The 85,055-nt window shown below is 42.8% G+C and carries 97 protein-coding genes, 4 tRNA genes and 3 pseudogenes; 9 read left to right on the top strand and 95 right to left on the bottom strand.

Going from position 1 to position 85,055, the window contains the following annotated elements; translation table 11 throughout:
• Nucleotides 1-279: 279 nt before the first annotated feature.
• From FZ941_RS10185 to tgt, 33 genes are all read right to left on the bottom strand, one after another.
• A complete protein-coding gene (locus FZ941_RS10185) occupies nt 280-1,551 on the bottom strand; it encodes a glutamate-cysteine ligase family protein (RefSeq protein WP_148887773.1) in 1,272 nt (423 codons plus the stop codon).
• 213 nt (nt 1,552-1,764) lie between these two features.
• A complete protein-coding gene (gene rplQ / locus FZ941_RS10180; protein ID WP_005591286.1) occupies nt 1,765-2,151 on the bottom strand; it encodes a 50S ribosomal protein L17 in 387 nt (128 codons plus the stop codon).
• An 11-nt stretch (nt 2,152-2,162) separates the two neighbouring features.
• On the bottom strand, nt 2,163-3,101 hold the full coding sequence (locus FZ941_RS10175) for a DNA-directed RNA polymerase subunit alpha (RefSeq protein WP_005591287.1): 939 nt from the start codon (nt 3,099-3,101) through the stop codon (nt 2,163-2,165).
• A gap of 45 nt (nt 3,102-3,146) precedes the next feature.
• Complete coding sequence (rpsK, locus tag FZ941_RS10170) at nt 3,147-3,530, bottom strand: 30S ribosomal protein S11 (protein WP_001118385.1); 384 nt, start codon at nt 3,528-3,530, stop codon at nt 3,147-3,149.
• 17 nt (nt 3,531-3,547) lie between these two features.
• The gene (rpsM, locus tag FZ941_RS10165; RefSeq protein ID WP_005591288.1) at nt 3,548-3,913 is read right to left on the bottom strand and encodes a 30S ribosomal protein S13; all 366 of its coding nucleotides are present in this window, start codon (nt 3,911-3,913) and stop codon (nt 3,548-3,550) included.
• Between the two features lie 17 nt (nt 3,914-3,930).
• Nucleotides 3,931-4,047 carry a 50S ribosomal protein L36 gene (rpmJ, locus tag FZ941_RS10160; RefSeq protein ID WP_001808836.1) on the bottom strand — a complete coding sequence of 39 codons (117 nt, stop codon included), beginning with the start codon at nt 4,045-4,047 and terminating at the stop codon, nt 3,931-3,933.
• Between the two features lie 24 nt (nt 4,048-4,071).
• A complete protein-coding gene (gene infA, locus FZ941_RS10155) occupies nt 4,072-4,290 on the bottom strand; it encodes a translation initiation factor IF-1 (protein WP_001029883.1) in 219 nt (72 codons plus the stop codon).
• A 116-nt stretch (nt 4,291-4,406) separates the two neighbouring features.
• Nucleotides 4,407-5,045, bottom strand: a complete 639-nt coding sequence (locus FZ941_RS10150; protein WP_148887772.1) for an adenylate kinase — start codon at nt 5,043-5,045, stop codon at nt 4,407-4,409.
• A 95-nt stretch (nt 5,046-5,140) separates the two neighbouring features.
• On the bottom strand, nt 5,141-6,451 hold the full coding sequence (gene secY / locus FZ941_RS10145; protein ID WP_005591290.1) for a preprotein translocase subunit SecY: 1,311 nt from the start codon (nt 6,449-6,451) through the stop codon (nt 5,141-5,143).
• A gap of 12 nt (nt 6,452-6,463) precedes the next feature.
• The gene (gene rplO, locus FZ941_RS10140) at nt 6,464-6,904 is read right to left on the bottom strand and encodes a 50S ribosomal protein L15 (RefSeq protein WP_015604254.1); all 441 of its coding nucleotides are present in this window, start codon (nt 6,902-6,904) and stop codon (nt 6,464-6,466) included.
• 151 nt (nt 6,905-7,055) lie between these two features.
• Nucleotides 7,056-7,238 carry a 50S ribosomal protein L30 gene (gene rpmD / locus FZ941_RS10135; RefSeq protein ID WP_002894509.1) on the bottom strand — a complete coding sequence of 61 codons (183 nt, stop codon included), beginning with the start codon at nt 7,236-7,238 and terminating at the stop codon, nt 7,056-7,058.
• 13 nt (nt 7,239-7,251) lie between these two features.
• Complete coding sequence (gene rpsE / locus FZ941_RS10130) at nt 7,252-7,746, bottom strand: 30S ribosomal protein S5 (RefSeq protein WP_005591292.1); 495 nt, start codon at nt 7,744-7,746, stop codon at nt 7,252-7,254.
• An 18-nt stretch (nt 7,747-7,764) separates the two neighbouring features.
• Entirely contained in the window at nt 7,765-8,121 is a 357-nt protein-coding gene (gene rplR / locus FZ941_RS10125) for a 50S ribosomal protein L18 (protein ID WP_009659213.1), read from the bottom strand.
• 85 nt (nt 8,122-8,206) lie between these two features.
• Nucleotides 8,207-8,743 (bottom strand): 50S ribosomal protein L6, encoded by a 537-nt coding sequence (gene rplF, locus FZ941_RS10120; protein ID WP_148887771.1) that lies wholly within the window; start codon nt 8,741-8,743, stop codon nt 8,207-8,209.
• Nucleotides 8,744-8,805: 62 nt separating this feature from the next.
• Nucleotides 8,806-8,985, bottom strand: coding sequence for a hypothetical protein (locus FZ941_RS10115; protein ID WP_000648250.1), 180 nt, complete (start codon nt 8,983-8,985; stop codon nt 8,806-8,808).
• A 166-nt stretch (nt 8,986-9,151) separates the two neighbouring features.
• Nucleotides 9,152-9,550, bottom strand: a complete 399-nt coding sequence (rpsH, locus tag FZ941_RS10110; RefSeq protein ID WP_148887770.1) for a 30S ribosomal protein S8 — start codon at nt 9,548-9,550, stop codon at nt 9,152-9,154.
• Between the two features lie 180 nt (nt 9,551-9,730).
• Complete coding sequence (locus tag FZ941_RS10105; RefSeq protein WP_001085697.1) at nt 9,731-9,916, bottom strand: type Z 30S ribosomal protein S14; 186 nt, start codon at nt 9,914-9,916, stop codon at nt 9,731-9,733.
• Between the two features lie 17 nt (nt 9,917-9,933).
• A complete protein-coding gene (gene rplE, locus FZ941_RS10100) occupies nt 9,934-10,476 on the bottom strand; it encodes a 50S ribosomal protein L5 (RefSeq protein ID WP_148887769.1) in 543 nt (180 codons plus the stop codon).
• 23 nt (nt 10,477-10,499) lie between these two features.
• On the bottom strand, nt 10,500-10,805 hold the full coding sequence (gene rplX / locus FZ941_RS10095) for a 50S ribosomal protein L24 (RefSeq protein WP_005591295.1): 306 nt from the start codon (nt 10,803-10,805) through the stop codon (nt 10,500-10,502).
• A 78-nt stretch (nt 10,806-10,883) separates the two neighbouring features.
• The gene (gene rplN, locus FZ941_RS10090; RefSeq protein ID WP_002894494.1) at nt 10,884-11,252 is read right to left on the bottom strand and encodes a 50S ribosomal protein L14; all 369 of its coding nucleotides are present in this window, start codon (nt 11,250-11,252) and stop codon (nt 10,884-10,886) included.
• A gap of 25 nt (nt 11,253-11,277) precedes the next feature.
• Nucleotides 11,278-11,538 (bottom strand): 30S ribosomal protein S17, encoded by a 261-nt coding sequence (gene rpsQ / locus FZ941_RS10085; protein ID WP_002885836.1) that lies wholly within the window; start codon nt 11,536-11,538, stop codon nt 11,278-11,280.
• A 27-nt stretch (nt 11,539-11,565) separates the two neighbouring features.
• Entirely contained in the window at nt 11,566-11,772 is a 207-nt protein-coding gene (gene rpmC / locus FZ941_RS10080) for a 50S ribosomal protein L29 (RefSeq protein ID WP_005591297.1), read from the bottom strand.
• Between the two features lie 9 nt (nt 11,773-11,781).
• Complete coding sequence (gene rplP / locus FZ941_RS10075; protein WP_005591298.1) at nt 11,782-12,195, bottom strand: 50S ribosomal protein L16; 414 nt, start codon at nt 12,193-12,195, stop codon at nt 11,782-11,784.
• A 3-nt stretch (nt 12,196-12,198) separates the two neighbouring features.
• Nucleotides 12,199-12,852, bottom strand: a complete 654-nt coding sequence (gene rpsC, locus FZ941_RS10070) for a 30S ribosomal protein S3 (RefSeq protein ID WP_148887768.1) — start codon at nt 12,850-12,852, stop codon at nt 12,199-12,201.
• 12 nt (nt 12,853-12,864) lie between these two features.
• Entirely contained in the window at nt 12,865-13,209 is a 345-nt protein-coding gene (rplV, locus tag FZ941_RS10065) for a 50S ribosomal protein L22 (RefSeq protein ID WP_005591300.1), read from the bottom strand.
• Nucleotides 13,210-13,220: 11 nt separating this feature from the next.
• Complete coding sequence (rpsS, locus tag FZ941_RS10060; RefSeq protein ID WP_000533766.1) at nt 13,221-13,502, bottom strand: 30S ribosomal protein S19; 282 nt, start codon at nt 13,500-13,502, stop codon at nt 13,221-13,223.
• 86 nt (nt 13,503-13,588) lie between these two features.
• Nucleotides 13,589-14,422, bottom strand: a complete 834-nt coding sequence (gene rplB / locus FZ941_RS10055) for a 50S ribosomal protein L2 (protein WP_002894482.1) — start codon at nt 14,420-14,422, stop codon at nt 13,589-13,591.
• Nucleotides 14,423-14,439: 17 nt separating this feature from the next.
• Nucleotides 14,440-14,739 (bottom strand): 50S ribosomal protein L23, encoded by a 300-nt coding sequence (locus tag FZ941_RS10050; protein WP_005591301.1) that lies wholly within the window; start codon nt 14,737-14,739, stop codon nt 14,440-14,442.
• Complete coding sequence (gene rplD, locus FZ941_RS10045) at nt 14,739-15,362, bottom strand: 50S ribosomal protein L4 (RefSeq protein ID WP_005591302.1); 624 nt, start codon at nt 15,360-15,362, stop codon at nt 14,739-14,741. The genes FZ941_RS10050 and rplD overlap by 1 nt, the downstream gene beginning before the upstream one ends.
• A 24-nt stretch (nt 15,363-15,386) precedes the next feature.
• Nucleotides 15,387-16,013, bottom strand: coding sequence for a 50S ribosomal protein L3 (gene rplC / locus FZ941_RS10040; protein ID WP_045498245.1), 627 nt, complete (start codon nt 16,011-16,013; stop codon nt 15,387-15,389).
• Between the two features lie 82 nt (nt 16,014-16,095).
• The gene (gene rpsJ, locus FZ941_RS10035) at nt 16,096-16,404 is read right to left on the bottom strand and encodes a 30S ribosomal protein S10 (RefSeq protein ID WP_005591304.1); all 309 of its coding nucleotides are present in this window, start codon (nt 16,402-16,404) and stop codon (nt 16,096-16,098) included.
• A gap of 375 nt (nt 16,405-16,779) precedes the next feature.
• Nucleotides 16,780-17,418 (bottom strand): uridine kinase, encoded by a 639-nt coding sequence (locus FZ941_RS10030; RefSeq protein WP_148887767.1) that lies wholly within the window; start codon nt 17,416-17,418, stop codon nt 16,780-16,782.
• A 24-nt stretch (nt 17,419-17,442) separates the two neighbouring features.
• Nucleotides 17,443-18,585: a tRNA guanosine(34) transglycosylase Tgt gene (tgt, locus tag FZ941_RS10025; RefSeq protein WP_148878388.1), complete on the bottom strand. Its 1,143-nt coding sequence runs from the start codon at nt 18,583-18,585 to the stop codon at nt 17,443-17,445.
• A gap of 147 nt (nt 18,586-18,732) precedes the next feature.
• Here tgt and FZ941_RS10020 point away from each other — a divergent pair, with 147 nt between their 5' ends.
• Nucleotides 18,733-19,566, top strand: coding sequence for a DUF975 family protein (locus FZ941_RS10020; protein ID WP_148887766.1), 834 nt, complete (start codon nt 18,733-18,735; stop codon nt 19,564-19,566).
• Between the two features lie 193 nt (nt 19,567-19,759).
• On the opposite strand, the gene FZ941_RS10010 is transcribed toward FZ941_RS10020, so the two are convergent.
• From FZ941_RS10010 to polA, 7 genes are all read right to left on the bottom strand, one after another.
• Nucleotides 19,760-21,226 carry an alpha-L-fucosidase gene (locus FZ941_RS10010; protein ID WP_148887765.1) on the bottom strand — a complete coding sequence of 489 codons (1,467 nt, stop codon included), beginning with the start codon at nt 21,224-21,226 and terminating at the stop codon, nt 19,760-19,762.
• 225 nt (nt 21,227-21,451) lie between these two features.
• Complete coding sequence (locus tag FZ941_RS10005; protein ID WP_262366300.1) at nt 21,452-22,093, bottom strand: DUF6287 domain-containing protein; 642 nt, start codon at nt 22,091-22,093, stop codon at nt 21,452-21,454.
• A gap of 23 nt (nt 22,094-22,116) precedes the next feature.
• A complete protein-coding gene (locus FZ941_RS10845) occupies nt 22,117-22,509 on the bottom strand; it encodes a DUF6287 domain-containing protein (protein ID WP_262366299.1) in 393 nt (130 codons plus the stop codon).
• A gap of 27 nt (nt 22,510-22,536) precedes the next feature.
• Nucleotides 22,537-22,758 carry a hypothetical protein gene (locus tag FZ941_RS10840; RefSeq protein WP_262366298.1) on the bottom strand — a complete coding sequence of 74 codons (222 nt, stop codon included), beginning with the start codon at nt 22,756-22,758 and terminating at the stop codon, nt 22,537-22,539.
• A 313-nt stretch (nt 22,759-23,071) separates the two neighbouring features.
• The gene (locus tag FZ941_RS09990) at nt 23,072-23,569 is read right to left on the bottom strand and encodes a kinase (protein ID WP_148887764.1); all 498 of its coding nucleotides are present in this window, start codon (nt 23,567-23,569) and stop codon (nt 23,072-23,074) included.
• The gene (locus FZ941_RS09985) at nt 23,570-24,007 is read right to left on the bottom strand and encodes a CoA-binding protein (RefSeq protein ID WP_148887763.1); all 438 of its coding nucleotides are present in this window, start codon (nt 24,005-24,007) and stop codon (nt 23,570-23,572) included.
• Nucleotides 24,008-24,154: 147 nt separating this feature from the next.
• A complete protein-coding gene (gene polA, locus FZ941_RS09980; RefSeq protein ID WP_148887762.1) occupies nt 24,155-26,797 on the bottom strand; it encodes a DNA polymerase I in 2,643 nt (880 codons plus the stop codon).
• Between the two features lie 98 nt (nt 26,798-26,895).
• Here polA and FZ941_RS09975 point away from each other — a divergent pair, with 98 nt between their 5' ends.
• Complete coding sequence (locus tag FZ941_RS09975) at nt 26,896-27,438, top strand: histidine phosphatase family protein (RefSeq protein ID WP_148887775.1); 543 nt, start codon at nt 26,896-26,898, stop codon at nt 27,436-27,438.
• Nucleotides 27,439-27,530: 92 nt separating this feature from the next.
• Nucleotides 27,531-28,016 (top strand): YcxB family protein, encoded by a 486-nt coding sequence (locus FZ941_RS09970; RefSeq protein ID WP_148887761.1) that lies wholly within the window; start codon nt 27,531-27,533, stop codon nt 28,014-28,016.
• A gap of 47 nt (nt 28,017-28,063) precedes the next feature.
• Here FZ941_RS09970 and FZ941_RS09965 read toward each other — a convergent pair whose 3' ends face one another.
• The 4 genes from FZ941_RS09965 to FZ941_RS09950 form a co-directional block, all read right to left on the bottom strand.
• Complete coding sequence (locus tag FZ941_RS09965) at nt 28,064-28,678, bottom strand: HAD-IA family hydrolase (RefSeq protein ID WP_148887760.1); 615 nt, start codon at nt 28,676-28,678, stop codon at nt 28,064-28,066.
• Entirely contained in the window at nt 28,675-29,952 is a 1,278-nt protein-coding gene (locus tag FZ941_RS09960) for an MATE family efflux transporter (protein ID WP_148887759.1), read from the bottom strand. Before FZ941_RS09960 ends, FZ941_RS09965 begins: the two co-directional genes overlap by 4 nt.
• A gap of 108 nt (nt 29,953-30,060) precedes the next feature.
• The gene (gene thrC, locus FZ941_RS09955) at nt 30,061-31,545 is read right to left on the bottom strand and encodes a threonine synthase (protein ID WP_148887758.1); all 1,485 of its coding nucleotides are present in this window, start codon (nt 31,543-31,545) and stop codon (nt 30,061-30,063) included.
• 270 nt (nt 31,546-31,815) lie between these two features.
• Nucleotides 31,816-32,511 (bottom strand): GNAT family N-acetyltransferase, encoded by a 696-nt coding sequence (locus tag FZ941_RS09950; protein WP_148887757.1) that lies wholly within the window; start codon nt 32,509-32,511, stop codon nt 31,816-31,818.
• Nucleotides 32,512-32,844: 333 nt separating this feature from the next.
• Between FZ941_RS09950 and FZ941_RS09940 the strand changes: the two genes are divergently transcribed.
• Nucleotides 32,845-33,690 carry a MurR/RpiR family transcriptional regulator gene (locus FZ941_RS09940; protein ID WP_148887755.1) on the top strand — a complete coding sequence of 282 codons (846 nt, stop codon included), beginning with the start codon at nt 32,845-32,847 and terminating at the stop codon, nt 33,688-33,690.
• Nucleotides 33,691-33,962: 272 nt separating this feature from the next.
• Here the strand turns inward: FZ941_RS09940 and FZ941_RS09935 are convergent, their stop codons facing one another.
• The 16 genes from FZ941_RS09935 to ruvB form a co-directional block, all read right to left on the bottom strand.
• Nucleotides 33,963-34,847, bottom strand: coding sequence for an ROK family protein (locus tag FZ941_RS09935; protein ID WP_148887754.1), 885 nt, complete (start codon nt 34,845-34,847; stop codon nt 33,963-33,965).
• Nucleotides 34,848-34,864: 17 nt separating this feature from the next.
• Nucleotides 34,865-35,782 (bottom strand): dihydrodipicolinate synthase family protein, encoded by a 918-nt coding sequence (locus FZ941_RS09930; protein ID WP_048766382.1) that lies wholly within the window; start codon nt 35,780-35,782, stop codon nt 34,865-34,867.
• A 32-nt stretch (nt 35,783-35,814) separates the two neighbouring features.
• Nucleotides 35,815-36,465, bottom strand: a complete 651-nt coding sequence (locus FZ941_RS09925; RefSeq protein WP_148887753.1) for a DUF624 domain-containing protein — start codon at nt 36,463-36,465, stop codon at nt 35,815-35,817.
• A gap of 55 nt (nt 36,466-36,520) precedes the next feature.
• Nucleotides 36,521-36,973, bottom strand: a complete 453-nt coding sequence (locus FZ941_RS09920; protein ID WP_045498286.1) for a YhcH/YjgK/YiaL family protein — start codon at nt 36,971-36,973, stop codon at nt 36,521-36,523.
• 25 nt (nt 36,974-36,998) lie between these two features.
• Nucleotides 36,999-37,829, bottom strand: coding sequence for a carbohydrate ABC transporter permease (locus tag FZ941_RS09915; RefSeq protein ID WP_045498288.1), 831 nt, complete (start codon nt 37,827-37,829; stop codon nt 36,999-37,001).
• A 16-nt stretch (nt 37,830-37,845) separates the two neighbouring features.
• Nucleotides 37,846-38,733: a carbohydrate ABC transporter permease gene (locus FZ941_RS09910; RefSeq protein WP_045498290.1), complete on the bottom strand. Its 888-nt coding sequence runs from the start codon at nt 38,731-38,733 to the stop codon at nt 37,846-37,848.
• 95 nt (nt 38,734-38,828) lie between these two features.
• Entirely contained in the window at nt 38,829-40,148 is a 1,320-nt protein-coding gene (locus FZ941_RS09905) for an ABC transporter substrate-binding protein (RefSeq protein WP_148887752.1), read from the bottom strand.
• Nucleotides 40,149-40,389: 241 nt separating this feature from the next.
• Nucleotides 40,390-41,526 (bottom strand): ABC transporter ATP-binding protein, encoded by a 1,137-nt coding sequence (locus FZ941_RS09900; protein WP_148887751.1) that lies wholly within the window; start codon nt 41,524-41,526, stop codon nt 40,390-40,392.
• Between the two features lie 14 nt (nt 41,527-41,540).
• Nucleotides 41,541-42,239 (bottom strand): N-acetylmannosamine-6-phosphate 2-epimerase, encoded by a 699-nt coding sequence (locus FZ941_RS09895; RefSeq protein WP_148887750.1) that lies wholly within the window; start codon nt 42,237-42,239, stop codon nt 41,541-41,543.
• Between the two features lie 259 nt (nt 42,240-42,498).
• Nucleotides 42,499-43,497 carry an acetylxylan esterase gene (locus FZ941_RS09890; RefSeq protein WP_148887749.1) on the bottom strand — a complete coding sequence of 333 codons (999 nt, stop codon included), beginning with the start codon at nt 43,495-43,497 and terminating at the stop codon, nt 42,499-42,501.
• A gap of 243 nt (nt 43,498-43,740) precedes the next feature.
• Nucleotides 43,741-46,395 (bottom strand): bifunctional acetaldehyde-CoA/alcohol dehydrogenase, encoded by a 2,655-nt coding sequence (adhE, locus tag FZ941_RS09885; protein WP_148887748.1) that lies wholly within the window; start codon nt 46,393-46,395, stop codon nt 43,741-43,743.
• Nucleotides 46,396-46,673: 278 nt separating this feature from the next.
• Complete coding sequence (locus FZ941_RS09880) at nt 46,674-48,488, bottom strand: acyltransferase family protein (protein WP_148887774.1); 1,815 nt, start codon at nt 48,486-48,488, stop codon at nt 46,674-46,676.
• The gene (locus FZ941_RS09875) at nt 48,478-48,891 is read right to left on the bottom strand and encodes an MORN repeat-containing protein (protein WP_148887747.1); all 414 of its coding nucleotides are present in this window, start codon (nt 48,889-48,891) and stop codon (nt 48,478-48,480) included. The genes FZ941_RS09880 and FZ941_RS09875 overlap by 11 nt, the downstream gene beginning before the upstream one ends.
• 3 nt (nt 48,892-48,894) lie before the next feature.
• A complete protein-coding gene (locus tag FZ941_RS09870; RefSeq protein ID WP_148887746.1) occupies nt 48,895-49,317 on the bottom strand; it encodes a low molecular weight protein-tyrosine-phosphatase in 423 nt (140 codons plus the stop codon).
• 161 nt (nt 49,318-49,478) lie between these two features.
• Entirely contained in the window at nt 49,479-50,054 is a 576-nt protein-coding gene (locus tag FZ941_RS09865) for a nucleotidyltransferase family protein (protein ID WP_005591334.1), read from the bottom strand.
• Nucleotides 50,051-51,049 (bottom strand): Holliday junction branch migration DNA helicase RuvB, encoded by a 999-nt coding sequence (gene ruvB, locus FZ941_RS09860; RefSeq protein ID WP_005591335.1) that lies wholly within the window; start codon nt 51,047-51,049, stop codon nt 50,051-50,053. Before ruvB ends, FZ941_RS09865 begins: the two co-directional genes overlap by 4 nt.
• A 348-nt stretch (nt 51,050-51,397) precedes the next feature.
• Between ruvB and FZ941_RS09855 the strand changes: the two genes are divergently transcribed.
• On the top strand, nt 51,398-51,661 hold the full coding sequence (locus FZ941_RS09855; protein WP_037585999.1) for a YiaA/YiaB family inner membrane protein: 264 nt from the start codon (nt 51,398-51,400) through the stop codon (nt 51,659-51,661).
• Nucleotides 51,662-51,761: 100 nt separating this feature from the next.
• Here the strand turns inward: FZ941_RS09855 and FZ941_RS09850 are convergent, their stop codons facing one another.
• The 7 genes from FZ941_RS09850 to FZ941_RS09815 form a co-directional block, all read right to left on the bottom strand.
• Nucleotides 51,762-52,799 carry an aldose epimerase family protein gene (locus FZ941_RS09850; RefSeq protein WP_005591337.1) on the bottom strand — a complete coding sequence of 346 codons (1,038 nt, stop codon included), beginning with the start codon at nt 52,797-52,799 and terminating at the stop codon, nt 51,762-51,764.
• A gap of 304 nt (nt 52,800-53,103) precedes the next feature.
• Complete coding sequence (locus FZ941_RS09840) at nt 53,104-54,267, bottom strand: SIS domain-containing protein (RefSeq protein ID WP_148887745.1); 1,164 nt, start codon at nt 54,265-54,267, stop codon at nt 53,104-53,106.
• Nucleotides 54,268-54,374: 107 nt separating this feature from the next.
• On the bottom strand, nt 54,375-54,779 hold the full coding sequence (locus tag FZ941_RS09835; RefSeq protein WP_125371662.1) for a PTS sugar transporter subunit IIA: 405 nt from the start codon (nt 54,777-54,779) through the stop codon (nt 54,375-54,377).
• An 11-nt stretch (nt 54,780-54,790) separates the two neighbouring features.
• On the bottom strand, nt 54,791-55,609 hold the full coding sequence (locus FZ941_RS09830; protein WP_125371663.1) for a PTS system mannose/fructose/sorbose family transporter subunit IID: 819 nt from the start codon (nt 55,607-55,609) through the stop codon (nt 54,791-54,793).
• Nucleotides 55,596-56,510, bottom strand: a complete 915-nt coding sequence (locus tag FZ941_RS09825) for a PTS mannose/fructose/sorbose/N-acetylgalactosamine transporter subunit IIC (RefSeq protein WP_045498332.1) — start codon at nt 56,508-56,510, stop codon at nt 55,596-55,598. The genes FZ941_RS09830 and FZ941_RS09825 overlap by 14 nt, the downstream gene beginning before the upstream one ends.
• A gap of 26 nt (nt 56,511-56,536) precedes the next feature.
• Nucleotides 56,537-57,013, bottom strand: coding sequence for a PTS sugar transporter subunit IIB (locus tag FZ941_RS09820; RefSeq protein ID WP_005591342.1), 477 nt, complete (start codon nt 57,011-57,013; stop codon nt 56,537-56,539).
• Nucleotides 57,010-58,797, bottom strand: a complete 1,788-nt coding sequence (locus FZ941_RS09815; protein WP_148887744.1) for a beta-galactosidase family protein — start codon at nt 58,795-58,797, stop codon at nt 57,010-57,012. Before FZ941_RS09815 ends, FZ941_RS09820 begins: the two co-directional genes overlap by 4 nt.
• A gap of 140 nt (nt 58,798-58,937) precedes the next feature.
• Here FZ941_RS09815 and FZ941_RS09810 point away from each other — a divergent pair, with 140 nt between their 5' ends.
• Nucleotides 58,938-59,654 carry a GntR family transcriptional regulator gene (locus FZ941_RS09810; protein ID WP_005591344.1) on the top strand — a complete coding sequence of 239 codons (717 nt, stop codon included), beginning with the start codon at nt 58,938-58,940 and terminating at the stop codon, nt 59,652-59,654.
• Between the two features lie 329 nt (nt 59,655-59,983).
• On the opposite strand, the gene dhaM is transcribed toward FZ941_RS09810, so the two are convergent.
• Genes dhaM through dhaK form a run of 3 tightly spaced genes read right to left on the bottom strand, consistent with a single transcriptional unit; the run spans nt 59,984 to nt 61,936 of the window.
• On the bottom strand, nt 59,984-60,358 hold the full coding sequence (gene dhaM, locus FZ941_RS09805; protein ID WP_148887743.1) for a dihydroxyacetone kinase phosphoryl donor subunit DhaM: 375 nt from the start codon (nt 60,356-60,358) through the stop codon (nt 59,984-59,986).
• Nucleotides 60,358-60,936 carry a dihydroxyacetone kinase subunit DhaL gene (gene dhaL, locus FZ941_RS09800; RefSeq protein WP_148887742.1) on the bottom strand — a complete coding sequence of 193 codons (579 nt, stop codon included), beginning with the start codon at nt 60,934-60,936 and terminating at the stop codon, nt 60,358-60,360. Before dhaL ends, dhaM begins: the two co-directional genes overlap by 1 nt.
• A gap of 10 nt (nt 60,937-60,946) precedes the next feature.
• The gene (gene dhaK / locus FZ941_RS09795) at nt 60,947-61,936 is read right to left on the bottom strand and encodes a dihydroxyacetone kinase subunit DhaK (protein WP_148887741.1); all 990 of its coding nucleotides are present in this window, start codon (nt 61,934-61,936) and stop codon (nt 60,947-60,949) included.
• Nucleotides 61,937-62,151: 215 nt separating this feature from the next.
• Here dhaK and FZ941_RS09790 point away from each other — a divergent pair, with 215 nt between their 5' ends.
• Complete coding sequence (locus tag FZ941_RS09790) at nt 62,152-62,748, top strand: TetR/AcrR family transcriptional regulator (RefSeq protein ID WP_148887740.1); 597 nt, start codon at nt 62,152-62,154, stop codon at nt 62,746-62,748.
• Entirely contained in the window at nt 62,745-63,311 is a 567-nt protein-coding gene (locus tag FZ941_RS09785; protein WP_148887739.1) for an NAD(P)H-dependent oxidoreductase, read from the top strand. The genes FZ941_RS09790 and FZ941_RS09785 overlap by 4 nt, the downstream gene beginning before the upstream one ends.
• A gap of 44 nt (nt 63,312-63,355) precedes the next feature.
• Here FZ941_RS09785 and purB read toward each other — a convergent pair whose 3' ends face one another.
• The 10 genes and pseudogenes from purB to purD form a co-directional block, all read right to left on the bottom strand.
• Nucleotides 63,356-64,651 (bottom strand): adenylosuccinate lyase, encoded by a 1,296-nt coding sequence (gene purB / locus FZ941_RS09780; RefSeq protein WP_148887738.1) that lies wholly within the window; start codon nt 64,649-64,651, stop codon nt 63,356-63,358.
• A complete protein-coding gene (locus FZ941_RS09775) occupies nt 64,648-65,715 on the bottom strand; it encodes a beta-carotene 15,15'-monooxygenase (protein ID WP_262366297.1) in 1,068 nt (355 codons plus the stop codon). The genes purB and FZ941_RS09775 overlap by 4 nt, the downstream gene beginning before the upstream one ends.
• A 13-nt stretch (nt 65,716-65,728) precedes the next feature.
• Nucleotides 65,729-65,833, bottom strand: a pseudogene (locus FZ941_RS10635) (hypothetical protein); the annotation flags it as partial.
• A 142-nt stretch (nt 65,834-65,975) separates the two neighbouring features.
• Nucleotides 65,976-67,133 (bottom strand): hypothetical protein, encoded by a 1,158-nt coding sequence (locus tag FZ941_RS09770; protein WP_148887736.1) that lies wholly within the window; start codon nt 67,131-67,133, stop codon nt 65,976-65,978.
• Between the two features lie 21 nt (nt 67,134-67,154).
• Nucleotides 67,155-67,387: pseudogene (locus tag FZ941_RS09765) on the bottom strand (phosphoribosylaminoimidazole carboxylase).
• Between the two features lie 312 nt (nt 67,388-67,699).
• Complete coding sequence (locus FZ941_RS09760; RefSeq protein WP_148887735.1) at nt 67,700-68,602, bottom strand: HNH endonuclease; 903 nt, start codon at nt 68,600-68,602, stop codon at nt 67,700-67,702.
• Nucleotides 68,603-68,664: 62 nt separating this feature from the next.
• Nucleotides 68,665-69,222, bottom strand: a pseudogene (locus FZ941_RS09755) (hypothetical protein); the annotation flags it as partial.
• Entirely contained in the window at nt 69,222-70,313 is a 1,092-nt protein-coding gene (gene purK, locus FZ941_RS09750; RefSeq protein ID WP_148887734.1) for a 5-(carboxyamino)imidazole ribonucleotide synthase, read from the bottom strand. The gene purK and the pseudogene FZ941_RS09755, both read right to left, overlap by 1 nt.
• Nucleotides 70,300-70,791: a 5-(carboxyamino)imidazole ribonucleotide mutase gene (gene purE / locus FZ941_RS09745; protein ID WP_148887733.1), complete on the bottom strand. Its 492-nt coding sequence runs from the start codon at nt 70,789-70,791 to the stop codon at nt 70,300-70,302. Before purE ends, purK begins: the two co-directional genes overlap by 14 nt.
• Before the next feature lie 191 nt (nt 70,792-70,982).
• The gene (gene purD / locus FZ941_RS09740; RefSeq protein WP_148887732.1) at nt 70,983-72,245 is read right to left on the bottom strand and encodes a phosphoribosylamine--glycine ligase; all 1,263 of its coding nucleotides are present in this window, start codon (nt 72,243-72,245) and stop codon (nt 70,983-70,985) included.
• Between the two features lie 376 nt (nt 72,246-72,621).
• Here purD and FZ941_RS09735 point away from each other — a divergent pair, with 376 nt between their 5' ends.
• On the top strand, nt 72,622-74,568 hold the full coding sequence (locus FZ941_RS09735) for a GBS Bsp-like repeat-containing protein (RefSeq protein ID WP_148887731.1): 1,947 nt from the start codon (nt 72,622-72,624) through the stop codon (nt 74,566-74,568).
• A gap of 65 nt (nt 74,569-74,633) precedes the next feature.
• Here FZ941_RS09735 and FZ941_RS09730 read toward each other — a convergent pair whose 3' ends face one another.
• The 15 genes from FZ941_RS09730 to FZ941_RS09660 form a co-directional block, all read right to left on the bottom strand.
• Nucleotides 74,634-74,876 carry an acyl carrier protein gene (locus tag FZ941_RS09730; protein ID WP_015604177.1) on the bottom strand — a complete coding sequence of 81 codons (243 nt, stop codon included), beginning with the start codon at nt 74,874-74,876 and terminating at the stop codon, nt 74,634-74,636.
• A complete protein-coding gene (plsX, locus tag FZ941_RS09725) occupies nt 74,873-75,877 on the bottom strand; it encodes a phosphate acyltransferase PlsX (protein ID WP_148887730.1) in 1,005 nt (334 codons plus the stop codon). The genes FZ941_RS09730 and plsX overlap by 4 nt, the downstream gene beginning before the upstream one ends.
• Nucleotides 75,858-76,655, bottom strand: coding sequence for a DNA repair protein RecO (gene recO, locus FZ941_RS09720; protein WP_148887729.1), 798 nt, complete (start codon nt 76,653-76,655; stop codon nt 75,858-75,860). Before recO ends, plsX begins: the two co-directional genes overlap by 20 nt.
• Nucleotides 76,648-77,820, bottom strand: a complete 1,173-nt coding sequence (locus FZ941_RS09715) for a pyridoxal phosphate-dependent aminotransferase (RefSeq protein ID WP_148887728.1) — start codon at nt 77,818-77,820, stop codon at nt 76,648-76,650. The genes recO and FZ941_RS09715 overlap by 8 nt, the downstream gene beginning before the upstream one ends.
• Before the next feature lie 138 nt (nt 77,821-77,958).
• A complete protein-coding gene (locus FZ941_RS09710) occupies nt 77,959-78,765 on the bottom strand; it encodes a hypothetical protein (RefSeq protein ID WP_187418419.1) in 807 nt (268 codons plus the stop codon).
• Nucleotides 78,766-78,912: 147 nt separating this feature from the next.
• Complete coding sequence (srtB, locus tag FZ941_RS09705) at nt 78,913-79,743, bottom strand: class B sortase, LPKTxAVK-specific (RefSeq protein ID WP_148887727.1); 831 nt, start codon at nt 79,741-79,743, stop codon at nt 78,913-78,915.
• A 91-nt stretch (nt 79,744-79,834) separates the two neighbouring features.
• On the bottom strand, nt 79,835-80,467 hold the full coding sequence (abpA, locus tag FZ941_RS09700) for an amylase-binding adhesin AbpA (protein ID WP_148887726.1): 633 nt from the start codon (nt 80,465-80,467) through the stop codon (nt 79,835-79,837).
• Nucleotides 80,468-80,591: 124 nt separating this feature from the next.
• On the bottom strand, nt 80,592-81,560 hold the full coding sequence (locus FZ941_RS09695) for a ribose-phosphate diphosphokinase (protein WP_062004469.1): 969 nt from the start codon (nt 81,558-81,560) through the stop codon (nt 80,592-80,594).
• A 289-nt stretch (nt 81,561-81,849) separates the two neighbouring features.
• Nucleotides 81,850-83,052 carry a peptidoglycan hydrolase PcsB gene (pcsB, locus tag FZ941_RS09690; protein WP_148887725.1) on the bottom strand — a complete coding sequence of 401 codons (1,203 nt, stop codon included), beginning with the start codon at nt 83,050-83,052 and terminating at the stop codon, nt 81,850-81,852.
• Nucleotides 83,053-83,150: 98 nt separating this feature from the next.
• Entirely contained in the window at nt 83,151-83,651 is a 501-nt protein-coding gene (gene mreD, locus FZ941_RS09685; RefSeq protein WP_148878342.1) for a rod shape-determining protein MreD, read from the bottom strand.
• A 1-nt stretch (nt 83,652) separates the two neighbouring features.
• Nucleotides 83,653-84,468 (bottom strand): rod shape-determining protein MreC, encoded by an 816-nt coding sequence (mreC, locus tag FZ941_RS09680; RefSeq protein WP_148887724.1) that lies wholly within the window; start codon nt 84,466-84,468, stop codon nt 83,653-83,655.
• Between the two features lie 167 nt (nt 84,469-84,635).
• Nucleotides 84,636-84,723 (bottom strand) — tRNA-Ser (locus FZ941_RS09675).
• A gap of 11 nt (nt 84,724-84,734) precedes the next feature.
• A tRNA-Ile gene (locus FZ941_RS09670) sits at nt 84,735-84,808 on the bottom strand.
• Between the two features lie 35 nt (nt 84,809-84,843).
• Nucleotides 84,844-84,914, bottom strand: a tRNA-Gly gene (locus FZ941_RS09665).
• Between the two features lie 15 nt (nt 84,915-84,929).
• Nucleotides 84,930-85,002: transfer RNA gene (locus tag FZ941_RS09660), tRNA-Phe, on the bottom strand.
• Between the last annotated feature and the right edge of the window lie 53 nt (nt 85,003-85,055).

Genomic DNA, 85,055 nt, shown 5'->3' with positions numbered 1-85,055 from the left:
TATCACCTATCCATCCCCTTGTCAACACTTTTTTTAAACTTTTTTATCTTTCTTACAATTTTATTTCCCACCACCTACAAAATCATTGATAAATCAACAACTAAAAGGGAAAGATTAACTCTCCCTTATTCTCTATATCACCGTGCTGCTAAAGTCGCTTAATGCTCTAGCTACAATTAAATTCATTCAAACATACTCAAACTAGTATAATACACAGTCCAATCAATCACATAAAGAAATTTACTTCAGCTTTCTATTAGAGGTTAAAAAGAAATTACTTTATCTCTCATTCATAAGCAGTAACAAGTAGCACTCTTCCCCTTCTTTTCGTTTCTCCAGACCTTTAACAGCTAATTGAAGGAGATCAGCTGCAAATGATTGAATAGAGTCTTGATCCGCTTGTGTTAGCTCAATTTGCGAATACTTTCTGCGCAGCCTTTTATAGTTACGCCCCTCTAATTTGAAGAAATCACAATCTTTAAGATAAGCAGTCACTTCCTCAAGGTTAGCTATCAAGCCCAAATGAAAGGCTGCTGGCGCGAAGGTTCTATTAAGAGGCTGAGCGCAAGTGCTCCTAAATTCGATCGTTCCCCGCGTTGTCAAATCTTGGTACTGATAGCTTCTGTGATTACAAAAATCATCCGTATGGGGGATTACTAGACTTTCCTTGCCACTTAAATTGTATCCCTTGATTTGCTCCTGCTTTAGATACTCTCCGGCTACGATAGGAGGAAAATAATAGGTGTCACCCTCTCGCTCAACATTGAAAATAGCTGTGTTATTTAAATAATTGAAAAAATCTTCCTCATCTTTGAAATCATAGGGATTGACACCGACATTTTCTACTAACAAGCCGTGCATGGACTCTTCCCAAAAACGGTCTCTAGCAATTTTAGTTCGGAAATCTTCGGTTATCAATTCCGAATTGGCGAAAAGATAGGCCTTAGCAGCCTCGATTTGATTGAAGGCATTGATTACCCGGATAAAATTCTCCCGAGAAACATCCAACTGTACCTGACTCCCACAGATATAGCCACCATAATCAGGATGGCGATGGAAGAAATCTCCGCCAATTTTCTCACTCAAAGCCAGATATTGCATCAACATTTGATAGCGAGGATATTTCACGGGTCGATTATCATTTTCCTTCCAGAATGGATGCAAACCGTGCCCCTGAAGTTCATGATGATTTTTGCGCAAAATCTTTTGAATGGTGTCTAGGTAATGATTAAAGCGTCTTTCGACCTCCTGAATCGTTTTCACTTTTCCAAATGCGAACTCTAAAATATTGTAGGACACTTCAAAAAGTATCCGATCTTCGCTATCTGAAGCTTTTAACTGGATAGGATTGCCCTCTGAATCCCTTCTTTCTACGATAAAACCATAGTCTGAATTTAGCCTTACTAACAGCTCCTTTGTTACACGAGTATCTGTCGCTCCTCCCTGAAGATTCACAATCGGAAATTCTAACTCAATCCCAATGTATAAGTCTGGATTTTCTTTTATATTTGCCAAATAACGTTCTTTCAAAATAGCAATCGAATCTTGCATTTCTTCTCCTTCCCTCAAGAAAGTTTTTCTTTTCCCATTCAAAAACGCCTGCTTACGAAATTGTTTTTCACTAAAAGCAATTTCGTAAACAAGCGTCTACGCTTTCATCATGATGATGAGTGTTCCCGCTAGGAAAATTCCTAGCGGTAGACCAGAGCTAGACTAAGAGCTTAAGAACTCCATCATCATAACACTCAACAAAATTGATAAAAATTATACTAATTCAATAATTGCCATTGGCGCAGCATCCCCACGGCGTGGTTCAGTTTTAAGAATACGAGTGTATCCACCATTGCGCTCAGCATAGCGAGGTGCCAATTCAGAGAACAATTTTTGAAGAGCTGTAGTTGTAGTGTATTTGTTAGTCTCTTCATTGTAGTTTTCTGATGCAATTTCGTTACGTACAAAAGCTGCTGCTTGACGACGAGCATGCAAATCACCACGTTTACCAAGAGTAATCATTTTTTCAACTGTTTTACGGATTTCTTTAGCACGAGCTTCAGTTGTTACGATTGATTCATTGATAATCAAGTCAGTAGTCAAATCGCGAAGCATTGCTTTACGTTGTGAGCTAGTGCGTCCTAGTTTACGGTAAGCCATGTATTCCTCCTTTATTTATCATTTCTTAACCCAAGACCAAGGTCAGCAAGTTTAACTTTAACTTCTTCAAGACTCTTGCGGCCCAAGTTACGAACTTTCATCATTTCAGGCTCAGATTTTTCTGTCAAATCAAAGACAGTATTAATTCCTGCGCGTTTCAGACAGTTGTATGAACGAACTGATAGATCCAATTCTTCAATTGTACGTTCCAAAATGCGATCATCTGAAGATTTCTCTGCTTCCTTCATCACATCAGTTGAAATAGCAACTTCTGTTAAATCTGTAAAGAGGTTCAGATGCTCTGTCAGGATACGAGCTGATAGTCCCAAAGCGTCTTCGGGAATAATCGTTCCATTCGTTAAAATTTCAAGGGTAAGTTTATCAAAACCATCGTTGCTACCAACACGAGCTGGTTCAACCTGGTAATTTACTTTTGTCACAGGCGTATAGATAGAATCTACCGCAAGTGTGCCTACTGGTGCATCATCTTTTTTATTTTCGTCAGCTGGCACATATCCACGACCGCTATTCACAGCCATTTTCGCTTTAAAGCGAGCACCTTCACTGATTGTAAAGAGATAATGATCAGGGTTTACAATTTCGATATCACTGTCTGTCAAAATGTCTCCAGCAGTTACTTCTGCAGGACCTTCAACATCCAATTCAATCATCTTTTCGTCTTGGACGTAAGATTTTACAGCAATCCCCTTGATGTTCAGAATAATCTGCATCACATCTTCACGGACCCCAGAAATCGTATCAAATTCGTGCAATACTCCTTCAATGTTGATAGAAGTCACTGCTGCACCTGGAAGTGAGGCGAGAAGTACACGACGAAGCGAATTTCCAAGTGTTGTACCGTAACCGCGTTCTAGCGGTTCAACTACAAACTTGCCATAATTTTTATTTTCATCAATTTTTGTTATATTTGGTTTTTCAAACTCAATCATTTAGTTAACTCCCTCTTAAACGAAAAGCAGTGTAATTGTTTATGATTATACACGGCGACGTTTTGGAGGACGAGCACCATTGTGTGGCACAGGAGTCACATCACGAATAGCAGTTACTTCCAGACCAGCTGCAGCAAGTGCACGAATAGCTGACTCACGACCAGAACCTGGACCTTTAACTGTAACTTCAACTGATTTAAGACCGTGTTCTTGTGCAGACTTAGCAGCTGCTTCAGATGCCATTTGGGCAGCAAATGGTGTAGATTTACGAGAACCTTTAAAACCAAGAGCACCAGCAGATGACCAAGCAATCGCATTACCATGCACATCAGTAATCATAACAATAGTGTTATTAAATGTAGCGTGAATATGTGCAATACCAGATTCGATATTTTTCTTCACACGACGTTTACGTGTTGGTTTAGCCAAGACTTTTACCTCCTATATTATTTTTTCTTACCTGCAATCGCAACGGCTTTACCTTTACGAGTACGAGCATTGTTTTTAGTGTTTTGTCCACGGACAGGAAGTCCACGACGGTGACGGATACCACGGTATGAACCGATTTCCATCAAACGTTTGATGTTAAGGTTTACTTCACGACGAAGGTCACCTTCAACCTTGATTGCATCCACTTCGCGACGGATTGCGTCTTCTTGATCTGATGTCAAATCTTTGACACGGATGTCTTCTGAGATTCCAGCCGCAGCCAAAATTTTCTTAGATGTTGGAAGTCCGATACCATACACGTAAGTAAGTGAAACGACTACACGTTTGTCATTTGGAATGTCAACTCCAGCAATACGAGCCATGTTTTCTCCTTTCTATCTTATCCTTGACGTTGTTTGTGTTTTGGATTTGCTGGGCAAATTACCATAACACGGCCATTACGACGAATAACTTTGCAGTATTCGCAAATTGGTTTGACCGATGGTCTTACTTTCATTTCTTATCCCTCCAAGTTTTTCGATTATTTAAAGCGGTACGTGATCCGTCCACGTGTCAAATCATAAGGACTCATCTCGACAGTAACACGATCTCCCGCTAAAATACGAATATAGTTTTTACGAATTTTACCAGAAACTGTTGCTAAAATCTGATGTCCATTTTCAAGTTCAACCGTAAACATTGCGTTCGGCATCGTATCAACTACTTTGCCTTCGACTTCAATCACATCGTCTTTTGCCACGCAAAAGCACCTCCCTAAATTTCGATAGATTCCTCTGAGCACAGAGGTAACAATTATAAGTCAGACTAACTCATTGTATCACTACTTGTCAAATATTGCAAGCGGGAAAAACGCTTTTATTTTAAATTTGACAAGACTTTTTCGATATCTGAGAAGACTGCCTCAATCTCTTGATTGCCCTGAATGTCGTGAACGAGTCCTTTAGCGCGGTAATGATCAATAATTGGTTGGCCTTGAGCGATATTAACATCCAAACGACGTTTTACTGTTTCAGGTTTGTCGTCTTCACGTTGATAGTAATCTTCTTCTTTGTAATCCACTGGTGGGTTGAAAACTTTGTGGAAGGTTTCCCCTGTTTCGCGGTGAATAATCCGTCCGCTCAAACGTTCTAACAAACTATCTGGATTTACTTCGATATTGATAACTGCGTCAAGTTGGATACCTAGATCCGCAAGGATTTTATCCAAAGCATGGGCTTGATCAATTGTCCGTGGATAACCATCCAACAAGAAACCAGTTTCTTTAATATCATCCTGTGCCAAGCGCTCTTTCACGATTCCGTTCGTCACTTCATCTGGCACCAACTCGCCTTTAGAAATGTAGGATTTCGCTAAAACACCCATTTCTGTTTCATTGGCCATAGCAGCACGGAACATATCCCCAGTTGAAATATGTGCCACGTGGAATTGTTCCACAATTTTGGCTGCCTGTGTTCCCTTGCCTGCACCTGGCAAGCCCATAATCAAAAGATTCATGTTTTGTCTCCTTTTTTGTTTTTAAAGCAATCTATTAAAACACTTAATAAACTTTTTTAAAAACAAAATAGAAGGTTGACTAAGTCAACCTATTTCTATTCTGTTGTAGTATCCATAAATCCGACATACTTACGCTTCAGAAGATAACCTTCCAACTGTTTCATTCCTTCAATACCTGTTGAAATGATGATAAGAAGACTAGTTCCTCCAAGAGCAACTGCATCGGTCAGACCGAAAAGATCTTTGGCTAGGATCGGAATGATTGTGATAATCCCTAGGAAAAGTGAGCCAACTGTCGCCAAACGGCGAAGCAATTTAGACATATATTCTTCCGTTCCCTTACCTGGACGAACACCTGGGATGTAGGCTCCACTCTTTTGTAAATTCTCTGCTGTCTTTTCAGGATTAATTTGTACAAATGTATAAAAGAAAGTAAAGAGAATAATCAAGAGAGCATAGGTAAACATACCACTGATGGTTGTAGTCGCCAGAAGAGCCTGTGCCGTCCGAACCCAGGATGCGTTATAGCCCATAGCACTTACAAATTGGAAGATGGCTGCTGGAGCAGCTGTAATCGAACTTGCAAAGATAACTGGGATAACACCAGCAGGATTCACTTTTAACGGTAGGTAGGAACTTGAAGGGGCACCTTGAGCAATCTTCGTATATTGAATTGGAATTTTGTACTCAGCTTGTTGCACAAAGGTTGTGAAATAGATAATCACCAAAACTGCAACAATTAAAATCCCAACGAAAATCAGAGACGAATTGAGTCGATCGCTCGGGATATTAACAAAGTAATCTTCATAGATCCCTTTGATCATACCAGGAATACCAGATACAATCCCTGCAAAGATAATCATGGATACACCATTACCATAACCCTTATCTGTGATTTGCTCTCCTAACCAGGTCACAATTACTGAACCGGTCGTGAGGAGGGCACCAATCAAAAGATAGGTTTGCCAATTTGGATTCGCTACTAATTTGGTTCTTGACAAAGTCGCAAATCCAGCTGTAATCCCGATGGATTGGACAAAGGCCAATACCAGGGAAATATAGCGAGTTGCTTGATTAAGCTTTCTCCGTCCGACTTCCCCTTGCTTGCCCCACTCTACAAATTTTGGAAGCAAGTCCATTTGCAAGAGCTGAACCACGATTGAAGCCGTGATATAGGGACTAACCCCAAGGGCGAAAACAGAGAAGTTCCGCATGGCATTCCCAGAAACCAAACTAAGCATGTTTAAGAAAGGTAAATCACTTAAACTATTCAATGCTTTCGCATTAATTCCTGGAACGGTTATGGTTGTACCAATACGGAAAACTAAGATGATGAACAGTGTGAACAAAATCTTAGACCGTACTTGTTTTATTTTAAGTGCGTCTTTTAATAGCTTGAAAAACATAGGTCACCTCTCTTAGATGACTTCGACTGAACCACCTTTAGCAGTGATAGCTTCTTCAGCTGATTTAGAGAATTTAGCTGCTTTAACAGTCAACTTCTTAGTCAATTCTCCGTTACCAAGAATCTTAACACCAGATTTTTCAGCTTTTACAATACCTGCTTCGATGAGAACCACTGGAGTTACTTCTGCACCATCTTCGAAAAGATTTAATTGGTCAAGGTTAACAATCGCGTATTCTTTACGGTTTACATTCAAGAAACCACGTTTTGGTACACGACGGAACAATGGAGTTTGTCCACCTTCAAAACCAAGACGAACACCGCCACCGCTACGTGCTTTTTGACCTTTTTGACCGCGACCAGAAGTTTTACCGTTACCTGATGAAGTACCGCGACCAACACGGTTGCGAACTTTACGTGAACCTGCAGCAGGTTGTAATTCATGAAGTTTCATTATTTTTTCTCCTCTTTTGTAAAATGCTAGCGCTCGTACCAGAGAAAAGGTGTCTCTGATACAAACTCGCCTATACATATATTTAGTTTTAGGGGCTGAGAAAATTCTCAAATCCCCTAATGTATCTTAATAAAAGTCTTTCAGCTAAGGCTTACTTAACTTCTTCAACAGTTACCAAGTGAGATACAGCAGTGATCATACCGCGTACCGCTGGATTGTCTTCTTTGATAACTGAGCTGTTCAATTTGCCAAGTCCAAGTGCTACAACAGTTTTACGTTGTGACGGGATGCGTCCGATTGGAGACTTAGTCAAAGTAATTTTAATTTGAGCCATGAGTTCCCCTTTCTTAAGCCAAGTCAGAAACTGAAATACCACGAAGGGCAGCAACTTCTTCAGCGCGTTTCAATTGTTTCAAGCCTTCAACAGTTGCGCGAACGATGTTGATTGGAGTGTTTGAACCAAGTGATTTAGATGTAACATCTGCCACACCTGCCAATTCGATGACGGCACGAACAGCACCACCAGCAGCAACTCCAGAACCTTCAACAGCTGGCTTAAGCAATACTTTCGCTCCACCAAATTCTGAAAGAACTTCGTGAGGAATAGTTGTACCAACCATTGGAACTTCGATCAAGTTTTTCTTCGCATCTTCAACTGCTTTACGGATAGCTTCTGGTACTTCTTGAGCTTTACCAGTACCGAAACCAACACGACCGTTGCGGTCACCAACTACTACAAGAGCTGCAAAACGAAGACGACGTCCACCTTTAACAACTTTAGTAACACGGTTGACTGCAACTAAGCGTTCTTCAAGTTCAACTGCATTGTCTTTAAATGCCATTTTCTAGTGTCCTCCCTATTAGAATTTCAATCCGTTTTCACGAGCTGCATCAGCCAAAGCTTTTACACGTCCGTGATAGAGATATCCACCGCGGTCAAACACCACTTCAGAAATACCTTTAGCAACTGCACGTTCTGCAACGAGTTTACCTACAACAACGGCTTGTTCAGTTTTAGTTCCTTTTGAAACTTCTTTGTCAAGAGTTGAAGCGCTTGCGAGCGTTACACCCGCTACGTCATCAATCACTTGAGCGTAGATGCCTGTATTAGAACGGAATACGTTCAAACGTGGGCGATCAGCAGTTCCAGAGAGTTTTCCGCGAACGCGACGGTGGCGTTTTTGGCGGATTTTATTTTTATCTGGTTTCGTAATCACAATTTTCACCTCTTATTATTATTGACGTGCCTTAGCACAAAATCGGAAAATAAATTGGCTGGCTGAAATGATCAGCCAATCAATATTATTTACCAGTTTTACCTTCTTTGCGGCGAACGAATTCACCAACGTAACGGATACCTTTACCTTTATATGGTTCTGGTGCACGAAGGCTACGTACATAAGCAGCTGTTTGTCCAACTGCTTCTTTTGAAATTCCGCTAACAACGATTGTTGTTGGGTTTGGAAGTTCAAAAGTAATTCCTTCTGGAGCTTCAACTTCGTCTGGATGGGATTTACCAACAGCCAAAACAAGTTTAGTTCCTTGAAGTTGTGCACGGTAACCAACCCCACGCATTTCAAGTTCTTTCTTGAATCCTTCTGATACTCCAACAACCATGTTGTTCAAAAGGGCACGAGTAGTTCCGTGGATTGTTTTCATTTCTTTTGAATCGTTTGGACGGTGAAGAGTTACTTCAGTTCCTTCCACACGGATTTCAATATCTTTTGAGAACTCACGAGTCAGTTCTCCTTTAGGTCCTTTTACAGTTACAACGTTGTCATTGTTAGTGATTTCAACACCAGCAGGCAACACGATAACTTTATTACCAATACGTGACATGTTTATTTTCTCCTGTTAAATTGTCAGGCCAGAATGGCCAGTTTTCACGGGGGGCATTCGGATTAGAGCAAACCTAGTTTCTTTCGAAAAGCTTTGACAAACTCCTGATATTCTGTCAATACATCAATAGCCGCAGGACTATAACCAATTTCACATAAAAGAGATACAAGGTCATCTTTTGACAATTCAGCCAAAGCGTCTTCTGCAACAATAAGTTTTTCATTCAATTCAGTAGCTTTCATCTTTTTCTCCTAAACTAATTTACTCTCTATTTAGCTGATCAGTAAATCAGCTAAATTGAACACGAGCTATGGTCTGTGTGAAAAAGACAAATCTTCCTAGAGTGTTAACACTCTTTGTCAGATTTCCTATTTTCACATTGCCCATGACGCTCTTTGTATCTTGATTTTACCAAACGTAAGCGATAACTTCCCCACCAACATTCTTTTGGCGCGCTTCCTTATCAGTAAGCAAACCTTCAGATGTTGAAAGGATAGCAATTCCAAGTCCGTTCAAGACTTTTGGAAGATCTTCGCGTTTCTTGTAAACACGTAGACCTGGTTTTGAAACACGTTTCAAACCAGTGATAACTTTTTCACCATTTTGTCCGTACTTAAGGAATACACGGATGATGCCTTGTTTGTCATCTTCGATGATTTCAACGTTTTTTACAAAACCTTCACGCTTCAGGATTTCAGCAATCCCTTTTTTGATATTTGATGCAGGTACTTCAAGTACTTCGTGCTTCGCTTGGTTAGCGTTACGGATACGAGTCAAAAAGTCTGCAATTGGGTCAGTCATAACCATTTTATATTTCTCCTCTTACTAGTAGTTTGCAAGCTGCACTTGCTAGTTAATGATTGAGCTAAGCTCAGAATATGTTTCTAGATTTCAATTCCTAAGTGAGTCTAGGCATCGGCTTGCAGGCATAACTAAAGTTAGGCAAAAGCCGATAACAAAGAATCACGATGGAATTGGAAGCTAGAATTACCAAGATGCTTTGGTAACGCCTGGGATTTGTCCTTTGTATGCTAATTCACGGAAGCAAACACGGCAAAGTTTAAACTTGCGGTAAACTGAATGTGGACGGCCACATTTTTCACAACGAGTATAAGCTTGCGTAGAGAACTTCGCTGGGCGTTTGTTCTTAGCAATCATTGATTTTTTAGCCATTTGTTTTACCTCCTATATTATTTTGCAAAAGGCATTCCAAGGCCTGTAAGCAATGCACGTGACTCTTCGTCAGTGTTAGCAGTTGTTACGATAACGATATCAAGACCGCGAGTCTTATCAACGTCATCAAAGTTGATTTCTGGGAAGATCAATTGCTCTTTCACACCAAGAGTGTAGTTTCCGCGTCCATCAAATGATTTTGTTGGAACACCGTGGAAGTCACGTACACGTGGAAGAGATACAGTAACCAATTTATCCAAGAACTCATACATACGTTCGCCACGAAGGGTTACTTTAGCACCGATCGCTACACCTTCACGAAGACGGAAGCCGGCGATTGATTTTTTAGCTTTAGTGATAAGTGGTTTTTGACCTGAGATAAGAGCAAGCTCTTCAGCTGCTTTTTCAAGGTTTTTAGCGTTTGATACAGCGTCACCGACACCCATGTTCAAAACGATTTTATCCACTTTTGGCACAGCCATAACAGATGAGTAGTTGAACTTTTCAGTCAAAGCAGGAACTACTTCTTTAAGATATTTTTCTTTTAAACGATTTGCCATTATACTTCTCCTTTCCTTCGTGATTAGTCAAGCACTTCGCCTGATTTTTTGTTGTAACGAACTTTCTTGCCGTCTACAAACTTGTAACCAACGCGTCCTGCAACACCATTTTTGTCAAGAACTTGAACGTTTGACGCATGGATTGGTGCTTCTTTTTCTACGATAGCACCTTGAGGGTTTTCGCTATTTGGTTTTTGGTGCTTCTTAACAAGGTTAACACCTTCAACAACAACTTTGTTTACTTTTGGAAGAGCTGCAACAACAAGTGCTTCAACACCCTTGTCCTTACCAGCAATTACGCGAACTTTGTCGCCTTTTTTTACAAACATTATTAGGTTTCTCCTTTAATTTCTTACGCCCATGAGGGCACCCTGGAAAACTTCCAGGGGACTTGTTTGATTTTTAGATTAAAGTACTTCTGGAGCCAATGATACGATCTTCATGAAGCCACCGTCACGCAATTCGCGAGCAACTGGGCCGAAGATACGAGTTCCGCGAGGAGTTTTGTCTTCACGGATGATGACTGCAGCGTTTTCGTCGAATTTGATGTATGAACCATCTTTACGACGAGCACCTGATTTAGTACGAACGATAACCGCTTTTACAACGTCACCTTTTTTAACCGCACCACCAGGAGTAGCTTGTTTTACAGATGCAACGATGACATCACCGATGTTGGCGAACTTACGTCCTGAACCACCAAGAACTTTGATTGTCAGGATTTCGCGAGCACCGCTGTTGTCAGCAACTTTCAAACGAGTTTCTGTTTGAATCATTTAAGTTTTCTCCTTTCTGGTTTGATTAGATGATAACCGCTTCTTCAACAACTTCTACAAGACGGAAGCGTTTTGTAGCTGAAAGCGGACGAGTTTCCATGATACGAACGATATCGCCTTCTTTGGCAACATTGTTTTCATCATGTGCTTTGTACTTCTTAGAGTAGTTAATACGCTTACCATAGACTGGGTGGTTACGTTTTGTTTCAACTACAACTGTGATTGTCTTATCCATCTTGTCAGAAACGACGCGTCCGACGAGGGTTTTACGTTGATTACGTTCCATTTTAGAATTTCTCCTTTCCCAAGTCTATTATTTAACTTCTGATTGAACAGTTTTGATACGTGCGATTTGTTTTTTCACTTCTTTCAAACGCGCTGTCTGCTCCAATTGACCAGTAGCGGCTTGGAAACGAAGGTCAAACAATTCTTTCTTCAATTCATTTTCACGCTTCGCGAGTTCTTCTTGAGAAAGACCACGAAGTTCTTTAACAAAATCTTGAATTTCTTTAAGTTTCATGCTTTCTCCTTATTCTGCTTCACGCTTTACGAATTTACATTTAACTGGCAATTTGTGGCTTGCAAGACGAAGAGCTTCACGAGCGATTTCTTCTGATACGCCAGCGATTTCAAACATCACTTTACCACGTTTAACTGGTGCTACCCAACCTTCTGGAGCCCCTTTACCAGATCCCATCCGTACACCGATTGCTTTTGCAGTGTATGATTTGTGTGGGAAGATTTTGATCCAAACTTTACCACCACGTTTCATGTAACGAGTCATAGCGATACGGGCAGCTTCAATTTGACGGTTAGTGATCCAGTGGCTAGTAGTTGCTTGAAGACCATATTCTCCAAAAGTTACTTCTTTACCACCTTTAGCTTCACCACGCATTTTTCCGCGGAATTCGCGACGGTGTTTAACACGTTTAGGTACTAACATTGGTTATTTACCTCCTTTAGTGTTTTTACGAGCTGGAAGAACTTCACCACGGTAGATCCATACTTTAACACCAAGTTTACCGTAAGTAGTATCAGCTTCTTCCCAAGCGTAATCGATATCCGCACGAAGGGTGTGAAGTGGAACAGTTCCTTCAGAGTATCCTTCGCTACGAGCGATATCTGCACCGTTCAAACGACCTGATACTTGAGTTTTGATTCCTTTAGCTCCTGCACGCATTGCACGTTGGATTGCTTGTTTTTGAGCACGACGGAAAGCAACACGTTGCTCCAATTGACGAGCAATTCCTTCACCAACAAGGTGAGCATCCAAATCTGGAGATTTGATCTCGATGATGTTGATGTGTACTTGTTTTCCAGTCAATTTGTTAAGTTTTGCACGAAGTGCATCAACGTTAGCTCCACCTTTACCGATAACCATACCTGGTTTAGCAGTGTGAAGTGAAACGTTAACTTTGTTTACTGCGCGTTCGATTTCAATAGTTGAAACAGCTGCGTCAGCTAATTCATTTTGAACGAATTTACGGATTGCAAGATCTTCATGAAGGTAATCCGCGTATTCTTTTTCAGCATACCATTTGGCATCCCAATCACGGATGATGCCGACACGCATACCAATTGGATGTACTTTTTGACCCACGATGTTACCTCCTTATTTTTCTGCAACAACCACAGTGATGTGGCTTGTGCGTTTGTTGATTGGTGAAGCTGAACCTTTAGCGCGCGGACGGAAACGTTTCATAGTTGGTCCTTCGTTTGCGAAAGCTTCAGATACTACCAAATTAGCTTTTTCCAAACCAAAGTTGTTTTCAGCATTAGCGATTGCAGAGATCAATACTTTTTCGATAATGCCAGCAGCTTTGTTTGGAGTGAATTTCAAGATTGCGATTGCGTCAGCGACGTTTTTACCACGGATATTGTCAAGAACTAGACGAGTTTTACGAGGTGAAACACGCACTGTACGAGCCATTGCTTTAGCTGAAGTAATTTCTGCCATTTATGTTCTCCTTATTTTCTACGTGTTTTCTTGTCGTCTGCAGCGTGACCTTTGTAAGTACGAGTTGGTGCAAATTCACCAAGCTTGTGACCTACCATGTCTTCTTGGATGTAAACAGGCACGTGTTTACGTCCGTCATAGACTGCGATTGTGTAACCGATGAAACTTGGGAAAATCGTTGAACGACGTGACCAAGTTTTGATAACTTTTTTCTTTTCGTCATTAGCTTGAGCTTCAACTTTTTTCATCAAATGCTCATCGACGAAAGGTCCTTTTTTAAGACTGCGTCCCATTTTTATGTTTTCTCCTTTAAAATAAGTACCACAGCGGCCTGCGCTGCTAAGCAGCGCTACCGAGCTGGCGGATAGATTGTTTTAGATTATTTCTCGTTGCGACGACGAACGATAAGTTTGTCAGATTTCGCTTTCTTGTTACGAGTTTTAAGACCAAGAGCAGGTTTGCCCCATGGAGTAGATGGCGCTTTACGACCAACTGGTGCTTTACCTTCACCACCACCGTGTGGGTGATCGTTAGGGTTCATTACAGAACCGCGAACTGTTGGACGGATACCTTTCCAACGGCTACGACCTGCTTTACCAAGGTTAACCAAGCCATGTTGTTCGTTTCCGACAACACCAACTGTAGCACGGCAAGTACCAAGGATCATACGAACTTCGCCTGATTGAAGACGAACAAGAGTGTATTTACCTTCTTGACCCAATACTTGAGCAGAAGCTCCAGCAGCACGGACCAATTCACCACCACGACCTGGCTTCAACTCAATGTTGTGAACCAAAGTACCAACTGGGATGTTAGCAAGTGGAAGTGCGTTACCGACTTTGATATCTGCTTCAGGACCTGAAACGATACGTTGACCTACTTCAAGACCTTTAGGAGCGATGATGTATGCTTTCACACCGTCAGTGTAGTGTACCAAAGCGATGTTTGCTGAACGGTTTGGATCGTACTCGATAGTTTTAACTACTGCTTCAACAGCGTCTTTGTTACGTTTGAAGTCAATCAAACGGTAGTGACGTTTGTGGCCGCCACCTTGGTGACGAACAGTGATGCGACCGTTGTTATTACGACCAGCCTTGCTCTTCAAAGAAACAAGCAAAGATTTTTCTGGAGTGCTAGTAGTGATTTCAGCGAAATCCAAAGAAGTCATATTACGGCGACCGTTTGTTGTTGGTTTATAAACACGAATTCCCACGATATTTCCTCCTTAGATTATTCTGCTTCAGCAGCTCCGAACAACTCGATTGCTTTTGAATCTGCTGTCAGAGTGATGATAGCTTTTTTAGTTTTGTTTGTAAAACCAGTGTAACGTCCAACGCGTTTTGCTTTAGGTTTTACGTTGATAGTGTTGACATTAGCAACTTTAACTCCTTCAAAAGCAGCTTCAACAGCTTGCTTGATCAAAAGTTTGTGAGCGCGAGTGTCTACCTCAAATACGTATTTGCCTGCTTCAAGCTGAGCCATTGAGCTTTCAGTGATGACAGGCTTTTTGATAACGTCATACAAATTCATTATGCAAGAACCTCCTCAATTTTAGAGATAGCTGCTTGAGTAACAAGAAGTTTGTCGCTGTTTGCGATGTCAAGAACACTTGCTGTTGTTGCTGTTGCAACTTTAACGTTTGGAAGGTTACGTGCTGAAAGTGCAGCAAATTCATTTCCTTCTTCAAGAATAACAAGTACTTTTGTGTCAATGCTCAATGCTGCAAGCACTTTTGCAAACTCAGCAGTTTTTGGAGCTGTAAATGAAAGGCTGTCTACAGCTACGAATTTGTTTTCAGCAACTTTTTCAGAATAAACTGACTTCAATGCCAATCTACGAACTTTTTGTGGAAGTTTGTAGGCATATGAACGAGGAGTTGGACCGAAGACGATACCACCACCACGCCATTGTGGAGAGCGGATAGAACCTTGACGAGCACGTCCAGTTCCTTTTTGACGCCATGGTTTGCGTCCGCCGCCTGATACTGCAGAACGGTTTTTAACAGCATGAGTTCCTTGACGGAGGCTAGCGCGTTGGCTGATGATCACGTCGAAGACAACTGATTCGTTTGGTTCGATACCAAAGATTGCGTCGTTAAGAACTACTTCACCAGCTTCTTTACCAGTTTGGTCAAATAATTTTACGTTTGCCATTGTGACTGATTTCCCCTTTCTTTATTATTTACCAGCTTTAACTGCTGATTTGATAGTGATAAGAGATTTCTTAGCACCAGGTACGTTTCCTTTGATCAAGATAACGTTTTTCTCTGGAACAACTTGAACGATTTCAAGGTTTTGAATCGTTACACGGTTGCCACCCATACGTCCAGCCAAGTGTTTATTTTTGAAAACACGGTTTGGCGCAACTGGTCCCATTGAACCAGGACGACGGTGGTAACGTGAACCGTGAGCCATTGGACCACGAGATTGGCCGTGGCGTTTGATTACACCTTGGAAACCTTTACCTTTTGAAGTTCCTGTTACATCAACAACATCACCAGCTTCGAATGTATCAACTGTGATTTCCGCACCAACTTCCAAGCCTTCAATGTTTTTGAATTCACGAATGAAGCGCTTAGGAGCCGTGTTAGCTTTCGCTACATGTCCTTTAGCAGGTTTGTTGCTCAATACGTCACGAAGGTCGTCAAAACCAACTTGAACTGCGTTGTAACCATCTGTTTCAACTGTTTTTACTTGAAGAACAACGTTTGGAGTTGCTTCAACAACAGTTACAGGGATTAATTCGCCAGCTTCGGTGAAGATTTGAGTCATTCCCACTTTTTTCCCTAAGATTCCTTTTGTCATGAGAAAATGTTTCCTTTTCTATTTTTTTTATCTAAAAAGTTTTTAACGAGCGTTTTTTATGCTCAAGATACCAAGCTTTAAATTAAAGTTTGATTTCTACGTTCACACCGCTTGGAAGGTCCAACTTCATCAAAGCGTCAACTGTTTTTTGAGTTGGGTTGATGATGTCGATCAAGCGTTTGTGAGTACGCATTTCAAATTGTTCGCGAGAATCTTTGTATTTGTGAGTCGCACGAATGATTGTGTAGAGGCTACGTTCAGTTGGAAGTGGGATTGGACCCGCAACTTCAGCACCTGTACGTGCAGCAGTTTCTACGATTTTTGCAGCCGCTGTGTCAAGTGTACGATGTTCGTAAGCTTTCAAACGGATGCGGATTTTTTTGTTTGCCATCTTTTTCTCCTTTTTTCGTCTATTTAAGATAATAGGCTAGCTCCACAAGAAAACCGACAAGCGATTGCGTGGCAATGCAACCGAGCGTGTCGCAACCTCTTGCATCAAAGCTACACGCTGTTTTTTACAGCACCATAGTATCTTAACACAAAGAACCAAGCATTGCAAGGGATTTGAGTATTTTTTTAAAGATTTTTAGGATAATTTTTTATGAAAGTGTTTTCTAAGTGACTTATTAATCTTGTAATCATTTATATAGAAGAAAATTTAGATTATTCTACCTATTCGTTTGAGTTTTTGCTCAAAAAATAAAAATGCTCACTGACGCATGTCAGTGAGATTAAAAATGAAAAATTTGCTTTTAGCTACTTTGTTTTATAACAAAGGGCTGTCCCTTTCAATACGAAAGTCGTTTCCTGACTGGCAGATGACAAGGTCGGCAGCCGCTAGATAGGGTTGATAAAAGTGCCTATATTGCTCTCGCCGAGCTAAATGCGTCTGCTCTATCCACTCCGGTCTACGTTCTCGCACAGCCACATCCCGCGCCAAGCGGCGTTCTAACTCAGTTTGATCATCCGTGTAAAAGCAAATCGATAAATCAAACAAGCTTTTAGACAAAAAAGCTGCCGACATGCCTTCTACTATTAGAATCGGCTTTTGAGCTGACAAACGCAAACTCGGTGACCAAGCTTTTCCAATGCTCAGAATATCCAGACCAGACTGCAAAGCACAAATATCGCGCTCCAGACTACTGAGTTCATGAACAGCTGGGATACAAGCCGTCACTTTTTGATGAGGAAAATCCTTAGAACTGAGCAAATCGCGATACTCTCCAGTAATTACATAAGGATCTGTTTCCAGAAGATTAGCTTCTTCCTCACCCAAGGTTAGCTGAAGTTTTCGAGCAAAAGTTGACTTACCTGAAGCTCCGTGACCAAAAATCCTCAGAGTGTGCTTTTGACCATCCGACAGGTAGTCTACCAAGCTTTCCAACAATTTTCCTTCATCAGACATGGACTCTCCTTTCAAATGGAGCTTTTAGAAATTTCGATTGGATCGATTATAGCCGTAGCGTTCCATAAAATCTTCACGGAATTCTAACAAGTTATCATCCATAATAGCTTGGCGAACTTTCTTCATAAGGTTTACCAAGAAGTAAAGATTGTGGTAACTGGTCAAGCGAAGTCCAAAGGTTTCATCAGCCTTGAGCAGGTGGCGGATATAGGCCCGCGTGTAGTTTGTACAAGTGTAGCAATCACAGTCGTGATCCAGTGGCGTGAAATCTTCCTCAAATTGGGCATTTTTAACAACCAGACGTCCCTCGCTGGTCATGCAGGTGCCGTTTCGGGCAATCCGAGTCGGCAGAACGCAGTCAAACATATCCACCCCGCGGATGACACCGTCAATCAAACTATCTGGCGCTCCAACTCCCATGAGATAGCGAGGTTTGTTTTCAGGCAGCAAGGGCGTTGTGAAGTCCAGCACCGCATTCATCTCCTCGTGAGACTCGCCAACAGCCAGACCTCCAATAGAGTAGCCTGGGAAATCCATGCTGACCAAGTCTTGAGCAGACTGGCGACGCAAATCTTCAAAGCCAGCGCCCTGAACAATCCCAAAGAGACCTTGGTCATGCGGACGAGTATGAGCCTTAAGTCCCCGCTCCGCCCAACGGCTAGTCCGCTCAATCGACTTCTTGACATAGTCATAAGGCTGATAGAACTGCGGACACTCATCAAAGGACATCATGATGTCGCTGCCCAGATTGTTCTGGATAGAGATGGCTTTCTCTGGCGACAGGAACATTTTGGAGCCGTTGAGGTGGTTTTTGAAAGTCACCCCTTCTTCTGTGATGTTACGGCTGTCAGCTAGAGAATAAACCTGAAAACCACCACTATCGGTCAGAATAGGCTGGTCCCAGTTCATGAACTTGTGCAGGCCACCTGCACGGGCAATCAGTTCATCACCCGGCCGCAACCAGAGGTGGTAAGTATTGGCCAAAATGATACCAGAACCCATTTGCTTGAGTTCTTCTGGTGACTGGGTCTTGACCGTAGCCTGAGTACCGACCGGCATAAACATAGGCGTTGGGAAGGTCCCGTGGGGCGTGATAATCTCCCCCAAACGGGCACCTGTGTGCTTTTCTTTTTTGATCAAACGATACTGAATCGGTGAATCTGACATGTTTCCTCCTGCTGGGAAAGACAGTCCCAGCTATTTTCTTCTATAAAATAAGCGACAAGCGCTCATAAGATACCGTATGATTTTACCAAAAAAAGTCTTGTCTGTCACGATATGTGGTATAATAAAAATCATGAAATGGAGGTCTGTATGAATTTAAGCGAAATCCGTGCCCAGGCACGAACCATCCGAAATCAAACCAACGGCATTTTCTCACTCTTTGCCATTCCAACTCTGGTAACCATTTTATCTACCTATCTGTCACCTAACCGTCATTTAGAGGAAATTATCCCCCAGCTGGAAATCAATCAGGCCTTTGTTGTGATTTTTGGTCGTCAAATTTTTCCACAAATCGTAGAATTTATCATCGCCTTGCTCTTTTTATCTGCTAGCTTCAGCATGATGGAAGTCGTCCGGAAAAAACGCGAGACGGTTGGCTTTACGGATATTGGTCGAATCTTTTCTGCTGAGCTTTTCTCACCTATTTTTATCACACAACTGACCAAAAGCATTCTCCTCTTGCTGTGGAATTCTATCAGCCTTGTCGGTTCATTTTTCCTTATTTTCAGCAGTTACAAGGTGCTAGCTATTTATGGAAAAATATCCGATTTGTCCCAATTGACAGCTGCTAGTCCTGAAGTGGAGCAAATCGTCAGCTATGCGCCCATGATGTTTCTTGGGACTCTCATTGTCTTGGCTGGTACGGCAGTCTTCCTGATGGCCAACTACGCTTACTCTCAGACCGACTTCATCCTTTATGATCAGCTGAGTACTGGCACCTACCAAGGTCCTTGGCAAGTTCTTGTGCAAAGTAGACGCATGATGAAAGGCTATAAGTGGAAGCGTTTCTTGCTGGATCTGAGCTTTATCGGCTGGTATATCCTGATTGGTATCACACTGGGAATCGCTGGAGTCGTGGCCTATCCTTATATCACAACAGCTCGGGTGCTCTTTTATGAAAATTTAAAATCACTAAGTAAGTAAAAGGAGGCTGGGACAAAAGTCCTAGCCTCTCAATTGTCTTTGGATTATCGAGCAAGACGCAGTGGTTGAGTGGGTTCTACTAGGCTGGTTTCATCAGCTTTTACAGCCCTACTCAACTGTGCGGAGGTGGGACGACGAAATCGAATTCTATCGAATGACCAATTTCTGTCCCACTCTCTTTTTTCGTCTAGATTTAACGCAGTTGGACCTTCAGCACCAAGGGTAAGTCGCCTGCTACAGTCGGCATGAAGACGCGTAAACCTTGGGGCCTTTGTTCCCATTCGAGTGCTTCATCATAGCCTAGTAAGGTTACCTCTTCTATGATGCCATGAAAGCGAGAAGCGGGATTTTCTCTTTCGTCAGCCAAGGCCTGAATCGTCAGCCACTGATTTACTGCAGGCTCCATCAAAAAGGCATAAATTGCTCCGCCCTTGGCCGTGAAACGGAAATCCTGACTCGTGTAAATCACGGCGCTTCCATCTGAAAACGGCCCGCTAGCTGGCTGCGTTGGTCCTTCTCCAAATTGCCTCCACGCGCGTGAATCATAGATCGCTTGGCCATTCACTTGGAGCCAAGCCCCGATCTCTCTCAAGATTTCTTGATCTTTTTCTGGAATCGCCCCGTCTCCTTTTGGCCCGATATTGAGCAGCAAATTCCCATTTTTTGACACCACATCAATCAAGGTCTGGATGATTTCTTTAGCTGACTTATAGTCAAGGTTCTCTGTGTAGCCCCAAGAGTTTCGCGCGATAGCCGTATCCGTCTGCCAAGTGAAAGGCTGGATCTCTGCGAAACCACCACGTTCCACTTCCACAATCCCCGAACCAAAAGCCAGCTCATCATGCTTGTAGCAAATGCTAGTCGGCTTTCCAAAAGCTGCTCCTAAATTATAATAATAGGCTACAAAAAGCTTCATGTGCTCTTTAAAAGCTGCATGCTGAATCCACCAGTCAAAATACAAAATCTCAGGCTGGTAATCTCGGACCAGCTCACAGGTACGTAGGAGCCAATCATCTAGAAATTCCTGACTCGGATAAGGCTGACCAAACAAATCATGGTGGTCTGGCTCTGGCATAGCCGGCCAGTAGAGTTCCTCGCGACTGACTTCGCTGGCAATGTCACTGGCAAACTCCTTTCCATGTGAAAAGAAAAAATGATGCTCCGCCCGATGGGAGGAAGTACAAAAATGTACTTGCTCTCTTTGGGCTGCCTGACTCAATTCACCCAAGATGTCACGTTTTGGACCCATTTCCACACTATTAAAAGGAGAGAGCTGACTGGCATAAAGCTGGAAGCCGTCGTGATGCTCTGCCACTGGAAACATGTATTGGGCTCCCGCTTCTTTAAAGAGGCGCAGCCATTCGTCCGCATGAAAGTTTTCGGCAGTAAAGAGTGGGATAAAATCCTTGTAGCCGAAATCTTTGTGAGGCCCGTAAGTTTTGATATGGTGGTCAAACTCTGCCGTACCCTGGATGTACATATTTCGAGAATACCACTCGCTCCCAAAAGCAGGAAGGCTGTAAAGTCCCCAGTGGATAAAAATCCCAAACTTAGCCCTTTTGAACCAGCAGGGAACTTGATAGGCCGCAAGAGAATCCCAGTCTGGATAGAAAGGACCTTGGTTGGCAACTCTTTGAATTTCTTCTAAAGATATTTTCATCGCTATACCTCATTATTCGATTAAAACGCTTTCTTTTATTGTACCAATTTTTTGAGAAGAAAGAGCCATTTTACAAAAAATAATCCAAAACAGTCCTACGAGGAATCTTTCCCCATAAAACAGAGAAAAAGGAACAGCAAGCAATTCTGTTCCTTGTTTTTATATTGTCAGCATGACGAGCATCTCGGAACGCCACACGCACCACGATTCTCATCATTCAACACATCAATTCGCTACTCGATAGTAGGGATGTTGAGATGCGTAAGTGAAATCTTGCCCCACTAAAATGCGTTCTTTCGGATTTTCACTTCCAGTATCATAAAGACGAGCTCCTTTAGGAATGGCTGTGAAGGAGGCCACTTCATCCCCTGATTTATGAGTTAAAAACGCTCCAAACTTACCTTCATATACTTGACTATTTGTCAAAGTGTAGTCGCTTGACTCATTTCCTCTGTAAGTATGGGACAGCAAGCCATTTGCATCAAATACTAATTGGTTGCCTAAATCGTCTTGCCAAGTACCAGCAATGCTAGAGAAATCGCCATTTGCTAGAGCATTGACATCCATACCGGAAGTTGTTGGAGTGTTCGAATCTGCTGAAGTCTTGTTTTCCACGGGCTTCTCAGCCTGGCTGGAAACACTCTGATCGCTAGATGTCTGAGAAGTTGAAGAGGCTGTCACAGAGCTAGAAGCAGAACTTTGCTTAGCTGATGGTTTGGTCGAAGTCTTGCTAGAACTGCTAATCTTAGAACTCTGAGTAGTAGAACTGCTAGCCTCCGTGGAAGGTTTAGAGCTACAGGCTGCGAGCAGGAAAGCAGAGCACAAGGCAGTGGCTGTCAATAAGATAAATTTACTACGTTTCATCATGGAATCTCCTTATCAGTTTATCATCAATTTGCTACGCGATAGTAGGGATGTTGTGCAGAAGAGATTGCATCACTTCCAAGCATGATTTGTTCTTTAGGCGCTGGAGCACCATTAAGTGGCAATGCTACGCCCACTGGAACAGCGAACAAAGGATCACTACTGCCTGCTCCATTATAACCAAAATCAGCTCTAAACTTATCTCCTTCTACATGACCATTATAAATAACGTTATGGTTCAATGTCTCACCATTATTACGTTGCAATGTTACTAAGCCATTTGCATCAAAGACTAATTGGTTGCCCAAATCGTCTTGCCAAGTACCAGCAATGCTAGAGAAATCGCCATTTGCTAGAGCATTGACATCCATACCGGAAGTTGTTGGAGTATTCGAATCTGCTGAAGTCTTATTGTCCACGGGCTTCTCAGCTTGACTGGAAACACTCTAGTCGCTAGAAGGCTTGTTAGTAGAGGATGCTTTTGCTTCGTTGGAAGCAGAACTTTGCTTAGCTGACGGTTTGGTCGAAGTCTTGCTAGAATTGCTAATCTTAGAACTCTGAGTAGTAGAACCGCTAGCCTCCGTGGAAGGTTTAGAGCTACAGGCTGCGAGCGGGAAAGCAGAGCACAAGGCAGTGGCTGTCAATAAAATAAGTTTACTACGTTTCATAATGGAATCTCCTTATTTGTAACAAAAGAAACATTTTGTAATCCCATGAAATAATTTTGTCAATATTTTGTGTGGTATTTTTTTCAAAATTTATCTGCAATTTATGAAAATGCCTTTTTGATGCAAAAACGAGGCTGGGACAAAAGTCCTAGCCTCTCAATTGTTTTTGGATTGTCGAGCAAGGCGCAGTGGTTGAGTGGGCTCTATTACGCTGATTTCATCAGCTTTTACAGCCCTACTCAACTGTGCGGAGGTGGGACGACGAAATCGAATTCTAACGAATTACCGATTTCTGTCCCACTCTCGCTTCATTTCAAATTTTCTCTAAATCCTGAACGATCCGCTCAAAGGCTGCTTCTAGAGAATCTTCGTACCTAAAGAACGATTCCTCTTCCCAGCCTAAGAAGTCTCGGTCTTTCCACCAGCGCCTCATGTCGGCTGGGGTAAATTCTTCTTGCTTGGCTCTGGTCTGATGGCGGCGGACGGTTTCTTCAAAAGTCAAATCATAGTAATAGGCTAGGGTCTGAGGACCAAACAAAGTCCGCAACCGCTCCAGCATGTGGCCATAAATATCTGTCTCGTAGAAACCTTCTACCAAGACTAGCAAGTCATGCTCGTAACCAAAATGAGCTAGGCTTTCCGTCAAATCAATAGATAGGTTGCCCGGCTCGACTTTTTCCTTGAGCATGCCCCGTCTAACTGTGTCCTGCGCAATCAAAAGAGTCCCTCGACCATAGTGTGCCTGCAGTTTCTTAGCCAGACTCGACTTGCCAGAGCCGGAATTGCCACGAATGATGACTAACTTGGCCATTTATTGGCCTAGAATCAAGCGGGTATGCTCGCGTTTAATGCAGCGATCCATGACGATATCGTCGTGACCAGCCTCCCGCAAAATCTGCTCAGCTTCTTCATTTTCCAAGCCCAACTGAGCCCAGAAAATCTTGGCGTCTGCTTCCAGAAAGTCACGCGCCACATCTGGCAAAAACTCGCTACGACGGTAAACATCGACAATATCCACTGGGAAAGGAATGTCTTTGAGACTGGCATAAACCGTTTCACCAAAAATCTGACTGCCCGCTGCTCGCGGATTGACTGGAATAATACGATAGCCTCGCGCTTGCATTTCCTTGGACACACGGTTACTGGTTGTTTCCTCACGGTCAGACAGACCGACAACGGCAATCACCTTGCTCGTTTCTAGATAGCGCTTGACAACGCCATCACTGGGATTTTGAAAATGGTAAGTCATAAGCTTCCTCCTGTTTTATATATAATTTTTAACTTTTTAACAATGATATCTTAGCTGAATGCGGTGCAAAAAAGATATTTTTCCTCGCATTCATCGAATGCTATGTCAGCTTTATATTTTCACTTTGTGTTTTACGCCCTTGATATCTTATTTCGCCTCGTACCAAGTTCGGCCGGCATTTTCATCAGCTACTAGCGGAACGGCCAGCTCAATCGCAGCTTCCATGGTCTCTTTGACCAGCTGGCGGACGGCTGTTAGCTCGTCATTTGGCACTTCTAGCACGATTTCATCGTGAACCTGCAAGAGCATGCGAGACTTGAAATTCTTCTCTGTCAGAGCTCGGTCCAGATTGATCATAGCGACTTTGAGAATGTCTGCGGCCGATCCTTGGATCGGGCTGTTAATAGCTGTGCGCTCCGCAAAATTTCGGATATTAAAGTTGCGGGAATTGATGTCTGGCAAGGAGCGACGACGATGGTAAATGGTCTCTACATAACCCTTATCACGCGCTTCTCGGACGATGGTTTCCATATAATTCTTGATCCCAGGGAAGCGCTCAAAATAAGTCTGAATATAATCTTTGGCAGCCTTGCGGGAAATTCCCAGATTATTAGCCAATCCGAAGTCGGAAATTCCATAGACCACTCCGAAGTTGACAGCCTTGGCATTACGGCGGTCATTAGGCGTTACATCCTCTGCCTTCTCGATGCCAAAGACCCGCATAGCTGTTGCCGTGTGGATGTCTTCCCCATGCTGAAAGGCAGCAATCAGATGCTCGTCCTGCGAAATGTGAGCCAGCACCCGCAGCTCAATCTGGGAATAATCCGAGCTGAGTAGCACGCTGTCTGCCCATTCCGGCACAAAGGCCTTGCGAATCAGGCGCCCCTGCTCTAAGCGAACGGGGATATTCTGCAGGTTCGGGTCAACCGAGGACAGGCGGCCCGTCTGAGTCAAATCCTGAACATAGCGAGTGTGAATCTTGCCGTCAGCCGCAATCGCCTCCTGCAGTCCGATGATATAAGTGGACTGGAGCTTGCTGATTTGACGGTATTCCAGAATCTTAGATACAATCGGTGCTATCGGTGCTAAACGCTCCAGAACATCTACCGCTGTCGAGTAGCCCGTCTTGGTCTTTTTGGTGTACTCCAGCGGCAACCCCATATCCTCAAAGAGAATAGTTCCCAGCTGTTTTGGCGAGTTAATATTAAACTCCTGACCAGCCAGATCATAAATCTCTTGGGTCAGACTTTCCAGCGTCTTTTCATTTTCCGCCTGCATGCCCCGCAGGGTTTCCCGCTCAACCTTGATTCCCGCAATCTCCATCTTGGCTAAGACAAAAGCCAGCGGCTGCTCCATTTCAAGCAACAAATCCAGCTGATCGTGGGCGCGGAGCTGTTCCAGCATCGGTTCTTCTGTTTCCAGCAGTACTTGGACCTTACGAGCTAGATGCTCAAAGAGCTGCTCTTGTTCTGGCAAAGCACGCTTGGCTCCCTTGCCATAAACCTCATCATCCGTCGGCAAAATCGTTTGACCGTAGAGGCGAGCAATAGTCGCCAGCTCATTGTCCTCGACCGTCGAAAGCAGATACTTGGCTAGGCGCGCATCAAAGGATACTGCTGGCAGTTCGATGCCATAATGACTGAGCAGTACCTTGGTCCGCTTGAGGTCATAGGTTTTCAGAGCTGTTTTTGTCAAAGATTCCTGAAAGAGAGGCTGTTGCAATAAATCGCTGGAGCCGACATAAATCTGACGGCTATCGCCCCAGGCAAGACCAACAATCTCTTCCTTGTGGTAGTTGTCACCCAAGATTTCAAAATAGAAGAATTGCTCTGGTGCCAGCATATCCTCTGTGACCTCAGTCACTTTAGTAAATTCAATTGGTTTGACTTCTACAGAATCCTGAGCTGTTCCTAGCTGAGCCTTGAGCTGCTTGAAGCCCATCTCGTCGTAGAACTTGCTCAGGGCCTCTATCTGCGGACCCTTATAAACCAAATCATCCAGCCCGATTTCAATCGGAGCCTGAGTATTGATGGTGGCTAGAGTTTTTGATAAGAAAGCCTTGTCCTTGTCATTGATTAGATTTTCCTTCATCTTGGAAGCCTTGAGCTGGTCGATATTTTCATAGAGATTTTCCAAAGAACCATACTCCAAGAGGAGCTTGAGACCGGTCTTCTCACCAATCTTGGTCACGCCAGGGATATTATCCGACTGATCGCCCATCAGCGCCTTGAGGTCAATGAACTGCTCTGGCGTGATACCCATCTTTTCCATGAGGTAGGCTGGGGTAAACTCCTCGAACTCGGCCACGCCTTTCTTGGAAATTTCCACCACGGTATTATCATCCGTCAGCTGAATCAAATCTTTATCGCCGCTGACAATGGTCACATCGTAAGGCACAGCCGTCTTTTCAGCCATCTTGTCCAAGGTTCCGATGATGTCGTCCGCCTCGTACTGAGCCAGATCATAGTAGCGGATGCCTAAGTAGTCCAACATTTCACGGATAAAGGGCAGCTGCTCACGAAATTCATCTGGTGTCTTGGCCCGACCAGCCTTATAGTCGGCGTACATCTCAGTCCGAAAGGTCGTCTTACCAGCATCAAAAGCTACTAGGACATGGGTCGGCTGCACACGCTCCAAGAGATGATTGAGCATGAGGTGGAAGCCATAAATAGCATTGGTGTGCAGACCAGATGGACTCTTGAAACGGTCGATTTGATTATAAAGCGCAAAAAAAGCGCGAAAAGCAACGGACGAACCGTCAATTAATAGTAATTTGTTCTTTTTTTCCATAGGTTTATTATAACACGAAAGGCAGACAAAGACAGAAAATGCGGCGTGGAAAATAGGTAGAAAATGAATTGAGATTTAAATTTTGCTATAATCATCTTATGAACAACACCTACTATTTTATCCGTCATGCTCATTCTAACTATACACCTGATGAAATCAACCGACCTTTATCAGACAAAGGGCAAGCATCCTTGGCGCAGCTTGAATTTTTAGCAGACAAATCCATTACCGCCATTTATTCTAGCCCCTACTGCAGAGCCATCCAAACGGTCAAGCCTTTGGCTCAGAGTCTAAAACTCGCTATTCAAACCGACAAACGGCTAATAGAGCGAAAGCTAAGCAGTCAAGCGATTGCTGACCAAGATTTTGAACAATGCCTCATGCAACTTTGGTCACAGCCAGCATTTTCACTTGTTGATGGTGAGTCCAATCAACAAGCTCAACAGCGTGCTTTAGCTCTTCTTCATGAGCTAGAAAGCAAGCATCAAGATGAAGAAATTATCATCAGTTCCCACGGCAATCTGATTTGCATCTTGCTGAGTGCATTTGACTCCAGCATTGATTATGACTTCTGGCTCAGCCTAAGTATGCCAGATGTACTGGTTTTAGATAAAAATGGGAATATCTCTCGCCTTCTCTAAAAGAAATCTACCTTGCCTCGTATCGCCTAGCAAGAGCCAGCTATATCTTATCGCTCTTCTATGGTATAATAATAAAAACTAGGAGGTGAAGCATGTTCCCAATAACCATTCCAACTCTTGTGACTGAGGAAGTCTATCAACGATTTGCATGGTCTGTTTTCTTACGCGGGAAAATATTTTTGCTGAATCTGTTCATTTTGATAGGAATCCTGGCTCTCTATCTAACCTTCCTACCTGAAAACCTGAGGCGTTTTTCTTTCTTTATCGTGCTATTTACATCTTTGATTATATTCCCAGTAATGTACTTTGGCACGGACTTTCAGATAAAGAAAGCCTATCAAAAAACTCCTTTCTGGAAGGATATGGAGCAAACTCTTATATTTGAGAAAGATAAATTTTCTGTGAAAAGCAAACGAGGAGAGTTTCTTTATAGCTATGATGACATCGTCAAAGTTTTTCATACTAAGGATGATTTTTATATCATGTTGGGGCCAAATGTCGGCTTCCCTATTGAAAAAAAGAACTGTTCTCCCGAAGCGCTTGAGTTCTTGCTCGAACTTCACATTGAGCATATGTAAAAGAAAAAGCAGGCTAGACTGACAGTAGATCAGTTCTGGTCTGCTTTTTATCTTGTAAATAATTGCTTGATATTCACCAATTTCTCGATTTTTTGATTGATTTCTGGTCGGTAGTCACAGAAGTTAATGCTCTGGATGCCACTGTTGACCGCGACATCCACATCCAGCGTCCGATCGCCGATATAGTAGGTTTCTTGCTTGTCCAGACCGTATTTCTCGACCAGATAGTCGACACCTTCTGGATGGGGCTTGCGCTCAAAGCCGTTGGCTGTTGTGATAATTTCTGTAAAATAATCATGGATACCCAAGTCTTGCAAGATTTGATGGGCATTGAGTCCCTTGTGGGTATAGACGAACTGGGCAATGCCCTGCTCCTCAGCCCAGGCTAGAATCTCTGCCGCCCCTTCCATCAGATGGACCTGAGCGTTCTTTTCCTTCAGACTTGCTCCACGAAAGGTATTCATCTCGGCAGCATCCAGGCCTTTCTCAGACGCTACTTCCTCCAAGAGCTTCTGGACAGAGTGCTTTAGGATATAGCTGTGAATACTGGCTCTATCAAAGTCCAGACCATAGTGAGCGTAGGTTTCCTCAATCCCTGCCAAAATAGCATCGTAGGAATCCAGCAAGGTGCCGTCCAAATCCCAAATAAAAGCTTTTGTCATGCGATTTCCCTCATTTTTCTGTCAAATAAAACCTTTAAAAATAGCCAGCGGAAGCCATTGTCCAAGAGCGTCCCAGCCCAGACTCCTGGCAGACCCAAGCCACAAGTCACTCCCAGTACATAACCCGCAATGATGCGAATCAGCCACATGCCAATAGTCGTGGCATAAAAGGGTAGTCTGGCATTGCCCAGCCCCTGCCAAACCGCTGTATAAATAACGGTTCCCACTGCCATGGGAGTTCCCAGCAGGGAGAAGAGGATGACTGAAAGACTGGCTGTGATCGCTCCGCTATTGTCCGTATAGAGCAAGGTCAGCGGTCGACCAAGGGTGAAAATCCCTAAAGCCAAGGGCAGCATGCAAGCAAAAGACAGCCAGAAGGCCCGCTGACGAATCAGACTGACCGCTTGCATCTCTCCCTCGCCAACCGCATGGGCTACCAGCATGACTGTTGCTGTCGCGACCCCGAAAGCTGGCATGTAGTTAAACTGAGTCAGGACTTCACCGATGGCATTCCCCGCTACTGCATCCGTCCCAAAGACGACCACAATGGCGATGATCACCACATCACCCGCCCGCATCATGAGCCGCTCTCCAGCAGCCGGCAGAGACAGGCGCAAGAGCTCTCCATCTAAACCCCAGCTCCAACGAATCGTAGACAAATCCAGCTCCCGCCAGAGAATGACCACACCGACCAAACGAGCCAGCACCGTTCCCAATGCTACACCGACAACACCAAGCCGAAAGACATAAATGCCCAGAGCTGAAAAAAGGGCATTGAGGACATTGGTCAGAAGGCTGACATACATGGGAAATCTAGGATTGCGCGTGACCCGCACTAAAGCTCCAAAGGAAGTCATCAAGCCCAGCAGGACAATGGTCCCACCAACCAAAGCCAGATAGAGACCGCCTGCTTCAGCCACCGCTTTTTCCGTCCCCAGAAGATCCAACATCTGCCTGCCAAAGATCAGGGAAATCAGCCCCAACAGAAGACTCAGAAGTAAAGTCAGCTTGATAGCCTCGGCTGTATGATAGGCCAAACGCTCCTTGTCTCCTTGAGCCAGAGTCTTAGAGATGAGGCTGGAAATAGCAGCTCCCAGCGCGATAAAGATTGCCTGATAAATGGTAATGATGTTTCCGGCCACCGAGACACCGGAAATCGCAATCAGCCCAAGACTGGCCACCAGATAGCTGTCGACCATCCCCATTAGCATCTGTAAGAAGTTCTCCGCCATAGCCGGCAAGGCGATATTCATGATTTTTTTATAAGTTGTCATAGAGAAAATTCTCCCTCTTAAGCATCAGCTACTTCTCTTTCTTTCATTGGATATCCTAAGAAAAAATCAGCTAGATATCCAGCTGATTTTAGGCTTTCTAAGCCATTTTTACAATTCCAAGTAATCTTCGACTGCTGCCTGCATTTGGTCTGCAGCGACCGTCGTTTTGTGGCGAACTGGTGCTGTTTCTAAACCGTCCACAGCTGGTGGCAGGGCTACGCCAGAAAGTTCGTGCAGTTGGTCCAAAGCCTCGAAGTCACTAAGTCCTGACTGACCAGTCACAGCTTCAACGGCCACGACTGGGAATTTATAAGGACTAGCGGTAGATGCGATAATAGTCTTGCGTTGATCGCCTGTCTCTACCAGATATTTTTGATAAACAGCAGACGCAACGGCTGTATGAGGGTCTTCGATATAGTCAGACGTTTGATAGACCCGCTTGATTTCAGCTGCTGTCTCTGCCTCTGTCGCATAGTCAGCTGCAAAGAGCTCTAAAATCTCAGCGTCAAAGTCCGTCAATTCATACTGTCCATACTCATTGAGAGCCGCCATTAGGGCTGCTGTTTTCTCAGCGCTGTTACCAGACAGATGGAAAATCAAGCGCTCTAAGTTAGAAGAGACCAGAATATCCATGGACGGGCTAGTCGTCACCTTGAAGCTCCGCTTCTTATCATAAACCTGAGTCTTGAAGAAGTCGGTCAGGACATTGTTCTCATTCGATGCACAGATTAGCTTGCCAACCGGCAGACCGATTTGCTTGGCATAGTAGGCCGCCAGGATATTTCCAAAATTACCAGTCGGAACGGTAAAGTTGACCTTGTCGCCTGCTGCGATTTCCCCAGTCTTCACCAACTGAGCATAAGCGTAGACATAGTAGACAATCTGAGGCACTAAACGGCCGATATTCATGGAGTTAGCTGATGAAAACTGGAGTTTATGCTCCAGGAGACGAGCCCGTAGGTCTGTATCGTTGAACATGTGCTTAACATTGGTCTGGGCATCATCAAAGTTGCCATCAATGGCAACAACATGCGTATTGGCACCTGTCTGCGTCGTCATTTGCAGCTCTTGAACCTTGCTGACACCATCTTTCGGATAAAAGACGATGATTTCAGTCCCAGGGACGTCCGCAAAGCCTGCCATAGCCGCCTTGCCTGTATCACCAGAAGTTGCTGTCAAAATGACAATTTTGTTTTCCAAGCCATGCTTTTTGGCTGCGGTTGTCATCAAGTGAGGCAGGATGGACAAAGCCATGTCCTTAAAGGCAATGGTCGCCCCATGGAAAAGTTCTAGATTATACTGACCATCCAGCTTGATCAAAGGAGCAATAGCCGCATCATCAAACTTGCTGTCATAGGCATGGTTGATACAGTGATCCAGCTCCGCTTCAGAAAAATCATCCAAAAAAGCAGACAAAACCAGCTTGGCTACTTCCTGATAAGAAGCGTCTTTGAGCTTGGCAAAGTCCAAATCGACCTGCGGATAGGTAATGGGCGTAAACAGACCGCCGTCTGTCGCCAAACCTTGCAGAATCGCCTGGCTAGCTGTTACTTTATTCTTTTCATCGCGTGTTGATTGATAAACTAAGGTCATTCTCTCTCATCCTTTATCTGTAGTTCGTTTTATTATACCAAAATTTATCAGAAAATTCTCGCTTTTTATCAAAATTAAAAAGCAAAAAGAGTCTGGGACAAAAGTCCTAGCTCTCAATTGTCTTTGGATGTCAAGCAAGACGCAGTGGTTGAGTGGGCTCTACTACGCTGATTTCATCAGCTTTTACAGCCCTACTCAACTGTGCGGAGGTGGGACGACGAAATCGAATTCTAACGAATTACCGATTTCTGGCCCACTCTCAATCAAATGTCAAAACTCAGACAAGGCTTTTATTTGCTGTCCCTTTTCATCGAAATTGTCTGGGCTCAGCCATTTCTCCAAACGACTCTTGACGGCAGGCCAATCGCTGTCAATCATGGAGAGCCAATCAGTGTCTCGGTTACGCCCCTTATAGACGACCGCCTGACGGAACCTACCTTCGTAGGTAAAGCCAAGCCGCTCTGCCGCTCGCCTTGAGGGCTGATTGAGCGCATCGCACTTCCATTCGTAGCGGCGATACTCCAGCTCTTCAAAGACATAGCGTGCCAGTAAGTACTGGGCTTCTGTAGCCAGTCTGGTGCGCTTCAGCTGCGGTGAATAGGTCACAGCGCCTACTTCAATGACACGGTTGCCTCGGTCAATCCTCATTAATGCAAAGGTTCCCAGCGCCTTGCCACTCTCCTTGTCCACAATGGCATGGTGGAAACGATCCTGAGCTGCCAGCATCCGATCCAGCACGCTTTCCCACTTCTCCTGACTCTGAGCAGCATTTTGAAAGAGATAGGTCCACATGTCAGCAGGTGAATCCGGACCATATACTTCATATAAATCTGCTCCATGCTTGTCCTTGGACAACCGCTCGATAATAACATACTGTCCTTCAATTCGCTCCAAGTTAGGCAAGTCCCCCGGCTTAAAATCTGGCAGAGCCTCTCCAATAGGCTGGCCTAGTTCATTGATTCGCATAAAAACCTCACAATCTAGCTTTACTGATTTCCAAAATAAGAATTGGAAGCTGCAATGGACAGTGGCTCCTATCTCCCTTGCTTCAGATCCAAACTTGGAACATTACTTGTGTAAATTATATCACTTTTTCCTGTACCCGACACAATCTTTAGGAAATAGCTGCTCAGAAAGAAAGACCGTCATGTTATCAGGAAATACTGAAACTACTGACCGCTCATACTCCAATGGAAAGTAAGGTCTGATAATTCTTGGCTGTGAAAACACTTTATTCCCTCTAAACTATGTTATAATGAAATTATGTTTTATTATTTTGACCAAAGAAAGTGACCCATCATGAGACACCAGCAAAATATCTTGGCCATCATCGAAAGCTGTTACGACACTATGACCGATGTCGAAAAACAGATTGCCGACTATTTTTTGACTCCGACAGAGATAGAAGGGGATCTGTCCTCCCTCGAAGTAGCTCAAACTTTGCACATCTCACAGGCGGCCTTGACCCGTTTTGCAAAAAAATGTGGCTTTAAGGGCTATCGGGAGTTCAACTTCCAATATCTCCAACAGCTGAAAATCAGCAAAACGGAGCATACAAATCTGAAAAATGATTCGTCCCGCCAGGTGCTACGCAACTATATTCAAATTCGGCAACAAACCGAGGACTTGATTGACGAAAAAAGGTTGGAGCGCGTAGCCCAGCTGATTGAAAAAGCAGATCGTGTCTATTTTTTTGGCACGGGAAGCTCGGGGCTCGTCGCTCGCGATATGAAACTGCGCTTCATGCGCTTAGGGGTTATTTGTGAAGCTCTGACAGATGCGGATGGCTTTGCTTGGACAACGAGCATTTTAGACAAAAACTGCCTAGTTATCGGCTTTTCTCTTTCAGGTCAAACCCCATCCATTATTGACAGCCTGATTGATGCCAAGGGCATGGGAGCCAAGACCGTATTAATCACTGGCCAGCCTGATTTGATTAAAGAAGACTTTTCAGAAATCATCCCAGTTGCAATGCAAAGTAAACCTCAGTTCATCCAACGAATCTCAGCTCAGTTCCCAATGCTGCTGATGATTGACATACTTTATGCCTTTTTCCTAGAAATTGACCGAGAGAGAAAGGAAAAAATCTTCAATAGTTACTGGGAAAATCACAAACTTAACGGCTATTACCGTAGGCATCAATAAAAGGCTAGGACAAAAATCCTGGCCTTATTTTTAACTCCTTGATGGGTTACTGATTGCTCAACCTCAAAGGGCTGGTACTTCTTAAAAGTCTTGTGCAACTTTTTAAATCTACTTCTAAAGATAGGTGAGCAAAGTTAAATTTTTGAAAATTTAGTTCTATCCACCGAATTTTTCCTGTCATTTCAACTTCTTCTAAAATACTATCTGTCCATCTACAGAAGCAGTTTTTCTAGAAGCAAGAAACCTGAGGTCACTCCCCAGGTTTACTTGGATTACTGATGTTTATTTTTAAAGTGGTAGTAAGCTCCAAACATGCCCGCCGTATTTTGGTGATAGGCAAAGGCTAGTTTGGTCTTCTCAGCTATACTCGGCACCAGAGCATCCTTGAGAGCCGCTTGGATCCGCGGTCGGAGAATGGCCTCTTGCCCCATAATACCACCGCCTAAGACGACGATTTCCGGATTGACGACATAGCAGATATTGGCAATTCCTTGACCCAGATAGCCTACCATGCGGTCAATTCCTTTGATACAGAAGGTATTGCCCTCGGTCGCTTCTTTGAAAATCCTGCGACCATTCCAGAGAGAGGGATCTTCTCCGTGCAAGTCAGCAACATATTGAACCAAGGCTGTGGTCGAAGCTACATCCTGAAAGGCTCCGTCCGGCAGGTGCAGATAGCCTACTTCGCAGGCTGAGTTGCTAAAGCCGTGAAAAACTTGCCCATCCGCTACTAGACAGCCACCAATCCCTGTCCCAATTGTCAGACAGACCGCAATTTTTGCTCCCTTACCATGGCCAGACATGACCTCAGCCAGACCGGCACAGTTGACGTCATTCTCAATCTCGCAAGGAATGGAAAATTCCTCCTCCAAGACCTTCTTAAATTGCGTCCCAGCATAGTTAGGAATCTGAGGGCCAGCGTAAAAGATTTCTCCCTTGTCTGGATCGACCATGCCAGCTGAGGAGATACAAATCCCCTCAATTGAACCAGCCTGCACATAATCAGCAACTATCTTTTGAACCTTACGCATAATCTCTGGACCGCCCTTATGGGCTTCCGTAGGTATTTCATGGGCTTCTACTAGCGTTTCTTGGTCGTCTATCAGGCCGTATTTGATATTGGTACCGCCAATGTCAATCGTAACATAATTTCCCATAAGCATCCTTCTTTCTTTTAGAGGAAGCGCTCCTTAGTTTCTTGGATCAAGGCCGCTGCTGCTTTTACGACTGGACGGTCTGCTTCTACGACTGGTGTCAAAGGAGCACGGACAGAGCCGATAGCCAGTCCTTCGTTGAGCTTGAGAACTTCTTTGATAACAGCATACATATTGCCGTGAGCACTGGTTAGCTTGCCGATAATGTCGTTAATGGCAAACTGCAACTCTTTAGCTCTTTCTAGTTCCTTGTCAGTAATCAGTTGATTGAGTTTGAGGAAGAGCTCTGGCATAGCTCCGTATGTACCACCGATACCGGCTGCAGCACCCATAAGACGGCCACCCAAGAACTGCTCATCTGGACCGTTAAAGACCAAATGGTCACTGCCACCAAGTGCTGCAAAAGTCTGGATATCCTGAACTGGCATAGAGGAATTTTTCACCCCAATCACGCGCTCATTCTTGAGCATTTCCTTATAAAGACTCGGAGTCAGCGCTGCACCAGCCAATTGCGGAATATTATAAATCACAAAATCAGTATGTGGGGCAGCCGCACTGATATCATTCCAGTACTGAGCAACCGAATACTCTGGCAGTCGAAAATAAATCGGCGGAATAGCCGCAATAGCATCAACTCCTAAAGCTTCCGCATGTTTTGCCAACTCGATACTGTCCTTAGTATTGTTGCAGGCTACGTGAGCAATGATGGTCAGTTTGCCCTTAGCAACTTTCATTACTTCTTCCAAAATTACTTTTCTGTCGGCCACGCTCTGGTAGATACATTCTCCTGACGAGCCATTGACATAGAGACCTTGCACGCCCTTGTCGATGAAATACTCCACCAAAGCGCGAGTCCGCTCCGGGCTGATTTCACCCTCCTCGTCATAACAAGCATAAAAAGCTGGGATGACACCGTGATATTTCTTTAAATCTTTCATTTTCAAATTTTCTCCAATGTATTAATTCTAGATTATAGACTGCTGTATTTAGCGAAGATTTTTTCCAAAATAGGAAGATGCAAATAAGCCAGACCTGCAAAGCCGATAAAGGCAAAGAGGGAAAATCCTAACAGCAACACAAAGCCTGAACTATAGATGATGACAAGGATCGCGGCTATAACCGCCATCATAACAAAGAACCAAGGAAAATTCAGACTTACAATCACTAGGCTAGTCTGTAAAAGGTCTCTAAAAGACATGAGAAACTTACCAGCCAAGGGATAGACGCAAAGAGAAAGCAGGATTGTAAAAATAATAATTCCAAAACAAACCGCCTTTAAAACTTGGAAAGGCAAGGCTTCCTGCGTCCGAAAAAGCAGGAGGTCAAAGAGACTGATACCGACTAAAGCCAATTCCAGCAAGCCCAGTTTGAGTCCTTGCTTCCAATTTTCTCGAAAGATTCGAGTGTATGTTCTGATTACTTTTACCCGACGGTTTCCCTTGATTTCAAAAAGTGTCTGATAGAGACTGAGCTTGGCAATCCCAATGGTCACCAAAGGCAGGCAAGACAAGAGAAAGAGGAGATTGACCGTTATCAAATCTAGGATTTTCTCACAGATTTGCATGAAGAAATTATCCGTATCAAATATAGCTCTGATGAGTCCTGTTCCCTTATCTGACATAAGTCTCTCCTTTCTCTGCTAGCCTGGCACACTCAAAAATCTCGCTCACCTAGGGCTAGTCTATTAAAACTTTAAAAAGATACTTTCTAACATTTTCTTCCAGACCCGCATAGCCATTCGGCTGATGAGCTTCTCCTGGAAAGAAAATCGCAAAATTATGATAACCCAACAAGAGAGGATAACGATTTTGACAATGAACAAAGCCGATATCTGCCTCTTCATCAAAAGCTACTGCCTCATCGACCATCTGGCTACCATAGGCCGAATACTCATGCCCTGCTACTAGCAGATGAAAATCTGCATATTTTTTATGATATTCAAATTGATCATTGGCCTCTTGATTGAGCGTGTTTTCCTGAACCAAGAGAAAGACCTTATCTCCATCCACTTCATAGCGTCCCAAGTCAAAGCTGTCTTTGCGGTGCTCATAGAGATAATCAATCGCTTTATCCAGGTTCGGATGAAGGCCCTTGTAACGAGTCACATTTTTTAAATCATCAAAAATCATAGTTTTATTTCCTCTATTGAGTGCCTTATCCTTTGACAGCTCCCATAGTAATCCCTTGGGTAAAGGATTTTTGGAAGATGAGGAAGACTGCTACGATTGGCACCGCCGCCAAAGCAGCACCGGCCATAATCAGACCGTAGTTGGTTGCCATCTCAGCCTGCATAGTCGCAACCCCTAACGAAATCGTCAGATTGTTCCGCGAGGTCAACATTACGAGCTGCATGAAGTAGTCATTCCAAGTATTGATAAAGGTGAAGATAGCCAGAGCAGCAAAGCCGGGTTTGACGATAGGGAAAGCTACACTCCAGAAGGTCCGGATTTCACCACAACCGTCGATCTTAGCTGATTCCAGAAGCTCTGTCGGGATATTTTCACTAAACTGCTTCATAAGGAAGACCCCGAACGGCCAGCCAACTAAAGGTAAAATAACTGCCCAAAGGGTATCGTGGATTCCCATGAAATTGACAATCCGCACTAGAGGTACTAGGACAACCTGCTTAGGCAAGGCCATAGCCGCGATAAAGATAGCAAAGAGAATCCGTTGCCCATAAAAGCGTTTCTTAGCCAAAACATAACCAGCTAGGGATGACGTCGCACAAACCAAGAACATAGTCGCAAGAGAAATGAAGACACTGTTCCACATCCATTGTAAAGCTGGGTTTTGAACGGCTAATTGCTGGAAGTTCTCTGTTGTCGGGTTTTGTGGCCACCATTGAGGCGGAATCATAATTGTATCCGGCTGAGATTTAAAAGCTCCAGTCAGAATCCAGTAGAATGGAAAGACAAAGAGCACGGTCAAAAGTGCTAAAATAACAGATGAGAACACTTTAAATGAATTAAATTTTTTTGGTTTCATATTCCTGCTCCTTTCTTTAATATTCCACATCGTTACCGAGGATCTTGAACTGGGCGAAACTGATAATCGCAATCATAATCGCCAGAAAGACTCCCATGGTGTTTGCATAGCCATATTCAGATAGCTTGAAGGCTTTTTCATATAGATAGTACATAAGCGTACTCGTTGAATAGTTTGGTCCACCTGATGTCAACAGCTGAATCAAGGCAAAACATTGGAATGAGTTAATAGTTGTGATGATAGCGATATAAAGTGTCGTTGGCAAAAGGCTCGGCCATTTGATTTTCCAAAAAACTTGCATCTCTGTCGCCCCATCCACACGCGCGGCCTCAACTAGAGAATTATCTATATTTCCCATAGCTGCAATGTAGAGAATGATGGGCTGACCGACAGATGTTGTCAGCAAAATAACAATGATAGCAGCCAAGGCCCACTGTTTGTCTCCCAACCAAGAAATGTTTTGGTTGATGATATGGCCAGATTTCAAAACAAAGTTCAAAATACCAGATAGGGGATCGTAGATCCACTTCCACACGACTGTCACGGCAACACTACCTGTAACAACCGGTAGGAAGAAGACAAAACGGTAGAAAGAGCGAGAAACAGCATTCATCTCATAGGTCTGTGAAGCCACAAACAAAGAGAAGAGCACAACTACTGGCACAGAGCCGATTACAATAATAACTGTATTAATGAGTGACTTAACAAAAACTGGATCATTGAACATCCGAATGTAGTTATCAAACCCAACGAATGTAAATGAGGTCATTGTATAATTAAAGAAACTAGTGATAAATCCCATTATCATAGGCGCCAAAACAAATACTGTAAAGAATATAAGAATTGGAGCTAAAAACGCATATGATATTAGGGTTTCTTTCATTCTGATTTTATTGACTTTCACAATGAGGTACCCCTCTTTCAAGATTTTCTAACAAAATACCCCTTTTTCTATTTTTAGAGACTGACAACAGAAAAAGGGGCGGATTTTAAACTTGCTTATTTTTTAGTAATCGTTTCGTTTGCTTTTTCAGTAAATGTCTTCAAAGCAGGTTCAACTTTTTCATCTCCATTAGATACAGATTGCAACATTGGGAACCAGAGTGTTCTCATTTCTGCAAATCCATCAATGGTGTTGTAGTATGGTGAGTAGTATTTAGTCCAGCCACTGATTGTTTCCATACGTTTGTCATCATAGAGTTTGCCAAATGATGTACGAACTGGGAAGGCACCTGTACGAACTACGTCTTTAGGACCCCATTCTTTGTCATCTGCGATGAATTGAACGAATTTCTTAGCTGCTGCGACTTTCTTGTCGTCTTTGTTGTTAAAGACTGCAAAACCATTTACAAGGTATTCAAGAGCTGGTTTGCCTGAGTCTGATGGGAATGGTACTTCAACCACTTCTACTTTACTTGCTTCCAACAATTTAGCTTGGATACCATTTTGTGCTGGTGCCCAAAGAACAGTGTAAGAAGTTTGTCCGTTAGCGAAGTTTTGGATGTCTGCTCCACCATCGTATTGAGAACCGTTCATCATGAGGCCATTGTTGATCCAGCTCACTGCTTTTTCAAGACCTTTGACAAATTTCGGATCATCAGTTGTATATTTAGTTACTTTTTCATCTGTAACAGATCCACCATAGAGGTTAGCGATGAAGGCACGAGTTCCTTGGTCACCACCTTGACCGTTACTGAAGAGAGAGCCGGGTGTATAACCTTTATCTTTAAGCGCTTTCAAAACTTTTTCAAAGTCATCTGTTGTCCATCCTTCTTTAACTAGGTTGAGGACACCAGCATCTTCCAACATTTTCTTATTCATTGCCATGTAGAATGGAGCAGAGCTGATTGGATACATATAAGCTTTGTCTCCAGCCTTGCTGGCTTGGATAATGTTGTCGTTGTTAACATCTTTGACGAAATCATCTGTGAAGAGGTCGTTCAAGTCTGCCAACTTACCGTTTTTACCGTATTGAATAATCCGGCCTGGTGCATCGAAGAGCACGTCTGGAGCTGTTCCAGCCTCGATAGCTGTCGTAATTTTTTCTGGACCTGACTTAAAGTCGATTGTTTCCAAGTTGACATGAATGTCTGGATTTGCTTTTTCAAATGCTTCAATGATGGATTTCTCATAAGTTCCCACACCGTCATTAGCATTTTCTTGAGTAAAGACTGGGAATGCCCACCAAGTAATCTCTGTCTTACCAGATTTATCACCAGAGCTAGCTGCTTTATCTGAGCTACCGCCGCCGCTACAAGCTGCTAACGTAAGAACTGCAGCTCCTGCTACCAATGAACAAAGCAATTTCTTCATTTTCATTTGTTTTTCTCCTTTAAAATTAAGATTCTAAGCTGACCTAAACAGCTTCTACCTGCCTATTGGAGAATGGGACGGACCTCTTTCATTAGGCGCCCCAGCCTCGTTTTTCCTGTGTTATTTCTCTGGACAAGCGTCCACCTATATTTGATTAAAATCCTAAACTTTTAAAAGTACAATCACTCCTTCTCTGTGATCTTTCTTTTATCCTAAAATAAAGTCAGTCAGTTCATTTTAGGTTGTTTTACAAAGTAATTCGTTTTTGAGTCTCACTGTCAAACAGATGACTCTTAGGTAATTTGAAAGTGAAGCGAAGCTTCGAACCCGGCTCCAGATAATTGGAAGCATCTACCTTAGCTGAAAACTCTTGGCTGCCCACCTTACAGTAGAGCACTGAGTCACTACCCAGCAACTCTGACACGACAACTTCCGCATCTACTACGTCGCCAGGGAAGGTATCTTCTACAATCAAGTCCGCTGAGATATCCTCTGGTCGGATACCCAAGATGACTTTCTTACCTTGGTAGCCTTTCTCTGTCAAAAGCTTCTCTTGACCACCTGTCAGGGTAAGATTGAGTTGGTCACCATCAGTCAGTTGATGACCAGATACCATCACTTCAAAGAAGTTCATAGCTGGACTGCCGATAAAGCCTGCAACAAACTTATTCGCTGGTTCATTGTAAAGCTCTTGCGGAGTTCCGACTTGCTCGATTCGACCGATGGTCCCCGTGCCTGCTTCATTTTTCGTCGCTGACATGATAACAATGCGGTCGGCCAAGGTCATTGCCTCGGTTTGGTCGTGGGTAACGTAGATAGTGGTCGCTCCGATACGGCGGTGGATCTTAGCAATCTCAGCACGCATGGATACCCGTAGTTTCGCATCCAAGTTTGACAAAGGCTCATCCATCAGGAAGACCTTGGCATCTCGGACAATGGCCCGTCCCATGGCAACCCGCTGACGTTGACCGCCAGACAAGTCCGCTGGTTTGCGGTCTAAAAATTCTTTCAAACCAAGAATTTCAGCTGCTTCATGAACCCGCTTGTCAATATCTTCCTTGCTATACTTGCGAAGTTTGAGCCCGAAAGCCATGTTGTCATAGACTGTCATGTGCGGATAGAGAGCATAGTTCTGGAAGACCATGGCAATATCACGATCCTTGGGAGCAATATCATTGACTAGTGTCTCATCGATATAGAGCTCGCCCTCAGTGATGTCCTCCAGTCCTGCAATCATGCGTAAGGTCGTCGATTTCCCACATCCAGAAGGACCAACAAAGACGATAAATTCTTTGTCTTTGATTTGCAAGTCGAAATTTTCTACAGAGTAGAAATCACTATTAGGATATTTTTTGTAGAGCTTATTTAACTTCAAGGTCGTCATTGCTTTACCTCACTTTATTTTACTGCTGCAACGAAACGCTCGGTGATTTCCTTTGGTCGAGTAATAGCCCCGCCTACTACAATACCGCGGACACCTAAATCATGGATTTGCTTGGCTTGATCTGGATAGTGAATCTTGCCCTCAGCAATCACATCTACTCCCGCATCACAGAGCTTCTTGACCAGTTCAAAGTCTGGGCCGTCTACCTTAGGACTGTAGGACGTGTAGCCTGATAAGGTTGTACCGACAAAGTCAACGCCAGATGCTACAGCTGCCACGCCTTCCTCAAAGGTACTAATGTCAGCCATCAGCAGTTGCTGCGGATATTTCTCCTTGACTTGGCGGATAAAGTCCTCAACCTTCAAACCATCATAGCGTTCCCGCTGGGTGCAGTCCAGAGCGATGACCTCGATATCAAGGGCAGCCAGCTCATCCACTTCCCGCATGGTCGCAGTGATAAAAGGCTCCTGTGGTGGATAGTCCCGTTTGATAATCCCAATAATCGGGAGCTCGGTTACTTCCTTAATCTCCTTGATGTCTCGCACGCTGTTGGCTCGAATACCAACCGCTCCGCCCTCTTCAGCCGCCCTGACCAAGAGAGGTATGACACCGCCCACCTCCGTATAGAGGGGCTCATGCGGCAGAGCTTGACAGGAAACGATAATGCCATCTTTGATTTTTGCAATTAATTGATCTTTGCTAATCTGTGACATAAATAATCTCTCCTTTTTCTATGTTTTCTCCGTTCTTTTTATAATGTCATTATATACAAAAAATAAAGCGCTTTCAATGCGTTTTGAGATTTAGATTTTAGTTTCTAAAAACCGACTTCCTTTCTTAAAAGCTGAAACTACTTTCAGGATTAGAAGTGTTTCTACAAAAAAAGTTACTATAGATTTTTGAATATTTATCATAAAAAGCCTGAGATTATGCTAACCTCAGACTTAGTTTCTTTCTTGCTACTATCTATTTTTACCAGTCTTTAAAAGCTTCCAACAAAGAAGGATGGTTAATCTTTGAGCCGCAAAGCCAGTTGAAAACTTTATCATTGACATAGACATTCATGGCTTCATGCTCGTACTCTGGCATGAGATGGTGCTCCTTAGTACACTCCAGCCGGTTGTAAATCGCAAACTGGGTAATCGGATAGCAAACATCGTCAGCCAGTCCGGTTATCATCCGCACGCTCCCTTGAATGCGGTGAGCCATATTTTTCACATCGATATAGGACAAGGTCTGGATAATCTCATCCTCCGTTTCGTGGAAAGGATCGTGGAACTTAAAATAACGAAAGAGCTCATCATAGGCCTCGCTGGTATTGCCAATCTCCAGCACCCGCCGGAAATCTGACAAGAAAGGATAGATAGCCACTGTCTGCTTAATGCGCGGATTGAGAGCCGCTGCCACCAAAGCCAAGGCTCCCCCTTGAGAAGCCCCATAACTGGATAAACGTTCCTCGTCCACAAGGTCCAAACTCGCCACAATCTCAATCAAGCTGTAAATATCTAGATAGACATCTTTATAAAAGAGACGCTCTGGTCCATCCACTGCCCCACGGATAATCTGACCCTTGACCGTATTGCCCCTTACAGGCGCCCCTCCATCCAAGGAATAGCCTGACTGGCCGCGTACATCCATAGATACAACACCATAGCCAGCAACCGTATAAGCTAGCATATCGGACCAATCCCAGCCACGCCCCATATAACCGTGGAAATGAAAGATAATCGGAACTTTTTTACTCGATTTGGGAAGGACTATACGAGCATAGGTTCGCCCTTGATTCGTCCCCTCAAAAACTAGCTCATGGCAGGTCACCCCAGCGATTTGAAAGTCTTTTTCAATCAGCTGATAGTCCGGCAAGCCACTCAAACTGCTAATCTGACGATCCCAAAAAGCATCAAAATCTGCTGGAACTTCATCTCTGCCTCTATAATCTTTTGCTTCTGCTAATAAATCTGGATTGCGCATCTTATCCTCCAACAATATTGTTTTTTTGTAAACCCTTACGAAATAATAGCACAGCACCTTTCCTTTTTCAATCCTTTACAATATTAAGATTTTAGTTTCTGTTTTTGCTATGATTCTTTTTCTTTTTGAAACTAGTTTCAAAAAAGCTTTCTGGCCTATTTTCCCTAGTTTTTTAGAAAGTCGTCTATTTCATACATTTTAAAGAAAGAAAAATCCCCCACTTAGTGAGGGATTGATTCTACATTATTTACGACGTCCTGGACGTTCTCCGTAACCATAGTAAGCATCTGCCATGATTTCTTCCATGTCGGCTACCATTGGCAAGCGTGGGTTAGCAGGTGAACATTGGTCTTCATAAGCTAGCAAGGCAATTTCATGCAAGCTGTCTTTCCAAGCTTTTTCATCGATTCCAAAGCCTTTGAAGTTCATTGTGATTCCAACTGCTTCACCAAGATCGTAAACTGCTTTGGCATACGCTTCAACCGCTTCTTCTGGAGTTGAGTGAGGCAAGCCAAGCATTTTCGCGATGTCTTGGAATTTCTCATCAGCTTTCCAGTAGTTGTACTTAGGCCATGTAGTTGTCTTAGATGGACGAGTACCGTTGTAACGGATGACGTATGGAAGCAAGATAGCATTTGTACGTCCGTGAACAGTATGGTGAACACCACCAATCTTGTGGGCCATTGAGTGGCTCATACCAAGAAAGGCATTGGCGAAGGCCATACCAGCCATTGTAGACGCATTATGCATTTTTTCACGTGCTTCTGGGTCAGCTGTCTTAACAGATTTTTCCAACCATTCAAAGACAAGCTTGATAGTTTGAAGCGCAATACCGTCTGTGTAGTCGTTAGCAAAGTTTGAAGTGTAGGCTTCAGTCGCGTGAGTCAAGACGTCCATACCTGTATCAGCTGCGATAAAGTCTGGAACGGATTCAACCAAAGCAGGGTCAACAATCGCAATAGTTGGTGTCAATGAGTAGTCAGCCAATGGGTATTTGCGGTTGTTTTTCTTATCAGAGATAACAGCAAATGGTGTTACTTCTGAACCTGTACCTGAAGTCGTTGGGATACCGATGTATTTCGCTTTCTTACCAAGTGATGGGAAGCGGAAGGCACGTTTACGGATATCCATGAATTTTTGAACCAGGTCACGGAAGTCGATTTCTGGTTGCTCATAGAAGAGCCACATTACTTTGGCCGCGTCCATTGGAGATCCACCACCAAGAGCAATGATTGTATCTGGTTCAAATGCTTTCATCACTTCAGCACCACGTTCTACAGTTGTGATGTCTGGATCTGGTTCAACATCTGAGAAGACTTGGATAGTGACACGGTTGCTACGTGCGTTCAATTGATTGATCACACGTTGAACAAAGCCAAGTTTTTCGATAGATTTGTCTGTAACGATCATAACGCGTTCAATATCTTCACATGTTTGAAGGTATTGGATAGAGTTGCGCTCGAAGTAAATTTTTGAAGGAACTTTAAACCATTGCATATTATTTCTACGTTTCCCTACTTTCTTGATGTTTAGAAGGTTAATAGCGCTCACGTTATCACCAACTGAGTTACGTCCGTATGAACCACATCCAAGTGTCAAGGATGGAATGAAGGCATTATATACGTCCCCGATACCACCGAAAGTAGATGGAGAGTTCCAGATAATCCGCATCGCTTTGATTTCAGTACCAAAGCGTTTAGCCAATTCTTCGTCTTTTGTATGGATAGCTGCTGAGTGACCAAGTCCGTTAAATTCAACCATTTGACGAGCTTTTTTAAGACCGTCTTCTCTATCTTCAGCTTTCAAGACAGCGATAACTGGTGACAATTTTTCGCGAGTCAATGGCTCATTTGGACCTACTTCAGCACATTCTGCAGCCAAGATGTTTGTACCTTCTGGTACTTTAAAGCCTGCTTGTTCTGCAATCCATGCGGCTGGTTTACCAACGATGTTTGCATTCAGTTTAGCACCAGCACAGTTCTTGCTGTTTGCTTTAGCGCCAAAGCAGAATTCTTCAAGAAGAGCTTTTTCTTTTTTGTTTACAAAATAAGTGTGGTATGACTTGAATTCTTCTACAAATTCGTCATACACTTCCTTGTCAATGATTACCGCTTGCTCAGATGCGCAGACCATACCATTGTCAAATGATTTAGACATTACGATATCATGAGCTGCTTGGCGAAGGTCAGCAGATTTTTCGATGTAAGCTGGTACGTTTCCGGCACCTACCCCAAGAGCTGGTTTTCCGCAAGAATAAGCAGCTTTAACCATGGCATTACCACCAGTTGCAAGAATTGTTGCAATACCATCGTGGTTCATCAAAGCCGCTGTTGCTTCCATAGATGGCTGAGTGATCCATTGCACACAGTTTTCAGGTGCGCCAGCTGCAATTGCTGCATCACGAACAATTTGCGCTGCATGAGCAGATGACTCTTGAGCAGATGGGTGGAAGGCAAAAACGATTGGATTACGTGTCTTCAAGGCAATCAATGCTTTAAAAATTGCTGTTGATGTTGGGTTCGTCGTTGGAGTGATACCACAAATAACTCCGACAGGCTCAGCAATCTTTGTCAATCCAGTAACAGGATCATCTTCGATAACACCAACAGTCTTCACACCACGCATGTTGTTGACAACATGCTCACAGGCAAAGAGGTTTTTCGTTGCCTTGTCTTCAAATACACCACGACCAGTTTCTTCAACCGCATGTTGAGCAAGGATCCCGTGCGCATCAAGAGCTGCAACTGAAGCTTTTGCTACGATGTAATCTACTTGCTCTTGATTCAGTTTTCTCATTTCTTCAAGAGCTAGGAGACCTTTTTGCACAAGCTCGTCAACATGTTTTTCTGCCGCTAGCACTTTATCTTCTTGTTCAACAGTTTTCTTCTTATCAGCCATTATAGTCCTCCAATGGTTTCTGCCAAAAGGTTAAATAGAGATTTCAACCTTTGTTAATTATTTCACAATATAATTATACTCTATTCCCACAAATTTGTAAACACTTTCAACAAAAGTTCACAAACTTTTTAGGGATTATTTTTTAAACACTGATATTTCAGGCTTTTTTACAAAAGTCTCTATATTATTTTCGAAAATTTCACATACTTTTCCTTAAAAATGTGTTAGCGCTTTCTTTTTTGTTATAAAATGAGCTCGGCTAAATAACCGAGCTAGTTTTATGGCTTAACACTGCCATTTGAAGCGGCAGCCAAAGCCTCTTTTATCATGTTAGAGTAGAGTTTACCTCCCTCTGCCATAGACTCTGAATCTGCCCCATAATGGACATAGTCTGTTCCAATCCAAATCTGCGGATTATTAATCGCTACCTGATACCAGTCTGCTACATATACAAAATCGTATTTCTTAGCAAGTTCAAGTTCGTATTGTCGCATCTTAACAGGAATACTACTTGGATCATTGGCTGTCCGGCCATCATATGGCGTGACTAAAATCAAGCGATGGCCTTTTGGCAAGAGCTCGATATACTGATCCAGCAATTCTTCATAATTGTCAACTGGATTGGTTCCCAATGCCAAGACGACGTTTTGAAGCAGTGTTTGGTTAGCAATATCGTTCTTGAAAAATTCCAGACCAGACACTAAATTACGACTAACAACTGCATCGACTTGAGCGTCAGGTATAGCCTCTTGGATCCATTCAGCAGAGCGCAAGGTGACCGAATCACCGATAACAGTCGTTCCCTCTGCCACGTTATAATTTGTTGCAGTTTTCTGGTCTGCGTGCTTACGGGTTGTCTGCATTTTCGTATCGGATTGGTTCAAAGAATTGACAATCAGGCTTTCCTCAAAGGCACCAACAGACGGAGCTGTGATGGTGATAATAAGCAAGATAAATGTCAGCGGAATGAAACTGTAGAAAATCGGCTTGGTGATGGAACTCACATTCATATCCTTGCCAAAAATCCGAGGCTTCCGTCCAGCTAAAGTCGGCTCTAAAATATAGAAGGAAAGAGCCGCGAAACCAAAACTCAAGATTGTAGTCAAAAGCACAGCCCATCCATTGCTCATCAACTGAGTAAAAATAATATAGAAAGGCCAATGGAAGAGGTAAACTCCATAGCTAGTGTCTGCAATAAAGTTGAGAGGACTAGGCTCCTTAATATTTGGCAATTTATCGTGCAAGATGCGAGTTGCTGCTATCATGACACAAGCCAAAAGCGTTGAAATCAAGAAACCAAATAAATAAGTCCACAGGCTGTCAAATTTCAAAATAAAACTGAGCAAAAGAAGAAGAACAAAACTGCCAGCTAAAGCGATCAAGACTTGCTTGATTTCGACCTTTTCTTCCAGTTTCTTCATCTGAACGCCCACATTTCCGACTCCAGAGAAAGTCGCTAGCACTGTCCCAGCAAAGAAAGGAAAGACATGGGTCAAACTTGAGAAATAAATATTGGAGTAATTCTTGCTGAAAAAGGCTCCGATAAACATAGCCAAGAAACTGAACAGAAACAGAGCAATTGAAGTCAGAGAAATCAGCCCCCGATACTGAGCAACTGACTTGCTAATCTTGCTAATTCCCCAAGCAGCCAAGCCCCAGAGGATATAGTAATGCACTTCCAGTGCTAAACTCCAAGTGTGAATCAGCAAATGCGGTACAAACTGGCTTTCATAACTGCCGCCCGACATCATTTCATAAAAATTGGTCACAAAGCCAAAAGCAGCTGCAATCTGCGTCCCGATACCTGCTACAAAATCCCGACGGATCAATAAAGTAAAAGGCATGATGACCAAAATCATAAAAACGAGCGGAGGAACGATACGATAAAAGCGCCGTTTCAGAAAGCCCATAATATCAATCGTCCGACTTCTTGTAAACTCATCAATCAATAATGAAGTAATCAAAAATCCTGAAAAAGTGAAAAAGATGTCCACTCCAATAAAACCTCCAGGAAAAACTCCCTGAAAGTAATGATAGAGTAACACCAAGACCAGTCCAGTAATCCGAACCAGTGAAAACCATCTAATGCGCATTTTGATAAATTCCTTGCTTGAACGTTCCTTCATAGACGACATTACTTTCTGTCGTCAGTTTTCCTTTACCATTGGCTTGACCGTTGGCAAACTCACCTTCATATTTCCAACCAGCCTTCGATGTAAAAGTACCCTTACCATCAAAAGTACCATTTTTGAAATACCCTTTATAGCTATCCCCATTTTTAAAAGTCAGGGTACCTTCGCCGTTCATTTTTCCGTGAACTAGACTGCCTTCATATTTTATTTTACCTTGATCCAGCGTTAGCGCACCCTTGCTAGGGATATTAGAGGTAAACACTAAAATTGCTGACAAGGCAATTACAGTCACAGCCAAGATTTCTAGATTCTGACGGGTCAGATAGATTTTATATTTATCGTAAAATTCTTTTATTTTATCCATTTTTCATCCATTTAAGCGTTCTAGCCACTTGTGGCAACCAGCCAAAATCAGCTCATAAGTCTCATCGAAATCACCTGTGTACCAAGGATCCGGCACACCGATACCAGCAAACTGGTAGATTTTATCCTGAAAATCCACTGGCGCCATTTTCTTCAAATCTCGAATATTGGCTTCATCCATGCCGATGATATAATCAAATTCTGCAAAATCTTGCGCTGAAATCTGCTGAGAAGTCTTTCCTTTGTCATAAGAAATCGCATGTTTCTTAAAAATAGCCTGAGTCCCCTGATGTATAGGGTTTCCATGCTCCCAGCTAGACGTTGCACGACTCTCAATATGTAGGTCATCGGTCAGACTTTTCATAACAAACTCTGCCATCGGACTGCGGCAGATATTTCCTAAACAAACAAATACAATTTTCTTCATAGATCTATTATACCAGAATAAAAAGAAAACTGCGGAGCTTTCTTGATTATTCTGTGACAGCGGAAGCGGACTCTGAAAAACAGCTAATTATACCGACTTACATAAAAGTGCAGATCATTGAGGCGGTAATCCACTCAATCTAGCTTGCACCAGATTCAACTTTACTTTTCTTCAGAAAGATATTCAAAACTTAATTGTGGCCATTTAGCCTGCCAGTTTTTCTTGCGGATTCTTTGCCTATAAAGCTTCTTTCGATCCGCATCCGCTAAAAAATGCGGTGTTGGTCGAACCTGAAATGCTCGAATATCTGCCAAGCCATAGGGTGCAAAAAGCTCTAGCTTATCATTTTCCAGCAATCGAAGACCGATAGCTGTGCAGCACTCAGGATACTTGCTCATGGCATCTTTCGAGCTAGTATAGGGCTGGGTGTTGGGACTATGACTATGCATATAGACTTGATTTTTCAGCTCCCAAGAATAAGCGGGAAAAGCTTTTCTCAACTCCATCTCCAGCTGCAAAGTTTTCTCATAAGACACAGTTGGATCAAAGAATATGACATCCACATCCGTTTCAGCATCAAAGCCCGACTTGCCAGACAAGATATTCCAAATAAAATTTCTGACACTACCCGCAGCCAGCCAAGAGTCCTCTAGCTGCAGATTGCGGATTATTTCCAGAATCGCTCGGATATCCCGATCCTGACCCAGTCTCTCTAAAATCTCCAGATCTGTCTTCATTCCTTCATATACTCATATCCCAGATGCTCATAAGCTTTACGAGTCGCCACGCGCCCAGTCCGAGTCCGCATGACAAAGCCCTTCTGAATCAGGTAAGGCTCATACATATCCTCCACTGTTTCACGTTCCTCGGCAATATTGACTGAGAGGGTTCCCAGCCCCACTGGACCACCACCATAAACTTCAATCATGGTTCGTAGGATTTTCTGATCCACATAGTCCAGCCCTTCCTGGTCCACATCCAGCATGGAGAGAGCCTGGTCGGTTATCTTATCATCAATCAAGCCATTGCCCATAATTTGCGCGTAGTCTCGCACCCGCTTGAGCAGACGATTGGCAATCCGCGGCGTTCCTCGGCTACGCAGAGCCAGCTCACGAGCAGCCTCGTGAGTAATATCCATCTCAAAAATCTCAGCCGTCCGCTCGACGATTTCGGTCAGATCGCTGGCTTCATAATACTCCATGTGACCGGTAATCCCAAAACGAGCCCGCAGAGGATTGGACAGCATGCCCGCCCGAGTGGTCGCCCCAATTAATGTGAAAGGCGGCAATTCCAGATGGACGCTGCGACTGGTTTCGCCAGTCCCAATCATAATGTCAATGTAAAAGTCCTCCATGGCGCTGTATAGCACTTCCTCTACCGCCATAGGCAAACGGTGAATCTCATCGATAAAGAGGACATCACCCGGCTCAAGGTCATTTAAGATCGCAACCAAATCACCAGATTTCTCAATCACCGGACCTGAAGTCTGCTTGAGATTAACGCCTAGTTCATTGGCAATGACAAAGGCCATAGTCGTCTTCCCCAGACCTGGAGGGCCAAAAAGCAGGGTGTGGTCCAGCGCCTCATCCCTCAGCTTAGCCGCTTCAGTAAAAATCTTCAGCTGTTCCTTAACCTTATCCTGACCGATATACTCCTGTAAATACTGGGGACGCAAGGTGCGCTCCACCAATTCCTCATCACCCATTAATTCATTGTCTAAAATTCTACTCATAGAACTATTATAGCAAAAAATAGGGCAGAGGAAGTAATCCGACCCGCTTCTGAGCACAAAAAAAGCCACCGAATTTGGTGGCTCTTATGGGAGATTATTATGAAAAAGTTTTAGGATTTCTATCAAATAAAGTTAGGAGGTCTTCATTTGATGGTATTAGTATAACGTCCTTATCTTAAAATTTGCTTAAAGAAAAAATATTTTTTAAAAATAAAATACTTTTAGATATCTTAGTAAGATGATACAAACTAATATGAATTGTTCAGTCTGATTAAAATAGCCTCTATTTCATTGACTGTCTCAAAAACTCATGATACAATGAAAAAAATCGAAAAGGAGATTTTAGATATGAACAACCTTAAAAAGAAAACTTATCGGAATACACCAGCCTTTATGTTTATGGCTTGGGGCTCATTCGCCTTCTTTGTGACTCTTGTTCTCGTCGGACTCTATACTTTGAAAGAACCTTTGATGGTTAAAGGATACTATCTCATGGGTTCTGTCGGACTGATTTCTTCTTCATTCACTCTTGCAAAAGTTATCCGTGATAACCAAGAAGACGAAGAACGTTACAATCAATTTTTCCAACCACAAGACTTAGATAACAAATAAAATAAATAGTAAGAACGGCAGAGGGGGAATCTGCCGTTTTCTTGTATCTGAGGCTAGTATCGCCATGTGAGATACACTTCAAATGAAGCAAGTTTGCCGTTTATCTCACTCCTGCGAAATAAACGGTGGTGCTGGTGAAGAGGCTTCCTGCCTTGAGAATGACCTGATCTTTCAAGTCACTATGAATCGCATCAGGCAAGGCCTGTGCCTCCAATGCCAGACCATTATGCTGAATCATTGGCTGTCCATTGATGATGACTGACTCATCGACAAAATTTGCCGAATAAGTCACGACACAAGGAGCATCCGTACGGAAAGTCAGGTAGCGACCTGATGCCGGATCATAAAGGCAACCTGCCTCTTCCTGCTCTTTATCAAGAGCAAATGGATGATCCAGCCCTGACACGACCTGAATTTGCTCGTCTTGGTCTGCAAAAATTTCTTTCAGCGCCAGACCTTTTTGTAGACCTTTGACAAAGCCACGATCTGCATCCACTTCTTTTGCTGGCAAACCGTCAGGAGCAATCGGATACACTCCTTTGGTATGCAGCTGGAGGACATGCTGATCAATCGGCTGACTGAAATCACCTGACAGATTGAAATAGCTGTGGTTGGTCGGATTAACCAGACTATCCTGATCTGTCTGGACTTGATAGGAAATCTCAATCTCCCCTTTTTCCGACAAGGAATAGGAAATCCAGATTTTCAAATTTCCTGGAAAACCACCCGTCCCGTCTGGGCGCTCTGTATAAAATGTGACGCCCTCGTTTGTGACTTCCTCCGTCTGGAAAATCACACCATCCCAGCTAGTAGAGCCACTGTGGTTGCAATTCTGGCCATTATTGACTTCCAGCTGGTAGGACTGCCCATTCAGCTCAAAGCTAGCATTTGCAATCCGCCCTGCAACTGGCCCCACGCTGGCCCCATGCTTAGGACTATTGCCAACGTAATCATCAAAACGCTCAAAGCCTAGAATAATATTGGCAAAATCACCATTTTTATCCGGCGTCCGATATTCTAAAATCGTTGCGCCATAGTTCATGACCTTGAAGCGATAGCCTAGCTTATTTTCAAAGGTGTAGGCTAAGACATCCTGTCCTTTAAAAGTACCAAAAATGGATTCTTGATAAGATTTCATACAATCTCCCTCTGTCTCGAGTCTGGGACAAAAGTCCTAGCCTCTCAATTGTCTTTGGATTGTCGAGCAAGACGCAGTGGTTGAGTGGGCTCTACTACGCTGACTTCATCAGCTTTTACAGCCCTACTCAACTGTGCGGAGGTGGGACGATGAAATCGAATTCTAACGAATTACCGATTTCTGTCCCACTCTCTTTCTTGACTTAGTCAAGGGACAAGGATGGAAGGCCATCCTTTTTATCCGAAAGTCTTTTTAATAACTAGCTTTCCCATGACTAATGTTTGACTTTTCCATATTTAGATTCCTACTGCTGGAAAGGGTGGATGATAACTCCCTGAACGACCCGATTGACCGTACCTGTCGGAGACGGTGTATCTGGTCGATTTTTTACTTTCAAAGAAGTTAAGAGAGAGAAAAGCTGAGCATAGACGATGTAAGGGAAGGCTCGATAGCTATCTTCCAAGATATCACTTTCAAGAACCACTTGCTCAACATTTTCCAAGTCTTCTCTGTGCTCTGTAAAGAAGACCACCTTGCGAGCAATCTGATCTCCTGCCACTTCACGCACCAAATCCAAGTCGTAACGTTTGGTGTATGCATCCCTTGAGCCAAATACCAGCACAAGCGTTTCTTCGTTAATCAGGGATTTTGGTCCATGACGGAAACCAACTGGGCTTTCATACATAGTCGCAACCTTCCCCGCGGTCAACTCCAAAATTTTCAGTTGAGCTTCGTGCGCCAGACCAAAGAACGGCCCTGCTCCAAGATAAATGACCCGGTTAAAGTCTAATTCTGTCAAAGCCTGAACGTCAGCTACATCTGCCAAAACCTTTTGACTCAAGGCAATCAACTCAGCTACTCTTGCTTCTTTTTGAGCCAAATCCGCTGGATCAAAGACCAAGAGAGCTGTCAACATCATGGAGGTGAAACTGGAAGTCATAGCAAAGCCAGCATCATTTGATGGAGCTGGTTGCAATAAGAGGAGATTCCGCTCATCACCATGCGCCTGCTGAGCCAATTTCCCCTCTGCAGCACAGGTAATGGTCACTTGATAAAGCTCATCAACCAGCTGCTTGGCTAAGTCCACTGTCGCAACACTTTCTGGCGAATTACCACTGCGGGCAAAAGAAACGAGAACCGTTGGAATTTCCTTGTGCAGATGCACTTCAGGATTCGCCACAATATCAGTCGTCGCAACCGAATTAAAATTCCATTGGCGCTCATTATAAAGCTTTCTGAAATATGGCAATAGCGTATCGCCCACATAAGCCGAAGTTCCCGCACCTGTAAAGATAACTTTTACATAATCATGCTTTTCTTCGATACCTTTTAGAAAAGCAGCGATTTGGTCAGCTTGAGCCTTGTAAGTATTAAAAGCTGTCTGCCAAACATCTGGCTGTTGGTAGATTTCACGCGTGGTGATTTCCGCGCCCAATTCAACCAGTTTCTCTTTTGAATAATCTAGCATGGTAGTCCTTTCAAAATAAACATCGATATATTAGTTATTTTCTTTTAAAAGAGGGAATGGGAAAATTCCCCACTCCCCTTCATTTCTTTTTTCCTTACAAAACAGTCCTACTCATCCTCATCATCTGATAAGCCTGCTAAGATATCATTAACCTTAACGATATTTTCGACTGCTTTTTTCGGATAGTCAACATCAGCTCCTGTCAGAGAAGCATTGAGAAACTCAATCACCATTGGCAAATTCATGCCGGCGTACAAGTCAATATCCTTACCTTCTAAAATAAGGCGGCTGACTACATTACATGGTGTGCCTCCCAAAAGATCTGCAAAGACAATATAGTCATCAAAATCCTTGACTGTGTCTAAGAACTTAGCTGTGAAATCATCTGGTCCCTCCTCTGGTAACAAGGCAACGGCATGGATATCCGCTTGAGGTCCCATAATCATCTCAGTCGTTGTTTTCAGCTCTTCACAAAAGCGACCGTGGCTAATCAAAATTAACTGTTTGCTCATAATTTACACCATTATGCCATTCCAAAGAAGAAGTGACCAAACGCTGAGAAAGCAATCGCTGCAAGAATGATGAGCAAGATAGCTTTTGTAGAGTTCATACCCTTACGTCCAAGCAACCAGAAGATTACACCTGTGATGATAGCTGGTACCAAGCGTGGGAAGACCAAGTTAAGCATGTCTTGGATATCGATAGCTTTTTTCCCGATGTGTGGAGCCCAAGAAACTTCAACACCAATCATGCTGGCAATCAGGGCACCAACCATGAAGACACCAAGTACGGATGCAGCATCAATCAAAGCTGTCAAAGTACTTTGCATATTGTTGACGAGGTTAACCCCTTCTTTATAGGCAAATTCCAATTGTTTCCAACGGAAAATGTCATAAGCAACCGCAACAGCGATCCATAGGAAGATACCGGCTGGGTTTCCCGCAACAGCCAAAGTTGCTGCGATTGAACCCATAATAGCTGGTACCAATGATCCAAAGATTGAGTCTCCAAGAGGAGCGAATGGCCCCATGAGACCTGTCTTGATACCATTGACCGCATCTTTTGATTTCACACCATCTTTTTCTTCCAAAGCAAGGTCAAAACCAGTGATAATGGTGTGGAAGAATGGTGAAGTATTGAAGAATTGCGTATGCAATTTCATCATTTCTTTTAGTTCAGGTGTACCGTCTCCATACATTTTGCGCAATTGTGGCAAAATCATGTAAAGGTAACCAGAAGCCTGCATACGCTCATAGTTCCAACCCAATTGGAAGGTAAATAAGCTACGTTTGTTAATCTGTTTAAAATCTTCTTTTGTTAGTTTGTAATTAGAATTCGTCATCTTCAATTTCCCCGCTTTCTGATTCAGTTACTGGAGCAGCTACGACTGTACGTTGGCTGTTTTTGAAGTGTTGTACCGCAAGGAAGACACCGATGATGGCGATACCAATCATAGATACACTCTTGAAGTTGTTAACAAAAGTAATAGCTTGTTCTTTTGGAAGTTTAGAGAACACTTCAGAACCAACAATGCTAGACACTGCAGCACCAAGGCTTTGAACATTACTGTAAAGCACTGTCAACATAGCTGTCAAGCCAAATCCAAGTGCCAAATAGTGAAGGTTGCGTTTCACTGGGAGATAACGAAGCAAGATTGCAAATCCAAGACCTGGAAGCATTTGACCTGCAAGTTTTAGACCGTTTGCCAACCATTGTACATTACCGAGACCTGTAACAACAGTTTCTACAAAAGCTCCACCAAAGGCAAGGGCAAAGAAGACTGGTAGGGCACGAGAAAGAGCCCAAGGAATCGCACCAAGGAGATAGTTGCGTTCGATGCCTTTGTAGTCAAAGCGTTCAATCGCAGCATCCACACGGTGAGCGAAGTAAGTTGTAGTCATACGACCAAGGATATCGAAGTATGTCAACAAAGTTGCTACCGGCACAGCGATTGTAGCAATAGCAAGCTCTGGGTCAAGCCCTTGAGCTACTGAGAAGGCAGTTGCGAGAACCGCACCAGAAGTAGCATCAATACGAGACGCACCACCGAAGGTACCAACACCGAGTACTACCAATTGAAGGTTGGCACCAATCAATAGACCTGTAGGTAAATCTCCCATAATGAGACCTGTGATAAATCCAGCAAATACAGGTGAACCTGCTGAAGAAACGATCGTCAACTCATCACAGATTTGATAAGCTGAGTACAGAGTGAGTAGTAAAATTTGCCACCATTGTATCATGACAATGACCTCCTAAAAATTTTTCCTTATTTTAACAAATTCATAAAATCCGCGACCGGATCATTTGGAACCATCTGAGCTGTCAGCTTCACCCCTTTTTCATGCAACTTTTGGAAAGCTTCCACATCCGCATCAACCACATTGATAGAGCGAGTGATGGGACGAGTTTCGTCTGACTGAGACATATTTCCGACGTTCAGTGTTTCCAGTGGAACGCCAGCTTCTACCAAACGAAGGAATCGGTCTGGTTTACGAGCAACGATAAAGAGTCGTTGTGAGTCATACTTACCAGCCAAGATGTTTTCTGCTGCCTTAGCGATTGGCAAAATGCTGAGCTTCACTCCTGGTGGCGTTGCCAACTTAAGTCCACTCTTTTCGATAGCATTTTCAGCTACCTCATCGTCAATCACCATAATGCGTGAAATGTTGAGCTTGGTAGTCCAGAGATTGGCTACCTGTCCATGGATCAAACGTCCATCGATACGTGCACCTACTATTGTCATAAATTTTCCCCCTTTATTGTTTTAAATGTAGGTTGGTTAACTAAGTTAATTGATTCTTCATATTCCCCTTCCGTCTCAAAAATGATGATTCGGTTATGTCCTTCTTTCAGAAGGCTATGCGGAATATAAAGTGATAAGGTTGGTCCGACATTCCAGAAACGGCCGATGTTAACGCCATTTACAAAGGCAAGGCCCTTTCCAAAACCGGACAAGTCTAAATAAGTATCTTTAAGCGCTTTTATTTCAAAGTCAAAAGCGTAGAAAGCTGGTTGCTCTGGCTGCCATCCTTTTGAAAAATCGATGTTTTCTGTGTTTTCAAAAGAAAGTGGATACTGTTGCCAATTCAGCAAGAAGTGCAAATCCTTGCAAACGCCCGTCCGAATCCCTTTTCGCTGAGTATCTGCCAAGAACTTATGCCCGTAGTTGACCCGCCCCATGTTTTCCATCAGGATGTCAATACGGTGGGTGACTTTCTTTTCTCCAGCAACAAAGATATCTTGACCAATCTCTGCTTGATACTGGGTTGCCATAAGCTTGCCGTCCACAAAGAGCTGCATCCGGTCTCGCCCATCAATCACCCGAATTTTTTCCTCATCCGCATCCCAGCTGGCTTCTGTACGGTAAAGTAAGTAGCCATAGCTCTGCCCCAAATCCTCCATTTTGACAGGATAGAGACTCTCTACTGGCTGAGCCAAATCAGCTAATGTCTCAAACAAACTCACTTTCTCACTCAGAGCAATATCTCTCAGTTCAAAAGATTCTTTTGTGAGCGGTTTCATTTGTGGGTACTCAGGATAGTAGGTCTCCATCATTTTTTGCACTGCAAAATATTTCGGAGTTGGATTTCCCTGTTCATCAAGCAGGGCATCGTAATCATACGAAGTCACCTGTGGTAAATCCGTCACACCTCTGGCCGAGCAGCCATTCATGAAGCCAAAATTGGTGCCGCCGTGAAACATATAGAGGTTGATAGAGCCTTGTTTCAGAACCTCATGGACAGCTTGAGCCAGTTCCTCAGGATCCCTTTTGATAATCGGTTCTTTCCAACGATTGAACCAACCATCCCAAAACTCCATACACATGAGCGGCCATTTTTTGCCATGCTCATCAAAGAATTCCTGCATCTGGGCAAAATTATAATCTGCCTTGGAGCCGAAATTTCCTGTAACAAATAAATCTTCCTCAATCAGCGTGCCAGCTTTCAGCGTCGCCCGCCAAGGACCATCCGATGTAAAGAGCGGGCAATCAAGGCCTCGATCCAACATCATCTGCCGAATCGCTCTCAGGTAGTCTTTATCCTCCCCGTAAGAGCCATATTCATTTTCCACTTGCATCATGAGGATATTCCCGCCCTTTTCCAAGAGCCTTGGAACCAAGCGAGGAAGCAACTCATCATAGTAGTCTGCAACAGCCTGAAGATAGGAAGCATCAGAAGAACGGATTCTCATATCCTCAGTCAAGAGCCAGGCTGGCATGCCGCCAAATTCCCACTCCGCACAGATAAAGGGCGAAGGGCGAACGATGGCATATAATCCTAAATCTTGAGCAATCTGAAGAAACTTCTCAATATCTAAAATCCCTTGAAAGTCAAACTGGCCTTTCTTTGGCTCGTGCATGTTCCAAGGAACATAGGTCTCAACTGTATTGAAGCCTAGGGCTTTCAGATTATAGAGCGAGTGATACCAGTCTTCCGGCTGAATCCGAAAATAGTGAATCGCTCCCGACAAAATCTTAAACTCCTGACCATCCAAGTAGAAAGAAGAGCCTATTTCAAATCTCTTCATCTCCCTATTCCTCCTAGATTTAAAACGCTTTCATTTCTTATTAATATTAATATAATAAACTTTTGCATAAATGTCAACATTTTTTTAAAAAATATGTTAAAATCAATATAGAGAGGGATAAAAAAAGAGAGGTGAGCACAATGGCTATTCCTAAATATCAACAAATCAAAGATGATTTAAAACAACAAATCATTTCTGGTAACTTTGAAAACGGTGATAGATTCTACACAGAAGCTGAATTAATCAAGATGTTCAACGTTAGTTCCATCACCGTTGTCCGCGCTTTGAACGAACTTGCGAATGATGGCTACATCATCCGTCAGCAAGGGAAGGGAACGTTTGTTTCACGCGCAAGAAAACACAAGCGTGTGGAATTCTCTGATATCGAAACTTTCCCTATCCAAAAGGATAAGGTGACTGTTCTGTCCATCGAACGTGGAAATGAATTGAGAATCTTGGAAAAACTAGAACTAACACCGTCCCAGTTCTACTACAAGATTGACCGTATCAGAAGGACAGGCGATAAAGTCTATATCTATCACCAAACCTACATTCCTGAACAGTACATCAATCCAAACTATCCAGATTTGGACTACTACAGCTCGATCTACAATCGCTTCAAGACGGATTATCACATCCACATGAATGACGAGTATTTCGAAGAAACCAACGAAATCGTCTTTCCAACGCCAAAAGACATTGCCAAGACCTTAGAAATTGATCCAAACTTCCCAACTGTGCATCAAGTCAAGATCACAAAACTGGAAAATACCGGACAAATCCTAGAGTACAGCGAAACCTACAAGCGTGGTGATTTCTTCAAAATCAAATTTATTTCTTCTAGTCGCGATCATTAATCTGAAAAACGATGGTTCTCATGAGCTGTCGTTTTTCATTTCCTGACCAACTAGCCTATCATTATTATAAACCTATCTATACCAATTTGCAAGACATTCTAAGAACTTTTGTTCATTAAAAAGTGAATTGTGTCAAAAAGTAAACAGGGCCTATTAATTTGTCCTGTTTTTCAATTATCCTAAGGAAGAAAAAATAAGAAACACTGGCTATTCCCCTGAAAATTGGTATAATGATAAAGCAAAAAAGCTGGGATTCAATCCCAGTTTTTTGATATAAAATGTTCTTTATTTTTCAAATGAAATCGTTTATCAAGTCTTTAGAAAACCTGCTATTTCTTTATTTCTAATTCACGAACCTGAAGCAAAACATTAGACAAATCTGCCCCGGCCTGAAGAAGAGCAGCAGCCGTATAGGCTCCCTCTACCAAAGGAACATTATTGATAATGATTTCCTTGTCAGAAAAGTCTGCGACCATTTCGAGATTCATGCGAGCTGAGCCCAGATCGAAAAAGGCCAAAATAGTGTCCTTGTCATTGGCATCTAAAGCCGCCTGAATACCTTCAAAGCTCGTCCCGATGCTACCGTCGTCCAACCCGCCCACATAGCTGATGGCCACATCTGCCGCCACCTGCGAGATGAGATCAAACAAGCCTTGGGCCAGATTTTTGGAATGGGAAACGATAAGAATGCCAGTATCTGCCATCAGCCTGCCTCCGTTTCTAGAAGAGCCTCAAAGAGGAGACCAGATGAAGCCGAACCAGGATCGATATGGCCTATAGAGCGCTCACCGACATAGGAAGCCCGCCCCTTGGTCGCTTTCAGATCTTTGGTCGCTTCCACTAGAGAACCAATCTTTTCACGCGTCAAGTCTCCAGACTGCAGAGAAACAGGAATCCCCGACCAGACATCCACCATGGTTTTCTCACCAGGCACAGCCTTGCCCCGCTTCTGAATCATGTCCAGCCCAGCTTGGATGACTTCTAGCAAGTCTTTGCCGTCTTTTTCAGCTTTGGCCATGCCCATGAAAGCTGAGCCATATAGAGGGCCTGAAGCACCGCCAACCTTGCTAATCAGCTGCATAGAAACAGCCTGAAAAACCTCAGCCGCACTGGCAAAGTCCTTAGCAGCTAGACTCTCTACTGCTGCCGCCATTCCCCTAGCCATATTGGCGCCATGATCGCCATCGCCGATGGGAGTATCAAGATCAGACAGATAGGCTTTCTGGTCCTGGATCTTCTCGTTGAACAACTGCATCCATTTTTTTGCTCTTGCTGCGTCCATAAGCACCTCCTTACCAAGCGGCTGTCGTGACAGAACTGTTGAGAGCTGTCAGCCAGTCTGGCTGTTCCAGCTGGATAAAGGTCAGAGAAATCCCTGCCATATCAATGGAAGTCATGTAATTACCCAACTTTTTATAGACAACTTCAACTCCAGCATCTGCCAGGAGATTTGCTACATCTGCCGCAAAGACATACTGCTCCATGAGCGGTGTTGCACCCATACCATTGATGAGAATGCCGATTTTCTTACCAGATTTGAGCTCAAAGGACTGACTGAGCTTTTCGACTAATTCCTTGGCTAAGTCCTTAGACGGCTGCATCTTTTCCTTGCGATAGCCTGGCTCACCATGGATACCAATGCCGAACTCTATCTCATCATCAGCCAAAACAAAACCAGGCTTGCCGACTTCCGGTACGGTTGCCCCGCTCAGAGCCAAACCGACCGTGTGAATATGTTTGAGCAGCTCATCAGCCAGTGCCTTGATTTCAGTCAGAGATTTGCCTGCGCGCGCCGCATCCCCTAGAATCTTATGGACAAGAATGGTACCAGCCACTCCGCGGCGACCTTGCGTATAAAGGCTGTCTTCCACTGCGATATCGTCATCTATGACGACACTAGCCACCTCAATCCCTTCCATCTGGGCCATTTCCTGAGCCATTTCAAAGTTCATGATGTCACCGGAGTAATTCTTGATTACCATGAAGACCCCAGCTCCCTCATCTGCTTCCTTGATAGCCTGCAAGACCTGATCAGGTGTTGGTGAAGTAAAGACCGCTCCGCAAATAGCGGCCGACAGCATGCCCTCACCGACAAAGCCAGCGTGGGAAGGCTCATGACCACTGCCACCACCAGAAATCAGGCCGACCTTGCCTGTCTTCTCACTCTTGCGGGCAATGATATCAAAGCCCTCCACCCGATAAACCAAATCGCTGTGAATATAGGCTAAGCCGTCCAGCATTTCGTCCACAACTGCTGTTGGATCGTTGATAATTTTTTTCATAGGTGTCCTCCGTTTCTCAGTGCTTCTCTAAAATGAGCAATTCGCCCTAAAAGAAAGCGCTATCATTTTAATATTATTTTAACATTTTATCTTACCGAAAGCAAATTCTGCCACATCCTAGAATAGAAGAAAGCATTAAATTAGTTGACAAGAAAAAGTAGACAGCGTATACTAAAGATAGATAAGTAGACAGTGTATACTTTTGGAGGAGATGAATGAAACGCAATAGTGCCCAGCTGAAAGAACAGCTCATTCAAACGGGGATTGACGAAATCGGAAAACATGGAATTGAGCAGCTCTCGCTCAGGACTGTTGCCAAGGCCTGCGGTGTAACTCACGGCACTCCATACCGCCATTTTGAGAGCAAGGAAGGCTACCTCAAGGTGGTTTTAGGTCAGCTTTCGCAGTTTCTAAATCAGGAAATCAATCAGAGCATTGATGCGACAACTTCTGCGCGTGAGCAACTGACCCAGCTTGGACTTAATTTCATTATTTTTGCCAAGACTTACCCTCATTTTTTCGAAGCTCTCTTTATCAAATTCCCTTTTAAATATATGAAGGTGACGCAGAACACCATTCTCTTGGAGTCTGACTTGCCTGGATTTGATAAATTTAAGGAGCTTGTTTTAAAGCTTCGCGAGGAGGAAAATTTTAGCAATAGCGAAGCAGAAAGCCTTTTTCACTTTTGGAGCTTTATCACAGGTCTAGCCGTTCTGACCAACAGTCCTATCGGACAAGACCTTGATCCTCAAGCCATCCAAAACACAATCGAGCATATGCTTGACATTTATATCAAAGGAGAACGATCATGAAAACCTTGATTATTTACACCCACCCCAGCCCAACTGGCTTCAATGCTGCTATTCTCAAAGAAGTTCAAAGCAACATTTCTAAGAACCACGAAGTGAAAACCTTGGACTTGTATACTGAAAATTTTGACCCAATCTTGCGCTTTGACCAAGAACATAGACGCCGTGACCTGCACAAAGACCCTGAAATGGCAAAATACCGCGATTTGATTACTTGGGCAGAGCATCTGATTTTCATTTTCCCTATCTGGTGGAGCGGTATGCCTGCTATTCTCAAAGGCTTTATTGATTGTGTCTTTGTGGCTGATTTCGCCTACTCTTATAAGAAAGTCGGACTCCAAGGCCACCTACAAGGCAAGACCGGCTGGATTATCGTCAGCCACAATACTCCAGGTTTTGCCCTGCCTTTCGTCCAAGACTATGGCAAGGTACTTAAAAATCAAATCCTGAAACCTTGCGGTATTTCTCCAGTCAAACTGACAGAGCTCAGCGGGGTAGAACGCAAAACAGACCAACAACGCCAAGAAATGCTCAAGAAAATCGGGCAACTGGCCAGTCAAATTTAAGAACAAGCAAATAGGCACTTCGTAAGAAGCGCCTATTTCTATATTTAATCTAAGCCCACGCGCTTGAAGATTTCATCCACGCGCTTAGTGTAGTAAGTAGGATTGAAGATTTCGTCGATTTCCTCTTGAGTGAGGCGTGATGTAACCTCTGGATCCGCTTCGAGCAGGGGCTTGAAGTCTACTTGATTGTCCCAAGACTGGGCGGTCTTTGGCTGCACCAAGTCATAAGCCTGCTCCCGTGTCATGCCTTTTTCAATCAAGGTCAACATAGCCCGCTGGCTGAAGATAAGACCAAAGGTCGAGTTCATGTTGCGGATCATGTTTTCTGGGAAGACCGTCAAGTTCTTGACGATATTACCGAAGCGGTTGAGCATGTAATCGATGAGAATGGTCGTGTCCGGTGCGATAATCCGCTCAGCTGATGAGTGGGAAATGTCGCGCTCATGCCAGAGAGAGACATTCTCAAAGGCTGTCACCATGTGGCCACGAATGACACGCGCCAGACCAGTCATGTTTTCAGAACCGATAGGGTTGCGCTTGTGAGGCATTGCTGAAGAGCCTTTTTGACCTTTAGCAAAGAACTCTTCCACTTCGCGCTGCTCAGACTTTTGCAAACCACGAATCTCAGTCGCCATGCGCTCGATAGACGTCGCAATCAAGGCCAAGGCCGAGAAGTATTCAGCGTGGAGGTCACGTGGCAGGACTTGGGTCGAAATCTCCTGCGGACGGATGCCTAGTTTCTCACAGACATAGCTTTCCACAAATGGCGGAATGTTGGCAAAGTTCCCAACCGCACCAGAAATTTTCCCAGCTTCCACACCCGCAGCCGCAATCTCGAAACGCTCGATGTTGCGCTTCATTTCGCTGTACCAAGTCGCGAGCTTAAGTCCGAAAGTCGTCGGCTCCGCATGCACCCCGTGGGTCCGGCCCATCATGATGGTGAACTTGTGCTCCCGCGCCCGCTCCGCAATGATGTCGGTGAAGCGACGCAGATCCTCACGGATGATGTCATTGGCCTGCTTGTAAAGGTAGCCGTAGGCCGTATCCACCACGTCAGTCGAGGTCAGGCCGTAGTGCACCCACTTGCGCTCCTCGCCCAGCGTCTCAGAAACCGCCCGCGTGAAGGCCACCACATCGTGGCGCGTCTCCTGCTCAATCTCCAAGATGCGATCGATGTCAAAGCCTGCCTTCTCACGAATCAAGGCCACATCTTCCTTGGGAATCTCACCCAACTCAGCCCAGGCCTCATCAGCCAGAATCTCAACTTCCAGCCAAGCCTTGTACTTATTTTCCTCAGTCCAAATGTTCGCCATTTCGGGGCGAGAGTAACGGTTGATCATAGTTTGTCTTCTCCTTCTGTTTTGTCTGTTTGAATGTGATCAAGAATTTTCTGAGCCGATTCTTTCTTCAATGTATTCTCTAACCATTGAGTTTGATGAGCTTTTATATACTTTTGCCAAATAATTAATAAAATAAGACCGATAAAAAGTATACCTAAAGTAATATATAATCTTTCAGTAGCACTATAATTAGCAAGAAAATAAACACTAATCCCCCATGATATTTCAATTAATGTTAAAAATAATTGTAAAATTTTAATCCTGTTGATTACCTCAGGTTTAACATCTTCATCACTAATAATGATGCTACGATCTAATAGGCTAATTATATTGTTAGGTTGAGAAAACCAAATAATTAGTAAACCTATTCCTGCAATAACTGTGTAAGAATCTTTATCGACTATTGAAAAAATAAGAAAGAATACTATTGGAAGTATCAGATAAATTACTTTTATAAAAATGCGGATAATTTTTTTATTGATTGGTATGTCAATATTCTGATATTTTGGTGGAACAAATAAATTTAGAAAATATGAGAATCCTAAAATTTGAATAAATGGAACAACTACTCTTAAATAACCTTCAAAACTATTTATCATAGTTTGGTAACCATAGCTATACTTAGAAATTAAATCAAACAACTCATTTTTACTAAGACTGTTAGGATTTATCATGGCAAACATAACAGTAATATTTAAAAATATAGTTCCTATCCAAAAAATAAATGCTCTCAAAAATGACAATACAATATAAATTAATATTAAACTGAGTAAAAATCTCTTTTGTTTAATATAAGCAACAATTCTTTTAGTGAAGTAAAATAGAAAAAAACCGTTTATAAAGCAAATAATGATAGGGGGTAAAAAGCTTAAAAATGGTATTTCATTTAAAATTACCCCCAATACTATAAATAACATCCCATTTACAAGAAACGGAAGCATATATAACATCAAATAGCAATAACCAATGATGTGTTCAGCATCAATTGTTCTACTTTTGAAAAATTGTTTTATTTTTTTTGGTAATAATTTAATTTCCTGTACTAATTGTTCTACAATGTTCAAACTTTCCTCCTGCCTAAAACTCATCCACACTATCTGGCACATCACTAAACAAAGTCACGTGTCCCATCTTGCGGTTGTGCTTTGATTCTAGTTTATCATATAATTGGAGATGGGTGCTTGTTCTTTATTTCTATATTTATCAAAAGACAAACGCCCTCATCCTAAACTCAATTCCTCGAAACTTTCTCTTTTCTCAACTTTTCTTCGATTTTGTTAGATTTACTTCTAATCTTAAATTTTGTGTTTCAAATTTGATAGGTTCATTCATCATCCTCTTCACTGTTTGGTTCATTAAAGGTATATGGTAAACCTAAATGTCTCATAGTATCAGATATACCTTGAATAGACTTTAATACTTCAGGATCTATTTTAGGTGCTTGAATACTATAGAAAGCTTCCATCATGGATTTTAATGACTTGTTAAAATTAACATCGTTAACATAAAACCTATCCATAGCTGGTTTAACAACTTTTGATACTGTTTTTGCTAAACTAACTAAAAGTTCTTGATTAGAGATATCATTGACAAGTTTCCTAGTTGCTTCAACATCCCATTTCTTAAGCATGTTATACTCAAGCTCTTTTAATTCTTTATTTACAGCTGATAACAGTAAATCTATTTTTTTATATCGTCCATAGGTTAGCATGTGAAAATGCATAACATCATTTCTATACTCTCTAATGTCATCATAGTTATTTTTGAGTACGTCTACTTTCTCGCTACCAGTAAATGGTGCAAAATGCTTTTCCCATATAGTGATTGGTAGCGAATTTCTTATCATTTCTTTCAGACTACATTTATCTTTATTTTGAAAACCTTTAAAATGAATAGTTAAATTATTAACTGGATTTATATTTAATTCAAATATCAACGTATGGAGTTCAGCCATTTGCAATCTTTCAATATGCTCCATTGTATGAATTTTTGATAAATCTAATTTATAATTAGTCTGTTCCTTGATGATTCTTATGATATTCTCATCTTCCAACGGAGACAAAGCTAATGCAAAAATTTTTCGTAATAACGATTCATATGTTTGAAATTTAGGATAAAGCCTTTGCAAAAAATACATAGATAAACTATTAGATAGAATTGAATATTTCAAATGATTTTTTCCTAAAAATTCTCTAAACTTTGAAAGGAAATCCCCAAACTTTTTTGCTGACTTCAATTTAGAATTACTATATTCATAGCTAAGTGAAATTTCGACTATTCCACTTCGAAATTGTCGGGTATTTATTTTAAAGTCGTCACCTTCAAAAGTACACTTATATTTAGCTAAATATCCTTCTACAAACTTATCCCCAACTTTATATTTATTAGTAGAAGTAATATCTATTATTTCTGAATTAAGAAATAGTTTATCAAGTTTAGTCATACTACTATTTTTAGTTAATAATTCCACCCCAAATTCCATATCTATCCCCTAAAATTCTACTTATTCCTCAAACTCCTCTTTCCCAATCCATACAGATGGATAGTGATCTAGTGTATTCAAATCCGTATCCAGCGCGGTAGATCATAGATAGCTAAATAGTTTTCAGGGTATTGGACAACTAATTCATCATATTTAGCTTGCACCTTATCATAGTTAGCACTTGCAAATAAGACTTCAACGACTGCTCCAGTCTTATCCTTCTCAACAAAACTATTAACTATTATTTGAATCATAGTAATGACCAAGTCCGTAGCCCGTATTCAGTTAAGAATATACGAGGCTCTTATTCCTTTCTATGTATATATTTTACAGGAAGAAGGGCACTTTTAGCCCGAGTTTAAATACTTGAACTTTCGCTCTTCTCCTTTCTTTTATCTAAAATTTTAGTCCAAAGAAGTCTGTAACCCGTATTCATTTTAGAAGATACGGTACTCTTGTTCCTTTTGTAATTATATTCTTTGTAAGATTCCAAAGAATGTCTATATTCAAACACTTCAGTATTTTCATTTAACTCTATAGTCAACTAATATTTAAACTTTCTGACTTCATATATATTTAATATCAAAGTCTTTCGTATTAGAATTGCTTACATCAATTTTCAACTTTAAATACTCACATTCCAGCCCTGTAAGTGAATTTTCATAACTTATTAACATCTTAGAATTAAAAATACCAAAAATATCAATTCTCACGTAGATTTTATTTTTCTCTTGCTCAAGCTCTACTATTATTTCATTTGAAAGCTTATCTCCCATGTATAACTCAGTATCTGCAGGTATTTTAATTAACTTACTACCTTGACATAATTGAAATAAAACTTCCTTTATGTCTTTTGAGATACTTTGTTTTAACCATGAACTTCCAAGATATTTATATGCGTATTCAAATGATATTTTTATTGACAAAGGAAAGAATACATACTTTAGATAATACTCTACTACTTCCTGATGAAGCTCAACACCATCAAGTCGTGGAAAAAGTTTTACTTTATCAAAATCAATAATTCTATCTCTTATCTCATCATCACTATAAGATTCTATATGCTTTTTAAAATATCCTAAGTTAACATTTTTAGGAGCAAAAATAAAATTTTCGCTTTTTCCATAATTTGCTCTAAAGCCTGTTATATCTCCAGTCTTCTTATTTGTCATCAAATTTCCCGTAATTTCTGGAATCCAAAAAGGAAAATCCAATTTATCTAAACCCGGAACTCCATTTTTTCCTTTAATACCTTTCCTATTTCGAATAAACTCTAATAATGGACTATTTACAAATATCGAATCAACATGCCTTCCTAAATTTGAATTACAATCCACACATATATCTTTAAGCGTATTCTCTGGTTGTCTATTTCCCCCTAAACTCTCAAGTATTATATGTTCTGTTTTAAAATCATTTTCCGATTTTTTAATAGCACAAATTATACATTTTTTCTTTTTCTCACTCATCTCTGTTTAACTTAACTATTCTCCTTTATGACTTATAAATTTCTGATTATCATTAAAGTACATGCAATAAAAGCGTTGTGCCAAGTAACATCAAACTTGACTAAGCAATTTTTTACGTCTTGATTGGCATACAATTCAATAATCTTATCGGTACTTCTAAATCGTTCATATTCTTTCTTAGCTAAAAAATACTGATTTTTGATTTTTTCTATTTCCTTGATATAATATTCTCTATTCCTGTTTTGATATCTTCTTCATCTTGATAAATAAGACCTTTTCGCTCTAATCGCTTTTGATAATCTTCCTTAATCTGAATTTCCAAAATTCCATTCACCGTATCAAAGTTTTCTGAATAAAAGTTAGGTCCATATGATAATAGAGTCATGACATCATATGGAGTTCTATTTGGAAATAAAGATATTATCCTGATTAACTCGTTATAAGGTTCCGTTAATTTTTCTTGTTTTTGTACTTGACTTTGTATTTTTCGTTCTTGTATCTTCGATTTTCGTTTATCAACATAGATATAAATCCCCCAAAACAAAGCCAAAAACCCCTACAATCGCTAATACAGATTGCCAATTAAAATAACCGTGTTCATTTGTAAAAAACTTATCCACTAAAAATCAATCCCTTCTCCAAACTCCTCCACCTCATCCGGCGCATCACTACACAAAGTCACATGTCCCATCTTGCGGTTGTGCTTTGCTTCTATTTTACCATACATGTGGAGGTGGGCGTTTGGATTTTCTGTGACAAATTTTTCAGCGGCCTCGACGTGTTGGCCGAGAACATTGAGCATAACAGCAGGCGCATGTAGTTTAATAGCTGGCAATGGTGCTCCGAGAACACCCAAAATATGCGTGTCAAACTGGGAGAAGTCACAGGCTTCAATTGAGTAATGCCCAGAGTTGTGTGGCCGTGGAGCAATTTCATTAACAATGATGTCGTCAGCTGTCGCAAACATTTCCACACAGAGAGTTCCAGATAGCTTAAGCTGGTCTGCGATTCGCACCGCCATGGCTTTGGCCTTGTCAGCTAGACTTTCTAAAATGCGGGCTGGTACGATGGTCTTAGACAGGATATTGTTGCGGTGGATATTTTCCTGAACCGGGAAAACTGTGACGTCCTTGCCATTTCCTGACACGATGACGGAAATCTCAAGGTCGAAGTTGACAAATTCCTCCAAAACGCAATCTGCTGAATCCGCTAGCGCATAGGCTTCTTCTAAGTCTACTTCCGAGCGAATAACCTTTTGACCATGGCCATCATAGCCACCGGTCGCAGTCTTGAGGACATAGTTTTTAGAGAGGTCGATATCTGCTAAGTCTTGGCTTGAAGTCACGACCTTGTAGGGTGCCACAGTGACTTGAGCCTTGTTTGAAAGAAAGTCCTTTTCAGAAATGCGATTTTGGGAAATGCGGAGCAGATCTGTCCCTTGAGGGAGTTGTCCATCCTTGATAACCGCATCCAAACCGTCAGCATCGACATTTTCAAACTCATAGGTGAGAACATCACAACGCTCCGCCAACTGACGGAGGGCCTCCACATCATTATAAGGTGCCACGATGATTTCCGCCACGCGAGAGGCAGGGCAATCCGCCGCAGGATCCAGCGCGATAACCTTGTGGCCCATATAGATAGCAGAAATAGCCATCATCTGACCCAGCTGCCCGCCACCGATAATTCCGATAGTTTTAGATGAGCTCATTCGTAGACTCCTCAGCGATTTTTCCTTGTTCTTCAGCAAAATCCGCTAGCGCTGCTGCCAGGTCTTGGTCTTCAATGGCCAAGATCCGAAGGGCAGTCAGGGCTGCGTTTGTCGCACCCGCTTCACCGATAGCCATTGTCGCAACAGGCACACCGCCCGGCATCTGTACGATAGAGTAGAGCGAGTCCACGCCACTAAGGGCACGAGACTTGACAGGCACACCAATGACTGGAAGGGTTGTTTTGGCAGCTACCATTCCTGGTAAATGGGCTGCACCTCCAGCACCAGCGATGATAACCTTGATGCCACGGCTACGGGCTTCTTCAGCATGTTTGAACATGAGGTCTGGTGTACGGTGAGCAGAGACGACTTTCTTTTCGTAGGCTACACCAAAGCGGTCTAGGATTTCAGCTGTTTTTTGCATGGTGGCCCAGTCAGATTTTGAGCCCATGATGATGGAAACAATTGGTTTAGTCATGATTTTTCCTTTTTTCTTCTTTTTTGATAATGGTCTTAGGTGGTGGGGACGGAAGCAAACCTTCGGTTTCATTCCTAAACTCTGAGCCTAAGGTCTCAAAGTTTCCCTAGACCAGAACAGAAATTGTTCTGGTCTTTTCACCACGGCGACCATTATCGTACTTGGCGACTTCGTCGCTTTTTCTTATATCTTTATCGAATAGCCTTGCTTCCGATATCTGTTCGGTAAAAGAGACCTTCTGTGTTTTGTTTGTTAAGTTCGCTATATATGGTGTCTTGGGCTTCTTTGACGGTATCTGCTGTGGTGACGAGCATGTAGACACGTCCGCCGTTTGATAGCAGTGCTCTGCTATTTTCCGCAAACTTAGCTCCTGCATAGTAAGTGATGATATCGCCATCGGTTTTGGCTGGCAACTCGACACCCTTGTCATAATCTAGCGGATAGCCATTAGATGCGACAACCACGCCCAGAGTCACACCCTTGTCTGTCCAAGTAATGCTCGGCTCCTTGCCATCAAGGATGTCCGTGATATTTTGCGCAAAATCAGACGTTAGGCGAGGCAGGATAATCTGGGTCTCTGGGTCGCCAAAGCGAGCGTTGAACTCGATGACCTTAGGCCCGTCTGCTGTCAGAATCAAGCCCGCGTAGAGCACGCCCAAATAAGGGCGACCTTCTTTAATCATCCCCTCAAGGACTGGCTTGACAATCGTGTCAACCGCTGTGTCAACCACGCTCTGTGGCAAGTGTGGAACTGGCGCATAAGCACCCATCCCACCTGTATTGGGACCCTTGTCACCATCATAGGCACGCTTGTGATCCTGAGCCGTCGGCATGATGTAAAACTTGTCGCCATTGACAAAGGCAAAGAGGGAGAACTCCTCGCCGTCCAGAAACTCCTCGATAACCACGCGCGCACCTGAATCACCAAATTTATTGTCCAAGAGCATCTCATGAGCTGCCTCGACTGCCTGCTCTACGGTCTCTGCTACGACCACGCCCTTGCCTAGAGCTAGGCCGTCCGCCTTTACTACGATAGGCGCCCCTTGCTTTTCTATGTAGGATTTGGCTTCCTCAAAGTCGGAAAATGTGCCATAGGCTGCTGTCGGAACGCCGTATTTAACCATGATTTCCTTAGCAAAATCCTTGGACCATTCCAGCTCCGCAGCTAAACGAGATGGGCCGAAAGCCTTGAGTCCAGCTTGGTTAAAATCATCCACAATTCCAGCTGCCAGGGCATCATCCGGGCCAATAAAAGACCAAGCAATATCGTTCGCCTTTGCGAACTCAATCAATTTAGAATGTTCGGAAATTCCAATATTCACCAAGTCTAGCCCATCCAAGGTCATGCCATCATTTCCAGGTGCGACAAAGACCTGCTCCACACCCTGAGACTCCAACAACTTCTTGGAAATCGCATGCTCACGACCGCCCGAACCAACAACTAAAAGCTTCATAGCTAAGATACCTCAACATCCATCATCATAGGTGCTTACGCACCAAGCCAACACATCACGTAAAAACCATTGCCATTTTTACGAATCATTCATCTAAATTATATCATAATCGTTCGTTTTATTCTATTCTAAGTAGGGAAAGAAGAGAAATATCTATTTTTGTTAGGAATATCCATCTCTGAAAAATAAAATCTACCTATATTATTTTTTGTATTTTGACTATTTCATTACTTTTATTTCAAATATCAAAAATTTCATAAAACTAAAATAAATTAGAAATTCAAGTTTCAACATCTTTTAAAATTTTTCTTTTTTTTATATTTTTTCCCGAATAATCTAAATGGAATCATCCAAATTACTTATTCAAAGGAGATTTATGAAAAAATATCAGAAGCTGTTTTTATTATCCGGAGCAGTCCTTGGGCTATTTGCCAGTCATTCCACAGCTCAAGCTGTTACATCGACTGAAGCTAGAAACAAAGTCCTAGGCCCCACTGATCGTGCCAGCAATGTGACCGTCAATGTCACTGGAGATACAGCACAGATTCATTATGCCCGCTCCAAGGCTCAGGTTCCCTATACCATTTCCCACGCAGTCTGGTCCGACGAAAACGGACAGGATGATTTGAAATGGTACACCACGCCTCAGACAACCAGCACAGCCATTGACCTCCGGCAGCACGCTGGCTATGGCACCTTCCATGTGCACACTTACATTAATATTAACGGTAAAATGATAGGCTTGAATGGTACAACCTTCACTGTTAATAAGCCTGCTAGCAAGACAAGCGTCACAACATCTGGACAAACCGGCCGCATCAATTTTACGCGAAATAAAGACCAAAGGAACTCAAAAATTGTCCATGCAGTTTGGTCTGATGAAAATGGTGGCGATGATCTTAATTGGTATGAAGCTGGGCAAGAGAGTACTGAATTTAACTTTTCTAAACACAAAGGTTATGGAAAATATTTCGTAGATACTTATGAAAATAAAAATGGCAAAATGATTTACCAATCGGGCACTACTTTCCATCTAGAAAAACCTAATCCGACCATTCAGACAAGCTTCCCTGAACCTGGCATTATGGAAATCCTTATCAAAAATCTTCCTGAATCCATGTATAAGGTCACTGTCCCAACCTGGTCTGAAAATAAGGGACAAGATGATTTACAATGGTATCAAGCAAGGAAAAATCCTGATGGCAGTTATAGCGTCAGAGTCGAGCTGAAGAAGCACAATTACGATACCGGAACCTACCATATCCATCTCTATGGCGAAAGCTATGTCAATCCAGCCTTTACATGTTTAGCAGGAGCGACTGCTACAATAGATGCTGGAAAAATACCTTCTCAAAAAGACCAAAAACCGCTTTTCTCTGTTGAAAACATCAATCAGGAAGAGGGAACCTACACTGTAAAAGTCACTGAAACTGCCGCATCTAAGGCAATTCAATCCGTCCGTGTCCCTATTTGGAGTACCCAGAATCAAAGTAATATCAAGTGGTATGAGGCAAGTAATAATGGAGATGGGACTTTTACTGCACAATTCAATATCCGTAACCACCAAGCCTTATCTGGAAGCTACACCAATCATATCTACATTAAGTACAAAGATGGTAGCGAGCATAACTATGCGACAGACAGCGTCACCCTCTCCGCTGAAAATATCAAAGCCAAGGTTTCTGTCAATAAAATCTCTACCTACAATTACGAAGTGACCGTTTCCGATGCTTTCGGACCAGGAACCATTTCTCTACCAACTTGGTCAGAGGCCAATGGCCAGGATGACATCAAATGGTACACTGCTAACAAAGTGGGCAATGGCCTGTATAAATTTACCATCAATACGCAACAGCATGCTGGAAATGGACTCTTCCATACCCATGTTTACCGTAATCTCAATGGACAGATGACTGGACTTACAGGCACCAGCTATCAGGTTGATAAACCAACTACGCCTGAGCCAACCCTCTACACCCCTGATTATGCTGGAGCCTCCTCTTATCCTCATGGCCAGTGTACTTGGGGAGCAAAAGTACTGGCTCCTTGGGCTGGTCCTTACTGGGGCAACGGTGGCCAATGGGCAGCTAGCGCACGCGCAGCTGGTTTCCGAACAGGAAGCACCCCACAAGTCGGAGCCATCATTTGCTGGACCGATGGCGGTTATGGGCATGTCGGTGTTGTCACCCATGTCGAATCCAATACCCGCATCCAAATCAAAGAATCCAACTATGCGGGCAAACAATACATTGGCAACTTCCGTGGCTGGTTCAATCCTTACGCCGCCGGTCAAGGAGCTGTTAGCTATATCTATCCAAAATAAATCCACTAAAAAAACCTTGGTTTTGTAAACCAAGGTTTTTCTCTATTCAAATCAAAGTCGATTTCTTACTTCGCTAGTTTCTTTTCCAAATAGGCAACAATATCTGCGACATTTTCAAAGCGATCAACATCCTCATCTGAAATTTCAATCGCAAACTCATCCTCCAAAGTCAGGATAAATTCCATTAAGTCAACAGAATCAGCGCCTAAATCATCTTTTAAGCCCAAAGTTGGCTGGACCACAAAGTCCTCTCCCTGACGTTCTTGGATAATTTCTGTTACTTTTTGATAAATTTGTTCTTGATTCATTCTCTTTCCACCTCTTTTGAAAATTCTACCACAGATTTTCCGACAACATCTGTCTCCAGCATGGTCCGAATCTGACGAATAGTACTATATACGGCCTTGGCATCACTTGAACCATGCGTCTTGACCACTGGCGCCTTAAGACCAAAGAGAACGGCCCCACCGGCACTGGAATAGTCCAGACTCTTGCGCATCTCTTGTAGGCTATCTTTGAGCAACAAAGCCCCTAGTTTAGCCTTAAGACCACCACCTAGCACAGCCTTTTTAAGCTGACCTAGGATGCTAATGGCCGTTCCTTCGATAGACTTGAGCACGGCATTGCCCGTAAAGCCATCTGCTACGACAACATCTGCTACTCCATCCATAAGGTCACGAGCCTCTATATTGCCGATGAAGTTCAACTTGTCATCCGCCGCCAGCAAGGCATAGGTTTCCTTACGCAGAGGGTCTCCCTTGCTGGCTTCAGTTCCATTATTGAGCAAACCAACCCGTGGCTGCTGAATGCCACGAACATTTTCCGCATAAAAAGAACCTAGGATAGCATATTGATGCAGATGGTGAGGGGTATTTTCAGCATTTGCCCCCAGATCCAGCATATCAAAGCCTCGGCCATCTCCAGTCGGTAAAGTGGACAAAAGTCCTGGTCGGTCAATATTTTTGATCCGTCCGACGATAAAGAAGCCCGCTGCCAAAAGCGCCCCTGTGTTACCAGCAGACAGGACCGCATCTGCTTCTCCATCCTTGACTGCCTTGGCTGCCAAAACCATGCTGGCCTGCTTCTTCTTACGAATAGCTTTGGTCGGCTCATCATCCGAGTCAATCTTTTCATCTGTATGAACGATGCTGACGCGCTCTGTCGCTGTCAACAGAGGTTTAATCTTGGCCTCATCCCCATAGAGAACAATCTCAATATCCGAGAAGTCTCTCAGAGCCTGATTGGCACCTTCGACTAAAGCCTGAGGGGCATTGTCTCCGCCCATGGCATCAATAGCTATTTTTTTCATGCTGTTCTTCCTCATGTTTGTCTTGTAAAATACTGCCCCAGTCGCCCAGAGAGTCGATAAATTTCTTTGATTTGAGATGAATGCCCACGTATTCATCATAGAGTTGATCCATAAAATCCCTTATCTGTCGCTTGATTTTCGGCTTAAGCGAAATTGTCTCCAACTCACTAAACTGAACCGCCTGAAACTGATTGAGCAAAAAAGGAATATTGGGATTAAGATGACTGCGATGAGCATCCTTGTAATAATGCTCTGGACAGAGCACCCCGCCATATTGAAAGGAAAAATCAAAAGGCAGACCTGTCCGATGACAAAAAACACAGTCATGGAAATTCAGAGAAACGCCAAAGCGAGATAAAATCTGAATTTCAAAGATATTTGTCAAAACCTCATAATCCAGCCCTTGATTCATCAAATCCAGTGTCTTTTGCAGGAAGACAAAGAGGGCTGGATCTGGCTGATTGTCCTGAATACTAGCATCTGCTAGGGCTGCCACATAGCTGGCATAAGCCATGACAAAGAGATCGCCCTTGATTTGCCCGTAACTTTCCACAGCTTGATAATCTTCGATATAGCTGAGCCCGTCGTCATTGATTTTCATCAAGAGTTCTGCCGTCGTCAGAGGCTGGATGACTGGTGCCAGCTTGGATTTTCCAGCATGTTTCACGAAAAACATTCGCTTGCCAGCCTGTTCCGTAAAAATCTTGACCAGCTTATCATCTTCTCGGAAATTCCGATTATAGAGAATCAAACTCTTGCTCGTTAACGGTCTAAGCATGGTCTTCCATGTACTCCTTGAGCCGTCTCAAAGCTTCCTTGATGGTTTCCATGCTAGCTGCATAAGACAGGCGGATATAGCCTTCTCCGTACTGGCCAAAGGCCGCTCCTGGGATAAAGGCCACAGCCTTCTTCTCAGCAAAATCCTGCAAAAAAGCAAAAGAATCTTGATTGTAGCCTGCTGGAATTTTGGCAAAAATATAGAAAGCGCCATCTGGCTTGATAATCTGATAGCCCAGCTCTGTCATTTTTTCGATAATATAATCCCGCCGCTGGATGTATTCCGTCTTCATGGGTTGAGCATCATCCTTACCAGCCGTCAAGGCCTCAATAGCTGCATATTGAGCCATAGTGTTGGCTGCCGTCACCAGATACTGATGGCTCTTGATCAATTGAGCCGTAAAAGCAGCAGGAGCAAAGATAAAACCTAGTCGCCAGCCCGTCATAGCATGAGACTTGGATAAGCCATTGATGACGATGGTCTGCTCGGGCAAATATTCTGCCAGAGAAACGTGCCCCTGCTCCGTATAGGTCAACTCAGAATAAACCTCATCACAAACGACAAAAACTTCATACTTGCGCAATACTGCTGCCAAAGCCTCAATCTGCGCCCGCGAATAAGTCACGCCAGTTGGATTGGCCGGATAGTTGAGAATAACCGCCTTGAGCGCATCCCCCTGTTCCAAGATAGCCTGCTCTAGCATCTCAGGGGTCAAGACAAAGTCGTTTTCTGTCGTATCAATCTCGACAATCTCTGCCCCGACCAAATTGACAATCGGCTCATAGCCTGGATAAGCTGGCGCTGGCAGCAAGACCTTGTCGCCTTCCTCCAGAATAGCCGTCAGAGTCGCAGACAGAGCCTCGGTTGCCCCAATAGTAACTAAGACTTCATCTTCTGGGCGATAGTTCAGATGGTACTTCTCCTTGACAAAGTCAGCCGCAGCCTGCCGCAGCTCCAAAAGCCCGCTCATTCCTGTATAGTGGCTCTGGTTGGCATCAATAGCTGCCTTGGCCGCCTCCTTGATATGATCCGGTGTCGGAAAGTCTGGCTCGCCCAAGGTCAGCCGCAGAACACCTGGAATCGTAGAAATAGACTGGTCAAACTGACGAATCAGAGACACTTCAATTTTATCTAAATTCTTATTAAATTTCTTAATCAAATCCATAGCCGCCTCCGATAATCTAATAGAACTATTATACTATAAATGCAGCACCTGCGCAAAAATCCATCTGATTTATGGATAGAAAAACAAAAAAATCAGGAAAAATCCTGATTTTTTAATATAAATATCACTAAAAATAAATTAGTTACCGTTTACTACAGCTGAATAGTTTGTGTTTTCAAATGTTGTAGCTGCTTTAAGATTAGTATCTTGTCCTGCAGCACCAAAACGTGTGTTATCACCAAAATTACGTTTTGCATCGTTTAATGGTAGACCATCTGCTGTTCCTGCTGCTGGAGCTACTGGATATGTTCCTGCTTGGTAAACTGCATCATAAGCTACTTTATTATTGTCACGATCTTCTTGAGCTGCAGCACCAAAACGTGCATTTGTAGTTCCTGTAACGTTCGCTTGTGAAGGAAGGTCTGCTGCTGCTGGAGCTCCAACTGGCTTTTTAACTGTAATAGCTGGTAGAGCCGCTGAAGCTGCAGGTGTTGATGGTGCTGCTGGAGTAGCAGGCGTTGATGGAGCCGCTGGTGTAGCTGGAGTAGCAGGTGTTGATGGAGCCGCTGGTGTAGCTGGCATTGATGGATTTACTGCTGGTGCTGTTGGGAAAGTACCTACGTTTTTCTTGAATCCTGCACCAAAACGAGCATTGTGAGCAAACTTACCACGAGTTGCGTCGTCCAAAGGCTTACCATCTGCTGTTCCTGCTGCTGGTACTACTGGGTAAGTAGCTGCACCTGAAAAGCTATATCCATATGTCTTATTCTCTGGTGAAACTCCGTAACCAAAGCGGTTATTGTGGTTACCTTTTTCGTTCACTTTTGTCACAGCTGATGTAGCAGGTGCTGTAACTCCTGGAATAGCAGGCACACCAGTTGCTGCATAAGCTACACTAGCAACTGCAGAAAGACCTAATACACTAAGCAATAAAACTTTTTTCATGTTTTATCTCCTTTATTTAGAATTAATTTTATGGAAAATCCATACTACTCTAGTATATATATACATATAGCGTTTGTCAAGTATTTACTCCAATTCAATCTCATATGAGCCCTTAGGTAACAAAAAAATCAGGAAAAATCCTGATTTTTATTCACGAGTTGCTTTATAAGTAAGCTCATTCCCATGTTTAGCTAGGAAATCCTGTAGTTCAGAGTCTGGAATTTGACGCAGATAGAGGTTAGAACGAATCGTCTCGTCCTCTTCACGACAAGTTGACAGAACAACGTACTTATCGCTAGCCTTAATCTTAATTTTTGGATCTTTGGTACGGGCAGCTTCATAGATATTCTTAAGCTGTGTTTCAAAATCCTTATCATCATCAAACTTAATCCGATAAAAAGCAGTCTCTTCTGGCACGATCACCAAGCCCATTACCTGATAGTAAAGCTTACGCTCTGGTGTTTCAATGACAACATACTTATGCTTATCTAAGTATTCCTGTTTATCATAGTAGTTCACATCATTAAACATGCGGTGGTCACCAACCTGACTTCCACGAGCATGCCCAAAGAGCCAAGTCAAACGGTCACTAAAGTCTTTTTTGTTTTCAGTGTCCATGAAAACAGTCCCCAGATAAGGCTCGTTTCCACCTTCAAAGGTCTTATCCAAGTAAGTTGAGTTGTCGCCCGTCTGTACAACTGGCTCGTCCAATTCTGTACCAGGAGCATAGACATAGGCCACCGTTTCAGGATTGATCGCTTTCAAACCATTAAAACGATTAGTTAGGTATTCCTTTTCTTCCTTACTTGGTGTATAAGTTACCTTACCTACCTGACTAGTGGATGATTTAGCAGCAGAATTCGAAGAATTTACCTGTTGGAGGAGAAAAATCCCTGCTAAAATAGCAACAAATAAAGCTCCTAAACCACCAAAAATCTTCCAATTTTTCTGCTGTCGTTTTTGTCTTCTTCTTCTCATAGATAAAAATCCTATAAAATCTTTCTAAAAAATATCACTGAACCAGAGGTCCAGTGATATAAATTGCGTTAGTACAATTGTTTAAAACAAATTATTTAACTGCAGATGTTTTTGGAAGAGCTTTACCAGCTGCTTTTTGTCCAGCTTTAGCACCTTTAGCACCTTTAGCTTCTGAAGCTTTAGCTTCTGCTGCAGATGCAGGTTTTTGACCGTTTTCACCAGCTTTTCCATTTTCACCAGCTTGACCGTTTTGGCCTGCTTGACCAGCTTGACCTTGACGTTCTTGGTCTTCTTTGATACGAACATCGTTAGGTTTGTTATCTTCTACACCAGTTGGGTCATTCCAGTAGTTACCTTGTGTTTTAGCACCATTACGGTAAGTTTTTTGAAGGTTCTTAACATATTCATTACGAACTTCATTACGAGCCGCTACACGAGCTTCCTCAACTTTTTCTGCATATTTACCATACTCATGACCTGAACCGTATTGTTCAAGAGCAGCCTTAGCAGCTACAACTGCTGCATTTTTTTCAGCTTCAGCATTGATTTCAGCTTCGTGAGCAGCTACTTGAGTGTTTGCTTCATCAGCAACGTCACGTTCAGAAACGTATTTCTTTTGGTTCAATTGGTTTGATGATTCAGCATTTTCACCTTGTGCAAACGCTGGTACTGCTAATGCGAACAATGAAAGAGCTACTACGCTAGAAAGTACAACTTTTTTCATTTGTTTTCTCCTTTTTTATATAAAAAACATTTTTTATTTGGTAACTATCGTTACTATGTATAGTATATGAAATATTCTTTAAATTGTCAAGTCTTTTGCTAAAAAAAACTTGATCAAGGCACTTTTAAGCCTTTTTTGCTACTTCAAAAAGAGGGGAAAGTGGACGTTTTTCATGGATTCGAACGATGGCTTCTGCCAAGAGATGAGCGATAGAAATCTGCTCAATCTTATCGATTAATCTGTCCTCTGAAAGGTAGATGGTATCTAAAACCACTAATTTTTTAATAGCTGATTTTTGGATATTTTCCATAGCTGGCCCTGACAAGACTGGGTGAGTACAGCTCGCATAGACTTCCACAGCACCGGACTCTGCCAGCGCATCTGCCGCATGACAAATGGTCCCCGCCGTATCAATCATATCATCTATCAGAATACAGGTCTTACCTTCCACCTTACCAATGATATTCATGACTTCACTGGTATTCATCTTATCAACGCTGCGACGTTTGTCGATAATCGCAATCGAAGTCTTGAGAAATTCGGCCAACTTACGAGCGCGGCTGACACCACCGTGGTCTGGGCTAACAACCACATAGTCGCTACCAACCATGCCCCGACGCTCAAAATAATCAGCAATCAAAGGCGCTCCCATCAAATGATCGACAGGAATGTCAAAGAAACCTTGGATCTGAGCAGCATGCAAATCAATGGTCAATAGGCGGTCAACCCCAGCAATCTCCATCAGATTAGCCACTAATTTAGATGTAATCGGCTCACGAGCACGAGCTTTTCGGTCCTGTCTAGCATAGCCATAGTAAGGCATCACCACATTGATAGACTCCGCACTAGCCCGCTTCAAGGCATCCACCATGATCAAAATTTCCATCAGATTGTCATTGACAGGTGAGCTAGTCGACTGCAAGATAAAAACGTGCTTACCACGGATCGATTCTTCGATGTTTACTTGAATTTCTCCATCAGAAAATTGACGAACCGTTGACTTCCCAAGCGGTATACCAATCTCTTTTGCAACACGTTTCGCTAATTCTTGATTAGAAGAAAGAGCAAAGAGCTTTAAATCAGAAAAAGACATGATTCCCTCCAGATTCTAAATCGTCTTTTATTGTAACCAATTGCATTTGTCCTACCTACCATTGTAACGCTTTTCCAGCAATTTTTCAATAAAAAATAAAAGGGAGAGTGGGACAGAAATCGGTAATTCGTAAGAATTCGATTTCGTCGTCCCACCTCCGACAGTTGAGTAGGACTGTAAAAGCTGATGGAATCAGCGTAGTAGAGCCCACTCAATCACTGCATCTTGCTCAACAATCCAAAGACAATTAAGAGGCTAGGACTTTTGTCCCAGCCTCCTTCATATTTCATTAGTTTGGATAGATGTATGTTACGTATCCTTGTGCATTTGTTGGGTCAAACCATCCACGGTGATTACCGATTGATTGGTTACCAGCATAGTTTGCTTCTGATACTTGAATGTTGTTAGCAGATTGAACTGCTGTTACAACTGCAACGTGTCCGTAGCCACCGTCGTTCCAACATGCGATTGCTCCAACTTGTGGTTGTGATCCTGTACGGAAGCCTGCTGCTGCTGCACTAGCTGCCCATTGCCCACCATTACCCCAGTAGTCGCCAGCCCATGGTGCCAAAGTCTTAGCACCCCAAGTACATTGACCTACAGGATAAGTTGATGCTGAAAGGCTATATGATGGAGTTGCAACAACTGCTCCTGATGTAGCAACTGCTGCTTCTGCTGCAGGGGTTCCACCTGTATTATTTACAGCTTGAACTTGTGCTGCGAAGCTTGTATTTCCTGAAGCAAGGATCGCTTGTTGTTGCGCTTGTTGCTGATTCTTATATGCTGCTTCTGCCGCTGCTGCCTCAGCCGCCGCTTTTTCAGCTGCTGCTTTTTGTTCTAAGAGACTATTTTTCTCATTTTCAGCAGTTGCTTTTTCAGCTTCAAGGTTCAGTTGAGCAACCTTGAGTTCAGCCTGCTTAGTTGTCAACGTTTGAGCATCGTCTGCAAGTTTTTGTTGGTTTGCAATGACTGTATTGATAGCTTCATTGTTAGCAACTTGTTTTTCAGCAATCTTTTCTTTATCTTCTTTTTGTTGTTCCAGCATTTTGTTGTTAGCCGAAACGATTTCGCTCATCGCTGCTACACGAGAGATAGCTTCAGTGATGGAAGCAGAGTTGATGATTGTGTTGATATAGCTTGTTGCCGTACCATTTGTTTGAGCACTACGTGCTTGATTTGCAAGAGACTCATTACGAGCAACAATATTCTTTGATAACTCTTCAATTTCAGCAGTAAGTTTCGCAGATTCAGCATTCAATTTTTCATTTTCTGCTTGAAGCTCTTCTTGTTGCTTTTGAATAGCTGAAACTTGTTTTTGAATTTCATCAACTTGTGCTTGTGCCGCTTTTTGTTGATTTGTTAAACTGTCAATTTTACTATTTTGAGCTGCAATTTTATCATCTGTACTATCAGCTTTAACATTTACTAGCGCAGCACCTTGAGAAAGGATCACAGCACTCAATAAAACTGATGTAAGTAGCTTTTTCTTCATAAAAATATTAACACTCCTTCTTACTAAGACATTATATAGTATATCAAAAAAATTCTGGCTATATATTACGCATTCGTTACATTTCTATTTCTAATTTATCATAAATAGACTTTTTCAAACAAAGGCTGTAACAATAGGAAAAGAAAGGCATTAAATACTAAAGTTGGCACCAAAGCATAGATAATAAAATCAGGGAATGTAAAGCTCGCTAGGTGCAAGAATGATGCAGAAACAAAGCTGATCATTTCAAAAAAGAAAACAATCGTAATAATGGCCAAAACGCGGGTCCAACGATTTAGCAAAAATACAGAAAGAAAATGATAGATGACAACTGTCAGTAGAGGCAAGATGAAGGTGAAAAGCCCAATCACATGTAGATAATAAACATCGTAAAAAAGGCCTAGAGTGAAGAAGAGGAAAAAAATATATTCCTTTGAAAAGTTTAAAAATAAGAAAACTGTAAAGAACAATAAAATATGACTTGCCGGATGCCACTTCTCAGCAAAAAGATCTACAAGACTTCTTGATAATTGACCATCAATGAAGAAGATCAGAAATAGAAACAAAGCTGTAAAAAAAGTTCCTCTTAGAATTTTCATACTAATTTCTCACCAACAGAACCGCTTGAATATCAGACAAATCCGCAGCAGGCTTCACCAAAACTTCCTTGTTTAATTGGTCCTTACCAGCTGATATTGATAAAACCTGACCAACCAAAACATTCTCAGCATTATAAGAGCCGAGACCACTTGTCGTAACGGTTGCTCCTTCTTCAATTCCATCCGCCGTATTTAGCTGGCTGACGATAAAAGCTGACTTTTCAGTGTCAAAACCAACAATGATGCCATAGGCAAAACCAGTTTTTGTCTGAATTTTAATGGCAATAGAACTATCATTCTTTTCATTTGTAAGTAGACTAACGACACTGGAAGAATCAGAAACACTAGTAACCGCTCCGATCAAACCACCGTTAGAAATAGCCAGCATAGAGGTTGTCACATTGCTTGACTGTCCCTTATCAAGAGTTAATTCATTTTTCCAAGTAGATGGAGAGCGAGAGATAACTTCTGCAGTAATCTTAACAGCACTTTGATCATTACTACGTAACTCTAAGAGAGAACGCAACTGCTCATTCTCCAATTTTAAGGCATCAGAATTATTTGCTTTCTCTTCAAGATTGTAAATTGTTGCTTTCAGGGTTTCATTTTCTTGATAGGTCTCTATTAACTGAACAACCTTTTTCTTTTCCTTAGCAAGATAGCTAAAAGGAATAGCAACTACCCGATCAACACTGGACAAAAAATCACCAGTTACAGAAACGACCCATGATGAAAGAGGAGAAAGTATCAAGCTCACCATGACAATTCCCAATAGCAAAATAGAAATCAAAAATTTAGACATCTTTAATTTATTCATTCCAATCTCCGAAATCAGCAAATCCCTAAAAAATGCTTATATGAAACCAGATCAGACTATAACAATTCAACCAACCGAGTTCAAATAAACAATAAAAAACAATTCTACAAAATAAAAACATTATAAAACAAGAAAAGGAGATAGCAAACGCTAAACTCCCTTATTTACGGAGAATGGGGGATTCGAACCCCCGCGCCGGTTACCCGACCTAACGATTTAGCAAACCGTCCTCTTCAGCCTCTTGAGTAATTCTCCAATATACTTAATGGGCACGAGTGGACTCGAACCACCGACCTCACGCTTATCAGGCGTGCGCTCTAACCACCTGAGCTACGCGCCCAAGTTATAAAAAACTTGGTATGAACTTCTGTTCAAAGCGGGTGACGAGAATCGAACTCGCGACAACAGCTTGGAAGGCTGTAGTTTTACCACTAAACTACACCCGCATATTAGATCCCGTATGGCGCGAGACGGAATCGAACCGCCGACACATGGAGCTTCAATCCATTGCTCTACCAACTGAGCTACCGAGCCAAATTGCGGGAGCAGGATTTGAACCTACGACCTTCGGGTTATGAGCCCGACGA

Source organism: Streptococcus sp. Marseille-P6264 (assembly GCF_902460355.1).
Taxonomy (GTDB): domain Bacteria; phylum Bacillota; class Bacilli; order Lactobacillales; family Streptococcaceae; genus Streptococcus.
The sequence above is the reverse complement of the archived record's forward strand: the minus strand, read 5'-3'. Positions and strand labels throughout refer to the sequence as shown.

Bases quoted from the DNA above. Each gene is read 5' to 3' on its own strand.
- polA (WP_148887762.1), bottom strand. From the start codon at position 26,797: ATGGAAAAAAAGAACAAATTACTATTAATTGACGGTTCGTCCGTTGCT.
- FZ941_RS09895 (WP_148887750.1), bottom strand. From the start codon at position 42,239: ATGTCACAGATTAGCAAAGATCAATTAATTGCAAAAATCAAAGATGGC.
- secY (WP_005591290.1), bottom strand. From the start codon at position 6,451: ATGTTTTTCAAGCTATTAAAAGACGCACTTAAAATAAAACAAGTACGG.
- mreC (WP_148887724.1), bottom strand. From the start codon at position 84,468: ATGAATAAATTAAAGATGTCTAAATTTTTGATTTCTATTTTGCTATTG.
- FZ941_RS09760 (WP_148887735.1), bottom strand. From the start codon at position 68,602: ATGAGTGAGAAAAAGAAAAAATGTATAATTTGTGCTATTAAAAAATCG.
- FZ941_RS09935 (WP_148887754.1), bottom strand. From the start codon at position 34,847: ATGGGAAATTATGTTACGATTGACATTGGCGGTACCAATATCAAATAC.
- FZ941_RS09865 (WP_005591334.1), bottom strand. From the start codon at position 50,054: ATGAAGACAGATCTGGAGATTTTAGAGAGACTGGGTCAGGATCGGGAT.
- FZ941_RS09950 (WP_148887757.1), bottom strand. From the start codon at position 32,511: ATGCGAATCAATGAACTAGGCCAGCCTATTGGAGAGGCTCTGCCAGAT.
- FZ941_RS10840 (WP_262366298.1), bottom strand. From the start codon at position 22,758: ATGAAACGTAGTAAACTTATTTTATTGACAGCCACTGCCTTGTGCTCT.
- FZ941_RS09815 (WP_148887744.1), bottom strand. From the start codon at position 58,797: ATGAAGAGATTTGAAATAGGCTCTTCTTTCTACTTGGATGGTCAGGAG.
- FZ941_RS10115 (WP_000648250.1), bottom strand. From the start codon at position 8,985: ATGAAAGCTACTGAATTGAATGAAAAACTTATTGTTGCAGAAGACGCT.
- rpmJ (WP_001808836.1), bottom strand. From the start codon at position 4,047: ATGAAAGTAAGACCATCGGTCAAACCAATTTGCGAATACTGCAAAGTT.
- rpsJ (WP_005591304.1), bottom strand. From the start codon at position 16,404: ATGGCAAACAAAAAAATCCGCATCCGTTTGAAAGCTTACGAACATCGT.
- recO (WP_148887729.1), bottom strand. From the start codon at position 76,655: ATGCTTAGACCGTTAACGAGCAAGAGTTTGATTCTCTATAATCGGAAT.
- FZ941_RS09810 (WP_005591344.1), top strand. From the start codon at position 58,938: ATGGCTATTCCTAAATATCAACAAATCAAAGATGATTTAAAACAACAA.
- rplQ (WP_005591286.1), bottom strand. From the start codon at position 2,151: ATGGCTTACCGTAAACTAGGACGCACTAGCTCACAACGTAAAGCAATG.
- FZ941_RS10030 (WP_148887767.1), bottom strand. From the start codon at position 17,418: ATGTCTGATGAAGGAAAATTGTTGGAAAGCTTGGTAGACTACCTGTCG.
- thrC (WP_148887758.1), bottom strand. From the start codon at position 31,545: ATGACCTTAGTTTATCAATCAACACGCGATGAAAAGAATAAAGTAACA.
- rpsS (WP_000533766.1), bottom strand. From the start codon at position 13,502: ATGGGACGCAGTCTTAAAAAAGGACCTTTCGTCGATGAGCATTTGATG.
- mreD (WP_148878342.1), bottom strand. From the start codon at position 83,651: ATGAAAATTCTAAGAGGAACTTTTTTTACAGCTTTGTTTCTATTTCTG.
- rplX (WP_005591295.1), bottom strand. From the start codon at position 10,805: ATGTTTGTAAAAAAAGGCGACAAAGTTCGCGTAATTGCTGGTAAGGAC.
- rpsM (WP_005591288.1), bottom strand. From the start codon at position 3,913: ATGGCTCGTATTGCTGGAGTTGACATTCCAAATGACAAACGTGTAGTC.
- FZ941_RS09965 (WP_148887760.1), bottom strand. From the start codon at position 28,678: ATGACAAAAGCTTTTATTTGGGATTTGGACGGCACCTTGCTGGATTCC.
- FZ941_RS09820 (WP_005591342.1), bottom strand. From the start codon at position 57,013: ATGACAATAGTAGGTGCACGTATCGATGGACGTTTGATCCATGGACAG.
- FZ941_RS09850 (WP_005591337.1), bottom strand. From the start codon at position 52,799: ATGAAATCTTATCAAGAATCCATTTTTGGTACTTTTAAAGGACAGGAT.
- rplC (WP_045498245.1), bottom strand. From the start codon at position 16,013: ATGACAAAAGGAATCTTAGGGAAAAAAGTGGGAATGACTCAAATCTTC.
- dhaK (WP_148887741.1), bottom strand. From the start codon at position 61,936: ATGAAAAAAATTATCAACGATCCAACAGCAGTTGTGGACGAAATGCTG.
- adhE (WP_148887748.1), bottom strand. From the start codon at position 46,395: ATGGCTGATAAGAAGAAAACTGTTGAACAAGAAGATAAAGTGCTAGCG.
- FZ941_RS09830 (WP_125371663.1), bottom strand. From the start codon at position 55,609: ATGACGAATTCTAATTACAAACTAACAAAAGAAGATTTTAAACAGATT.
- FZ941_RS09715 (WP_148887728.1), bottom strand. From the start codon at position 77,820: ATGGATTTGATTAAGAAATTTAATAAGAATTTAGATAAAATTGAAGTG.
- FZ941_RS09960 (WP_148887759.1), bottom strand. From the start codon at position 29,952: ATGACAACTTATAAAAAAATCATGAATATCGCCTTGCCGGCTATGGCG.
- FZ941_RS10020 (WP_148887766.1), top strand. From the start codon at position 18,733: ATGAATTTAAGCGAAATCCGTGCCCAGGCACGAACCATCCGAAATCAA.
- FZ941_RS09840 (WP_148887745.1), bottom strand. From the start codon at position 54,267: ATGCTAGATTATTCAAAAGAGAAACTGGTTGAATTGGGCGCGGAAATC.
- FZ941_RS09930 (WP_048766382.1), bottom strand. From the start codon at position 35,782: ATGAAAGATTTAAAGAAATATCACGGTGTCATCCCAGCTTTTTATGCT.
- FZ941_RS09695 (WP_062004469.1), bottom strand. From the start codon at position 81,560: ATGTCTTTTTCTGATTTAAAGCTCTTTGCTCTTTCTTCTAATCAAGAA.
- FZ941_RS09900 (WP_148887751.1), bottom strand. From the start codon at position 41,526: ATGACGACCTTGAAGTTAAATAAGCTCTACAAAAAATATCCTAATAGT.
- FZ941_RS10010 (WP_148887765.1), bottom strand. From the start codon at position 21,226: ATGAAAATATCTTTAGAAGAAATTCAAAGAGTTGCCAACCAAGGTCCT.
- rpsH (WP_148887770.1), bottom strand. From the start codon at position 9,550: ATGGTTATGACTGACCCAATTGCAGACTTTTTGACTCGTATCCGTAAC.
- rpsQ (WP_002885836.1), bottom strand. From the start codon at position 11,538: ATGGAACGTAATCAACGTAAAACCCTCGTCGGACGCGTCGTTTCTGAC.
- FZ941_RS09880 (WP_148887774.1), bottom strand. From the start codon at position 48,488: ATGCGCATTAGATGGTTTTCACTGGTTCGGATTACTGGACTGGTCTTG.
- FZ941_RS09785 (WP_148887739.1), top strand. From the start codon at position 62,745: ATGAAAACCTTGATTATTTACACCCACCCCAGCCCAACTGGCTTCAAT.
- rplN (WP_002894494.1), bottom strand. From the start codon at position 11,252: ATGATTCAAACAGAAACTCGTTTGAAAGTTGCTGACAACAGCGGTGCT.
- rplE (WP_148887769.1), bottom strand. From the start codon at position 10,476: ATGGCAAATCGTTTAAAAGAAAAATATCTTAAAGAAGTAGTTCCTGCT.
- pcsB (WP_148887725.1), bottom strand. From the start codon at position 83,052: ATGAAGAAAAAGCTACTTACATCAGTTTTATTGAGTGCTGTGATCCTT.
- FZ941_RS09920 (WP_045498286.1), bottom strand. From the start codon at position 36,973: ATGATTTTTGATGATTTAAAAAATGTGACTCGTTACAAGGGCCTTCAT.
- plsX (WP_148887730.1), bottom strand. From the start codon at position 75,877: ATGAAAAAAATAGCTATTGATGCCATGGGCGGAGACAATGCCCCTCAG.
- rplO (WP_015604254.1), bottom strand. From the start codon at position 6,904: ATGAAACTTCATGAATTACAACCTGCTGCAGGTTCACGTAAAGTTCGC.
- FZ941_RS09835 (WP_125371662.1), bottom strand. From the start codon at position 54,779: ATGAGCAAACAGTTAATTTTGATTAGCCACGGTCGCTTTTGTGAAGAG.
- abpA (WP_148887726.1), bottom strand. From the start codon at position 80,467: ATGAAAAAAGTTGTACTTTCTAGCGTAGTAGCTCTTTCATTGTTCGCA.
- ruvB (WP_005591335.1), bottom strand. From the start codon at position 51,049: ATGAGTAGAATTTTAGACAATGAATTAATGGGTGATGAGGAATTGGTG.
- FZ941_RS09985 (WP_148887763.1), bottom strand. From the start codon at position 24,007: ATGACTTACCATTTTCAAAATCCCAGTGATGGCGTTGTCAAGCGCTAT.
- FZ941_RS09915 (WP_045498288.1), bottom strand. From the start codon at position 37,829: ATGAAACCAAAAAAATTTAATTCATTTAAAGTGTTCTCATCTGTTATT.
- FZ941_RS09890 (WP_148887749.1), bottom strand. From the start codon at position 43,497: ATGCGCAATCCAGATTTATTAGCAGAAGCAAAAGATTATAGAGGCAGA.
- rpsE (WP_005591292.1), bottom strand. From the start codon at position 7,746: ATGGCATTTAAAGACAATGCAGTTGAACTTGAAGAACGCTTAGTTGCA.
- tgt (WP_148878388.1), bottom strand. From the start codon at position 18,585: ATGTCAGATTCACCGATTCAGTATCGTTTGATCAAAAAAGAAAAGCAC.
- FZ941_RS09790 (WP_148887740.1), top strand. From the start codon at position 62,152: ATGAAACGCAATAGTGCCCAGCTGAAAGAACAGCTCATTCAAACGGGG.
- FZ941_RS09970 (WP_148887761.1), top strand. From the start codon at position 27,531: ATGTTCCCAATAACCATTCCAACTCTTGTGACTGAGGAAGTCTATCAA.
- dhaL (WP_148887742.1), bottom strand. From the start codon at position 60,936: ATGGACGCAGCAAGAGCAAAAAAATGGATGCAGTTGTTCAACGAGAAG.
- FZ941_RS10005 (WP_262366300.1), bottom strand. From the start codon at position 22,093: ATGATGAAACGTAGTAAATTTATCTTATTGACAGCCACTGCCTTGTGC.
- FZ941_RS10050 (WP_005591301.1), bottom strand. From the start codon at position 14,739: ATGAATTTGTATGACGTTATCAAAAAGCCTGTCATCACTGAAAGCTCA.
- rplD (WP_005591302.1), bottom strand. From the start codon at position 15,362: ATGGCAAACGTAAAATTATTTGACCAAACTGGTAAAGAAGCTGGTGAA.
- FZ941_RS09710 (WP_187418419.1), bottom strand. From the start codon at position 78,765: ATGAAAAAAGTTTTATTGCTTAGTGTATTAGGTCTTTCTGCAGTTGCT.
- purD (WP_148887732.1), bottom strand. From the start codon at position 72,245: ATGAAGCTTTTAGTTGTTGGTTCGGGCGGTCGTGAGCATGCGATTTCC.
- FZ941_RS10175 (WP_005591287.1), bottom strand. From the start codon at position 3,101: ATGATTGAGTTTGAAAAACCAAATATAACAAAAATTGATGAAAATAAA.
- FZ941_RS09870 (WP_148887746.1), bottom strand. From the start codon at position 49,317: ATGAAGAAAATTGTATTTGTTTGTTTAGGAAATATCTGCCGCAGTCCG.
- FZ941_RS10105 (WP_001085697.1), bottom strand. From the start codon at position 9,916: ATGGCTAAAAAATCAATGATTGCTAAGAACAAACGCCCAGCGAAGTTC.
- FZ941_RS09730 (WP_015604177.1), bottom strand. From the start codon at position 74,876: ATGAATCAAGAACAAATTTATCAAAAAGTAACAGAAATTATCCAAGAA.
- FZ941_RS09735 (WP_148887731.1), top strand. From the start codon at position 72,622: ATGAAAAAATATCAGAAGCTGTTTTTATTATCCGGAGCAGTCCTTGGG.
- FZ941_RS10150 (WP_148887772.1), bottom strand. From the start codon at position 5,045: ATGAATCTTTTGATTATGGGCTTGCCAGGTGCAGGCAAGGGAACACAG.
- FZ941_RS09825 (WP_045498332.1), bottom strand. From the start codon at position 56,510: ATGATACAATGGTGGCAAATTTTACTACTCACTCTGTACTCAGCTTAT.
- FZ941_RS09905 (WP_148887752.1), bottom strand. From the start codon at position 40,148: ATGAAAATGAAGAAATTGCTTTGTTCATTGGTAGCAGGAGCTGCAGTT.
- dhaM (WP_148887743.1), bottom strand. From the start codon at position 60,358: ATGGCAGATACTGGCATTCTTATCGTTTCCCATTCCAAAAATCTGGCC.
- purK (WP_148887734.1), bottom strand. From the start codon at position 70,313: ATGAGCTCATCTAAAACTATCGGAATTATCGGTGGCGGGCAGCTGGGT.
- FZ941_RS09990 (WP_148887764.1), bottom strand. From the start codon at position 23,569: ATGGCCAAGTTAGTCATCATTCGTGGCAATTCCGGCTCTGGCAAGTCG.
- rplV (WP_005591300.1), bottom strand. From the start codon at position 13,209: ATGGCAGAAATTACTTCAGCTAAAGCAATGGCTCGTACAGTGCGTGTT.
- FZ941_RS09855 (WP_037585999.1), top strand. From the start codon at position 51,398: ATGAACAACCTTAAAAAGAAAACTTATCGGAATACACCAGCCTTTATG.
- rplP (WP_005591298.1), bottom strand. From the start codon at position 12,195: ATGTTAGTACCTAAACGTGTTAAACACCGTCGCGAATTCCGCGGAAAA.
- purE (WP_148887733.1), bottom strand. From the start codon at position 70,791: ATGACTAAACCAATTGTTTCCATCATCATGGGCTCAAAATCTGACTGG.
- FZ941_RS09875 (WP_148887747.1), bottom strand. From the start codon at position 48,891: ATGGATAAAATAAAAGAATTTTACGATAAATATAAAATCTATCTGACC.
- FZ941_RS09925 (WP_148887753.1), bottom strand. From the start codon at position 36,465: ATGTCAGATAAGGGAACAGGACTCATCAGAGCTATATTTGATACGGAT.
- FZ941_RS09975 (WP_148887775.1), top strand. From the start codon at position 26,896: ATGAACAACACCTACTATTTTATCCGTCATGCTCATTCTAACTATACA.
- rplF (WP_148887771.1), bottom strand. From the start codon at position 8,743: ATGTCACGTATTGGTAATAAAGTTATCGTGTTGCCTGCTGGTGTTGAA.
- FZ941_RS09940 (WP_148887755.1), top strand. From the start codon at position 32,845: ATGAGACACCAGCAAAATATCTTGGCCATCATCGAAAGCTGTTACGAC.
- FZ941_RS10185 (WP_148887773.1), bottom strand. From the start codon at position 1,551: ATGCAAGATTCGATTGCTATTTTGAAAGAACGTTATTTGGCAAATATA.
- FZ941_RS09770 (WP_148887736.1), bottom strand. From the start codon at position 67,133: ATGGAATTTGGGGTGGAATTATTAACTAAAAATAGTAGTATGACTAAA.
- rpmD (WP_002894509.1), bottom strand. From the start codon at position 7,238: ATGGCTCAAATTAAAATTACTTTGACTAAGTCTCCAATCGGACGCATC.
- srtB (WP_148887727.1), bottom strand. From the start codon at position 79,743: ATGAGAAGAAGAAGACAAAAACGACAGCAGAAAAATTGGAAGATTTTT.
- rpmC (WP_005591297.1), bottom strand. From the start codon at position 11,772: ATGAAACTTAAAGAAATTCAAGATTTTGTTAAAGAACTTCGTGGTCTT.
- purB (WP_148887738.1), bottom strand. From the start codon at position 64,651: ATGATCAACCGTTACTCTCGCCCCGAAATGGCGAACATTTGGACTGAG.